This window comes from Pseudomonas lalkuanensis, from assembly GCF_008807375.1.
Taxonomy (GTDB): Bacteria; Pseudomonadota; Gammaproteobacteria; order Pseudomonadales; family Pseudomonadaceae; genus Metapseudomonas; species Metapseudomonas lalkuanensis.
In genome coordinates this window covers 4,099,787-4,214,251 of record NZ_CP043311.1, presented here as the reverse complement: position 1 = coordinate 4,214,251, position 114,465 = coordinate 4,099,787, and the positions used below count along the sequence as shown (strand labels likewise).

Genomic DNA, 114,465 nt, shown 5'->3' with positions numbered 1-114,465 from the left:
CCTACGCGGACGAGATCGGCGCGACCAAGATGGCCCTGGGTCACCACCGCGACGACATCCTGGAAACCTTCTTCCTCAACATGTTCTACGGCGGCACCCTCAAGGCCATGCCGCCGAAGCTGCGTGCCGACGACGGCCGCAACGTGGTGATCCGCCCGCTGGCCTACTGCAACGAGGCCGACATCGAGGCCTACTCCATTCTCAAGGAGTTCCCGATCATCCCGTGCAACCTCTGCGGTTCCCAGGAGAACCTGCAGCGCCAGGTGGTCAAGGAAATGCTCAACGAGTGGGAGCGCAAGTCGCCGGGCCGCACCGAGATCATGTTCCGCGCCCTGCAGAACGTGGTGCCGTCGCAACTGGCGGACCGCAACCTGTTCGACTTCGTCAATCTGCGCATCGACGAGACCGCGGCGCCGCGCACCCTGGACGTCGTCAACATCTGATGCCCCGTTCCCTCTCCCTGCGGGGGAGGGGAGCTGCCTGAAAGGATTCTGCATGCGCGATTACCGCTGGCTCCATGAGTACTGCCTGAACCGCTTCGGCTCGGCCGAGGCCCTGGAAGCGCGCCTGCCGCAGCCGCGCAGCGATGTCGAGTTGCGGGCGCTCAGTGATGACCGCTACCTGTCGTTGATGGCGTTGCGGGTGTTTCGTGCGGGCCTCAAGCACAGCCTGGTGGATGCCAAGTGGCCCGCGTTCGAAGAGGCGTTCTTCGGCTTCGACCCGCAGAAGGTGGTGCTGATGGGGGCCGAGCACCTGGAGCGGCTGATGCAGGACACGCGCCTGATCCGCCACCTGGGCAAGCTCAAGAGCGTGCCGCGCAATGCCCAGTTCGTGCTGGACGTGGCGCGGGAGAAGGGCAGCTTCGGTGCCTTGATCGCCGATTGGCCGGCGACCGACATCGTCGGCCTGTGGAAATACCTGGCCAGGCATGGCAACCAGTTGGGCGGGCTGTCGGCGCCGCGCTTCCTGCGCATGGTCGGCAAGGACACCTTCATCCCCACCGATGACATGGTCGCGGCCCTCAAGGCCCAGGACATCATCGACAAGGCGCCCACCAGCCAGAAAGACCTGGCCCAGGTGCAGGCCGCCTTCAACCAGTGGCACGCCGAAAGCGGCCGTCCGCTCTGCCAGCTTTCCGTGATGCTGGCCCACACCGTCAACCACTGAGTTGCGCCTCCCATCGCTGCGGGCGGACACTGGGCGCCGAGCGGAACAGGGGGGCGAACCATGTCGGATATCCAGCGTGTAGCGGCAGCCATCAAGGCTGCCGAACGAATCCTGGTGATCACCGGGGCCGGTCTGTCGGCCGACTCGGGGCTGCCCACCTACCGGGGCCTGGGCGGCCTCTACAACGGCGTGACGGAAGAGGGCCTGCCTATAGAAGAGGCGCTTTCCGGCCCGATGCTGCGGCGTAATCCGGCGCTCTGCTGGAAGTACCTCGCCCAGCTTGGCCGCGCCTGCCTCGGTGCCCGGCCGAACGCCGGTCACGAAGCCATCGCGCAGCTGCAACAGCTCAAGCCGGAGTGCTGGGTGCTGACGCAGAACATCGACGGCTATCACCGCCAGGCGGGCTCGCCGCCGGAGCGGCTGATCGAGATCCATGGCGAACTGTCGCCGCTGTTCTGCCAGTCCTGCGGGGCGGAAAGTTCCGACCTTGTCCGACATCTGGCAGGGGAAATGCCTCCCAAATGTCATGACTGTGGTGGTATTCTCCGCCCACCCGTGGTGCTGTTCGAAGAAATGCTCCCAGAGCAGGCCATCGACAGCCTCTACGCCGAGCTACGCAAGGGATTCGATGCGGTGATCTCGGTGGGAACCACGGCGAGCTTTCCTTACATCATCGAGCCCGTCATCCGCACCCGCCACGCAGGCGGTTTCACCGTGGAAATCAATCCGGCGCTCACCGACCTCAGCCCCGTCGTCGATGTACACCTCAGAGGAAAGGCCTTAGATGTTTTGCAGGGACTGCTAAGTCACATTTCGGGCGATTAAATTTGCAAATGAGGTCGATAGAGGGCATAGTCGCGGCTTCATCAAAAACTGTCCGACACGGTCGTGCCCATGCTGAAGCGCTTCGCACCCCTCGTGCCTCTCACCTTCGCCCTGTTTCTCGCCGCTTGCGCAAACAACGTGCAGCAGCCCCAGTTCCAGACCGCGGCCCCCGCAGCCGACGGCGCTCCCGATTCGCTGCTGTCGGATCGTGAACCCACTGCCCTGGACCTGGCCAACCTCACCGATGACGAGCCCTACCAGATGCCGTCCCTGGCCGACGGCCTGCTGGAGCGTGGTTTCGAGCTGGTGGGCACCCCGTACCGCTTCGGTGGCCGTTCCCTGAAGACCGGTTTCGACTGCAGTGGCTTCGTGGGTTATCTGTTCAAGGAAGAAGCCGGTATCCAGCTGCCGCGCTCCACTCGCGAGATGATCAACCTGAATGCCCCGGTGATCGCCCGCAGCGAGCTGCAACCAGGCGATATCGTGTTCTTCAACAACCGTGGCCGTGGCCGCGTCAGCCACGCCGGCATCTATATCGGCGACGACCAGTTCATTCACTCCAGCAGCAGCCGCAGCGGCGGTGTGCGCGTCGACAGTCTCGACGACCGCTACTGGAAGGCCAGCTACATGGAAGCCAAGCGCGTCCTGGCGATGAACACCGCGACTCGTCACCCGCTGCATCGCTGATCCAGCCGGGCTCGAGACGACAAGCCGAGGCGGCCTTCATGGCCGCCTCGGCTTTTTTGTGCACAATCGCACCGCTACCTCTTGCAATATCACTGTGAGATCAGCAAATTAGCGAGCATTCTTCAAGTCAGGACTGACTTGCCATGCTCGCACCGGACCGCCTTGCCATTCTGGCCCTGGCCTCGCTGCTCACCGCTTGTGCGAGCAAGGCGCCGCCGCCTTATTCCCCTCCTGTCGTCACCACCGCCGTCCAACAGTTCTCGCCGGCGGCCGAAGACGTGCTGTTCCGCGCTCTCGGTCTGGTGGGCACGCCCTATCGTTGGGGCGGCAACACCCCGGACAGCGGTTTCGACTGCAGTGGCCTGATCGGCTACGTCTACCGCGACGCCGCGGGCATCAGCCTGCCGCGTTCTACCCGCGAGCTGATCTCCATGCGCGCCCCCAGCATCGGCATCAATGCCCTGCAAAGCGGCGATCTGGTGTTCTTCGCCACCAACGGCGGCGGCCAGGTCAGCCACGCCGGTATCTATGTGGGCGAAGGGCGTTTCGTCCATGCGCCACGCACCGGCGGAACGGTACGGCTCGACAGTCTGTCGAACAGCTACTGGCAACGAAGCTATCTCAGCGCCAAGCGCGTAATCTTCGATCCACGCCTGGCGCAATCCCACTGAGGCATCCATGACCAACCGCACGCTGAACCTGGACGACGCCCTCTACGGCTATCTCCTCGAGGTTTCGCTGCGGGAGTCGCCCCTCCTCGAACGTCTGCGCGCTGAAACCGCGGCACTGCCCATGGCCCGCTGGCAGATCGCGCCGGAGCAGGGCCAGTTCATGGCCATGCTGGTCAAGCTCACCGGCGCCCGGCGCATCCTCGAGGTGGGTACCTTCACCGGCTACAGTGCCCTGTGCATGGCCGCCGAACTGCCTGGCGATGGCCAGATGATCTGCTGTGACCTGCCCGGCGACTACAACGCCATCGCCTGCCGGTACTGGCAGGAGGCCGGCATGGCCGGACGCATCGAGCTGCGTCTCGCGCCAGCGCTGGACACTCTCGCTGGTTTGCAAGACGGCCGTTTCGACCTGATCTTCATCGACGCCGACAAGGCCAATTACCCGGTCTATCTGGAAGAAGCCCTGCGCTTGGCGCGCACGGGCGGCCTGATCCTGTTCGACAACGTGCTCTGGAGCGGTCGGGTCCTGGAAGAACAGCCGGATGACCCCGACACCCGCGCCATCCAGGCGCTCAATCTGGCCTTGAAGAACGATCAGCGTGTCGACCTCTCGATGCTGCCGGTAGGCGACGGCCTGACCCTCTGCCGCAAGCGCTGAAGGGCATGCCCGAGCCAATTCGCCTTCCGCCCCAGCCCGATGCCTGCGAACTCTGTGGTCGCGCATCGACGCTGACCCGCCATCACCTGATCCCCAAGGCGTTGCACGACAAGCCCTATGTGCAGAAGCGCTTCGGCAAGAGCGAACGCATCACCGCCACCCTCTGGGTCTGCCGCCCCTGCCACAACCAGATCCACAAGCTGTTCAGCGAGAAGGAACTGGCCCTGACCTACAACAACCGCGATGCCCTGCTGGGCGACGAGCGCCTGCGAACCTTCGTCCGCTGGTTGGCGGGCAAGCCAGCGGGATTCACCCCGAGGCACTGAAAATGACGCGCATCCCCGACGACCTTGTCTCGCGCCTGTGCAATGCCTGCCATCTGGTGATCTTCACCGGCGCTGGCGTTTCCGCCGAGAGCGGAATCCCGACCTTTCGCGACGCCCAGACCGGCCTCTGGGCGAAATACCGCCCCGAGGAACTGGCCAGCCCCGAGGGCTTCCGGGCCGATCCGCAGACGGTCTGGGACTGGTACGCCTGGCGCCGTGAGCGCTGCCTGGCGGTGCAACCCAACCCGGCGCACCTGGCCATTGCGGAACTGGAGCGGCGGCTGCCGAAGGTCACCCTGATCACCCAGAACGTCGACGGCCTCCACCAGCGCGCCGGTAGCGGCGCGCCTCTGGAACTGCACGGCAATATCCATCGCCTGAAATGCTTCAAGTGCCGGCGCGATGGCGGCGACTGGCCGGAGGATGTGCGCAGCATCCCGCGCTGCGAATGCGGCGGCCTGTTGCGCCCGGCCGTGGTCTGGTTCGGCGAGAGCCTGCCTGAATCCGCGCTGGAGGTGGCTGCCGAGGCCAGCCAGGACGCGGACCTGTTCCTCAGCATCGGCACCTCCAGCCTGGTCTACCCGGCGGCCGAACTGCCATTCCTGGCCAAACGTCATGGCGCCCATCTGGTGGAAATCAACCCGCAGCCCACGCCCCTCAGCGCGCGTGCCGACCTTTGCCTGCAAGGCGCGGCGGGGGAGGTGATGGCGGCCCTGATTGCCAGCCTTGCTGCCTGTTGAGGGCCGCGCCGGTCGCTCGCGCCGATTTGACGCTACCCCGCGCACCCTCTAACCTTCGCCGCTGCCTCAGGTGCCCCTTGGCCTTGGCCTACGGGGTGAAACAGGGAAGCCGGTCCATTCCTTCGAAGAATCCGGCGCTGCCCCCGCAACGGTAGGCGAGTCGAATGCCGCAATCGGCCACTGTGCTCCAGCATGGGAAGGCGCGGCACAGGAGCGCATCGCTCCACTCGCAAGCCCGGAGACCGGCCTGTCGCACACAGGGCATCGCGGATCGTTCCGCATGCAGTACCCACTGAGATGTCGCGCGGGTGGCACGACGGAGATCCAACCTTGATTCGCAAGCCTTTCTTCAGGCCGGCGGCGCTTGCGCTGCTCGGCGGTACGTCCATTTCCCCCTTCCTGGCCGCCGCGCCCCTGACGCTGGACGAACAGGTGGTCACTGCGACCCGTAGCGAACGGCCGGTGCGCGCGAGCCTGGCCGCCAGCACCGTGATCGACCGCGAAGAGATCGAACGCAGCCAGGCCCGTTCGGTGCCCGAGCTTCTGCGCAGGGTGCCGGGCGTGACCCTCAGTAACAACGGCGGGCCGGGCAAGCAGACTTCGGTATCCATTCGTGGCACCGAGTCGGATCACGTACTGGTGCTGATAGACGGCGTCAAGGTGGGCTCGGTCAGCAATGGCCTGACCGCTTTCCAGGACTTGCCGGTGGAGCTGATCGACCGCATCGAAGTGGTTCGTGGCCCGCGTTCCAGTCTCTATGGCTCCGAAGCCATCGGCGGCGTGATCCAGATCTTCACCCGCAAGGGCGGACAGGATGGGGCCAAACCCTGGTTCTCGGCAGGATACGGCACCCACGACAGCTATGACGGCAGCGCTGGCGTTTCCGGCGGCGATGGCCGGGTCTGGTATAGCCTCGGCGTCAGTAGCCAGGACACCGACGGCATCGACGCACTCAGTGCGCGCAGCAGCTATCACGAGCCCGATGCCGACGGTTATCGCAACCTGTCCGGCAACCTGCGCGCCGGCTACCGCTTCGACAATGGCCTGGAACTCGACGGCACCCTGATGCGCGCCAAGGCCCACAACGATTACGACCTGGTCAGCCCCTACAGCGTGGGGGGCGGGTGGAACGCCAACGCCGACAACGAGCAGCGGCTCATCGGCGGTCGCGCACGCTTCAGTCCGCTGGAGCCCTGGGACGTGACCCTGCAGGCGGGCCGCAGCGAAGACCTCTCCCGAGAGGAAACCGGCGGCCTCTTCTCGTCGCAATTCGATTCCCAGCGCAACTCGGCATCCTGGCTGAACGACCTGACCCTGGCCGAAGGCCATGTGCTGACCCTGGGTTACGACTGGCAGCAGGACGAAGTCAGCGGTTCCACGGCATTCGCCGAGGACTCGCGGCTGAACAAGGGCTGGTTCGCCCAGTACCTGGGCGAGCACGGGCGCCAGGACTGGCAGCTCAGCCTGCGCCGCGACGACAACGAACAATTCGGCACCCACGACACCGGCAACGCCGCCTGGGGCTACGCCCTGACCGACGCGGTGCGCTTCGCCCTGAGCTACGGCACCGCCTTCAAGGCACCGAGCTTCAACGAGCTGTACTTCCCCGACTACGGCAACCCGAACCTGGACGCGGAAACCTCCGGGACCTTCGAGGTCGGCCTGGCCGGTGAGCACGACTGGGGGCGCTGGTCCGCCAACGCCTTCCGCACCAATGTCGATGACATGATCGTGCATGACGCGAACTCCGGGCTGGGGCCGTTCGGCAGCCCCAACAACATCGGCAAGGCACGCATCGACGGCATCGAACTGGTGCTCGGCAGCCATTGGCTGGGGTGGGACTGGCAGGCCAACGCGACCCTTCTCGACACCGAGAACCGCGCCCACGACGCCAATCATGGCAATGAACTGCCGCGCCGCGCCCGCGAGGTCTTCAACCTGGACCTCGATCGCCGCATCGGGCGCTTCGGCCTCGGCGCGACCCTGCATGCCGAAGGGCGGCGCTTCGACGACGTGGAAAACGACGACCGCCTGGCCGGCTATGCCACCGTCGACCTGCGTGGCGAATACTGGCTGACCGAGGCATGGCGCCTGCAGGCCAAGGTCACCAACCTGCTCGACGCCGACTACGAAACCGCGCTGGACTTCAACCAGCCGGGACAGGCAGTGTTTTTCACCGTCCGTTACCAAGCTCTGTGACGAGGAACATCCGATGACCGAATCCGCCGACCGCGACGCCCGCCACAAGGCCCGCATGCAACGCAAGAAGGCCGTGATCGACGAGAAGATCGCCCAGGCCCAGGATGAGTACGGCCTGCTGCTGGTGCACACCGGCAACGGCAAGGGCAAGAGCAGCTCGGCCTTCGGCATGGTCGCCCGCGCCCTCGGCCACGGCCTCAAGGTCGGCGTGGTGCAGTTCATCAAGGGCGGCATGTCCACCGGCGAAGAGAATTTCTTTCGCCGCTTCCCTGAGGAAGTCAGCTACCACGTGATGGGCGAGGGCTACACCTGGGATACCCAGGACCGCCAGCGCGACATCGAAAAGGCGCGGGCGGCCTGGGCCGTCGCCCGCGGCCTGCTGGACGACCCGCAGATCGGCCTGGTGGTGCTGGACGAGCTGAACATCGCCCTCAAGCACGGCTACCTGGAACTGGACGAGGTGCTGCGCGACATCGAATCCCGCCCCGAGCACCAGCACGTGGTCGCCACCGGCCGTGGCGCGCCCCAGGGGCTGATCGACGCCGCCGACACCGTCACCGAAATGACCCTGGTCAAGCACGCCTTCAAGTCCGGCGTGAAAGCCCAGAAGGGCGTGGAGTTCTGATGTCGCGCTCCTGCCCCGCCCTGCTGATCGCCGCACCCGCCTCCGGCCAGGGCAAGACCACCGTCACTGCCGCACTGGCCCGCCTGCATGCCCGCCAGGGCAGGCGCGTGCGGGTGTTCAAGTGCGGGCCGGACTTCCTCGACCCGATGATCCTTGCCCGAGCATCCGGGGCTCCGGTCTACCAGCTGGACCTGTGGATGGTGGGCGAGGCGGAAAGCCGCCGCCTGCTCTGGGAAGCGGCGGGGGAGGCCGACCTGATCCTGATCGAGGGCGTGATGGGGCTGTTCGACGGCTCGCCCTCGGCCGCTGACCTGGCGCGCCATTTTGGCGTGCCGGTACTCGGCGTGATCAATGGCGCCGCCATGGCTCAGACCTTTGGCGCCCTGGCCGTGGGCCTGGCCACTTACCAGCCGGACCTGCCCTTTGCCGGCGTGCTCGGCAATCGTGTCGGCAGCCAGCGTCACAGCGACCTGATCCGCGACAGCCTGCCGGACTGGATTCGCTGGTACGGCGCCCTGCCGCGCAGCGCGGATGTGGAGCTGCCCAGCCGTCACCTGGGGCTGGTGCAGGCCGAAGAACTGGCGGACCTGGACGCGCGCCTGGACGCCGCCGCCGATGCCCTGGCCGCCAGCGCCGAAGTGGCCTTGCCGCCGGCGGTGAATTTCGCCGCGCCCGAGGTCCAGGCGGTCGGCGAAGAGCTGGCCGGCGTGCGCATCGGCGTCGCGCGGGACACCTCCTTTGCCTTCCTCTATCAGGGCAACCTCGACCTGCTGCAGCGCCTGGGCGCCGAACTGGTGTACTTCTCGCCGCTGGCCGATGAGCACCTGCCCGAGGTGGACAGCCTCTATCTGCCCGGCGGATACCCCGAACTGCATCTGCGCCAGCTGGAAGGCAACCGCGCCATGGCCGAGGCCATCCGCGCGCACCACGGGGCGGGCAAGCCGATGCTCGCCGAGTGCGGTGGCATGCTCTACCTGCTCGACGCCCTGACCGACGCGGGCGGAGAGCGCGCCGAACTGCTTGGCCTGTTGCCCGGCCGCGCCACCATGCAGAAGCGCCTGGCGGCCCTGGCCCTGCAGGAAGCACCGCTGCCGGAAGGCAATCTGCGCGGTCACACCTTCCACCATTCGTTGCTGGATTCGTCGCTGGAGCCCCTGGTTCGCGGCCTCTGCCCTAACGACAAACCGGTGGCCGAGGCGGTGTTCCGCAGCGGCCGTCTTACCGCCTCCTACATTCACTTCTACCTGCCGTCCAATCCCCGGGCGGCTGTGGAGCTGTTCCGACCATGAGCGAACACGCCTTCAGCCTTGATGAGCGCGCGGCGGTCTACCGGGCCATCACCGAGCGCCGCGACATGCGCCACTTCAGCGGCGGCGAGGTAGCCCCCGAGCTGCTTGCGCGCTTGCTGGAGGCGGCCCACCAGGCGCCCAGCGTCGGCCTGATGCAGCCCTGGCGTTTTATCCGCGTCACCGCCAATGAGCTGCGGGAAAGTATCCACGCCCTGGTGGAAGCCGAGCGGGTACGCACCGCCGAAGCCCTGGGCGAACGCTCCGACGAATTCATGCGGCTCAAGGTGGAAGGCATCCGCGACTGCGCCGTACTGCTGGTGGCGGCCCTGATGGATGGCCGCGAAGCCCACGTGTTCGGCCGCCGCACCCTGCCGGAAATGGACCTTGCGTCGCTTTCCTGCGCCATCCAGAACCTCTGGCTGGCGGCCCGCGCCGAAGGCCTGGGGATGGGCTGGGTGTCGCTGTTCGATCCTGAGGCCCTGGCCGAACTGCTGGGGATGCCCGAGGGCAGCAAGCCGCTCGCCGTGCTCTGCCTGGGGCCGGTGACCGGTTTCTACCCGGCGCCCATGCTCGCGCTCGAAGGCTGGGCCCAGCCGCGTGCGCTGGCCGAGCTGGTCTTCGAGAACCAATGGGGGCAGCGTCCATGAGCCTGGGACTGTTCACCCTGGGGGCGGTGGCGCTGGACGCCCTGCTCGGCGAGCCGAAGGGCTGGCACCCACTGGTGGCCTTCGGCAAGTTCGCCAACCGCCTGGAGCGCCGCTTCAATCCGGGCGGCCGTGGCTGGCGCAGCCATGGCGTGAGCGCCTGGGTGCTGGCGGTGCTGCCGTTGACGTTCGGCGCCTGGCTGCTCTCGGAGCTGCCTTACATTGGCTGGCTGGTGGGGGTGATCGCCCTCTACGCCGCGATCGGCCTGCGCAGCCTCAACGAACATGCCGAGCCCGTGGCCAACGCCCTGCAAATGGGTGACCTGCCGGAAGCACGCAAGCGCGTGGGTTACATGGTCAGCCGCGAAACCCGCGAGCTGGATGAATCCGCCGTGGCCCGCGCCGCCACCGAGTCGGTGCTGGAGAACGGCAGCGATGCGGTGTTCGCCGCGCTTTTCTGGTTCGCCGTGGCCGGAGCCCCGGGCGTGGTGCTCTATCGCCTGTCCAATACCCTCGACGCCATGTGGGGCTACCGCAATGAGCGTTTCGAGCGCTTCGGCTGGGCGGCGGCGCGCATCGACGACGTGCTCAACTACATCCCGGCCCGTCTGGTGGCGCTGACCTACGCGCTGCTCGGCAAGACCGCCCTGGCCCTGCGCTGCTGGCGCCAACAGGCCCCGCAGTGGGACAGCCCCAACGCCGGTCCGGTGATGGCCGCCGGCGCCGGCGCCCTGGGCGTGGCCCTGGGGGGGCCTGCCGTCTATCACGGCGAGCTGCATCAACGACCGGTGCTGGGCGAAGGGCCGGCGGCGCGGGCACAAGACATCGGCCGCGCCATGGACCTGGTACGCCAGGGCGTGATGCTCTGGTTGGCGGCGCTGTTCATCGGAGGCTGGTTCCTTGCTTGAACATGGCGGACGGCTGCGCGCAGCGGCGCGGCACTACGGCATAGCCGAGGCCGACTGGCTCGATCTCTCTACCGGCATCGCGCCCTATGGCTGGGACTTGCCACCCATTCCGGCAGCCGCCTGGGCGCGCCTGCCCGAACTGGAAGACGGACTGGAAGAGGCGGCCCGGCGTTACTACGGCTGTGCCTCCCTGCTGCCGGTGGCCGGTTCCCAGGCGGCGATCCAGGCCCTGCCGCGCCTGCGTGAGCGCAGCCGGGTAGGGGTGATCTCGCCTTGCTACGCCGAGCACGCCCACGCCTGGCGCCGCGAAGGCCATGAGCTGGAAGCGCTGGATGCACAAACCGCCGAGCGCGAACTGGAACGATTCGACGTGCTGCTGGTGGTCAACCCGAACAACCCCACCGGCCAGCGCCTTGACCGGCAGACCCTGCTGGAGTGGCGGGCACGGCTGGCGGAGAAGGGCGGCTGGCTGCTGGTGGACGAAGCCTTCATGGACTGCACGCCGCAGGAAAGCCTGGCCGGGGATTGCCCGTTGCCGGGGCTCGTGGTGCTGCGTTCCTTCGGCAAGTTCTTCGGCCTGGCGGGTATCCGCCTGGGCTTCGTGCTGGCCGAGCCGCAGCTGCTGCAGCGGCTCGAAGAGTGGCTTGGCCCCTGGGCGGTGAGCGGTCCGGCGCGCGCTCTGGCCAGGGCTCTGCTGCAGGATCAGGCGGGTCAGGCCCGGCAGCGGGAAGCCCTGTTGCGGGACGGCCAGCGCCTGGAGAGCCTGTTGCGCGACTGTGGTCTGCCAACCAGTGGCGGCACGGCGTTGTTCCAGCGCCTGCTGCGTGACGACGCGCAGGCCCTGCACGAATTCCTCGCCGCTCGCGGCATCCTCACCCGGCTGTTCGAAACGCCGGCCAGCCTGCGCTTTGGCCTGCCGCCGGACGAGGCCGGCTGGGAGCGGCTCGGCCGGGGCCTGATCGACTACACCAAGGAGCGTCCATGAACACCCTGATGGTGCAGGGCACCACCTCCGATGCTGGCAAGAGCACCCTGGTGACGGCGCTGTGTCGCTGGCTCAAGCGCCAGGGTTTGGCAGTGGCGCCCTTCAAACCGCAGAACATGGCGCTGAACAGCGCGGTGACAGCCGACGGTGGCGAGATCGGTCGTGCCCAGGCGGTTCAGGCCCAGGCTTGCGGCTTGGCGCCGCACACCGACATGAACCCGGTGCTGCTCAAGCCCAATACGGATATCGGTGCCCAGGTGATCATCCATGGCCGCGCCGTCACCAGCATGAATGCCGCCGCCTATCACGACTACAAGAAGGTCGCGATGGCGGCGGTGCTGGAATCCCATCAGCGCCTTTGCAGCCAGTATTCCGTGGTCATGGTCGAGGGCGCCGGCTCGCCCGCGGAGATCAACCTGCGGGCCAACGACATCGCCAACATGGGCTTCGCCGAGGCAGTGGACTGCCCGGTGATCCTGGTCGCCGACATCGACCGCGGCGGCGTCTTCGCCCATCTGGTGGGCACCCTGGAACTCCTCTCGGAAAGCGAGCAGGCACGGGTGAAGGGCTTCGTCATCAACCGTTTCAGGGGCGACATCGCGCTGCTCAAGCCGGGGCTGGACTGGCTGGAACAGCGCACCGGCAAACCGGTGCTGGGCGTGCTGCCCTATCTCACCGACTTCCACCTGGAAGCCGAGGACGCCATCGACCAGCGCCAGGCCGCCAAGTCCGGCGATGTACTGCGGGTGGCGGTGCCGGTGCTGCCGCGCATCAGCAACCACACCGACTTCGACCCCCTGCGCCTGCATCCGCAGGTGCAACTCAGCTTCGTCGCCCCCGGCCAGCCCATTCCGCCGGCGGACCTGATCATCCTGCCCGGCTCCAAGAGCGTGCGCGCCGACCTCGCGCGGCTGCGTGAACACGGCTGGGACCAGGCCGTGCAGCGTCACCTGCGCTATGGCGGCAAGGTGCTGGGCATCTGCGGCGGCTACCAGATGCTTGGCCGCAGCATTGCCGACCCCCACGGCCTGGAAGGCCCGGCAGGGGAGAGCGCCGGTCTCGCCTTGCTGGACGTGGATACCGTGCTGGAGCCGGAGAAGCAGCTGCGCAACGTCAGCGGCCGCCTGCTGCCGGACGGCGCGGCATTGAGCGGCTATGAGATCCATGCTGGCGTCACCACCGGTGCGGGCCTGGAAAATCCCGCCGTGATGCTGGACGACGACCGTGCCGACGGCGCGCTAAGCGCAGATGGCCAGGTCATGGGCACCTACCTGCATGGCCTGTTCGAATCGTCCGGCGCCACTGCCGCCATTCTCCGTTGGGCCGGACTTTCCGTCGTGCAGTCGGTGGACTACCACGCCCTGCGCGAACGCGACATCGATCGTCTGGCCGACCAGGTGGAGCAGCACCTGGATACAGGGAGGCTGCGATCACTGTGCGGACTCTCTCTGTAGGAGCCAGCTTGCTGGCGAACCTTCGGACCACCCTTCGCCAGCAAGCTGGCTCCTACGGGCGTGCCTTACGAACCACGAGGTTTACCGATGCCTGAACTCATCCTCGGCGGCGCCCGCTCCGGCAAGAGCCGGCTGGCAGAAAAGCTGGCGGCTGAAAGCGGCCTGAAGGTCGTCTATATCGCCACCAGCCAGCCGCTGGATGGCGAAATGACCGCGCGGGTGGCCCATCACCGCGCCCGCCGCCCGGCGCACTGGGGCCTGGTGGAGGAACCAGTGGAGCTCGCCCGCGTGCTGCGCGAGCACGCCGCCGCCGACACCTGCCTGCTGGTGGACTGCCTGACTCTCTGGCTGACCAACCTGCTGATGCTGGACGACCCGGCGCGGCTGGACGAAGAACGCGAGGCGCTGCTCGGCTGCATCGCCGCGCTGCCCGGCCGCGTGCTGCTGGTCAGCAATGAAACCGGCCTGGGCGTCGTGCCCCTGGGCGAGCTGACCCGTCGCTATGTCGACGAAGCCGGCTGGCTGCACCAGGCCCTGGCCGAACGCAGCGAACGAGTGATCTTCACCGTTGCCGGCCTGCCCATGATTCTCAAGGGAGACCCCCTATGACTTCACTGCATTGGTGGCAGGCGCCCTGCCAGCCGCTCGATCCGGTCGCCCGCGCCAAGGCCCAGGCTCGCCAGGACCAGTTGACCAAGCCCCGTGGCGCCCTCGGGCAGCTGGAAGACCTGGCCATCGTCCTGGCCGCCCAGCAAGGGCGTGAACGCCCCGCCATCGACCGCCCCTGGTTCGCCGTGTTCGCGGGTGACCACGGCGTGGTGGAAGAGGGTGTGTCCGCCTACCCGCAGGCCGTGACCGGCGAGATGCTGCGCAACTTCGTCCGTGGCGGCGCCGCCATCAGCGTGTTGGCCAAGAGCCTCGGTGCCACCCTGGAGCTGGTGGACCTGGGCACCGCACTGCCGCTGGAACCGCTGCCGGGTGTGCTGCACCTGCAGGTCGGGGCCGGTACGGCGAACTTCGCCCGTGAGCCGGCGATGACCGCCGCCCAGTGCCTGATCGCCCTGCAGGCGGGGCGTTCGAGTGTAGAGCGTGCGCTGGGTGCCGGTGCCGACCTCTATGTCGGCGGCGAGATGGGCATCGGCAACACCACCACCGCCAGTGCCCTGGCCTGTGCCCTGCTGGAGCTGCCGGCCACTGCGCTGGCCGGGCCCGGTACCGGGCTGGATGGCAAGGGCGTGGCGCACAAGATCCTGGTGATCGAGCACGCCCTGGCCTTGCACCGCAAGGAATGCGACAGCCCGCAGGAAACCCTGCGCCGCCTCGGCGGCTTCGAAGTGGCGGCGTTGACCGGCGCCTACCTCGCCTGCGCCCAACTGGGCCTGCCAGCCCTGGTGGATGGCTTCATCTGCAGCGTGGCGGCGCTCTGTGCCGTGCGCCTGAACCCCGCGTGCCGCGAATGGCTGCTGTTTTCCCATCGTTCCGCCGAGCCCGGCCATGTCGCCGTGCTCGCGGCGCTGGAAGCGCAACCGCTGCTGGACCTGGGCCTGCGCCTGGGTGAAGGCAGTGGTGCGGCCATCGCCCTGCCGCTGCTGCGCCTGGCCTGCGACCTGCACGGCGGCATGGCCACCTTCGCCGAAGCTTCCGTGTCGGACCGCCCGGCATGAAGCTCGATCTCCTGCGCCACGGTGAAACCGCGCTGGGCGGCGGCTTTCGCGGCAGCCTGGACGACGCCCTGACCGAAACCGGCTGGGCGCAGATGCGCGCCGGCATCGAGGGTGCGGGCTCCTGGGATGTGCTGGTGAGCTCGCCCTTGCAGCGTTGCGCCGCGTTCGCTCGCGAGCTCGAAGCGCGACTCGGCCTGCCGTTGAGTTTCGAGGCCGACCTGCGCGAGTTGCACTTCGGCCAGTGGGAGGGCCGTAGCGCGGCGCAGCTCATGGAGGACCATGCCGAAGGCCTGGGGCTGTTCTGGAACGATCCCTACAGCTACACGCCACCGGACGGTGAAACCCTGCTGGATTTCGAAACACGGGTGCTGGCTGCTGGCGAGCGCCTGCGAGCGCGCTTCGCCGGCAAGCGGGTGCTGCTGGTCACCCACGGCGGGGTGATCCGCATCCTGGTGGCCCGTGCCCGGCAACTGCCGCGTAGCCAGTTGATGCAAGTGGAGGTCGCCCACGGCGAGCTGTTCCACCTGGCCTTCGACGAACACGGCCTGCGGGAACACCCATGACGCCGTTGCTGATCGCCCTGCAGTTCCTCACCCGCCTGCCCGTGCGTCTGCCGGGCATGCCGGAGCCACGGCTGATCGGCCGTTCGCTGCTCTGGTATCCGCTGGTCGGTGTGCTGATCGGCGCCTTGTTGCTGGCGGGCGCCTGGCTGCTGGAGGGCCGCCCGGTCTTGCTGTCGTCCGCACTCTTGCTGACGCTCTGGGTGGGATTGTCCGGCGGCCTGCATCTGGACGGTCTGGCCGATACGGCGGACGCCTGGGTGGGTGGCTACGGCGATCGTGAACGCACCCTGACCATCATGAAGGACCCCCGCAGCGGCCCCATCGCCGTGGCCGTGCTGGTGGTGGTGCTGTTGCTCAAGTTCGCCGCCCTGGCTGCGCTGTTACAGACGGGACAGTGGCTGCCCCTGCTACTGGCCCCCTGGCTGGCGCGCGGCATGTTGCCGCTGCTTTTCCTCACCACCCCCTACGTGCGTTCGGGCGGCCTTGGCCAGGCGCTGGCCGAATACCTGCCGCGCCGGGAACTGCCGCTGTGGCTGGGTGGGCAGGCGGTGGTGATGCTGGTGCTCGGTTGGGCAGCGTGGATTGCGTTGGTGATGGCGCTGGTTGTCTTCGCGTGGCTGCGTGGTCGGTTCGTCCAGCGGCTGGGGGGGACGACCGGGGATACGGCGGGGGCGATGGTGGAGATTGTGGAGGTGGGGGTGTTGGTGGGGGTGGCGATTGCGCTGGCCTGACCAACCCTCACCCCTAGCCCCTCTCCCGGAGGGAGAGGGGAACTGATCGTGCCTTGCCGGTAGTACGGAGCTGTCGGGATCTCCGTGGTTTCAGCCGAGTCACCCCTCGCCCTTAGGGAGAGGGGCCGGGGGTGAGGGGGCATCGGCATGCTTCGATTTTGAGATCATCTGCCAGATTGCTTCCAGCACCACGTCCGTCTGTCCCAGCACGTCATGATTCCAGAAACGCAGAACGCGATACCCCTGCGCATTGAGCCAGGCATCTCGCGTGGCGTCCTGTGCATTGTCGACATGCTGGCCGCCATCGAGCTCAATGACGAGCTTCAACTCGTGACAGTAGAAATCGGCGAAGTACAGCCCCAGCGGTTGTTGTCGCCGAAACTTCATCCCTGCCAACTGCCTGTTGCGTAGGCAATGCCATAACGTGCGCTCCGCATCCGTCTGCTCTGCCCTGAGCTGTCTGGCGAACTCGAGCCTTTCCATGGCCATTCCTCCCATGTGGAAAGACTCGATCTTCCATGCAATCAGCTTCGGAACCGTCCGAAATTCCCTCGCGACTCCCCTGATCTACTCAAACACAAAATGCTCACTCGCCAGCCCCATCACCGACCCCGTCGGCTTCAGCATCGCTGCTGCGTGTCCCTTGGCGCGGGGGAGCAGGCGGGCGAAGTAGAAGTCGCTGGTGGCCAGCTTGGCGCGGTAGAAGTCGGTTGATTCCGCACCGCCGTCGCGCAGTCGTTGCCGGGCGGCGTGCTCCTGGAGGGCCCAGGCATAGGCCAGCGCGGCGTAGCCGGAGTACATCAGGAAATCGTGGCTGGCGGTGCTTACCAGGTCGCGGTCCTTGCGGGCGCGCAGGGCGATGCGCAGGGTCAGCCAGTTCCACTCGGCCGCAAGCTTCAGCAACACCAGGGCGCGGCCGCGCATGGCGGGTTGGGTCTTCAGCAGGTCCACGGCGAAGCGGGCGATCTGGCCGGTGAAGTCGCGCACGGCCTTGCCCCGGGTCATCAGCAACACCTTGCGGCCCAGCAGGTCGAGGGCCTGGATGCCGGTGGTGCCTTCGTAGAGGGTGGCGATGCGCGCGTCGCGGACGATCTGCTCCATGCCGTGCTCGCGGATGTAGCCATGGCCGCCGAACACCTGCATGCCGAGGTTCGCGCTTTCCAGGCCCAGTTCGGTCAGGCAGCCCTTGAGGATGGGGGTGAGGAAGCCAAGTTTGTCGTCCCAGTGGGCGTACTGGCGTTCGTCCTTGTGCAGGATGCCTTCGATCATGCGGTCGGCGTACTGGGTGGCGAGGTAGACCAGCGCTCGGCCACCCTCGGCCACGGCCTTCTGGGTCAGCAGCATGCGCCGCACGTCGCCGTGGACCATCAGCGGGTCGGCCACCGATCCGGGCTCCTTGGTGCCGGACAGTGCGCGCATCGAGCGGCGTTCGCGGGCGTAGGCCAGGGCGCCCTGGTAAGCCAGTTCGGCGGTGGCCACGCCCTGGATGGCGGTGCCGATGCGGGCGCTGTTCATGAAGGTGAACATGCATTCCAGGCCCTTGTTCGGCGGGCCGATGAGAAAGCCGGTGGCGCCGTCGAAGTTCATCACGCAGGTGCTGGACGCCTTGATGCCCATCTTCTTCTCCAGCGCGCCGCAGCTCACGCCGTTGCGCGGACCGGGCCCCCCGTCGGCAGGGAGGAACTTGGGCACGATGAACAGGGAGATGCCACGGGTGCCCTTGGGCGCGTCCGGCAGGCGGGCGAGGACGATGTGCACGATGTTTTCGGTCAGGTCGTGCTCGCCGGAAGAGATGAAGATCTTGGTGCCGGTCAGGGCATAGCTGCCATCGGGATTGGCCTGGGCACGGGTCTTCACCTGGCCCAGGTCGGTGCCGCACTGGGGTTCGGTGAGGCACATGGTGCCGCCCCAGCGGCCTTCGGTCAGGGGTACCAGGTAGGTCTGCTTCTGCTCCTCGGTGCCGTGCTGCATCAGGGTGTTCATCGCACCCAGGGAGAGGCCGGGGTACATGGAGAAGGGCCAGTTGGCGGTGCCGAGCATTTCCTGCTTCAAGGCGCCCAGGCTCATGGGCAGGCCCTGGCCGCCGTACTCCACCGGGTGCGACAGGCCTTGCCAGCCACCGGCCACGTAGGCGTCGTAGGCTTCCTTGAAGCCTTTGGGCGTGCGTACTTCGCCGTTCTCCAGGTGGCAGCCTTCCTCGTCGCCACTGTGATAGAGCGGGGCGATCACTTCTTCGCAGAGCCGCGCGCATTCGCCGAGGATGGCTTCGACCATGTCCGGCGTGGCCTCGCCACCGTTGGCCAGGGCGCGATAGTGGGCGGGAAAGTCGAAGACTTCGTTGAGCAGGAAGCGCATGTCGCGCAGCGGGGCTTTGTAGCTGGGCATGGTGACCTCGGCGTGCGTTGATGGCCCGGTTTATACGAGGTCGGGCAGGCCGGGGGCCTTGGCAGCGGCAACGGCTTTGTCTGGCACTTGGGACAATCGGCGGGTGTCCGGCCATCGCTCTCGCGCAGGCTTGGATTGACGCCCCGGCTAATGCGGGTATATACACGCATTCATGTTGCCGACCCAGTGCCTCTGTACCAAGCTGCGCCGTGCCACGCGAAACGTGACCCGGCTTTACGACGATGCCCTCGAGGGCGTCGGGGTGAACGTCGCCCAGTATTCGCTGTTGAAGAACCTGACGCGGTTGGACCAGCCCAGCATCACCAGCCTGGCGGAAGCCCTGGGGCTGGATCGCAGTACATTGGGGCGCAATCTCAAGGTGCTCGAAGGCAAGGGGCTGGTACACCTGGAAGGTGGCGAGGACCAGCGCAATCGCCTGGTTTCCCTGACGCCGGCCGGGCGCGCCTGCCTCGATGAGGCGCTGCAGGCCTGGGAACAGGTGCAGGTGCGGCTGGGGCAGCGCATAGGGCTGGAGAAGCGGGCGGAGCTGATGGCGCTGCTGGATGATCTGGAACATATCGGCTGATATTTTCGCTGGAATACGGGTATATACCCGCAAAGGACTTTCTATGACTTCGGTATGGCGTACGAGTGGCTGGGTTCTCCTTGGGGCATCGCTGATCCTGGCGTTGTCGCTGGGTATTCGCCATGGCTTCGGCCTGTTCCTGGCACCCATGAGCAGCGAGTTCGGCTGGGGCCGGGAGGTTTTCGCCTTCGCCATCGCCTTGCAGAACCTCATCTGGGGCCTGGCGCAGCCCTTCACCGGAGCCCTGGCCGACCGTTTCGGCGCGGCGAAGACGGTGATCGTCGGCGGCGTGCTCTACACCCTGGGGCTGGTGCTGATGGGCTTCTCCGATTCGGCCCTGTCGCTGTCGCTCAGCGCCGGCCTGCTGATCGGCATCGGTCTGTCGGGCACTTCGTTCTCGGTGATCCTGGGCGTGGTGGGGCGTGCCGTGCCGATGGAGAAGCGCAGCATGGCCATGGGCATCGCCGCGGCTGCCGGTTCCTTCGGCCAGTTCGCCATGCTGCCCGGCACCCTCGGCCTGATCAGTTGGCTCGGCTGGTCTTCCGCGCTGCTGGCGCTGGGCCTGCTGGTGGCGCTGATCGTGCCGCTGGTGGGGTTGCTCAAGGACAATCCGCCACCGCCCCAGGCCCATGAACAGGGGCTGGTCGAGGCGCTGCGCGAAGCCGCCGGCCACTCCGGCTTCTGGCTGCTGGCCCTGGGCTTCTTCGTCTGCGGCTTCCAGGTGGTGTTCATCGGTGTGCACCTGCCGGCCTATCTGGTGGACCAGCATCTGCCGGCCTCGGTGGGCACCACGGTGCTGGCCCTGGTGGGGCTGTTCAACGTGTTCGGCACTTACATCGCCGGCTGGCTCGGCGGCCGCCACTCCAAGCCGAAGCTGCTCACCGCGCTGTACCTGCTGCGCGGCGTGGTGATAGTGGCTTTCGTCTACTCGCCGCTGACCATCTGGAGCGCCTACGCCTTCGGCATGGCCATGGGGCTGCTGTGGCTGTCCACCGTTCCCCTGACCAACGGCACCGTCGCGACCCTGTTCGGCGTGCGCAACCTGTCCATGCTCGGTGGTATCGTTTTCCTGTTCCACCAGTTGGGCGCCTTCCTCGGCGGCTGGCTGGGGGGCTATCTCTATGACCACACGGGCAGTTACGAACTGGTATGGCAGATATCCATTTTCCTCAGTCTGGCGGCAGCGGTGCTGAACTGGCCGGTGCGCGAGCAGCCGGTGGCGCGCCTGCGGCCCGTCGGGGCGGCATGAGCCTGCGCCTGGGTTGGGTCATCGGCGCCTTGGCGGCCGGCCTGCTGCTGGCTCTCGGCTGGTGGGGCTGGCAGCAAGGCGGATTGGCACTGATGCAGTTGGGATTCAATTGCTAGTCGGGCGGCCCGGCGGTAGCGTAGTCAGATCACTCGATCCGCGCCGGAGCCCGCCATGAAAGCCTTGCCCATCCTGTCACTGTCGCTGCTGGCCCTGTTCGGCGGCCAGGCCATGGCTGCCGAGTGCCCTTCGCTGCTGCAGCACAACCTGCCGCAACTCCGCTCCAAGAACACCATCGACCTCTGCCAGCGCTTCGCCGGCAAGCCGCTGGTGGTGGTCAACACCGCCAGCCATTGCGGTTTCACCCCGCAGTTCAAGGGTCTGGAGGCGCTCTACAAACGCTACAAGGACCAGGGCCTGGAAGTGCTGGGCGTGCCTTCGGACGACTTCAGGCAGGAGGCCGCCTCCAACGAGGAGACCGCCAAGGTCTGCTACGTGAACTACGGCGTGACCTTCGCCATGACCCAGCCTCAGCATGTCACCGGCGACGAGGCGATTCCGCTCTACAAGGAGCTGATCGCCCAGTCCGGGCAGACGCCGCGCTGGAACTTCTACAAGTACGTGGTGGATCGCCAGGGCAAGGTGATCGCCCATTTCTCCAGCCTCACCAAGCCGGATGACCCCGACCTGCTGAAGGCGGTGGAGCAGGCGCTGGCCAGCCAACCCTGATCGGCAGGCAGAAAAAAGCCCGGACTGTTCCGGGCTTTCTTTTGCCTGCCGCCTGATCAGAAGCGATAGGTCAGCTGCGCACCCAGGCCATGGGCGCTGTTCTTGTAGGTGGCGCGGTAGGCCCCCTTGCTGGCGCTGACCTGGTTGATGTCGGCGTCTTCTTCCTTCAGGTAGGAATAGGCGACGTCGACGGTCACGTCGTCGTTCGGGCTCCAGGCGGCACCCAGGCTGAAGATCTTGCGATCGTCAGTGGGGATGCGCGGCGAGCGGAACTCGTTGCGAGCCGGGGACTGGTCGTAGGCCAGGCCGGCGCGCAGGACCCACTGCTGGTTCAGCTTGTAGGCGGCGCCGACGGCGTAGGACCAGGTGTCACGCCAGTCCTGCTCTTCGGTAATGGTGCCGAGGGCCGGGGCCAGCAGGCCGCGAACGCCTTCGTTCTCCACCTTGATCTCTTCCAGGCGGCTCCAGCGGGTCCAGGTGCTGCCGGCGTAGAGGGTCCAGCTGTCGTTCAGGTCGTGGGTGACGGAGAAGTCGACCGATTCCGGGGTTTCCAGGTCCAGGGAGGCGTCGTACTTGCCTGCGGAACTGCCCAGTACCGAGCCGCTGCCGGAAACGGTGGTGTCGCCTTCCAGCTTGTAATCCACCTTGGAGTGGTAGGTCAGGCCGAAGCGGGTGCGCGCGTCCAGTTCGAAGAGCACGCCGGCATTGAAGCCCACTGCGGTGTCATCGCCCTTGACCTTCACCTTGCCGTCATTGCGGCCCGGGGACAGCGGATTGAGGACTGCGGAAGTCAGTTCACCGTCGATGCGGTTGATGGTGGGGCCGAAGCCAACGGACAGCTGGTCGTTGATGCGGTAGCTGACCGTGGGCTGCAGGGTGATCACGCGCACTTCGCTCTTGTCGCCGTAATACCGGCCGGCGAAGCCGGTTTCGTAATCGGTGATCAGGCCGAAGGGCACATACATGCCGAGGCCGAAGGACCATTTGTCGTCGATCGGCTTGACGTAGTAGCCCATGGGCACGCCTACGGTGGGAACCATGTCGCCGTCGTTGCTGCCGCCGAAGGTGCTGCGGGCGTCGTCGATGTCGGTCCTGGCGAAGATGGCGGCGGCGCCGACGCTCACCTGCTCGCGCTTGAGGCGGGCCATGCCCGCGGGGTTGCCGTACACGGTGGTGGCGTCATCGGCGGAGGACGAACGGCCGGCGAAGGCGGTACCCATGCCGCTGACGCTTTGCTCGTTGAGGGCGAAACCAGCGGCCAGGCTGTAGCTGGAAGCGGCGCTGACGGCCAGGGCGAGGGCGGTCCTGAAGACTCTGCTTATCACGGTGAACTCCTGAGCGGTGGTGCAAAGGCCGGCACGCTAACAGGATTCAAAAGGCCTTTCCAGCTCGGAAGTTTTCGGCGAATTTCTTTGTAAGATTGTCGAACAATATGGAATTTGTCGGCATTTCCGCTGATCGTGCAAATTGCCTGGTACGGCCGTTCCTGACTGATCGGTCAGTGATCAGGCGACCTGGCTGAGGCCTCCGACATGGCGTTGCCAGGCGTCGATGAAGTCCCTCGGGCTGCCTTCGGGATGGAAGACCTGGCGCCAGATCATGGCCATGCCGATCAGGTCGTCGGCGGCGGGCAGCACCAGGATGCTCGACTCCACCAGCATCCAGGCGATGGCGGTGGCATAGCGCAGGTTGACGGTCAGCTCCAGGTGCGGCGCGGCGAGGAAGGCATGTTGGCTGGCCAGCCCACGGACCTGGCTGGCAAGGTCCGGGTCGAGTGCCAGGTGACGGTCCCAGAGCTGCTGGTGGCGCTCGTCGCTGATGCCATAGAGGCCGCGTCCGTTGCCGCAGTCCAGGGCGGAGCCCAGTGCCGATTGGCATGCGGCGGCGCCCAGCAGGAGGGTTTCGGCGGTGGAGGAGGGGCGTTGCAGGTAATGCAACGTCGGTCGTATCACGTGCTGGCGGAGATCGCTGGCGGCTATTCCCATTTGGCCCTCGCGAAGGGTGCCGGCGGGGCCGGGGCGTTTTGGCAGCTTCTAGTCGTTCTAGGAAAGGGCCCCACCGGGAGCGGAGTTAGCCGCTCGATTTGAAGTCTAGTGGGATATTTATGCTGTAAAGGCCTGTTTTTAAACCGATTCAGGCTTCTGGTTATTGTCTATATAGCTGGCTGTGATTAAAAAACAGCCAGCCGGCAAGGGCCGCAACGCCCCATGCCGGCTGACTTTCTACCTCATTCGCCCTTGGCCAGGGGGCGAGACGGGTTGGTGATCCACTCGCTCCAGGAGCCGGCGTAGAGCCGCGCCAGGGGATAGCCGGCCAGGCACAGGGCGAAGAGGTTGTGGCAGGCGGTGACGCCCGAACCGCAGTAGGCCACCACCTCGTCCAGCGGGCGGTCGCCGAGCAGGGCGGCGAAGCGTTGCTTGAGGGCATCGGCCGGAAGGAAGCGGCCATCACCGCCGAGGTTGTCGGAGAAGGCTGCGCATTGGGCGCCGGGGATATGGCCGGCCACCGGGTCGATGGGTTCCACCTCGCCCTTGAAGCGCGGCAGGGCGCGGGCGTCCAGCAGGGTCAGGTTCGCGTCGCCCAGACGTTGCTGGAGCGCGTCGGCATCGACCAACAGGCTGGAGTCAGGCTGTCCGGAGAAGGTGCCGGGTTGCGCGGTCGGTGTCACGGCTGTCAGTGGAAGTTCCGCATCGCGCCAGGCCTTGAGGCCGCCGTCCAGCAGGAACACGCCGTCGCGCTTGCCCAGCCAGGCCAGCAGCCACCAGGCGCGCGCGGCGAAGGCGCCGGGGCCGTCGTCGTAGAGCACGACCGTACTTTCAGCATCGATACCCCAGTTGCGCAGCTTCTCGGCGAGCGCTGCCGGGTCCGGCAGCGGATGGCGGCCGGTCACGCCCTTGGTCACCGGGCCGGACAGGTCGTGCTCCAGATCGGCGAAGCGGGCCTTGGGAATGTGGCTCTCGGCATAGCTGCGCTCGCCGTAGGCCGGGTCGTCGAGGGAGAAGCGGCAGTCGAGGATGACCAGGCCCGGTTCTTCCTGGCGGGCACTGAGTTTGGCAGGGCTGATGAGCTGTGCGAGCGACATGGCGGGGTCCTTGTCGTGACCATTGTTGTGGCAAGCATCATAAGGACGCCCGCACTGGCTGTCGCGCGCTATTGGCGGCGGCGCGGAACCCACGCCGCCCGTGGGGTCAGCGGCAGGTGGTGCGCAGGCGCTGGAAGCCGGCGTCGAGGTCGGCGATCAGGTCGTCCGGATGCTCCAGGCCGACGTGCAGGCGCACCAGCGGACCGTCGGCCTTCCAGGTGGTCGCGCTGCGATGGGCGCCGGGATTGGTCAGCAGGATCAGGCTCTCGAAACCGCCCCAGCTGTAGCCCATGCCGAACAGTTGCATGCCGTCGAGCATGGCGCGCACCGCCTGTTCGGGCATCGCCTTGAATTCCACGCTGAAGAGGCCGCAGGCGCCGGTGAAGTCGCGCTTCCACAGTTCATGGCCGGGCGCGCCGGGCAGGGCGGGGTAGAGGATGCGTTCCACTTCCGGCTGCTCGGCGAGCCACCGGGTCACCTTCTCCGCATTGCGCTGGTGGCGTTCCAGGCGCGTGGAGAGGGTGCGCAGGCCACGCAGGGCCAGGTAGGCATCGTCGGCGCTGACCGACAGGCCGAGCTGCTTGTAGAAGCCGCGCACCTGCGGGTAGAGCGCCTCGGTGGTCATGATCACGCCCATCAGCACGTCCGAGTGACCGACGATGTACTTGGTGGCGGCATGGATGGAGATATCCACGCCGTGCTTGAAGGAGGCGAAATGCACCGGCGTGCCCCAGGTGTTGTCGACCATCACCAGGGCGCCGTGGGCATGAGCCACCTCGGCGATGCTGGGCACGTCCTGCACTTCGAAGGTCAGCGAGCCGGGAGATTCGAGGAATACCACGCGGGTGTTGGGACGCATCAGCTCGGCGATGCCGCCGCCGATCAGCGGGTCGTAGTAGGTGGTCTCGATGCCGAAGCGCTTCAGGGTCTCGTCGCAGAAGGCGCGGGTCGGGTCGTACACCGAATCGGTCATCAGCAGGTGATCACCGGGCTTGAGGGTGGCCAGCAGGGCGGTGGTCAGGGCGCTCAGGCCGCTGGGGGTGAGCATGGCTCCATAGGCGCCTTCCAGTTCGGCCAGGGCAGTCTCCAGCGAGCGGGTCGTGGGGTTGCCGTGACGGCCGTAGGTGTTGAGGGTGCCGTTCTGCGCGTGCAGGGCTTCCACGCTGGGGAAGAGCAGGGTGGAGGCACGGTAGACCGGGGTGTTCACGGTACCGCCGACCCGGCCCCGTTCACGGCCTTCATGGGCCAGCAGCGTTTCGAGATGCAGCTTGCGTTCGTCCACCTGGGTGTTCCTCTGGGTCGGGATAGCGGAATGGAGCAGTGCCTGCCTGGGCCGGAAGGCGTCTGGGATGGCGAGAAGATTACCGATGGATGTGGGGAATTTCTTTGCTTTGATTTGCCGGGAGTACAGGAAAATTGGAAATAATTTCTATTATTTTGTTTTCAAGTAGAAATATTTTTTACAGAGTGACAATGGGGTGGAGATCATGAGTCGCCGGCCTGGGTCAGGTGGTCGAGAGGCAGCGCCGTGGTGTGCTTGATCACCTCCATGGCGAAGCCGGAACTGACGTCGGACAGGTCGGCGACGCGTATCAGTCGCTTGTACACGGCGTCATAACCCTTGATGTCGGGAACCACGATCTTCAACAGGTAATCGACGTCGCCGGTCATGCGGTAGATCTCGACGATCTCGGGAATGTCGCGGGTGCCTTCGATGAACTGGCGGGTCCAGTCGTCGCTGTGGCGGCTGGTGCGGATGGTGACGAACACTGTGACCCCGAGCTTGAGCCGTTCGGCATCGCAGAGCGCCACCTGCCGGGTGATCACGCCGTCCTCGCGCAGCTTCTGCAGGCGCCGCCAGCAGGGCGTGGGAGAGAGGTTCACCGCTTCGGCCAGCTCCGCGAGGGAAATGGAAGCGTCCTGCTGCAGGAGGGCGATGATCTGCAGGTCTTTCTTGTCCATGGGCTGGGTCCGTGGCGGGTGCATTTGGTCAGGAGGCTGGCGGGCCAAGTGTGTCGAAACGATGACAATCGGCATCATAAGGTCACCCGTGCATGAAGTCGCGCCGGGAGAAGATGGGAGAGCCGATGCCAAGCCTGCAAATACTGAGTGAACGTGCCTCGCTGATCCGCCGTCTGGGCGTGATCCTGGGGACCTTGTCGGTGGTCCTCTACTACTGCTGCAAGGTTCTGGTGCGCGCGCCGATGAAGCGCCTCGACCGCGCTTGCGTGGACCGCTATACCCGCGCCATGTCGCGCCTGTTGCTGCGCCTGGTACGCATGGACCTGTCGGTGCACGGTGCGATACCCGACTTCAACGACGGCCGTCGCTACCTGATCCTCTGCAGCCATTCCAGCCACTACGACATCCCGGCCAGCTTCGTCGCCCTGCCGGGGTCGATCCGCATGCTGGCCAAGAAGGAGCTGTTCCGCATCCCCTTCCTTGGCCCGGCCATGCGAGCAGCGGAGTTCCCGTCCATCGACCGGCACAACCGCCGCCAGGCCCTGGCGGACCTGGAAACCGCGCGGCGCATGATGGAGAGCGGCATCGTCCTCTGGGCCGCACCCGAAGGCACCCGCTCCGCCGATGGCCGCCTGCTGAAGTTCAAGAAAGGCTGCTTCCACCTGGCCCTGGATACCGACGCCGTGATCATCCCGGTGTCCATTCGTGGCATTCACCGCGTGCTGCCGGCCCGCACCTTCCGCCTGAACCTGGGGCAGAAGGTCGAAGTACACGTGGGTGAGCCCATCGACGCCAGCCAGTACGACGCGGCGCGGCTCGGCGAGCTGATGGCCGAGACGCGCGCACGGATGCAGGAGCTGCTGGGGCAGGAGCCCGGTGAAGCCATGAATCCTGCAGGGGCTTCCGACCTGCCGCCAGCGCGAGCCTTGTAGGAGCGAATGCATTCGCGAAAGGACGTGGCGCCGAGCTGCCTGGAACATCCCTCACCCCCGGCCCCTCTCCCAGAGAACGAGGGTTGACTTCCAGACCGCCAACGATGCGGTCCTGCATCCACCATCCCGTACGACACAGGCGCTGAAAGGTGGACATGACGGGGGATGTCCACCCCGCGAAAGCCTGCCCGGCGTCAGCGAATCTTCAGCTTGCCGATCCGGTCATTGTCCAGGCTACCCAGGTAGAGGTAGTCCCCCACCGGCTTGGCCGAGGTGACCATGCGCAGGTGGGTGCCGCTGGTGTCGTGCAGGCTGTGGACGATCTCGCCTTTTTCGTTCAGTTGCAGGACCAGGCCGTAGGGCACCGGCTTGGGCCAGAACATGCGCGGCAGTTTGGCGATCTGCGCCTTCAACCAGGGCTGGGTGTGGAGGAAGTCGGCGTCGGCCTTGCGCGGCGAGGGCAGGGCGACCCAGAAGGTGCCCTGGTGGTCGCCCTGGAGGTTGTCCGGCAGGCCCGGCAGGTTGTCGATGAACACGTCATGGGTGCCGGCCTTTTCGCCGCTCAGCCAGTAGCGGGTGATGCGGTAGCGATAGGTCTCGTTGACCAGCACGAAGTCCTCGTTGGCCGACAGCGCCACGCCATTGGCGAAGTACAGGTCCTTGAGCAGCACCTCGGTCTTGCCGGTCACCGGGTCGAAACGCATCAGGCGACCGTGGGGGCGGGCCTCCAGCAGGTCGAGCAGGTAATCCGGCTGCTGGAACCTGCTGGACGCGTCGGTGAAGTAGATGCGGCCGTCCTGGGCGATGTCCAGGTCATCGGTGAAGCGGAAGGGCACGCCGTCGGCCTCACTGGCCAGTACGTCGAGCTTGCCTTGCGGGTCGATGCGCAGCAGGCCCTTGTAGGCGTCGCCGACGATCAGGTTGCCGGCGGCATCGAAGTCCATGCCCAGGGGGCGGCCGCCGGTTTCGACGAAGGTTTCCACTTCGCCCTTCTCGCCGATGCGCACGATACGACCGTCGTGCAGGCCGGCGTAGAGGCGGCCCTGGCCATCGACGGCGGTATCTTCCGGTCCATGTATCTGGCCCTGGGCGATCAGCTCGGCCTTCATCAGGGTGTCGTTGGGCTCCAGTACGCCGGTCATGGCCGGGGCCTTGGGTGCGTCCCAGGCCAGCGGGTCGATGGGTGAGGGCGTGACGGCGAGATAGACCGCCACGGCGGCGATCAGCAGGGCGAGCACGCCCAGCAGTTTTTTCATCTTCTTGTATCCATTGAGGTGGGGTGATGGCCGGGGCCTGTTGTTCTGCGCGGGCTTTTTAGCAGCCGCCCGTGGCTGGCGCCAGGGCTGAATGCTGTGCCATCAGGCAGGCCACGGTTGACAGTGTGGGGGCGGACTGAGCAGTATCGGTGCCTCGCTTGATCCAACCGAGCTTTTCAATGTCCGCAATCGCCCACTCCGCCGTTTCCGCCCTGGCCCTCACGGCCCAGGCGTCGGCCTATGGCGTTGCCGCGGGCAAGAAATCCAAGAAACAGTCGCTCATTTGACCGGGGCGTGCTGTCCCGTCAGATGGGCTGACAGGACAGTAGGCGTGAACCGGGTCTTCCCCCTTTCGAATCTCCTCCCTGCATCCCTCCGACGGTGACTCTGACGGTCAGCCAAAGGAGATCTGCAATGCCTGTGTTTTCTGGAATCTGGGTTGCCCTGGTGACCCCCTTCAACGATGGCGCCATCGACTTCCCCGCCCTGCGCCGCCTGGCGCGGCACCTGCTGGATGAAGGCGTTGCCGGACTGGTGGCCTGCGGCACCACGGGAGAGGCGGCGGCGCTGTCGAAGGATGAGCAATTGGCAGTGCTGGACGCGTTGCTGGAAGAGATCCCCGGCGACCGCCTGGTGATGGGGCTGGCCGGCAACCACCTGGCCGAACTGCTGGCTTTCCAGCGCGAGGTGCAGCGTCGTCCCATCGCCGGCGTGCTGGTGCCGGCGCCTTACTACATCCGCCCGTCCCAGGAAGGCCTGCTGGCCTGGTTCGGTGCCATCGCCGATGCCTCCAGCGTGCCGGTGATCCTCTATGACATTCCCTACCGCACCGGCGTGCGCCTGGAACTGGCTACCCTGCGCCAGCTCGCCCGCCACCCGCGGATCGTGGCCATCAAGGACTGCGGCGGCAACCCGGAAACCACCCTGGCGCTGATCGCCGACGGCGAGCTGGACGTGCTGACCGGCGAAGACGGGCAGATCTTCACCACCCTGTGCATGGGCGGCCGCGGTGCGATCGCGGCCTCGGCGCATATCCGCCCGCGCCAGTTCGTGGAAATGGCCGAATGCATCGACAAAGGTGAACTTGAGGCCGCGCGAGCGATCTTCCAGAAAATACAGGCACTGATTCGCCTGGCCTTCGCCGAACCCAATCCGGCCCCGGTGAAAAGCCTGCTGGCGATGCAGGGGCTGATCCGCGACGAGTTGCGCCTGCCCATGCAGCCCAGTTCCGAAGCCCTGCTGCAACGACTGCGCAACGAGCTGGCCTAGGCGCTCGCCCGCCCCGTGCGGACCGGCAGCGGCGGGGCGGGAGTGATGCAAGGCGCGAAGCGATGACCCGGCGCGATATATACTGCGCGCCACTGATTCAAGGAGAGCCCTGTGGCCATCGACATTATCTGGATCCGCGACGACGCTGCGCTGGCCGAACACTGCGCCGCGTGGCGGCACCTGCCCTTCGTGGCCCTGGACACCGAGTTCATGCGCGTCGACACCTTCTACCCCAAGGCTGGCCTGGTGCAGGTCGGCGACGGTGAACACGCCTTCCTCATCGACCCGCTGCTGATTCGCGACTGGTCGCCTTTCGCCGAGCTGCTGGAAGACCGCGCGGTACTCAAGGTGCTGCACGCCTGCAGCGAGGACCTGGAGGTCTTCCTGCGCCTGGCCGGCGCCCTGCCGCAGCCGCTGCTGGACACCCAGCTGGCCGCCGGTTATCTCGGCATCGGCTACTCCATGGGCTATTCGCGCCTGGTGCAGGCGGTCCTCGGCATCGACCTGCCCAAGGACGAGACCCGTTCCGACTGGCTGCAGCGCCCGCTCACCGAGATGCAGGTGCGTTATGCCGCCGAAGACGCGCAGCACCTGGCCGAGCTCTATGCCGCCCTGGAGCCGCGCCTGACCGAGCCCAAGCGCGCCTGGGTACTGGAAGATGGCGCCGAACTGGTGGCCAACCTGCGCCGCGAAGTCGTTCCCGAAGAGCTCTACCGAGAAGCCAAGCTGGCCTGGAAGCTTTCCCGTGCCCAACTCGCCGTGCTGCGCGAGCTCTGTGCCTGGCGCGAGATCGAAGCGCGCCTGCGCGACCAGCCGCGCAACCGCATCCTGCGTGAACACAGCCTCTGGCCCCTGGCGCGCTTCCAGCCGGACAACCTGGTGTCCCTGGCGCGAATCGAGGACATGCACCCGCGCACCGTGCGTCAGGACGGCAATACCCTGCTTGAATTGATCCGCGAGGCCGCCGAGACTCCGCCCGATCAATGGCCCGAGGCACTGCCCGAGCCGCTGCCGCCGGAGGCCTCGCCGTTGCTGAAGAAGCTGCGTGCAGTCGGCCAGGCGGAAGCCGAACGCCTCGGAATGGCGCCGGAGCTGATGCTGCGCAAGAAGCACCTGGAAGCCCTGCTCAAGAGCGGCTTCCCCGACGGCCCCTACAGCCTGCCCGACGGCCTGCGTGGCTGGCGCCGCGAGCTGATGGGCCAGGCCCTGCTGGACACCCTGGCCACGGCCGGCCAATGAACCAATCCGCCGTGCCGTCCGGCACGGCTCGCCCCACGAGCCCGACCATGAAACGTATCTGCTCCATCTACAAAAGCCCGCGCAAGAACGAGATGTACCTCTACGTCGACAAGCGCGAAGCCCTGAGCCGCGTGCCCGAAGCCCTGATCGCCGCCTTCGGTGCCCCGCAGCACGCCTTCGACCTGGTGCTGACACCCGAGCGCCAACTGGCCCGCGAGGACATCAACAAGGTGCTGGAGAACATCGAGAAGCAGGGCTTCCACCTGCAGATGCCGCCGGCCCAGGACGAGTACATCGAGCACCTGCCGGAAGAGCTGCTGCGGATGAACGACCCCATCTGATGAAAATCCTCATCGCCGAAGAAGAGTTCGCGCTCTACGCCGACCTGCTGCGCACCCAGACCGGCCTGCAGTTCCATGGCGGCAGCGATGTAGAGCGCCTGGTGGAGTCCGCGCGGGAATGCCCGGTGTGGCTGGGCGAGCCCGACCTGATGGCGGAACTGCTGCGCAGGGGCTGCAAGCCGGACTGGATGCAGTCGACCTGGGCCGGCATCACCCCGCTGCTGGCCGCCGACCTGCCCCAGGACTACCGGTTGACCCGCGCCGTGGGCATCTTCGGCCAGGTGATGGCCGAGTACGTCCTCACCTACCTGCTGGCCCATCAGCGGCAGCTGTTCTCGCGGGCGGCCGCCCAGGCCGAGAAGCGCTGGGACAACCGCCTGCCGCGCAGCCTCGAAGGCAAGCGGGTGCTGATCGTCGGCAGCGGCGATATCGGCCAGAGCGTGGCCGGCTTCCTCGAGCCCTTCGGCGTTGAGCTCCACGGCATCGCCCGCGAGCCGCGCCCGCTGGAACCTTTCGAGCGGGTCTTCGGCATGGAGGCGCTGGCCGAACAGGTGGCCTGGGCCGATTGCGTGGTGAACCTGCTGCCGGATACCCCGGCCACCCGCGATATCTACGACGCGGCGACTTTCGCCTGCATGCGTCCGACCGCCCTGTTCATCAATGCCGGACGCGGCGTGGCGGTGGTTGAGCACGACCTGGTGGCGGCACTGCAGGCCGGCCAACTGGCGGCCGCGGTGATCGACGTCTGTCGCGAAGAGCCGTTGCCCGCGTGGCACCCGTTCTGGAACGCCCCCAACCTGCTGATCACCGGTCATAGCTCGGCGCCCACGCTGCCCAGCGCCATGGCCCGGCTGTTCGTCGACAACCTCATCCACTACCAGGCAGGCGAACCGTTGCGTGGGCAGGTCAATTTCGAGCGCGGCTACTGAGTTAGCCGCGCTGTAACCGACGGTCAGCTATGCTTGGCCGATACCCTGTACCCGACTAGACTACGCGCCCCCGAACCAACCCCCCGCACGCCATGGCCGCCAAAGTCGAACCTTTCTGGAAGCGCAAGACCCTCGCACAGCTCGATCAGGAAGAGTGGGAATCCCTCTGCGACGGCTGCGGCCTGTGCTGCCTGCAGAAGCTCGAAGACGAGGACGACGGCAGCGTCTATTACACGCGCATCGCCTGCAAGCTGCTGGACCTGAAGACCTGCCGCTGCACCGACTACGCCAATCGCCGCCAGTTCGTCGCCGACTGCATCCAGCTCACCCCGGCCCAGGCCGACGAGTTCCAATGGCTGCCACCCACCTGCGGCTATCGCCTGGTGGCCGAGGGCAAGGACCTGCCGCCCTGGCACCACCTGGTCTGCAATGACCCCGAAGCGGTGCACAAGACGGGCATCTCCCAATCCGGCCGCATGCTCAGCGAGAACAGCGTCTCCGAGGATGATTGGGAGGAGCACCTGATTTTCCGCGCAGGCTAGCAGGCCGTTGGAAGCTGGCCGCGTCGCTCACGTTTTCTACGTGCTGCTGGGGCGGTCACGGATCAAATCGCCGCCTTTCGAGTCTCAGGGACTGACCGTCACACCCACCAAGGAAGCCATCCTCGATGTCCGCCCGTTCCCAGCTCCTGCTGTCCACCGTCCTGCTCACCCTGAGCGCCCCGTTGTGGGCGGCGAAGAAGGTCGATCTCGACTATCAGGTGCGCTTTCTGCCCGAGAGCGACCAGGCGGAAGTCAATGTGGTGCTGGAGAAGGGTGACGGCGTGCGCAGCCTGCGCTTCGACCTGGGCGACAAGGGCTACTACAGCGACTTCAAGACCAGTGGCACCTGGAGCCAGGAAGATCCGGGCCACGGCACCTGGGTGCCCGGCAAGGGCAAGGCCAGCCTCAGTTACAGGGTGCGCATCAGCCATCCCCGTGGCGACGGCCGCTTCGACGCCCGCATGACCCCGGACTGGGCATTGCTGCGCGGTGACGACCTGGTGCCGGCAGCACGCCTGGACATGGTGGAAGGCGTCGACCTGGTGGCGCGCCTGCAGTTCGAACTGCCCAGCGGCTGGCAGTCGGTGGAGACCGGCTGGCCGCGCATCGGCAAGAACCGTTTCCGCATCGACAATCCCGAACGCATGCTCGACCGCCCCACCGGCTGGATCCTCGCCGGCAAGCTGGGCAGCCGCCGTGTCACCCTGGGTACGACCGACGTCACCGTCAGCGCCCCGGTGGGCGAGGACATGCGGCGCATGGACATCCTGACCATGCTCACCTTCGTCTGGCCCCACGCCCAGGAAGTCTTTCCCCGTGAGCCGGGCAAGCTGCTGATCGTCGGCGCCAACGACCCCATGTGGCGCGGCGGACTGTCGGCACCCAACTCGTTCTTCATGCACTCGGCGCGCCCGATGGTGAGCGAGAACGGCACCAGTTCCCTGGTGCACGAACTGGTGCACGTGCTCAGCCGGATCAGCGATACCGATCGCAGCGACTGGATCAGCGAAGGGGTGGCCGAGTACTACGCCATCGAACTGCTGCGCCGCGCAGGAGGCCTGGGCGACGACCGCTACGAGGCGATCCGCGAGCAGCTGCGCCAGTGGAGCAAGAAGGTGGACAGCCTGCGCGGCGAACATGCCAGCGGCGCCATCACCGCCCGCGCCGTACTGCTGCTGCAGGACCTGGACAAGGAAATCCGCCTGCGCACCGACGGCAAGCACTCCATGGACGATGTCGCCCGCGGCCTGATGCGCCTGGACAAGGCCAGCACCAGGGATTTCATCGAAATCACCGAGAACATCATGGGCGGCGCGTCGGACGTGCTGGATACCAGGCTGCTGCGTTAAGCATTGCTGGAACGTCCTGGTCCAGGTTGCTTGCCGAGTTCTGCGGATGTTTCTGGTTTCGCCTTCCCAGGCGAGTCACTTTTCTCAAACGCCAGAAAAGTAACCAAAAGCGCTTGCCCCTGCATCCGCCCCGGCTTTGCCGGTGTGCCCTCCTTCCATCGTTGCGCCGGGGGCACGGCGAGAGGGGCCATCCATGGCCCCGCACGCCTCTCGCTGCATCCATGCCGCTCGTCCCCCTCTGCAACGATTCCGCTCGGCCTCCTGAAGGGGCGAAGTCGCCGCCTCAGCTCAGTTGCTCAGTTGCTCAGTTTCAGGCGGTTGGCTGCTTCAGAATTTTTTGTCCCTCGCCGGCGCGAGTCACCCCTCTCCTCTTCAGGGAGAGGGGCCGGGGGTGAGGGGGCAGGCTGGCGCGAAAGTCTGGAAGGTGAGTGGGAAGGGCGTAATCCTTGGCGAATGAATTCGCCCTTACATGTATCGATCCGTCGCCATTCGGGCTACATCTCCCCCCTTCGACCACTCAGCAGTTCCAGCATCGCCGCCGCGGTCGGCTCGGACGACGCCGGGTTCTGCCCGGTGATCAGGTTGCCGTCGGTGACCACATGGGGCTGCCAGTCCGCCACCTTGGAGTAATGGGCGCCTTTGTCCTTCAGTTCGTCCTCCAGCAGGAAGGGCACCACTTCGGCCAGGCCGACCGCGGTTTCCTCGGAGTTGGAGAAGCCCGTCACCGCGTTGCCCTGCACCAGCGGCGCGCCGTCCGGCGCCTTGGCGTTGAGCAGTACCGCCGGCGCGTGGCACACGGCGCCTACCGGTTTGCCGGCGGCGTAGAAGGTTTCGACCATCACGATGGAATGCAGGTCGTCCACCAGGTCCCACATCGGGCCGTGGCCGCCGGGGTAGAAGAGGGCGTCGTAGTCGCCCGGCACCAGGCCGGCCAGCATATGGGTGTTGGCGAGCGCCCGGCGGGCTTGGTCATCGTCGCGAAAGCGGTGGGTCGCTTCGGTCTGCGCCTCCGGGTCGTCGCTCTTCGGGTCCAGCGGTGGGTGGCCGCCCTTGGGGGAAGCCAGCACCACCTCGGCGCCGGCATCGCGGAACGCGAAGTAGGGAGCGGCGAACTCCTCCAGCCAGAAACCGGTCTTCTTGCCGGTGTTGCCCAGCTGGTCATGGGAGGTCAGTACCATGAGGATTTTCATCGTGAACTCCTTGCAGACTCGGTTTCGAACGGCCCGGCGGGCTATTCCTCGCGCTTCAACAGGTCGCCGATGGCGGCGAACGCCTTGTAGGTGGCGCGCGGTCCCTGCCGCGCGCCGGGTTGTTCCTCGCTGTGCCACTGCTGATCGGTGTAGCGGGAGTGCTCGTTGTCGTGACAGTAGAGACAGAGCAGCTCCCAGTTCGAACCGTCGGCCGGATTGTTGTCATGGTTGTGATCGCGGTGATGCACGGTAAGTTCGGACAGGCGCTTGCCGCTGAACTCGCGACCGCAACGGGCGCAGACCCAGGGAAACAGCTTCAGCGCCTGTTCCCGGTAGCTGTGCTCGCGCCGCTTGCGTTCGTCGGCGAGCAGTTTGTCCAGCTTGCCGGTCGGGGTCGCCGACGGTCCTGTGCTCATCTTTCGCTCCCGTGCTTGAACCTGTGAAAAGTCTAGTTGCGAGGACGCCGGATCGCTGGCATCCCGTCGCGTCGGGACGCGCCCGATCCTGCCGGAACTAGACTGGTCATCAGTGATGAGCAGGAGGCCGCATCATGACTCGCTCCCGAATTCCTCTGCTCCTGGCGCTGGTCCTGATCGCCGGTGGCGCGCTGGCGCAGAATCCCCCGCTGCTGCGGGCGCCGTTGCAGGCTCCGGCGGGGGCGCCCGGCACGGCAAATCCGCAGCCCTACCCGCAGGTGGTGCCGCGCGCGGTCACCAGCCCGTCGCCGCAGAGCGGCAGCCCGCAATTGATGAAGCGTCCGGACCAGGAGCAGCGTCTGCGCGAGTCCCTGGAACAGCGCGACCAGGCCATTCCGGTGCTGGAGCAGCAACTGGAGCGCAACTCCAGGGGGCTCGGGACCAGCACCGGCAATCCCTGATCAGTTGCCGGAAAGGCCCAGCACCTTGAGCAGGAAGGCGTATTCCAGCGCCACGTCGCGCAGCGCCTGGTAGCGGCCGCTCATGCCGCCGTGGCCGGCGCCGAGGTCGGTCTTGAGCAGCAGCGGGTTGCTGTCGGTGCGGGTCGCGCGCAGGCGGGCCACCCACTTGGCCGCTTCCCAGTACTGCACGCGGCTGTCGTTGTAGCCGGCCACCACCAGCATTGCCGGATAGGCCTGGGCGCGGACGTTCTCGTAGGGCGCATAGCCCTTGATCCGCTCGAATACCTCGGGGTCGTTCGGGTCGCCCCACTCGTCGTACTCGGTCACGGTCAGCGGCAGGTCGGGGTTCTGCATGGTGTTCAGCACGTCCACGAACGGCACTTCGGCGATGGCCGCGGCGAAGAGTTCGGGGCGCAGGTTGAGCACCGCCCCGATCAGCAGGCCACCGGCGCTGCCACCGCTGACGGCCAGTTGCGCCCGGCTGGTGTAGCCCTCGGCGATCAGGTGTTCGGCGCAGGCGATGAAATCGCCGAAGGTATTGGCCTTGTGCTCCAGCTTGCCGGCGCGGTACCAGGCTTCCCCCAGCTCACCGCCGCCACGTACGTGGGCGATGGCGAAGACGAAACCGCGATCCAGCAGGCTCAGGCGTGCATGGGAGAACCAGGGGTCGAGGCTCTCGCCATAGGCGCCGTAGCCGTAAAGGTAGAGCGGGGCGGGTTTGCCCAGGGCTTCGCGGCGGGCCACCAGGCTGATGGGAATGCGTGTGCCATCCTCTGCCGTCGCCCAGAGACGCTGGCTGACATAGGCATCGGCATCGAAGGGGCCTTCCACCGGGGTTTCCTTCAGCACTTTCTGCTCGCCGGTGGCCAGTTCCAGCTGGCGAACCTGGGCCGGGCGATTCAGGGCCTCATAGCGCAGGCGAACGAACGGGCTGTCGAACTCCAGGTTGTCCTGCACATAGAGGCTGTAGGCGGCGTCCGGCAGTTGCAGCGGATAGGGCGCGCTGCCTTCCGGGTGCACCTGGACGATCGGCAGGCCGCCTTCGCGCAGGCTGAGGACGAAACCGCCAGCATTCAGGCTGATGCCCTCCAGCATGCGGGCCTCGTCGTGGGCGATCAGTTCCTGCCAGTGAGCGCGGGTGGGTTCGCTCTCGGTGGCGTGGTAGAGGGCGAAGTTGATGCCGGTCTGGTTGCTGCGCAGCAGCCAGGCCCATTGCCCGTTCAGCCTGCCGTGGTCGGCGTAGTACTCGTGGTTTTCCTCGCGCGGTGCCAGGCAGGTCCAGGTACCTTCCGGCGTCCCGGCATCCAGCACCCAGGTTTCGCTGGTGGTCTTGCTGTTCAGCAGCAGGATCAGCTGGCGTTCGGAACTGGCGCGATAGCAGTGGAGGAAGAAGCGGCCGTCGTCTTCCTCGAACACCAGGGTGGCGCCGGCCTCGCCCAGGCGATGGCGGTGCAGGCGGTGCGGGCGATGGGTGTCGTCCAGCTCGCCGAAGAACAGGGTGGCGCTGTCGTTGGCCCAGGTCATGCTGCCGTCGCACTGTTCGAAGGGCAGGGCGGTCACCTCACCGCTGGCCAGTTCCTTGACGAACAGCTGGTAGATCTCGTCGCCGCTGGTGTCCAGGCTGTAGGCCAGGCGCGTGTGGTCGGGGCTGACGCTGAAAGCGCCGATGGAGAGGAAGCCGCCGGCCGCCAGCTCGTTCGGGTCCAGCAGCAATTCCTCGCCGGCGGAGTCCGGGGTCAGGGACCCGTCCGCCGGACGCGGGCAGCGGTAATGGCGCGCGTACTCGTCGCCGGCGGTGGTGCGCTGGTAGTAGAGCCAGGGGCCCCAGGGCACCGGCAGGGAAAGGTCGGTCTCGCGGATGCGGCCCTTGATCTCCTGGAACAGCGTCTCGCGCAGCTCTTTCTGGTCGGCCAGCTCGGTTTCCAGCCAGGCGTTCTCCGCCTCGAGGTAGGCGAGCACTTCGGGGGCGTCGCGTTCTTCCAGCCAGCGATAGGGGTCGTCACCGGGTTCGATACGGGCGATGGGGGCTTGGGACATGGGCATTCTCGAAGGCAGGCCGGGCGGCGACGGCAGGAGCGCCGGAACCGCTAAAAGCGTTTATCATAAGCGCCCTTTTGCCAGCCTTGCCACGGACGCCAATGACTGAACACGACTACCTGCTCGCCTGGTCCGCCTACGGAGTGGCCGCGCTTGGCTGCCTGCTGGTGTGGTTCCGCCTGACCGGCTGGATGTGGCGCTGGCTGCGTGAGCCCCTGCGGGTACTGGTAGCGGTCCTGCTGCTGACCCCGACCATCGTCGACCCGGCCAAGGACCAGTTCGCCCCGGCCGTGGCCATCACCGCCCTGGACCTGGTGTTCAAGGTCGGCAACAACGCCTGGAAGGCGGCGCTCGACCTGACCATGTACAGCATCATCGCCTTGACCCTGTATCTGGTATTCGCCGCTATTCGCTGGCCCATCGAGAACAAGCTCAAGGCGCGCCGCGCCGAGCGCGAGGCCGCACAACAGGCCGATGAAGAGCCGACCCTGCGTGACGTCATGCGCGACGGCCGGCCCGAAGCCGATACCCGCTTCGATCAGAACGGCGACCGCCGCCTGCGAATCGAACCCCGCCTGTAACGCCGGGGGCCTTGCAGGCCGGGCACTACGCGTTCAGCATGAGCCATTCCCGTGAAGGAGCGCCCATGGACTGCGTGTTCTGTGCCATCGCCGCTGGCAGGCTGCCGGCCCATCTGCTGCATGAAGACGAGCATTTCCTGGTGCTGCTGGACATCTACCCGCTACGGCCTGCGCATGTGCTGGTCGTCAGCCGCGAACACGCTCCCCTGCTCACCGACCTCTCCGCCGATGCCCGCGACCGCCTGCTCGCCCTGACCGCGCGCCTGAGCCAGGCCTTGCGCTGGGCCGGCTACGGGCGCGAGGGCATCAACCTGCTGGTCAACGACGGCCCCGCCTCCAACCAGCACGTGCCGCACCTGCATCTGCACCTGATTCCCCGTCGCCGTGGCGACCTCACCGGCCTGCTCTGGCGAGCCCTGACCCGCTTCCTGCCCCTTGGCCGCTCTGTCGTGCAGGCGCGCCTGGAACGCGAAGCCGAACAACTGAAAAACGCCCTGAAGCTGGAATTCTGAACCATGTGCGAATTGCTTGGCATGAGCGCCAACGTCCCCACCGATATCGTCTTCAGCTTCACCGGCCTGATGCAGCGCGGCGGCGGCACCGGTCCGCACCGCGACGGCTGGGGCATCGGCTTCTACGAAGGACGCGGCCTGCGCCTGTTCCAGGACCCGTCGGCCAGTGTCGAATCCGAAGTGGCGCGCCTGGTGCAGCGCTACCCGATCAAGAGCGAGACGGTGATCGGCCATATCCGCCAGGCCAACGTCGGCAAGGTCTGCCTGTCCAACACCCATCCCTTCGTGCGCGAGCTCTGGGGCCGCAACTGGTGCTTCGCCCACAACGGCCAACTGGCCGGCTTCGAGCCGCCGAAAGGCTTCTACAGCCCGGTTGGTGACACCGACAGCGAAGCCGCCTTCTGCGACCTGCTGAACCGTGTGCGCGGTGCCTTCCCGGAACCTGTGATGGCGGAAATCCTCCTGCCGGTACTGATCCAGGCCTGCTTCGAATACCGCCAGAAAGGGGTGTTCAACTGCCTGCTGAGCGACGGCGACTGGCTGTTCAGCTTCTGCTCCACCAAGCTCGCCCACATCACCCGCCGCGCGCCTTTCGGCCCTGCGAGTCTGAAGGACGCCGACCTGACCGTGGACTTCCAGGCGGAAACCACTCCCAACGACGTGGTGACGGTGATCGCCACCGAGCCTCTGACCGACAACGAAACCTGGAACATCTACCAGCCGGGCGAGTGGATTCTCTGGCGCCGCGGCGAGATCGTCACCCAGGGCCGTGCCTGACCCGCAGAGCAGGACAACCAGCGTCGCCTTTCCCTGGACGTCCGTGGCCAAGCGGCTCACGGGGAACGGATTCTGCGATTGGGCGTGGCTCGTCGTACCGAAATGGTTCACAGCACACAACCAGGCACTTGACTCTGCCCCAAGGGGCAGACTCTAGGCTGGCGCTACCTTCTATGCAGGGAGTGCTTCAGATGAATGGGTTGTGTCTGGTCACAGGGGCCAATGGCCATCTTGGCAATACGCTCGTGCGCACGCTGGTAGCGCGCGGCGAGCGAGTGCGGGCGGGAGTGCGCGATCCGGGCGACCGCTCGGCCTTCGCCGGGCTCGACTGCGAGCTGGTGTATACCGAGTTGCAGGATAAGCAGGCGCTGCTGCAAGCGCTGCACGGGGTGGAGGTGCTGTATCAGGTCGCCGCGGTGTTCCGCCATTGGGCGCGCGACCCGCAGGCTGAGATCGTGCTGCCTAACGTCGAAGGCACCCGGAATGTGCTGGAGGCAGCCGCCGAGGCGGGTGTGAAGCGAGTGGTCTATGTCAGCTCGGTCGCCGCAGTAGGGCACAACGGCCAGCGGCTGGGCGAAGAGCACTGGAACGATGAGCCGGACAATGCCTATTACCGCTCCAAGATACTTGCGGAGCAGGTGGCCTGGGAGGTCTCGCGGCGCCTGGGCCTCGATCTGGTGGTAGTACTGCCGTCGGCCATGGTCGGTCCAAACGCACAACGGCTGACCGATACGATGAGTTTTCTCGAGGCAGTGGCGGAACGACAGGTACCGCTCGATCCTGGTTTCCACTTCAACTTCGTCGACGTGCGCGACGTGGCCGAAGGGTTGATTCAGGCCGCCGCACGAGGGCGTGCAGGCGAGCGATACATCCTCGCCAACGAACATTCGTCTCCGCTGCAGGCACTGATCGAGGCCGCCAACGTGGTCGAGCCGGGATATCGATTGCCGCCTCCCGCTCCGCGTTGGCTTCTGTTAGCCCTGGCCTGGCTTCAGGAGCGTTGGGCGCAGTTGACTGGCCGCCCGGCCAAACTGCTGGCCAGCCAGGTGCGGCTGTTTCACGGGGTACGCCAGGAGTACAGCATCGCCAAGGCACGGGCCGAACTGGGCTATCGGCCGCGGCCTCCGGCAGAGGCGTTACGCGAGGCCTTCGAATTCCTGCATCAGCGCCCGAGCTAACCGCGGCACTGTTGCTGCGGCTGCTCGGAAAACAGCCGGGAGACTTCCTCCTTGAGCTCCACCAGGCGAGCGTCAAGGGCGTGCAGTTCTGCAATCTGCGCCTGTACTTGCAGGCGCTTCAGCTCGATACCTGCGCTCGCCAACTCCAGCGGGAAGCGCCGCTTGAGCTGTTTCTCCGCAAGCAGTTCGCTCATTTCCGAAAGCTTGAACCCTACCGATTGGGCGACCCGGATCAGCCGTACGATGTCCACATGATGCGGTGTATAGACGCGATAACGGCCCTGGCGTGGCGGCGCTTCGAACAGCCCCAGTTCCTCATACAGGCGGATCGCCTTCGGCGTGCAGCCGGTCAACTTGGCGAGCTTTCCGATATACATGGCAGGTTTCTCATCCTTGAGTGGGGCGGTTGCAAGCGCTACATCCGGTCTATGGTCGGTGGGGCTCAGGCAGTGCTCAGGACTCGCGGCCGTGGGCCGCCGCGGCCAGTTGCCCGGTGTCTACCCGGACGAAGACGGAGTCGCCGACGGCGGTCAGCAGTTCCCCCGCATAGACCTCGCAGATCACCCGGGTCTTGCGCCCCGGTTCGCCCTCCAGCCGGGCGCGCAGCAGCAGCGGCACACCCATGGGGGTCGGCTTGATGAACTTGATGCCGAGGTTGCCGGTGACGCACTCGATGCGTGGCAGGCTGCCAGGCTCGCGGCCCTCGTCGCGGTAGTGGTAGGCCATGGCGGTCCAGTTGGAGTGGCAGTCCACCAGCATGGCGATCAGCCCGCCATACACCAGGTCCGGCCAACCGCAGTACTTGGCATCCGGCACGTGTTCGGCCACGACGTGTACGCCATCCTCGTGCCAGCGGCTCTTGATGTGCAGGCCGTGATGGTTGCGGCCGCCACAGCCGTAGCAGACGCCGTCCGGCGCGGCGATGTCCTGCAGGGAGATGTCTTGCATGATCGGCTCGTTTCGAAGAAGTGAGCGCCAAGCCTAGCGGCTTTGGCCGCAAAGTAGAACGGGCCCTTCCGGGCCCGTTCTTTCATTTCGAGAGGAACCTCATCCCTTCCTCCAGCCCCTGCAGGGTCAGGGGGTGCATCTGGTCGTTGATCAGCTCGCGGACGATGTTGGTGGAGGCGGTGTAGTTCCAGGTGTCCTTGGGGTAGGGGTTGATCCAGATGAGCTTCTTGTACTTCTCCATGAAGCGTTTCATCCAGACGTAGCCCGGCTCTTCGTTCCAGTGTTCGACGCTGCCGCCGGCCTGGGTGATCTCGTAGGGCGCCATTGCGGCGTCGCCGACGAAGACCACTTTGTAGTCCGGGCCGTACTTGTGCAGCAGGTCGAGGGTGGAGGTGCGCTCGGAGGTACGGCGCAGGTTGTTCTTCCACACGGATTCGTAGATGAAGTTGTGGAAGTAGAAGTACTCCAGGTGCTTGAACTCGGTCTTGCACGCCGAGAAGAGTTCTTCGCAGACCTTCACGTGGGCGTCCATGGAACCGCCGATATCCAGCAGCAGGAGCAGCTTCACGGTGTTGCGGCGTTCCGGGCGCATCTGGATGTTGAGCAGGCCGGCGTCGCGGGCGGTGTGGTCGATGGTGCCGTCCAGGTCCAGCTCTTCCGCCGCGCCCTCGCGGGCGAACTTGCGCAGGCGGCGCAGGGCGACCTTGATGTTGCGGGTGCCCAGTTCCACCTGGTCGTCGAGGTTCTTGTACTCGCGCTGGTCCCAGACCTTCACGGCCCGGCCCTGGCGCTTGCCGGCATCGCCCACGCGGATGCCTTCGGGGTTGAAACCGCCGGAGCCGAAGGGGCTGGTGCCGCCGGTGCCGATCCACTTGTTGCCGCCGGCGTGGCGTTCCTTCTGTTCTTCGAGGCGCTTCTTGAACTCCTCGATCAGCTTGTCCAGCCCGCCGAGGGACTGGATCTGCGCACGCTCCTCATCGGTGAGCATGCGTTCGAACTCCTTGCGCAGCCATTCCTCGGGAATCAGCGCCTGGAGGTAGTCGTCGAGCTTCTCCAGACCCTTGAAGTAGGCGGAGAAGGCGCGGTCGAACTTGTCGAAATGGCGCTCGTCCTTGACCAGCACCGTGCGGGCGAGGAAGTAGAACTCGTCCATGTCGGCGAACACCACGTTGTGCTTCAACGCGTTGATCAGGTCCAGCAGCTCGCGGACCGACACCGGCACCTTGGCTGCGCGCATTTCGTTGAACAGGTTGAGCAGCATGGCTGCACCCTCGTCTATCTGTTGGTTCTCAGGAGCGGGGCTCCTGGGGCAGGCCGTCGGCGATGGCGTACCAGTCGGCCTTGGATTCCGGAAAGATGTGCTTCTGCGGGATCGGGCCCAGCGGCGAGTCCAGCGTGCCCAGGGCGACTGAAACCCAGTCGGGATGGGCGGTCTCGCTGTACCACTGCAGGGTTGAGCCGCACTGCCGGCAGAAGGACCGGGTCACGCCGGGGGAGGAGTGGTACCGGGCCAGCGCATCCTCGCCCTGTACCAGGCGGAAGGCGCTCCAGCGCACGTTGCCATAGGTGCCGAACGCCGCCCCGTGGCCTTTGCGGCACTGGCTGCAATGGCAATGGGTGGCGGAATTGATAGGCGCGTCGATCTCGTACTTCACCGCGCCGCACAGGCAACTGCCGTGGTGCATGGCTGGTCTCCTAAGTGGGCGGGATTACCCTCACCCCCGGCCCCTTTCCCGCAAGCGGGAGAGGGGAGGTTCGTCAGCGGCTGGCGCGGCGGCTCATGAAGGCCAGGCGCTCCAGCAGTTGCACGTCCTGCTCGTTCTTCACCAGGGCGCCGGCCAGCGGCGGGATGGCCTTGGTGGGGTCGCGCTCGCGCAGTACGGCTTCGCCGATGTTGTCGGCCATCAGCAGCTTCAGCCAGTCCACCAGCTCGGAGGTGGAGGGCTTTTTCTTCAGGCCCGGAACCTTGCGCACGTCGAAGAACACGTCCAGCGCCTCGGATACCAGCGAGTTGCTGATGTTCGGGTAGTGCACATCGACGATCTTTTGCAGGGTGTCGCGGTCGGGGAAGGCGATGTAGTGGAAGAAGCAGCGGCGCAGGAAGGCGTCCGGCAGCTCTTTCTCGTTGTTGGAGGTGATGATGATGATCGGGCGCTGCTTGGCCTTGATGGTCTCGTTGGTCTCGTAAACGTAGAACTCCATCTTGTCGAGTTCCTGCAGCAGGTCGTTCGGGAACTCGATGTCGGCCTTGTCGATCTCGTCGATCAGCAGGATCACGCGCTCTTCGGACTCGAACGCCTCCCACAGCTTGCCTTTCTTGATGTAGTTGCGAACGTCGTGGACCTTGTCGGAATTCAGCTGGGAATCCCGCAGGCGGCTCACCGCGTCGTACTCGTACAGGCCCTGGTGCGCCTTGGTGGTGGACTTGATGTGCCAGGTGATCAGCCTGGCGCCGAAGGACTCGGCCAGCTGCTCGGCCAGCATGGTCTTGCCGGTACCTGGCTCGCCCTTGACCAGCAGCGGGCGCTGCAGGGTGATGGCGGCGTTCACCGCGAGCTTGAGGTCGTCGGTGGCGACGTAGGACTGGGTGCCTTCGAACTTCATCAGGGAATCCTCGGACTTATCACTCCGGTTGGAAAACCGGACGGTTCAGTATTTGGGAAAGGGCTGACTATAACGCGGGCACAAGTCGACTGTGAACGCAGAACCCTCATTCAGTCACTGAATGGCAGGAATGCCCTCTGTCCGACCCGGCGAGCGCTGGACGCTGCCCGGGCACCGCCTTAGGCTTGCGGCTCCTTTCTCCCGCCATGACAAGGATTCCGCCATGAGCCGCATCTTCGCAGACAACTCGCAAGCCATCGGCAACACGCCCCTGGTGCGCATCAACCACCTGGGGCCGCGCGGTGTGACCATCCTCGCCAAGATCGAGGGTCGCAACCCGGCCTATTCGGTGAAGTGCCGCATCGGCGCCAGCATGATCTGGGATGCGGAAGCCTCCGGCCGCCTCAAGCCGGGCATGACCCTGGTGGAACCCACCTCCGGCAACACCGGCATCGGCCTGGCCTTCGTCGCCGCGGCCCGTGGCTACAAGTTGATCCTCACCATGCCCGCTTCCATGAGCCTGGAGCGTCGCAAGGTGCTGAAGGCCCTGGGTGCCGAGCTGGTGCTGACCGAGCCGGCCAAGGGCATGAAGGGCGCCATCGAGAAGGCCAACGAGCTGGTGGCCGCCAACCCCGAGCAATTCCTGCTGCTGCAACAGTTCGAGAACCCGGCCAACCCGGCGATCCACGAGAAGACCACCGGCCCGGAAATCTGGAACGACACCGACGGGGCCGTGGATGTGCTGGTGGCTGGCGTCGGCACCGGCGGCACCATCACCGGCGTGTCCCGCTACATCAAGCAGACCTGCGGCAAGCCGATCCTCTCGGTGGCGGTGGAGCCGGTTTCGTCCCCGGTCATCAGCCAGACCCTGGCCGGCGAAGACGTAAAACCCAGCCCGCACAAGATCCAGGGCATCGGCGCCGGTTTCGTGCCGAAGAACCTCGACCTGACCCTGGTCGACCGCGTCGAGCAGACCACCGACGACGAGGCCAAGGCCCTGGCCCTGCGCCTGATGCGTGAGGAAGGCATCCTCTGCGGTATTTCTTCCGGTGCCGCCATGGCGGTGGCCGTGCGTCTGGCCGAACGTCCGGACATGCAGGGCAAGACCATCGTGGTGATCCTGCCGGACTCGGGTGAGCGCTATCTCTCCAGCATGCTGTTCGATGGGCTTTTCACCGAGCAGGAGCTGCAACAGTAGGTCGGTCCGAGTTCCGCGAGGCCCGACATTCAGACCATGGGCCTCGCACCGCTGGGCTTCGCTGCGCCCAGGCACAACCTACGCAGGTTCCTGTCTTTTCCGCACCAATCTACGGCTGCGCCGGTTCGTAGCTACCCGACTCATAACTCACCCCGTGGCGCACGCGGGGTGGGCCGTCGCCTTCGTGCAGCATGGTCAGGTTGTCGATGATCGCCTTGTCGGCGATGGTCAGGCGATCGAGCATCCGCAAGTGCTGCAACCAGTTCTCCACCACCATGGTTTCCTGCCACAGCTCCGGATCGCCGGCGTCGCGGTACAGCGCCCAGCGGTCGGCGCCGTTGCGCAGCCGCAGACGGCGTAATGGGCGGCTGGCCCGCACGAAGTCACGGGTGCGCTCCTGGGGGATGCGGTATTCGATGGTCACCAGCACCGAGCCCCGGTCCGGATTGAAGGCGAAACCGGGTTGGCCCGGTTGTGGGCTGTCGGCGTGGGCGATGCTGGAGGCGTCCAGCTCAGGCAGGCGGCGCGGGTAGAGCAGGAAGGCGCAGGCGATCATCAGTACGCCCGCGCTGAACAGCGCGCCCTTCACGCCCATGCTCTCCGCCAGGTGGCCCCAGAGATAGGAACCCAGCGCCAGGCCGCCGTAGATGGCCGTCTGGTACAGCGCCAGGGCGCGTGCCTTGACCCAGTCCGGCACCAGGATCTGCACCGCCGAGTTGTAGCTGGCCACTGCCGCGATCCAGCAGATTCCGCCCGTCAGCAGGGCGGGGAAGATCGCCCAGAGGCTGTCCAGCGTGCCCAGTAACAGCATCACCAGGCCGAATGTCAGGCCGGCAAGGCTGATCAGTCTGCTGGTGCCGATCAGCAGCCGTCCCCGGTTCACCAGCAGGCTGCCACCAATGGCCCCGGCACCCAGCGCGCCGAGCATGTAGCCGTACACCGCCGCGTCGCCATCGGGGTTGCGGTGCGCCAGCAGCGGCAGCAGGGCCCACACGGCGCTGGCGGAAATGCCGAAGGAGAACGAGCGCAGCATCACCAGGCGGGTGACGCTGGAGTACTGGGTGAAACGCAGCGCGGCCACCACGCCCTGGAACAGCCCCTCGGGCGGCAGGGTGCGCACCGGCAGTTCGCGGCGCCAGCGCCAGATCGCCCAGATCAGCGCCAGGTAGCACAGGCAGTTGAACAGGAACACCCAGGCCGGGCCCACGGCACTGAGCATCAACCCACCGAGTGCCGGGCCGGCGGCGCGCGCGACGTTGTAGTTGACGCTGTTGAGCAGCACCGCATTGCCCAGCATCTCGCCGGGCACCTGCTCGCTCACCGCCGCCTGCCAGGCGGGAATGGTGACGGCGCCACCGATGCTGATCCAGAGGATGGAAATGATCAGCAGGATGGGATCGAGGATGCCGAGGAAGGCGATGGTGCTGAGGAAGATGGCGCCGCTCATCTCGAAGCAGAGCCCGGCGAGCATGATCTTGCGCCGGTCGTGGTTGTCCGCCAGAACCCCGGAGAGCATAGACAGCAGCACCAGGGGCAGGGCGGAGGCCACCTGGATCATCGCCACCAGCAGCGGGCTGGCGTGGGCCTCGGTGACCACCCAGGCAGCGGCCACCGATTGCGCCCAGGTGCCGAGATTGGCGAACAGGTTGGCGATCCAGATGATGCGGAACGCGGTAATGGCGAAAGGGCTGAACAGTCCGTGGCGTGGCTTGGCTTCGGGTTCGGCGTCGAGGGGCAGGTCGTTTTTCGGGGAGACGGACTGGAGCATCAGGGCCATCCTTGCAGTGCGCGGCCCCGGACAGGCGGGCCGGTCAAGGCTGAAGTGTAGACGGCGCCGATGGCCCGGTTTTGCCTCAGGTCAGGCTTCCTCGCGGGCACGCTGGGACTTGCCGCGCATTGTCACTGACGGCGGTCATGGCGAAGCTGGAAGCCCCGTACGACGGGGTCTCGATTCACAAGCAGCCAGGACACAAAGACAATGACAGGTTCCTTCGCGCCCCTCCTTCTCACGCTGGCCATGTCCGCTACCGCCCAGGCAGCCGACACGGTGAAGATCTACAACTGGAGCGAATACATCGCCCCGGATACCGTCGCCAACTTCAGCAAGGAAACCGGCATCCAGGCCAGCTATGACGTCTATGACAGCAACGAGACCCTCGACGGCAAACTGATGACCGGCCAATCCGGCTACGATGTGGTGGTGCCGTCCAACCACTTCATGGCCAAGCAGATCCAGGCCGGTGCACTGAAGAAGCTGGACAAGAGCCAGCTGCCCAACTGGAAGAACCTCAACCCGGTGCTGCTCAAGGCGCTGGAAGTGAACGATCCGGGCAACCAGTACGGCTTCCCCTATCTCTGGGGCAGCACCGGCATCGGCTACAACGTCGACAAGGTGAAGGCGGTGCTGGGCGACAATGCCCCGGTGGATTCCTGGGACCTGTTCTTCAAGCCGGAGAACATGGAGAAGCTCGCCAAGTGCGGCGTCGCCGTGCTCGACAATGGCCCGGAACTCCTGCCCATTACCCTCAACTACCTGGGCCTGCCGCACCACAGCCAGAAGGCGGAGGACTACAAGACCGCCCAGGCCGAACTGATGAAGGTGCGCCCCTACATCACCTATTTCCACTCTTCGAAGTACGTCAGCGACCTGGCCAACGGCGACATCTGCGTGGCCGTCGGCTTCTCCGGCGACATCCTCCAGGCCGCCACCCGCGCCAAGGAAGCCAGCAACGGCGTGAACATCCGGTACTCCACGCCCAGGGAAGGCTCGCCCATGTGGTTCGACATGGTCGCCATGCCCGCGGATGCGCCCGACGAGGCGGCCGGTTATGCCTTCCTCGACTACCTGCTGCGTCCTGAGGTAATGGCCGGCATCAGCAACTCGGTGCGCTACGCCAACGGCAACGCTGCCGCCGATCCGCTGGTGGACGCCGGCATCAAGGCCGACCCGGCGATCTACCCGCCGGCTGACGTGATGAAGAACCTCTTCGCCCTGGAGTCCATGCCGCCGAAGATCGACCGCGTGCGCACCCGCGTGTGGAGTGCGATCAAGACGGGGCGTTGATCCCTCTCCGGTGAATCTCTTGGGGATTCACCCTGTAGGGGCGAATGATTTCGCCCCTACGGAAAACTACCCCGCCGATTTCACCGCCGCCGGCACCGCCGCGGGCTTGAGCACCAGCCACAGCGCCAGGGCGATCAGCACGCCGCCTTGCAGGTGCGCCATCGATACGGACTCCCCGAGCAGCAGCACGCCCCAGAACACGCCGAAGGGCGGTATCAGGAAGGTCACGGTCATGGTTTTCACCGGGCCGATGTTGGCGATCAGGCGGAAGTAGAGGATGTAGGCGAACGACGTGCAGAGAAAACCCAGCGCCGCCAGGGCCAGCCAGGTGCCAGGTTGCAGCAGGGGCTCCAGTGGCATGCGCGGGGCATCCCAGGCGAACACCGGCACCAGGCACAGGGTGGCGCCGATCTGGCAACCCAGCGCCACCATGCCGCTGTCCATGCCGCCGGCCTCGGTGATCCAGCGCTTGGTCATGAACCCGGCGAAGCCGTAGCAGGTGGTGGCCACCAGGCAGGCCGCTGCGCCCCAGAGCAATTGCGCGTCGAAGGCCACCGGCCCGGTGCGGGTCAGCACGGCAACGCCCGCCAGCCCCAGCAGCACGCCAGCTGCCTTGGTGCCGGTGAGTTTTTCGGCGAAGAACAACGCGCCGATCAGAACCCCCATCAGCGGCGTGGTGGCATTGAAGATGGCCGAGTAGCCGGCCGGCAGCACCTTGGCTGCCAAGGCATACATGGCCGCCGGAACCCCGGAACTGACGATGCCGATCACCCATGTCTTGCCCAGCTTGCCGCGAAAATCCCAGTCGCTGCGCAGCACGGCGAGGAGCACGGCCAGGCCGATGGCCGACAGCAGAACCCGCAGGAAGGCCGTGGGCAGCGCGCCGATTTCCGGCACCAGCATGCGGATGAACAGAAAGCTGGCGCCCCAGATGGCGGCAAGGCTCAGCAGGCGAACGAGGTCGGCGGGTTTCATGGCGGGCTCCGGGCAGTGGAGCCGGCACGATGCGCCGCCCGGGAAGGCGGCGCAATCTACAACTTGCTTTCAAATTGGCGGAACAGTTTTCGGTGCGCGGATTGAGTTTCTGTGGGGGCGAATTCATTCGCGAAGGGACGCGCAGCGGCCCCGGCCGGATTACGGCAGGTCTTCGACCTGCATCGCGAATGAATTCGCCCCCACAACAGCAACAGCTATCAGAAACTCTTGCTCACACTCGCCACCCAGGTCGCCGTGCAGACGTCGGTGAACCCATAGTTGCTGGTGCATTCGGCTTCGGAGAGGTCGGTATCGATGTAGGACAGGCCCCAGGTGACGCCCACGAAGTCGCGAGTCAGCTTGGCCTGCCACTCGTGGTAGCTGTCAGTGCTGTCGCCATTGGTGGACCAGAACATCGGGTCCTTGAAGTCCATCCGTCCGTAGCGCAGTTCCAGGCCGACCTCCATGGGCAGGCGGGTCTCGTAGCCGACGTAGGTGTAGAGCGCGTCCTGGTCTTCGCCGAACACGGTGGAGGCGTCATTGGAGTAGTAGGCCGCCAGTTGGAATCCAAAGGCACCGAGGATGGCGTAGACCTCGCTCTGGTTGAACTGGCTTTCCTTCGGATAGCTGTACTTGATGTAGCCGAGGTCCAGGTTCACCTCGTCGGAGGCCTGCCAGTACCAGCCGGCGTAGTAGTCCACTTCCTGGCGGGTCTTGAGGCCGAAGCCGTAATCCACGTTCGAGGTCCAGGCCCCGGCGTAGAGGCCGCTGCTGTGCAGCAGGGTGGCGCCAGCCTGGGCAGCGGGATCGTTCTGGGTCTGGGAAATGCCTCGGGTGCGGTAGTCGCTGGCGAGGTTCAGGTCGATCTGCAGGGCGAAGTCGTCATTCAGTTGCACGGCCTGGCAGGCGAGCGGGGCCAGGGTGAGGGCGAGGAGCGTGATGCGGCGCATGGTGTTTCCCGTTGTTGTGATTGTTATGGCAGATGCGGGCAAGGCTCCGCCCGGCCCCCGGCATTGCGGCGGGAGCGGGGCGTGGAGCGAGAGGAACCGGGTGACTAGAGCGGGGTGCTGAAGACCTCGCGGCCAGCGAAGTAGGTCTTGAGGACGCGGGTTTCCGCCAGATCCTTGTCGGCGACGCTGAGCACGTCGCGGTCGAGGATGATGAAGTCGGCCTGCTTGCCGGGAGTGAGGGAACCGATCCGCTGTTCCAGTCCGATGGTGCGGGCGGCGTTCAGGGTGTAGGCCTGGAGCATGGTTTCGCGGTCGATGCGCTCGTCGGCATTGAGCACGCCTTTCGGGCCTTCGCGGCTGATGGCCTGGTGGATCGCCTGCCAGGGGTTGGGCGAGGAAACCGGCCAGTCACTGGCGCCGGCGATGGTTGCGCCCTGCTGCAACAGCGAGTGGGCCGGGTATTGGTAGCGGAAGGCGAAGGCGCTGACGTAGGGCTTGACCATATCCAGGGTGTACTCGTCCCCAGAGGCCCAGAGCAGCTGCATGGAGGCGATCACGTCCAGCGGCTTGAAGCGGGCGAACTCCTTCGGATTCACCAGTTGCAGGTGAGTGATGGAGTGGGCGATGCCGCTCTGGCGATCCTTGCGCGCCTGCTCGATGCCGTTGAGCGAATCACGCACCGCGCGGTCACCGATGGCGTGGATGTGCACCAGCCAGCCTCGTGCGTCGGCCGCGCTCACCAGCTCGCCGAAATGCGCCGGGTCGATCAGCAGTTCGCCGCGTTTCTGCGAGTTGTTGTACGGGTCGATCAGCGCCGCGCTCTGCGCCGGGTATTCCAGTACGCCGTCAGCGAAGACCTTGATGCCGGGCAGGGTCAGGTTGGGGATGCCCTGGAAGCGCTGGCGCACCTTGTCCAGGGTGTCCAGGTCGGCCGGGCGGCTCTTCGGATTGGCCACCAGCAGCGCGGCGACGTGGGCGCTCAGCTCGCCCTTGTCGGCCAGCGCCTTGTAGGCCGGCAGCACGCCGACGGACTTCTCGGTGGGCTTGAGCGCGAAGATCGCTTCGCCTGGCGCGGCGTTGGCGGCCGGGTCCATCCAGGCGGTGATGCCCTGGCTGTTGTTGTATTTCACCGCGGCCTCGCCGGCGCGCAGCAGCTCCTCGGGGCTGACTGGCGGCATGGCGGAAGCGATGCGGTCCCAGCCGGCATCCACCACGAAACCGTTGGGTTTGCCGTCCTTGCTGGTGCCCACGGTGCCCTTTTCGGCTTCCGGCAGGGAGGCGACCAGCGCGGCATTCACCCCGGCGCGGTCGAGCATGGCCTGGTTGGCCCAGCCGGTGTGGTGGTCGCTGCCCATGAACACCACCGGCACCTTCGCCCACTCACCGTTGTTGAAGATGCGCCCCAGTTCCTCGGCCTTGCTCCAGTAGGTGGAGCTCACGCCGGCGACGCTCAGTATGTCGCCATGGCGGGCCGTGCCGTCGTCGCGCCAGCCACGCAGGCGTTTTTCCAGATCCGCCAGGGCCACGTTCTCCTCGCTGTCGAGGTTGGCCGAGGTCATTTCCAGGCCGCCGAAGATGGCATGGGAGTGGGTATCGATCAGCCCCGGCAGAAGGCGCTTGCCCGCCAGGTCGATGACCTGGGTGGACGCGTCGGCGAGGGCCTTGATTTCGGCGTCGGTGCCCACCTTCAGCACCTTGCCGTCTTCTACCGCCATGGCTTGTGCCGAGGGTTGCGAAGGATCGGCGGTGTACAGCTTGCCGTTGAGCAGCACCAGGTCAGCGGCCGCCATGGAGTCCATCGAGGAAAAAGCCAGCGCCATGGCCAGCAGGGTGGGCGTGAAGCCTTTCATGGGAAATCCCCTTGTTTTTATTGATCTGGCAGCGAGACTAGCGACTGACCCGGGCTGGCAGAACGCCCGAAACGTGCAAAACCTTTTTTCCGGAATGGCAAAACCCATGGATAAGCTCGGCGCCATCAGCATGTTCGTCGCCACGGCGGATCACGGCAGTTTCAGCCGTGCCGCCGAGCGACTGGGCAAGACCCCTTCGGCCCTGACCAAGGCCGTCAGCCATCTGGAAGATGACCTCGGCGTGCTGCTGTTCGAGCGCAGTACCCGGCGCACGGTGCTGACCGAGGCCGGACGGGTCTATCTGGAAACTGCCCGGCAGGTTCTGCAACGTTTGCAGGATGTTGGAGAGGAGGTGAGCCAGTTGCAGTACGGCCTGCATGGCAGCCTGCGGCTCACGGCGCCGCTGGCCTTCGGGAGGGCCTTTCTCGATGAGGTGTGCGTCGGCTTTCTCGCCGAGTACCCGCAGATCCGCCTGCGGGTGGACCTGTCCGATGATTTCGTCGATCTGGTGGAGTCCGGCTACGACCTGGCGTTGCGGGAGGGCCGCAGCGACCAGCCGGGGATGATCGCCAGGGTGGTCGGGAGCAATCGCCTGGCTCTGTTCGCCAGCCCGGCCTACCTTGCCCGCAACCCCCTGCCGGTGACGCCGGAAACCCTCGACCAGCACGACTGGCTGCTCTACTACCACGCTGCCCTGGACCGCACCTGGTGGTGGGTGGAGCGCGACGGCCAGCGCCTGAGTCTGCCCAGGCCGCCGACGCCACGCTTGGGCAGTGACAACCACGACCTGCTGATGGCCAGCGCCCTGGCTGGTGTCGGCCTCTACCACGTGCCGCTGTGGAGTGCTGCCCCCTACCTGACCGATGGCCGGCTGGTGCGCCTGATGGCCGACTACGAGATCGACCCCGACGCCTTCGGGCCGCAGATCCTCGCCGTCTACCCCAGCCACCGCCGCGCCACCGGCAAGGTGCTGGCGTTCATCGACTATCTGGCCGGTTTTCTTGCGGAGCGCGGGTTGGCGTGAAGGATGGGTGCTGATTGTCTGTGGGGGAGAATTCATTCGCTAAGGAGCACGCAGTGCTCCCTCAGCCGCTGAGGGGCAGACCTTCGGCCTGCATAGCGAATGAATTCGCCCCCACAATAGAGCCAGTCCGAGGGGCGAAGGTTGGGATTTGCGCAGGGTGGATCGCGCTTTACCGATCCACCATTGGAGCCAAGGCAGCCCCCTAGAAACGCTTGCTCACGCTCGCCACCCAGGTCGAGTTGCACACATCGGTGAAGCCGTAGTAGCTCGCGCATTCCGACTCGGAGAGGTCGGTATCGATGTAGGCGAGGCCCCAGGTGACGCCAACGAAGTCCCGGGTCAGCTTGGCTTCCCACTCGTGGTAGGCGTCGGAACTTTCGCCCCGGGCGGACCAGAACAGCGGGTCCTTGAAGTCGTTGCGCCCGTAACGCAGCTTCAGGCCCACGTCCAGGGGGAGGGTGTCCTCGTAGCTGACGTAGCTGTAGAAGGTGTCCTGCTTCTCACCGATCAGGTTCTTCGCGTCGTTGGAGTACTGGGCCCCAAGCCTGAAGCCGTAGGCGCCGAGGATGGCGTAGGCCTCGCTCTGGTTGAACTGGCCTTCCTTCGGGTAGCTGTACTTGATGTAGCCGAGATCCAGGTTCACCTCGTCGGTGGCCTGCCAGTACCAGCCGGCGTAGTAGTCCACTTCCTGGCGGGTCTTGAGGCCGAAGCCGAAGTCCACGTTCGAGGTCCATACCCCGACATAAAGGCCGCTGCTATGCAGCAGGGTTGCGCTGGCCTGGGCCGCCGGGTCGTTCTGGGTCTGGGAGATGCCTCGGGTGCGGTAGTCGCTGAGCAGGGCGAGATCGACCTGCAGGGAAAAGTCGTCGTTCAGTTCAATGGCCTGGCAGGCCAGCGGAGCCAGGGCGAGCGCAAGGAGGGTGAAGCGGTTCATCGAGGGTTTCCCGTTGTTGTGATTGTTCGGGCAGATGCAGGCAAGGCTCCGCCATCCCCCGCCAACTGGCGGGGGATGGGTGCGGAGCAGGTGGTTATTGGTAGTTAGAGAGCGGCGTTGAAGACTTCGCGGCCGGCGAACCAGGTTTTCAGCACCTGGGTGTCGCGCAGGGCTTCGGGTTCGACCTGGAACACATCGCGGTCCAGCAGGATCAGGTCGGCCTGTTTGCCGGGCGCGAGCGAGCCGATCTGCTTGTCGAGGCCGATGGTGCGTGCGGAGTTGAGGGTATAGGCCTGGAACATGGTCTCGCGGTCGATCTCCTCGTCCGCGTTCAGCACGCCCTTGGGACCCTTGCGGCTGACCGCCTGATAGATGGCTTTCCAGGGTTCGGGGGTGGTCACCGGCCAGTCGCTGGCGCCGGAGATGGTCGCTCCATTCTTCAACAGCGAGCGCGCCGGATACTGGTAATGGAAGGCCATGGCGCTGATGTAGGGTTGCACCAGGTCCAGGCTGAGCTCGTCGGCGCTGGCCCAGTAGAGCTGCATGGAGGCGATCACGCCCAGCGGCTGGAAGCGGGCGAACTCCTTCGGGTTGACCATTTGCAGATGGGTGACCGAGTGGGCGATGCCGCTCTGACGGTCCTTGCGCGCCTGCTCGATGCCGTTCAGGGATTCGCGCACCGCGCGGTCGCCGATGGCATGGACATGCACCAGCCAGCCACGGGCGTCGGCGGCGCTGACCAGTTCACCGAAATGCGCCGGGTCGATCAGCAGCTCACCGCGCTTGTTCGAGTTCTTGTAGGGCTCGAGCATGGCTGCGGTCTGCGCCGGGATTTCCGCCACGCCATCGGCGAAGACCTTGATGCCGGGCAGGGTCAGGTTGGGCACGCCCTGGAACTGCTGGCGTACCTTGTCCAGGGTGTCGAGGTCGGCCGGGCGGCTCTTCGGGTTGGCCACCAGCAGGGCGGCGACATGGGCGGTCAGTTCGCCCTTCTCAGCCAGTGCCTTGTAAGCAGGTAATACGCCCAAGGTCTGGGCGGTGGGCTTGAAGTCGAACAAGGGCTCTCCCGGTGCGGCGTTGGCCGCCGGGTCCATCCACGCGGTGATGCCCAGGCTGAGGTTGTAACGCAGTGCCGAGCGGGCAGCCTTCAACAGTTGCTCGGCGGTGGCCGGCGGCAGTTGCGCCATCACCGGGTCCAGGCCGGCGTCGGCGAGAAAACCATTGGGCTGGCCATCGTCGTGATGACCGATGGTGGCCTGCGCCTCGCCTTTCAGGCCCTTAACCATGGCGGCGTCGACGCCGGCGCGTTTCAACATGGCGCGGTTGGCCCAGCCGGTGTGGTGGTCCCAGCCCATGAAGAAGATCGGCACCTCGGCCCATTCGCCCTGGTTGAAGCGCTGCTCCAGCTCAGCCACCTCGCCCCAGGCGGCCGACGGCATGCCGCTGACGCTGAGCGCATCGCCATGCCGCGCCTTGCCGTTGTCGCGCCACTGGCGCAGGCGCTGCTCCAGTTCCGCCACGGGTACCAGCTGACCGCCAAGGCTGGCCGAATCCAGCTCCAGTCCGCCGAAGATGGCGTGGGAATGGGAGTCGATAAAGCCCGGCATCAGCACCTTGCCGCCGAGGTCGATCACCTGGGTAGCGGATTCCCTGAGTTCCAGCACGTCATCGTTGCTGCCGACGGCGCGGACCTTGCCGTCTTCCACGGCCACGGCCTGTTGCAGGGCCTGGCCGGGTTCGGCGGTGTAGACCTTGGCGTTGTGCAGGATGAGATCGACGGCCGCGAAGCTTTCCATCGAGGAACAAGCCAGCGCGACGGCCAGCAGGGTAGGGGCGAAGGTTTTCATCGGTGATTTCCGGTTCTTGTTGGTCTGCCGGTGAGCCTAACCAAGCCGATGAAGCGACAGAATGCTATGTTCTCGCACAACTTTTGTGCCGATCCGGAATAGATGAATGGACAAGCTCAGCGCGCTCACCATGTTCGTCGCCACCGCCGAGTACGGCAGTTTCAGCCGCGCCGCCGAACAACTCGGCAAGACGCCCTCGGCCTTGACCAAGGCGGTAGGCCATCTGGAAGGCGAGCTGGGCGTGCGGCTGTTCGAACGCACCACCCGGCGCATGGCGCTGACTGAAGCCGGGCATATCTACCTGGAGGGCGCCCGGCAGGCCTTGATGCAATTGCAACTGGCCGGCGAGGAAGTGGACCAGTTGCAACACGAACTGCGCGGAACTCTTCGCCTCACCGCGCCACCGTCCTTCGGCCCGGCCTTCCTGAGCGAGGTGTGCTGCCGCTTCATGAGCGAGCACCCGCAGGTGCGCCTGGAAGTGGACCTCAACGACGCCTTCGTCGACCTGATCGACGGCGGCTACGACCTGGCCCTGCGCGACGGGCCCACCGACTTGCCGGGGCTGATCGCAAGGCCGCTGACGGAGAACCGCATCTACCTGTGCGCCAGTCCCGGTTACCTGGCGCGCAAGGGGGGAGCGGTGACCCTGGAAAACTACCTGCAGCACGACTGGCTGATCTTCCAGCATCCGTTGCTCAACCGGCACTTCTGGTGGCTGCTGCGCGACGGCGAGCGCATACGCTTGCCGCAGCCCGTGCCGAGAATGGCCAGCGACAACTACGACTTCCTGCTCACCTGCCTCCTGGCCGGCCACGGCTTGCAGGTGATGCCGCAATGGAGCGCCGCACCCTACCTGGCCAGCGGCCAACTGGTCCGGGTGATGGCCGACTACGAGCTGGAGCCCGACGCCTTCGGTCCCTGGGTCCATGTCCTCTACCTGGCCCATCGCCGGCGCACGCGCAAGGTGCGGGTATTCATCGAAATGCTGGAGGCCTGCCTGCGGGAGAAGGGGATTGCCTGACGGGCCACCGCGAACATCACCTTGTAGGAGCGTATTCATTCGCGAAGGGCGATGAAGTCGCCCCAGGGACATCCGGCCAGGCCCACGGCCTGTTTCGCGAATGAATTCGCTCCCACAACGCAGCCCCAGCCTTCGGCCGGTGTTTCTTTTTGTCCCGGCCTCTGGCTAAGCTCGCCATTCCCGTTTCCGCAGCCGAGACATCAACATGGCGCAGCAATGGCCGGCCGAAGGCATCGCCCGACTGATCCTCGAAGGTTTCGACGACTACCGTGAGCATTTCCGCCAGATCACCGACGGCGCCCGTGCCCGCTTCGAGGAGGCACAGTGGCAGGCCACGCAACATGCGGCGGCGGAGCGGATCGCTCTCTACGAGATAAAGGTCGGTGAAACCAGCGAACGGCTGCGCGCAGCCTACGCGGTGGATGAATTGCTGGACGTGCAGCTCTGGCCCCTGGTGAAGAGCGCCTACATCGGCCTGATCGACCTGCGCCTGGACGATGAGCTGTCCGAGACCTGGTACAACTCGATCTTCTGCAGTCTGTTCAGCCACGACCTGATCAGCGACGGCTGCATGTTCATCCACACCACCCGGCCTTCGCTGCGCACCCACGAGCGCGCCCCCCAGACCCGCAGCTACCGCCCCGCAGGCCGACTGCATGCGGCGCTCTCGGCGGTGCTCGATGACTTCCGTTTCGATGTGCCCTACGACGACCGCGCCGGCGACCTGGAACGCCTTGAAACCCAGCTGCGCGAAAACCTGCCCGACTGGGTCTGCAAGGACCCGGAGCTGTGCATCGAACTCTTCGCCTCGCCGCTTTACCGCAACAAGGGCGCGTACCTGGTGGGGCGCATCTACACCCGCGACGAGCAATGGCCGCTGGTGCTGCCGTTGCTGCACCGCGAGGGCCGCGGCATCCAGGCCGACGCGGTGATCACCGACGAAGCGGAAGTGTCGATCATCTTCTCCTTCACCCGTTCCTACTTCATGGTGGACGTGGCCGTGCCCGCCGAGTTCGTCGGCTTCCTCAAGCGCATCCTGCCGGGCAAGCACATCGCCGAACTGTACACCTCCATCGGTTTCTACAAGCACGGCAAGTCGGAGTTCTACCGCGCGCTGATCAACCACCTGGCCAACACCGACGACCGCTTCATCATGGCGCCCGGCGTGCGCGGCATGGTGATGAGCGTGTTCACCCTGCCGGGCTTCAACACGGTGTTCAAGATCATCAAGGACCGCTTCGCCCACGCCAAGACGGTGGACCGCAACACCGTGATCGAGAAGTACCGTCTGGTGAAGAACGTCGACCGGGTAGGGCGCATGGCCGATACCCAGGAGTTCGCCGACTTCCGCTTCCCCAGGTCCAAGTTCGACCCGGATTGCCTGGCCGAACTGCTGGAGGTGGCGCCGTCCACCGTGGCCCTGGAGGGCGACGTGGTGCTGATCCGTCACTGCTGGACCGAGCGCCGCATGACGCCGCTGAACATCTACCTGGAAAGCGCCAGCGACGCCCAGGTGCACGAGGCGCTCTACGACTATGGCCTGGCCATCAAGCAACTGGCGGCGGCGAACATTTTCCCCGGCGACATGCTGCTGAAGAACTTCGGCGTCACCCGCCACGGCCGCGTGGTGTTCTACGACTACGACGAGATCTGCTACCTCACCGAGGTGAACTTCCGCGTCATCCCGCCGCCGCGTTACCCGGAGGACGAGATGTCCGCCGAGCCCTGGTATTCGGTGGCGCCCAACGACGTCTTCCCCGAGGAGTTCCCGCGCTTCCTTTTCGCCGACATCGGCCAGCGCCGGCTGTTCGCCAAGCTCCATGGCGAGCTCTATGACGCCGAGTACTGGAAGACCCTGCAGGCCGCCATCCGCTCCGGCAAGGTGATCGACGTCTTCCCCTACAGGCGCCAGGAACGAGAACTCACCGAGGCCATCCAGTAGGCATCATGGTCGAGCACACCTTCTCCCGCGCCACCTGGCTGAACTCGCTGCACATGTCGGCGCTTACCGTGGCGCTGCTGCAGGAGGAGGGCATTGCTGCCTGCGACCTGCTGGCCGGCAGCGGCATCAGCGAACAGGACCTCGCCGAACTGCAGAAACTGGTCAACCCCGAGCAGGAGCAGCAGGTCTACGCCAACGCCGTGCGCCTGGCGCCGCGCCCGGCCGTGGGCCTGGCCCTCGGCCTGCGTACCCGCATCTCCGCCTACGGCCTGCTGGGCTACGCCATGCTGTCGGCGCCCACCTTCGGCGAGGCCCTGCGCGTCGGCCTGAGCTACCCGGTGCTGCTGGGTACCTACTTCCGCCTGGCGCTGGAGCAGGATGGCGACATCGCCTGGCTCACCGCCACCGGCTACAGCGAGGACGAGTCGTTGCGGGCGTTCAATACCGAAGTCTGCCTGGGCTCGCTCAAGGTCACCTTCGCCGACCTGCTGGGGCAGCCGCTGCCGTTGCACGCGGTGCAGGTGGACTATCCCTCCGGCGGCGGCATGGCGCGGCCCTATGCACGCGGATTCGGCTGCCCGGTGAGCTTTGGTGCCAACCGCAGCGCCATCGGTTTCGACGCCGCCTGGCTGACCCGCCGCCTGCCGCTCGCCGACCCGGTGACCCACAAGGAAATGCTCGAACAATGCCGCCGGCAGAACGTCGAGTTCGCCGCCCGTCGCGCCTGGCTGGAACGGGTGCGCGGCCTGCTCGCCGCCCGCCTGGCCGACCCGCCGGGGCTGGAGGAACTGGCGAAGCAGATGAACTGCTCCTCGCGCAGTCTGCGCCGCCACCTGGCCCAGCAGCAGACCAGCTACCAGCAGCTGCTGGACGAACTGCGCTTCACCCGCGCCAAGGAAATGCTCCAGCAGGGCGACATCCCCATCTACCGCATCGCCGAGGCGCTCGGCTTCAGCGAAACCGCCAGCCTGCGTCACGCCTTCCAACGCTGGAGCGGCCAGCCGCCGAGTCATTTCCGGGGGTAGTGGAGGGGATCAGGGGGCGCACTAGTGAGGGGGCGAATTCATGCGCGAAAGGGCAGCGTAACTGAACCAGGACTTCTACGCCGCCCGCCGCACCGCGCGCAGGACGGGAATCACCTCATGGGTCAGCCAGCGGCGCAGGTTGCGGGTTTCCGGGTGATAGACGTGGCGCGGTGTCAGGTCGTGGCTGGCGGACTCGCTGATTAGCATTTCTTCCCCCATCAGCCCCCGTTCGCACTTGAGCAAACCGGTGCGCCATTGGTCCGCGTCGAGGCCGTCGTTCATGTGGACGTTGGCCGAAACGCCCAGCAGGCGACAGGGTTCATGGCCAATGAGGGTGACGCGCGGCAAGCGGCTGTGGCGGAAGACGTGGAGGGTTTCGCAGTAGGTGGTGCCCAGGGTGCAACTCCCTGTCGAACAATGAGGGCCGCCACCTGGAATTCCTGAAGGGGTGGCGGACTGTGCAAGGTTGGAACCACCGGGAAACACAGAAAACCGGCCGGGCGAATGCCCGCCTTGCACCGTCCGCCATAGACGGCCAGAAGCCGAGGGGCGAGGGCCCTTTGGTTCTGCCTATGGGGTAGTACCGGTTTACTGCCGGGGTTCCAGCCCGGGTCGCGACAGAAGCTGCAACGAGGCCGGATGCTGCCCAAGGACTTTGTAGGACGGCAATGCGGTTGGGGGGTCGGACGTTTCGGATTGGTGATGCAATCCTGCAAATGCATCATGAGTGGGTGTTCGGCCAATAATTTTGGCCATTTAGATCCTCTATTGGCCGTCCTCGCCACTGCGCAAACACCCCCGATTGCCCACAGAATCAGCTCACCAATAACAAGACCCGAATGAGGTGCCCTCCATGCTGACCGTCTATAGCGACGATCACCGTCTCCACTTCGGCCAGTCGGAACTGGTCGACGGCAAACTCCAGCCCTGTTTCGAAATGCCCAGCCGCGCGGACACCGTGCTGGCGCGGGTTCGCCAGCAGGAAATCGGTGAGGTGATCGAGCCGAAGGACTTCGGCCTGGAGCCCATCCTGCAGGTCCACGACGCCGCCTACGTGGAGTTCCTCAAGGGTGCCTGGGATCGCTGGGCCGCCGACGGCCATAGCTGCGACATGCTCCCCAGTACCTTCCCGGCGCGCCGCCTGCGCCGCGACGGCCCCATTCCTACCGCGCTGCATGGCCAGCTCGGCCACTACTGCTTCGACACCGAAGCGCCGATCACCGCCGGTACCTGGCAGGCCGTGTACAGCTCCGCCCAGGTGGCGCTGACCGCCCAGGATCATATCCGCCAGGGCGCCAACACCGCCTTCGCCCTCTGCCGTCCGCCGGGACACCACGCCGGCAGCGACTTCATGGGCGGCTACTGCTTCTTCAACAACGCCGCCATCGTCACCCAGGCCTTTCTCGACCAGGGCGCCAAGCGCGTGGCCATCCTCGACGTCGACTACCACCACGGCAACGGTACCCAGGAGCTGTTCTACGAGCGCAGCGACGTGCTCTTCGCCTCCATCCACGGCGACCCGCTGGTGGAATATCCCTACTACCTGGGCCATGCCGACGAGCGCGGCGAAGGCGAGGGCACAGGCTTCAACCACAACTATCCGCTGCCCCACGGTACCGGTTGGGATGGCTGGTCTGCCGCCCTCGACGATGCCTGCCGCAAGATCGCCGCCTACGCGCCGGATGCCCTGGTGATCTCCCTCGGTGTGGACACCTACAAGGACGACCCCATCTCCAAGTTCAAGCTGGACTCGCCGGACTACATCCGCATGGGCCAGCGCATCGCCGCACTCGGCCTGCCCACCCTGTTCATCATGGAGGGCGGCTACGCAGTGGAGGCCATCGGCGTGAACGCGGTGAACGTGCTGCAAGGTTACGAAGGGGCCGCCCGATGAAGGCCCGCATCCTGCTGGCGGGGGCCCTGTTGGGCGCCTCGCTGAACGCTGTCGCCGAGCCGGAGGTACGCATCTACAACTGGTTCGACTACATTGGCCCGAACACCCTGAAGGACTTCCAGGCCGCTTCTGGCATCAAGCCCCAGTACGACGTCTACGACAGCAACGAAGTGCTGGAGGCCAAGCTGCTTTCTGGCCGTTCCGGCTACGACCTGGTGGTGCCCAGCGACGGCTTCCTGCCCAACTACATGAAGGCCGGCGTGTTCCAGCCGCTGGACAAGAGCAAGCTGCCCAACTGGAAGAATCTCAACCCGGGGCTGCTCAAGGTGCTGGCCGCCAAGGACCCGGGCAACCAGTACGTGATGCCCTACATGTGGGGCACCAACGGCATCGCCTACAACGTCGACAAGGTGAAGGCCGTGCTGGGTGAAAACGCGCCGGTGGACTCCTGGGAGCTGATCTTCAACCCGGACAACCTGGCCAGGCTCAAGCAGTGCGGCGTGGCCTTCCTCGACTCGCCCACCGAGGTGATTCCGGAGGTGCTGCACTACCTGGGCCTGCCGCCCAACAGCCGCAATCCGGACGATTACAAGAAGGCCGAGGAATTGCTGGCGAAGCTGCGCCCGAACGTGAGCTATTTCAGCTCGTCGAAGTTCGTCACCGACCTCGCCAACGGCGAAGTCTGCGTGGCACTGGCCTGGTCGGGCGGCGCCATGCAGGCCGCCGCCCGTGCGAAGGAGGCCGGCAATGGGGTGAAGGTGGAGTACCGCATTCCCAAGGAAGGTACCGCAGCCTGGTTCGATGTGCTGGCGATTCCGAAGGACGCCAAGAACGTCGAGCAGGCCCATGCCTTCCTCAACTACCTGCTGCAACCCGAAGTCGTCGCGCCCATCTCTGACCATGTCGCCTACGCCAACCCCAACCAGGCGGCGGACTCGCTGATCTCCGCGGAGCTGCGCGACAACCCCAACGTCTACCCGCCGGCCGAGGTGCAGGCCAGGCTGTTCTCGGTGGAGATGCTGCCGCCGAAGCTGGAGCGCGTCCGTACCCGCACCTGGACCAGGATCAAGACCGGGACCTAGCTACGCTCCTCGCTGGTGCCTGCCTTTTGTGGGGGCGAAGTCATTCGCGAAGGGCCGCGCTGCGGCCCTTTTGCATTTCCTGTGGGAACGAATTCATTCGCGAATAAATTCGCTCCCACAGGGCAGGACTGCGTCCTGCTTGGCGAATGAGTTCGCCCCGGCAGGGTTGGCGCCCGGACGCGCCATCAGGGCACCCGCCAGGAGCAGCCCCGCGCCGGCCGCATAGAGTGCCGGTTGCAGATCGCCGCTGAAATGGCTGCTGGCAGCCGCCAGCAGCGGGCCGGCAAGTTGCCCGAGGGCGAAGGCGGCGGTCAGCAGGCCGACGTTACGGCTATGGCCCTGCGGGTCCAGTTCGCGGGCGTACTGCATCACCAGTTGCATCCCGGCGAGGAAGGGGCCGCCGCTTAGGATCACCCCCAGAACCAATCCGGCCATGCCCGGCAGGGTGCAGGCGAGGGTGCCCAAGGCTTGTAACCACAGCGCGACCACCAGCCAGCGGCGAGTGCCACCGGGCCGCTGGCGGCGCAGGCTGACCAACACCACGCCGATGGCTGCCGCCAGGCCGAAGGCCGGCCAGAACAGGTCCGCCTGCCATTGACCGTGGAAGCGCGCCGCAGCCATCTGCGAAAGGAAGGTGGCGGGGATGATGTAGCCCAGGCCCACCAGGCCATAGGCAGCGAGCAGCGCATACAGGGAGCGCGGTCGCCGTGGGACGGGTTGGATCGTCGTCACGGTTGGCGCTTGCGGATGGGGCAGCAGCGGATGGGTAGCCAGGGTCAGCAGAAGGGCCAGAACGCCGAAGGCCAGCCAGAGCATGGCCGAACCCTGGCCTTGCAGGTTCAGCTCCAGGGCCAGCGCGCCGGTCAGCATCACGCCGAAGGCGGGGCCGGCGAATACCAGGCTGCCCAGGCGGGGCCTGTTGGCCTCTGCGGCGATGCGCTGGCTGAGGCCGGTGACCACCACCAGCACCCAGGCGCTGGTCACCCCCAGGGCGAAACGCAGCAGCACATGGGGCCAGAAGCCTTCGGCCAGCGCGGAAGCCAGGGTCAGCAGGACGGTGGCCCAGAGCCCCGCCACCAGACGTAGCCGTGCCTGTCGCGGGGAGCTGGCATAGAAAGCGTCCAGGGCTCCCACCAGGTAGCCCAGGTAGTTGGCGGCGGCTACCAGGCCGGCACCGGTAAGGCTCACCTGGCCTTCGGCGATCAAGTGTGGGAGCAGCGGAGTCAGGGCGAAGCGACCGACACCCATGGCGACGATCAGGGCGAACAGGCAGGCCATCAGGCGGATCAGCGGTGGCATGGGAGGGCTCCGGTGCTGGTCATCGGAATTCCATGCTAGGGGCTGGATGTGTTCAATAAAAACGAATAAAAAAGAACAAATATGTTCTGTTTGATTGAATGGATAATCCATGGAACTCAGCCAGCTCCGCATCTTCCAGGCCGTGGCCGAGGAAGGCTCCATCACCCGCGCGGCGTCGCGCATGCACCGGGTACCGTCGAACCTGTCCACGCGCCTCAGGCAGTTGGAGGAGAGTCTGGGCGTGGAGCTGTTTCTCCGTGAACGCCAGCGCCTGACCCTGTCACCGGCGGGCAAGGTGATGCTGGGCTACGCCGAGCGCATGTTCGCCCTGCAGGCCGAGGCCGAGGCTGCCCTGCGCGGTGGTGAGCCGGCGGGGGATTTCGTCATCGGCTCCATGTTCAGCACCGCCGCCATCCACCTGCCGCCCATTCTCGTGCGCTACCACCGCACCTGGCCGGCGGTGAACCTGCAGGTGCAGACCGCACCCAGCGGTGAATTGCTCGATGGCCTGCTCGGTGGCCGCCTGGATGCCGCCCTGGTGGATGGTCCGGTTGAGTTCGCCGAGCTGGATGGTCTGCCGCTGTTCGAGGAGGAAATGGTGCTGATCACCGAGGCCGCCCATGGGCCGGTGAAGTCGGCACAGGACGTGGCCGGGCTGGAGGTGTTCGCCTTCCGCCAGAGCTGCTCCTATCGCCGTCGCCTGGAGGGCTGGTTCGTGGCCTCGCGAGTGCCGATGGCGCCGCCCATGGAAATCGAGTCCTACCACAGCATGCTGGCCTGCGTGATCGCCGGGGGCGGCATCGCCCTGGTGCCGCGCTCGATGCTCGATAGCCTGCCGGGACGGGACGAAGTGCGGGTTCACCAGCTGGACGCGCCGTTCAACCGCGCCACCACCTGGCTGATGTGGCGCAAGGGCATGCTCGGGGCGAACCTGCGGGCCTGGATCGACCTGCAGCAGGGGCGGTCCCAGGCGTCGTAAGAGCGAATCTGGATTCGTTTGTGGACCGGTTCGCAGGGTTTCGGTGCGCACGGCGCGCCCTACGGGGAAGTTCCTGGTCAGTGTTGAATGAAGTGAGATACATCGGCAATTGCACTGAAGTTTCAGTAAGTAAGCGGCGATCCTCCGGTAAGACGTTTCCCGTATACCGTTCAGCGGTTTGATTCAGATCAGTAGGAAATTTCAGGGCGGGCGTATTTTGGATCTTGCCCGGAGCAACTAAGCTCCTGACGAGGGTGGCCCAAGAAGCACGGGCCACCCGACCATCGTCCCAGGAAAGGGGGTCAAGCATGAGAAAGCGGCTAGAAGCGTGGATGTGGCAACTGGGTGTCGCGCTGGGCCTGATCGAGGCACCGCGCCTGCAGCCCATTCCGGTCCGGAGTGAAGAGCAGCGCCGCCTCGCCGAGCAGCGCCGCCTGAGGAAGTGACCGGCTCACTCGTGAGCGCGTAGCCAGTTGTCCGCCAACTCGCGCAGGCGCTCACCGGAGAAACTGGCGAAGTGACCGCCATGCACGGTGCGCACCGGAAGGTCGCGCAGCCGTGCGAGGCTCTTGGCGTAATCATCCAGATTCGAGTGGTAGGCGTTATCGATCAGCGGGCCGTCGTAGATGATGTCGCCGCTGAACAGTGTCTGCGTCTTCGCTTCCCACAGGCTGATGCCGCCCGGTGAATGGCCGGGGGTATGCAGCACCTCCAGCACCCGATTCCCCAGGTCCAGCACATCCCCCTCATCGATCAGGCGTGTCGCCGGCGCCGCCTTCACGCGGTATTCGGCATAGCACAGCGGGCAGTCCGGGTGCGCCTCGAACATCTCGTCGCCGACATAGTCCTTGGCCAGGGTGTTTTCGCCCGTGGGCGTGGCCAGGATGTGCGCTTCTGCCGGATGGACCAGGCGCTCGGGGAATTCGTGATGCCCGGCGATATGGTCGAAGTGGGTGTGGCTGGCCACCGCCAGCAGCGGGCGCTGGGTGAGCCAGGGCAGCTGTTCGCGCAGGCTGACGACGCCGGAGCCGGAGTCGATCAGCAGGTCCTTGTCGCGGCCCTGAACGTGCCAGAGGTTGCAGCGGTAGAAGGGCCGCACGAATGGCTCACTGATCAGGCTGATGCCGTCGTAGCGGTGCTCGACTTCGAACCACTGGTCGCGGCTGACGATTTTCATGGGGTGCTCCGTGCCGGTTGATGCCACGTGGCTGACTGTGGGGCGGAAATCTGTGGGGGTGAATTCATTCGCGATGGGCGGCGTAGCCGCCCCTGGATGCTCCAGGCAGACCTGCGGTCTGCATAGCGAATGAATTCGCCCCCACAGGAAAACCATGTATTCAGCCTAGTCGCAGCTCGATGGGGAACAAAAAAAGCCCCGGTCGGCAATGCCGATCCGGGGCCCGGAAAGGCCACCTCCGGGAAGAGGCGGCAGTGCATGTCAGGCCAGCTCGGCGGTCTCCGCAGAGCTGCGGGACAGCAGGCTGATCACCACGAAGCTCACCGCGCCTACAGCCAGGCTGTAGTAGATCGGGGTATTGGCTTCGAGGCCATCGGTGAACATGAAGACGCAGGCGGTGATGCTGCCCAGGACCATGCTGGCGATGGCGCCGGCGGTGCTGGCGCGCTTCCAGTAGATGGCGCCCAGCAGCGGGATGAGCATGCCGCCTACCAGCAGGTTGTAGGCCAGGGTCAGGGCACTGATCACGTCGCTTACCACCAGGGCGATGCCCAGTACCACCACACCCAGCAGCAGGGTGAACAGACGGTTCTTGTGCGCGTCGCCTTCGTCATCGGCCTTGCCACCCAGCAGCGGCCAGAGGTCCTGCGCGGCGGTGGTGGAGGCGGCCAGCAGCCCGGCGCTGGCGGTGGACATCAGGGCCGCCAGGGCGGCTGCGACTACCAGGCCACGGACACCGTCCGGCAGCGTGGTGTCGACGATGGTGGCGAAGGCGTTGTTGACGTTGTCCAGATCAGGCAGCAGCACCTTGGCAGCCATGCCGATCAGGGCGCCGGCCAGGCCGTAGAGTACGCAGTAGACACCAGCGGCGGTACCAGCGACCTTGGCGACGGTCTCGGTGCGGGCGGTGAACACGCGCTGCCAGATGTCCTGGCCAATGAAGATGCCGAAGAAGTAGATCAGGAAGTACGTGATGATGGTGTCCCAACCGATGGCGGTCAGGGAGAAGTAGCTTTCCGGCAGCTTGGCTACCAGGGCGTCCCAGCCGCCAGCGTCACTCATGGTCATCGGCAACAGGATGAATACCAGGCCGATGGTCATGATCATGAACTGCACGATGTCAGTCAGGGTCAGGGACCACATGCCGCCGATCGTGGAGTAGGCGACCACGATGCCGCCGCCGATCAGCACGGAAACCCAGAACGGCAGGCCGAACAGGACCTGCATCACGGTGCCGATGGCGATGGTGGAGGTCGCGCCGATCATCAGGGCGTACACCAGCATGATGGCGGCGCTGGCATGGCGGGCGGTCGGGTTGTAACGACGCTCCAGTACCTGGGTCACGGTGTAGATCTTGAGCTTCAGCAGCGGCTTGGCCAGGAACAGGCTGATGCCCATGATGCCGAAGCCGAGGCTGGCGCACAGCCAGAAACCGGAAATGCCATGGACGTAGCCCAGGCGTACGGTGCCGATGGTGGCGGCGCCGCCGAGTACGGTGGCCGCCATGGTGCCGAGATAGAAGCCTGGCCCGAGGTTGCGGCCGGCCACCAGATAGTCCTCACGGGTCTTGGCACGGCGCATGCCGTACCAGCCCAGTGCAAGCATGGCAGCTACGTATAGGAGTACTACGAAAATATCCAAAGCCATTACAGGTCTCTCTTTCTATTGTTGTCGCCGCGGTTCGCAAAGCCGCGACAGGTGTTGCAAGGCGCGCAACGCTTCACACTGCGCCGTTATCAAGCAATCCCGCTTGTCCTAGTCCTTGTATTCGGGGCACTCCCTTTCGAGCTTTCTCAGCCAGGCTTCCCAGACCAGCTGGCGCTGCCACTCGCAGGCCTGGAACTGTTCGCAGGCGTGCGTGCTGAGCTCGTCGGACATCTCGCGGATGCCGCGCAAGGAGGCGGCGGCGACCTGGATCTCGCACGCCTTGTTCAGGTAGTACATGACGTAGAAGGCGTCGGCGACGCTGGCGCCGACGCTGAGCAGGCCATGGTGGCGCAGCATCAGGGCGATGTTGTCGCCCAGCGACGCCACCAGGCGCTCGCGCTCGCCCAGGTCCAGGGCGATGCCTTCGTAGGTGTGGTAGCCGACCCGCTGATGGAACTCGGCGCTGATCTGGTTGAGCTGGGCCAGGCCGTTGTCCGCCGCAGCCACCGCCATACCCGCGAGGGTATGGGTGTGGATCACGCAGTGGGCATCGGCGCGGGCCATGTGTACGGCGCTGTGGATGGTGAAACCGGCGATGTTGTAGTCGGCGTTGCCTTCCACCACGCGGCCGTGCATGTCGACCACGATCAGGTCGCTGGCGCGGATCTCTTCGAACATCAGCCCGAACGGGTTGATCAGGAAGCGCGGCTCCACGCCCGGCAGGCGCACCGAGAAGTGGGTGTAGAGAGTGTCATCCCAGCCGAACAGGGCGGCCAGCCGGTAGGCGGCCGCCAGGTCACGACGCAGGATGGCTTCGTTCTGTGCGTTCATCAGTGACGGATCTGCGAAAGGAAGGCCCGGGTGCGCGGGTGCTGCGGGTTGTCGAAGAACTCGGCCGGGGTGGCGGTTTCCACGATCTGGCCGGCGTCCATGAACACCACGCGATCGGCTACCTTGCGTGCGAAGCCCATCTCATGGGTCACGCAGAGCATGGTCATGCCGTCCTGGGCCAGCTCGGTCATCACTTCCAGCACTTCGCCGACCATTTCCGGGTCCAGCGCCGAGGTGGGTTCGTCGAACAGCATCACCTTGGGGTTCATGCACAGGGCACGGGCGATGGCCACGCGCTGTTGCTGGCCGCCGGAAAGCTGGCCGGGTTTCTTGTGCGCCTGGGAGCCGATGTGCACGCGATTGAGGTAGCGCAGGGCCAGTTCCTCGGCTTGCTTGCGGCCCATTCCGCGGACCTTCATCGGCGCCAGGGTGCAGTTCTCCAGCACCGTCAGGTGGGGGAACAGGTTGAAGTTCTGGAACACCATGCCCACTTCGCGGCGCACGTGGTCGCTGCCGGACTTGGTGGAAATGTCCTGCTCTTCCACCGTGATGGTGCCGGTGTCATGGGGATTGAGGCGGTTGATGCAGCGGATCAGGGTCGACTTGCCGGAGCCCGAGGGACCGCAGATGACGATCTTCTCGCCCTGGCGCACGGAGAGGTTGATGCCTTGCAGCACCTGGAAATCCTCATAGCGCTTGCCGACGTTCTGCAGACGGATGATTTCGTTCATGACGCTCTCCTCAGATACGGCGCATGCGAGCCAGGGTGCGTTGCACCAGGCCGACGGACTTGCTGCTGGTACCGGTGTGGGAATCCCACGCCAGGCGCCGTTCGAGGCCACCCTGCATCCAGGTCAGGGTGTAAACCATGACGAGGTAGTAGACGAGGGCGACGGCGTAGTACTCGGAGAACTGGAAGGTGGTGGAGACCGTTTGCGAGGTCACTGCCATCAGTTCCTGCAGGGAAATCACCGACGCCAGCGAGGTGATCTTCAGCAGGGTGATGAATTCGTTGGCGGTCGGCGGCACGGCGATGCGCGCGGCCTGGGGCATGATGACGTAGCGGAAGATGTGCCAGCGCGACAGACCCAGGGCGTGGCCGGCGGCGTACTGGCCCTTGTCCACGGCTTTCAGCGCGGCGCGGTTGATCTCCACCTGGTAGGCGGCTTCGTTGATCGACAGGGCGATCCAGGCGGCGATGAAGGGGGTGAACCACTCTTCGCGGAACACCGGGAAGAACTGCGGCAGCGCGTTCCACACGAACAGCAGCTGCAACAGGGTAGGGGCGCCACGGAACACGCTGAGTACGCCGCGCAGGGTGGTGCGCCAGGCATTCGGCGGGCCGTCCAGGGCCAGGGCGCAGGGAATGGAAATCAGGATGCCAACGGAATGGGAAACCAGCGCCAGCACCAGGGTGATGCAGGCTCCGCGGAAAAAGTGCCAGGACGTCAGGGCGTCCCAGAAGACAGTCACATCGAAGTTCATGTACGTGTCCTGCGTGAATGAAAGCGTGCCGTTGCACCCTCTCCCGCTAACGGGAGAGGGGCGAGGCGTTGGCCGTGCTTACTGCGCGGCGGTTTCCAGGTTGGCTGGATCGAGCTTCCATTTCTCGGCGATGGCCTTGAGGGTTCCATCGGCTTTCAGTGCAGACACGGCGTCCTGAACGGCCTGCTTGTCTTCCGGGCTCGGACGCATGTATGCGCCGAAGATGTCCTTCTCGGGGAAGGCGTAAAGGGTCTTGAACTGGCCGGGGGTCTGCAGTTCGCGATAGGCCAGTTCGGTGTCCTGGGACAGGCCGGCGGCGGCGCGGCCTACCAGTACCTGCTGGGCCACGTCGCTGCCTTTCGGATAGGTCTGCAGGGTGGCCGGGGTCTTGCCGGCGGCCTTCAGCTGCTCATTGAGCTTTTCCATGATGGTCACGTAGCGGGTGCCGGACTGCACCGCCACTACCTTGCCCGACAGGTCATCCAGGGTGTTCAGCTTCAGGTCGCTCTTGCCGCTGCCGAAGACGATGGTGGCGCTGGCGAGGTAGGCCACGGCATGGAGCTTCTGGGTGCGCTCGGGGGTGATCAGGGTACCGCTGATGACTGCGTCGCAACGCTTGGCGTCCAGGCCCGGCAGCAGGCCGGTGAATTCGGTGACGATGAAGCGCGGCTTCACGCCCCAGTGCTTGGCCAGGGCGCGGATCAGGTCCGCATCGAAGCCGCTGGGCTCGCGGTCACCGGTTTTCTCGAAGAACTCCAGCGGCGGGAAAGTCGGATCGGAACAGACCTGGAAACTTCCCGAGCCCACGAACGAGGGCTTGTTGTCGGCGGCCATGGCGCCGCCGCTCAGGGTGGCGGCGAACAGGCCGGCGAGGGCGAACAGTTTCAGCGGACGATTGCTCATCGGTAACTCCTTCAAGGCGTATTGCAGTGGTTGTTGTTGTAGGCAGTCGCAATAAAGTGGAGCTAATTCGTGTCACGCAGCTTCAGGGGAACCCTGAGCGGGTACTTGGGAAGTCTTCGAGGGGACCCAGCGAGGGCCCTTGGGACCGTAGACGGCGGCCGGTTCCGGGAAGAGCGCCAGCAGTACCAGGTACAGCAGGGCGGCCGTGCCCAGAGTGACCGGCAGGCTGATATCGATGCCACCGGCCAGCTCGCCCAGCGGGCCGACGAACTGGCCCGGGAGGTTTACAAAGCATAGGCCGACCACGGCGCTCGGGATCCAGGCGCCCATGCCGCGCCAGTTCCAGCCGTTGGTGAACCAGTAGCGGCCGCCGGACAGGCCACGGGTGAAGACCTGCAGGTCGTCCGGGCAGTAGAAGCCGCGGCGGATGATCAGGCCGAGGATCATGATCACCATCCAGGGGCTGGTGCAGGTGATGATCAGCACGGCGAAGGTCGACACGCTCTGCACCAGGTTGAAGGCGAAGCGGCCGATGAAGATGAAGCCGATGGACAGCACGCCGATCATCACGGTGGCCTGCACACGGTTGAGCAGGCGCGGGAAGACCGAGGACATGTCCAGGCCGGTGCCGTAGAGCGAGGTGGTGCCGGTGGACATGCCGCCGATCACCGCAATCAGGCACACCGGCAGGAAGAACCAAGCAGGGGATACGGCCAGCAGGCCGCCGACGTAGTTGTTCTGGGCGATGTAGTCCGGTGCCTGCACGGCAACGATGGTCGCGGTGACCAGGCCGAACAGGAAGGGGATCAGGGTGGCGAACTGCGCGGCGATCACGGCCAGCATGATGCGCTGCCTGGAGGTTTCACGCGGGATGTAGCGCGACCAGTCACCGAGGAAGGCGCCGAAGGAAACCGGGTTGCTCATGGCCAGCAGGGCGGCGCCGATGAAGGCGGCCCAGAAACCTTCCTGGCCGAGGTTCACGGAGCCGGAATAGGCGGCGTCGAACGGGCCAGCGAAGGCGAAGATGCCCAGCAGGAACATGACGCTGGCGGCCCATACCGCGACCTTGTTCACCAGCAGCATGAAGCGGAAACCGTAGATGCACACCACCAGCACCAGCACGGCGAACAGGCCGTAGGCCAGGCCCAGGGTCAGGTCGGTTTCCGGCAGGTCGAACAGGCGCTTGGCGCCGCCCACCAGGGCGTCACCGGAGCTCCAGACCGACAGCGAGAAGAACGCGATGGCGGTGAGCAGGGAGAGGAAGGAACCAACGATACGACCATGCACGCCGAAGTGGGCGCCCGAGGACACTGCGTTGTTGGTGCCGTTCAGCGCGCCGAACACGCCCATCGGGGCGAGGATGAGCGAACCTGTCAGCACACCCAGCAGGATCGCCCAGAAGCCCGCCTCGAAAGAGAGGCCGAAGAGCACCGGGAAGCTGCCGAGTACAGCGGTAGCGAAGGTGTTTGCGCCGCCGAAGATCAGGCGGAACAGGTCCAGGGGGCCGGCATCCCGTTCGTGATCGGGAATCTGTTCGACACCGTGGGTTTCTATTCGGGTGACTGCGTGATCGTTGTTGTTGTTATGCATTTCCTGCTCTCCCAGGGAGCCTTGTCAGGTAGGCGGCAGATGCGCCGGCATGGCCGACAAGTGCTCATGACAGGCCAACCAGTGGCCGCTTTCTTGTTGCCGACGGAAAACGATGGTTTCCCGCTCGCGGCTTTCTATTTCTTCACCCTGGATGCGCAGGCGCGTGGCGACGTCGTGGTAGAAGATCGCCACGTCGCCCTGCAGGCTCACCACGGGGTTGAGGGATTGGCACGCCAGCACCTGGAAACCGTCGCGCTGCCAGCCTTCCCACAGCTCGCGATAAGCCGCGCGGGTGTGCAGCGGCTGCTCGCAGGTGTGGAAGACGAAACTGGCGTCTTCGCTGAAGGCAGCGAAGTAGGCTTCGGTATCGTTCGCGGCGAAGGCGGCCACCAGCTTGCTGGCGGCCTCCTGGACCTGTTGCTCGCTCATGGCTGAACTCAACGGCGCTCAACGCCCGGCAGGATGCAGAGCATTTCGTAGAGCAGGTTGGCGCCCAGCAGCGAGGTGTTGCCGGTGGTGTCGTAGGGCGGGGAGACTTCGACCAGGTCGCAGCCGATGACGTCCAGGCCCTGGCAGCCACGGATGATTTCCATCGCCTGGATGGTGGTCAGGCCGCCGATTTCCGGGGTGCCGGTACCGGGCGCCCAGGCCGGATCGATGCCGTCGATATCGAAGGAGAGATAAACCGGGCCGCCACCGACTTTCTCGCGGACTTCGGCCATCAGCGGAGCCAGCGACTTGTGCCAGCACTCTTCGGCCTGCACCACGCGGAAGCCCTGCTTGCGGCTCCAGTTGAAGTCTTCGGCGGTGTAGCCCTGGGCGCGCAGGCCGATCTGCACCACGCGGTCGCAATCCAGCAGGCCTTCTTCCACGGCACGGCGGAAGGTGGTGCCGTGGGCGATCTTCTCGCCGAACATGTTGTCGTTGACGTCGGCGTGGGCGTCGATGTGCACCAGGCCCACCTTGCCGTGCACCTTGTTGATGGCACGCAGGATCGGCAGGGTGATGGTGTGGTCGCCGCCCAGGGTCAGCGGGACGATGCCGTGGCCGAGGATGCGGTCGTATTCCTGCTCGATGATGCGCACGGCTTCCAGCAGGTTGAAGGTGTTGATGGCCACATCGCCGATGTCGGCCACGTTCAGCGAATCGAAGGGGGCAGCGCCGGTCGCCATGTTGTACGGGCGGATCATCACCGATTCGGCGCGGATCTGGCGCGGGCCGAAGCGGGTACCGGAACGCAGGGAGGTGCCGATGTCCAGCGGAACGCCAACGAAGGCGGCGTCCAGGGCGTCAAGTTCGGCAGGGGTCTGGATGTGCGGCAGGCGAAGCATGGTGGCGATACCGCCGAAACGGGGCATCTCATTGCCGCCCAGGGGCTGATGGAGTTTCTTGTCCACGGGGTGGCCTCACGGTTGTTGTGGTTGTAGGTAGTGGGCGGATTCTGGTGACAGTGCCATCACGGAAAAATCGCTGGCGGCAAATAATTACTTCAAGGATTTCTAAACTATCGGGAACGGGTAATATTTCCGCGCCGGCATGGATCGCCTGTTCTTCCTGTCGCTTCGATGGAGCCCCCCATGTCCACCGCCATGCCCGACCTGAAACTCCTGCGCATCTTCGCCAGCGTGGTCCGCAACCAGGGCTTTGCTGCCGCGCAGCAGGAGCTGAACCTCTCTACTTCGGCCATCAGCACCTACATGAGCCAGCTGGAAGGGCAGGTGGGCCTGACCCTCTGCCATCGCGGTCGCGGTGGGTTCAGCCTGACCAGCAAGGGCGAGCTGTACTACCAGGAGACCCTGCGCCTGCTGGGCGAGCTGGAAAGCTTCGAGCGCTACTCCGCGTCCCTCAAGGGCGAACTGCGCGGCACCCTGAACCTGGGCGTGCTCGACTCCACCGTGGGCGATCCGGCATTGCCGCTGGCCGAGGTGATCGGCGCCTACAGCAAGGAGCACGCGGCGGTGCACCTGCACCTCTCTGTGATGAGCCCCTACGACCTGCAACTCGGCGTCCTGGACAACCGCCTGGACCTCGCCATCGGCGCCTTCTCCACGCGCATGAACGGCCTGGTCTACCAGCCGCTCTACCGCGAGCAACACTGGCTCTACTGCAGCGAGCGGCACCCGCTGTACAGCGAACGGCGCATTCCCGCCGAACTCATCACCCAGCAGCGCATGGTGGGCCGTGGTTACTGGAGCCAGGCGGAACTGGCGCGCCATGGCTTCAAGCACAGCGCGGCAACGGTGGAGTCCATGGAGGCGCAACTGATCCTGGTGCTGTCCGGCGCCTACATCGGCTACCTGCCGGAGCACTACGCCCAGCCCTGGGTGGAGCAGAAGCGCCTGCGCGCCTTGCTGCCGGCCACCTTCGGCTACCAGGCGCCGTTCTCCATGATCCTGCGCCGGGGCCGCGCCAAGGAGCCGCTGATCCTCACGTTCCGCGACCTCCTGCGAGCCCAGTTGAACCTGCGCTGACGCCCTCGGGCTTTTTGAGAGGTGCGTCACATTGCTGATGGAATAACCACACTCCGGTCATGGGTTTGAAAGGCGCCGTGCTAGACCTTTTTTATCGGCGAGTAATGGCAATGCGCCCATGCACAGGAGTGGTCAGCCATGCGTCAGAATCTGCCCGTGACCCAGCGGGAGCGTACGTTCAGTGCCGATGAAAGGCTGATTTCCACCACCGACCTCAACAGCAAGATCACCTACTGCAACGACGCCTTCGTCGCCATCAGCGGCTTCACCCGCGAAGAGCTGCTCGGCCAGCCCCACAACATCGTCCGCCACCCCGACATGCCGCCTCCGGTATTCGCCCACATGTGGGACACCCTCAAGCAGGGCAAGCCCTGGATGGGGCTGGTGAAGAACCGCTCGAAGAACGGCGATTTCTACTGGGTCAGCGCCTACGTCACGCCGGTCTACGAAGACGGTCGGATGATCGGCTACGAGTCGGTGCGCTCCATGCCCAGCCGCGATCAGGTGGCTCGGGCCGATGCCCTCTATGCGCGCCTGCGCGCCGGCAAGTCGCCGGTGCCGCGGCTGGAGTACTGGACCTACGACTTCGTGCGTTCCTGGCCGGTGATCCTCGCCACCCTGGTTCTGGTGGCCGGCAATCTGCTGCTGCAAGGCTGGCCATCGCTGGTCCTGACCCTGGCGACCATGTTCGGCCTGGGCTCCTTCCAGCTGTACCGCTACCGGCAGACCATTCGCCGCACCCTGGCCGAGCATCCCAAGGCCTTCACCAGTGGCCTGGTGGCTCTGACCTACTCCGACAGCCGAGGCGCCCAGGCCTTGCTGGACATGGCCATGATCAGCGAAGAGGCGCGCCTGCAGACCGCCCTCACACGCCTGGAAGACGCCGGCGAAAGCGTCAAGCAGCGTGCCGCCGAGGCGGCGCGGCTATCGCGTTCGGAAGCCGAACTGCTGGAGCAGCAACGCAATGAGACGGACCAGTCGGCCACCGCCATCAACGAGATGGCGGCCACCATCCAGGAGGTCTCCCACAACGTCAGCCACACCGCCCATGCCGCCGAGGAAGCCGAACGCCTGGCGCGCCAGGGCAACGACCTGGCTGGCGAAAGCCTGGGCGCCATGCGCCACATGGCCGAGGCGGTGAGCGAGATCGGCCGCGCGGTGCATGACCTGGCCGAGTCCACCCACTCCATCGGCAGCGTGGCGGACGTGATCACCGCCATTGCCGAGCAGACCAACCTGCTGGCCCTCAATGCCGCCATCGAAGCGGCGCGGGCCGGCGAGCAGGGCAGGGGCTTCGCGGTGGTGGCCGATGAGGTGCGCACCCTGGCCTCGCGCACCCGCCAGTCCACCGAACAGATCCACGAAATCGTCGCTTCCCTGCGTGCCGGCGCTGAACGTGCCGTGGTCACCGCCAGCCGCGGCGAGGCCATTTCCCGCGACAGCGTGGACAGCGTGCAGGCCGTACGCGAAGCCCTGGAAGGCATCAGCCAGGCGGTGACCCGCATCACCGGCATGAGCCAGCAGATGGCCGCCGCGTCCGAGCAGCAGAGCCATGTGGCCGAAGACATCAGTCGGCAGATCACCCGCATCGCCCAGCTTTCCGATCACAGCGCCGGCCAGGCCCAGGAAGGCGCAGCCATCAGCCAGGACCTGGAGCGCATGGCGGACTACCTGCACAGCCTGGCGGAGCGGTTCAATCGCTGATGTGTGCATTTGTGGGAACGAAATCATTCGTGAATGAATTCGCTCCCACGGCCCTGTGGCACACTGCGCGCCCCAGGAGACCGCCATGCCCCGCCCGAGTTGCCCGCGCTGCCAGCGCCCCGAGTCCCATTGCCTGTGCCCGCTGATACCACACCTGGCCAGCCGCACCCGCGTGTTGCTGCTGCAGCACCCGAGTGAGGTCGGCCATGCGCTGAACACCGCACGCCTGGCCGCCCTGGGATTGGAAAATGCCGAGCTGCGTGTGGGGGAGCGCTTCGACGATCTGGCCGGAAGCCTGAGCGACTCCCGCTATCGCGCTTGCCTGCTGTTCCCCGGCGATGACGCCCGACCCGTCGCGGAAGTGGCGGGCGACGATCCGCGCCCGCTCCTGCTGGTGGTACCGGACGGCACCTGGCGCAAGGCGCGCAAGCTGCTCTATCTCAACCCCGAACTGGAAGCCCTGCCCAGGGTGACCCTGCCCGCGGGCCTGACCTCCCGTTATCGCCTGCGCAAGGCACCGATGGCCGGTGCGCTGTCCACCATCGAAGCCATCGCTGCCGCCCTCGATATTCTCGAGGCACCGAATCGTTTCGACGAGCTGCTGCGGCCGTTCGAGGTCCTGATCCAGGGACAGATCGAGGCGATGGGGGAGGAGACCTTCAGGAAGAATCATGGCTCATGACGAGCGCCGATGCAGGGCATTGGCACAGCCTGCTCCATGCGGCAGCGAGTTCATTCGCGAGGGACCAACGGCCCGTGGGGCCGCATCGCGAATGCATTCGCTCCCACAAATGCCTTACCGCTCGCGCATCGCTTCCTGCCGCGCCTTCAGCACAGGTTTCAACAGGTAATCCAGCACGCTCTTCTGGCCGGTGATGATGTCCACCGTGGCGACCATGCCCGGGATGATCAGCAGCGGATGGTCGTCCTTGCCCAGGTGGCTCTTCTCGGTGCGTACCTGGATCAGGTAGAAGCTCTTGCCTTCCTCATCCTGGATGGTGTCGGCGCTGATCAGCTCCAGGTCTGCCTTGAGGCCGCCGTAGATGGTGTAGTCGTACGCGGTGAACTTGACCATCGCCTTCTGCCCTGGATGCAGGAACGCCACGTCCTGCGGGCGGATGCGCGCTTCGATCAGCAGGCTGTCTTCCAGCGGCACCACTTCCACCAGGTCGCTGCCGGGCTGGACCACGCCGCCGATGGTGTTGACCTTGAGCTGCTTGATCACGCCGTGCACCGGCGAGACCACGGTGGTGCGGCTGACGCGGTCGTCGATGGCCTTGCTGGTGGAGGTGATCTTCGACAGCTCGGTGCGCGCCTCGTTGAGCTCCTTGAAGGCGTCGGAGCGGAACGACAGCCGGCTTTCCTCCATCTTCCGCTCGATCTCCGATACCGCCGCCTCGGCGCGGGGAATGGCCAGGTTGGTGGCTTCCAGCTCGCCGCGCGTTTCCACGGCGCTGCGCTGCAGGCGGAGGATTTCCACCTGGGCGATGGCACCGGACTTCACCAGCGGCTGGGACATGTTCAGCTCCTGCTGGATCAGCCCCAGGCTGGAGCGGTACTGCTGGCTCTTGGAGCGGAATTCGGCCAGTTCCTGCTTTTTCTGCCGCAGCTGCTCGCTGAGGATGCGTTGCTCGCTTTCCAGGCGCTCGTTGCGCGCGCGGTAGAGGGATTGCTCGTCTTCGGCCAGTTGCGGTGCGTCGCGGGTGATTTCTTCGGGCAGGACCATTTCGCGGCCTTCGGCCTCGGCGGACAGGCGTTCGACCTTGGCCGTCAGCGCCAGACGGTCGGCTTCGGTCTCGCCCTTGTTCGAGCGGAAGCGGGTGTCGTCGAGGCGCAGCAGGACTGTGCCCTTGTCCACCACCTGGCCCTCGCGAACGAGGATTTCGGAGACGATGCCGCCCTCCAGATTCTGGATGATCTGCACCTTGCTGGAGGGGATCGCCTTGCCTTCGCCGGTGGTGACTTCGTCCAGCACGGCGAAGTGCGCCCAGGCCAGTGCCACCAGCAGCAGGGAGCAGGCCACCCAGACGGTGATGCGGGTCGCCCGTGGAGAATCCTCCGCCATGGCGCCGGCCACTTCGGGCATGAACTCGGCATCGGCGCCATTGTTGCGGCCGAAGTAGGAGTGGGGCCTCTCTGCGCTGGCCATGCTGTGCCTCCTCAGGCGATGCCCTGACCGATGCGGCCCTTGCGCAGGGCGTCGATGACGGTGTCCTTGGGTCCGTCGGCGACGACCTGGCCGTTGTCCAGCACCACCAGGCGATCCACCAATGCCAGCATCGAGCTGCGATGGGTGATGAGGATCAGCGTCTTGCCCGCCGACCAGACCGCCAGGCGCTGGCGCAGTTGCTCTTCGCTGGCGTTGTCCATGGCGCTGGTGGGTTCGTCGAGCACCAGCAGCGGCGGGTCCAGCAGCAGTGCGCGGGCCAGCAGCACGGCCTGGCGCTGGCCGCTGGAGAGCAACTGCCCGCGCTCGCCCACGGGGCGGTCGTAGCCTTGCGGATGTTGCCGGGCGAGGTCGGCGACGCCGGTCAGTTCGGCCACTTCGAGCATGCGTTCGTCGCTGACGTAGCGCGCCCCAAGGGTGAGGTTGTCGCGCAGGCTGCCGGCCAGCAGGGGCAGATCGTGGCTGACGTAGCCGATCTGCTGGCGCAGGTCACCGATGTCGGTCTGCCGCAGGTCGATGTTGTCCAGCAGCAACTGGCCTTCGTCCGGCGTGTAGAAGCCGAGGATCAGACGCGCCAGGGTGCTCTTGCCCGAGCCGCTGCGGCCGATGATGCCGATCCGCTCGCCGGCGGCCACGCGCAGGCTGACCTTGTTCAGCGCCGGAATGTTCTGGCCCGGATAGCGGAATTCCACCTGGCGCACTTCCAGGTTGCCCTTGAGCGCCTGGTGTTCCAGCGGCTGCTGGCTGACTTCGCGCTCCTGGGGCAGGGACATCAGGGCGTCGGTGGATTTCATGGTCAGCCGCGCCTGCTGGTAGCGGGTGATGAGCCCGGCGATCTGTCCGAGCGGTGCGAGCACGCGGCTGTTGAGCATGTAGCAGGCCACCAGGGCGCCGACGCTGAGATTGCCGGCGATGATGCTGTAGACGCCGGTGATGATTACCGCCAGGCCGGCGAGCTGCTGCATGAACAGTGTGCCGTTGGTGGCCAGGGCGGAGAGGAAGCGGGCATGGCTGTCCAGGCGGGTGAGGGCGCCGTGGGTGTGTTCCCAGCGATGTTGGCGCTCGCTTTCGGCGCCGCAGGCCTTGAGGGTTTCCAGGCCCGAGAGGGTTTCGATCAGCAACGCCTGGCGTTCGGCACCCAGGGCCAGGCTGCGCTGCACGGTATCGCGCAGGCGCGCCTGGACGATCCAGGCGAAGATCGCGGTGATCGGGAACGCGAGGATCGGGATCGCCACCAGTGGCCCGCCGAGCAGGCCGATCACCAGCAGCATCAGCACCGAGAAGGGCAGGTCGATCAGGCTGGTGAGGGTCACCGCGGTGAGGAATTCGCGCAGCCCCTGGAAGTCGTGGATGCTCTGGGCGAAGCCGCCGATGGTGGCCGGCCGTGCCTTGATCGACATGCCGATGATGCGTTCGAAGAGTGTGGCCGAGAGCACCACGTCGGTCTTCTTGCCGGCGCTGTCCAGCAGGTTGGCGCGCAGTACCCGCAGCAGCAGGTCGAAGCCGGTGCCGAGCAGCAGGCCGATGGCCAGGACCCAGAGCGTCGCGGTGGCCTGGTTGGGCACCACGCGGTCGTAGGTCTGCATCACGAACAGCGGCACCATCATGCCCAGCAGGTTGATCAACAGGCTCGCCAGCATGGCGTCGGCATAGAGCCAGCGGGATAGCCGCAGGGTGTCGCGGAACCAGGACGTGACCCTTGGTACCAGCGGCGCGTGGGCTTCCTCCAACTCGTGGCGTGGGCGGGCGAACAGCGCGCTGCCGCTGTATTCCAGGGCGAGGATGTCAGTGGGCACCCACTGCTCGCCGCCGTCGGCCTCGCAGGGCAGGATCAGTGCCCGGCCCTTGCCGTCGAAGCGCGTCAGCACCGCGCTGCGGCCACCCTTGAGCAGCAGCAGCAGCGGCAGGTTGAGCGGCGAGATGGCGGCAAGTTCGCGACGCAGCAGGCGGCCCTGCAGGCCGGCGCGAGCCGCCGCGCGGGGCAGCAGCTCCGGGGACAGGCGCTGGCCCGGCAGCGGCAGGCCGCTGCTCAGGCTGGCGCGGCTGGCCGGTCGGCCGTGCAGGCGGCAGAGGATCAGCAGGCCGTCGAGCAGCGGGTCGTCATGGCCCTGTCGTGGGTCCCTGGGACTGTCAGTCCGTTCCATGGTGGTCATGGCGGTGGAGGCCCATCTGGATTACTGCATATCCGGCAGCCGGGCTTCGCTCTTCACTTCACTGAGGGCGACGGCTTCGGCCGGGACCACGACGTTCTGGCGACGCAGCAGGTCGCCCATGGCCGAGATCACCCGGTACATGGAGAACTCTTCGGTGTAGCGCACTTCCACATAGCGGCGGTTGGCGGTGAAAAGTTCGTTCTCGCTGTCCAGCAGGTCCAGCAGGGTGCGCTGGCCGAGGCCGAACTGCTGTTGGTAGGCCTCGCGGACACGGGCGGTATAGTCGGCGTAGTCACGCGCCTCGGGTGTCTGCTTGCGGGCGTTTTCCATGGCGTTCCAGGCCAACGAGAGGTTCTCGTTGAGCACCCGCAGGGCATTGTTGCGAATGTCCATGGACTGGTTGATCTGGTGGGCGGCGGCCTGCAGGCGAGCCTTGTCGCGCATGCCGTTGAAGAGGTTGTAATTCATCACCACGCCGGCCCGCCAGGTGTTGTTATGGCCCTCGTCGCCCTGCACGTTGTCGTCGGCGGTGGTGGCCAGTTCGGCATCCAGGCGCGGGTAGAAAGGCGCCTTGGCGGATTCGTACTGGCGCTCTGCGGCCTGCACGTCGGCCTGTGCCGATTTCAGCAGGGGATTGGTGTCCATCACGCCCTGGCGCGCGGCGAGCAGATCGGCGGGCATCTCGCCCTTGATGGTGCCCGGAGTCACCAGTTCATCCGCCGGCATGCCCACGGCGCTGTAGAAGTTGGCCTCGGCGTCGGCCAGGTTGACTTCCTCGGTGTAGAGGTTGTTCTTGGCCAGGGCCAGGCGCGCCTCGGCCTGGTCGAAGTCGGCGGTGCTGCCCACGCCGCGTTGGCTGCGAAGGCCGATCTGGTCATGGATGCGCTCATGGGCCATCAGGTTGTTCCTGGCCAGCACCACCATCTCGCGGCGCTTGAGCACGTCCAGGTACACCTCCACGGTGCGTAGCGCCAGGCTCTCGGCGGTGCCCAGGGTGAAGTAGGCACGGGAGTTGACCACGGCCTTGGTACGCGCCACCTCGTTGGGCGTATTGAAACCGTCGAACAGCATCTGCCGCAGGCGCAGTTCGGCATCACGGTAATTCAGGGTTTCCTTGTTGTGATCGCCGAGCTCGCGCGTGGTGGGGCTGTCGGTCTGTTCCCGACCTACGCCGGTTATCAGGTCGACGGTCGGTAGGTACCCGCCTTTGGCGACTTTCACCTCTTCATCGGCGACCAGTCGATTCTGCGCGCTGGAGAGGAGCTCGGGATGCTTGTCCAGGGTGCTCTGGATCGCGTCCGTGAGCGTCATGGCCTGGATTTGCGTGGCGGTCAGGGCGAGGAACATGCCTGACCACAGCGGGGTGAGTGTGCGCATTTTCTGTCGTTCTCCATTTCGGTTCTTGGCTTCCTGGCGCCAAAAAACTGGCAAAAAAACCTGTCAAACCGTTTCAGGCTTGTAACATCAGAGCTAAGAACAACTTTCGAAATGGCTAAGAAGAATTCCTCACAAGAATTAGCAGGAAAAATTCTTATGCACTCGTCGGAATTCCAAGACATCTTTTTGCCAGCAGTTCGCATGACATGGGGCTCTCATGACCCCCGTGCGCGTACTCATCATGGTCAGGCACAAATCAGGAAACACAGGGGCGGGGTGAAATCGGAGTAGTGGTTCGGCGCCGGAGAGTGTGACGTTTTATTGACTGCGGTATTTTTATGGCGCCGTTCTTCGCCCCCTGGATGCTTCTTCACGTACCCCTAGTTCGGTTCGGACGTGCCGTGACCCTCATTGACTGGGATCGGCGCTGTCCGGCTGGCAGCACGCGGTGCGGGAGGAAGGAATCATGGCTGGATCAATCGGGGTCGTACGGCAGGTCGTGGGCGAGGTGTTTGCGGTCGCGGCCGATGGGTCGCGCCGCCCGCTCAGCGAAGGCGACCGGGTGTTCGCGGGCGAGCAACTGGTCACCGGCGCCCAGGGCGCTGTAGCGGTCACCCTGGCCAATGGGCAGGAGCTGGTGCTGGGCCGCGACAGCAGCATGCCGCTGAACAACGCACTGCTGGCCGGTATTCCTGACGCCAGCCAGCCCGGCACCGACGAGACACCGGCCGCACCCAGCCAGCAGGACCTGACCGACGTCGAGAAACTGCAGGCCGCCATCGAGGCCGGCGTGGACCCGACCAAGGTCGCCGAAGCCACTGCGGCCGGCCCCGGCGGCGGCGCCGGCGGCGGCAACGCAGGCGGCGGCCACTCCTTCGTGCTGCTGGGCGAGACCGCTGGCCGTGTCGATCCCGATATCGGCTTCCCCACCGGCCCGATCTCCTTCGCCGTGGAATTCCCGCAGCCGGAAGTCGGCATCCCCGACATCCCGGAACCGGAAGCCGTGCCAGTGAATGGTGTGCCAGTCGCCCGCGACGATGCCCGGAGCATCGATGAGGGCGACGTAAGCGTGCAGGGCAACGTCCTGGATAACGACGACGGCGGTCCGGACCTGCCCACGACCTTCGTTTCCTGGCAAGCGCCCGGCGCCACCAGCGGCGCCAATGGCAGCCTGCTGGTGAACACGCCCTATGGCGTGGTGACCCTGAACCCGAACGGCAGCTACAGCTTCCAACTGGCCAATGGCACGCCGGCGGTGGAAGGGCTGGGGGCAGGGGAGACGGTCGACCTCGGCTTCGGCTACAGCATCCAGGACAGCAATGGTGACCAGAGCTCCGCCAACCTGATCATCACCATCGTTGGCCAGAACGATGTCCCGACCATCGAAGTCAATTTCCCGGATGCCGGCGGCGGGGTGGTCCAGGTGTTCGAGCGGGGCCTGCCCGGCGGTTCGAGTGAAGGCGATGGCAGCAACGTGGTGCATGGCACCTTCACGATCCGTGACCCGGATGGCCTGGACAAGCTGAAGAGCCTGGCCGTTGGTGGCCTGGACCTGCAGATTGACTCCAATCACCCCCTGGGCAGCCTGATCGGGCGGGGCTTCGAAGCGGCTTTCGGAACCGTTCAGATCACCGGGTTCGACGCCTCCACCGGTACCTTCAGCTTCAGCTACACCTTGACCCGGTCCATTACCGACCTCGCGTCCGGTGAGGAGCGCGATGGTTTCCTGCTCAGCCTGAGCGACGGCCTGGGCCTTCCGGTTTCCGCCAACGTCAGCATCGAAATCGTCGACGACGTACCCACCGCCAGGCCGGACAGCGGCAGCCTGACCGAGAACGGCGAGCCGTCGAGCCTGGCCGGCAATGTGCTGAACAACGATGCGAGCGGCGCCGACCAGGCGAAGGCCTTCACCAGCTGGAATGGGGTGGCCGGTGCAGTGCCCGGCGACAACGGCAGCCTGCTGGTGAACACGCCCTATGGCGTGGTGACCCTGAACGCCGACGGCAGCTACAGCTTCGTGCTGGCCAATGGTTCGGCGGCGGTGGAAGCCCTGACCGAAGGCCAGCAGGTCACCCTGCAGTACGCCTATTCCATGCAGGACGGCGACGGCGATCCCAGCAGTTCGACCCTGACCCTCACCATCACCGGCAGCAACGACATTCCCACCGTCGAAGTCAGCAGCCCGAACGCCGGCGGCAGCCTGGCCCAGGTGTTCGAGAAGGGCCTGGCGGGCGGCAGCAGCGCGGGTGATGGCAGCAACGTGACCACCGGCAGCTTCACCGTCGCGGACTCGGACGGGCTGGCCAACCTGAAGACCCTGAGTGTCGGCAGCCTCAGTGTCGATCTGACCACCAGCGGCTTCGCCAGCCTGGTGGGACAGAGCTTCACCACTGCCCACGGCACGGTGCTGATCACCGGCTACAGCGACGGCACCTACAGCTTCAGCTACACCCTGACCTCGGCCACGACCGATGCCGCCGGTCTGGAGACGGATGGCTTCCAGGTGTCGGTTAGCGATGGCCTGGCCAACGCCTCGGCCAACGTCAGCATCGAGATCGTCGACGATCTGCCCACCGCCAATCCGGACAGCGGCAGCCTGACCGAGAATGGCGTGCCGTCGAGCCTGGCCGGCAATGTGCTGGACAACGATGTCGGTGGCGCGGACCAGCCCAAGGCCTTCACCAGTTGGAACGGCGTGGCCGGTGCAGTGCCCGGCGACAACGGCAGCCTGCTGGTGAACACCGCCTATGGCGTGGTCACCCTGAATGCCAATGGCAGCTACAGCTTCGTGCTGGCCAATGGTTCGGCCGCCGTGGAAGCCCTGACCGAAGGCCAGCAGGTCACCCTGCAGTACGCCTATTCCATGCAGGACGGCGACGGCGATCCCAGCAGTTCGACCCTGACCCTCACCATCACCGGCAGCAACGACATTCCCACCGTCGAAGTCAGCAGCCCGAACGCCGGCGGCAGCCTGGCCCAGGTGTTCGAGAAGGGCCTGGCGGGCGGCAGCAGCGCGGGTGATGGCAGCAACGTGACCACCGGCAGCTTCACCGTCGCGGACTCGGACGGGCTGGCCAACCTGAAGACCCTGAGTGTCGGCAGCCTCAGTGTCGATCTGACCACCAGCGGCTTCGCCAGCCTGGTGGGACAGAGCTTCACCACTGCCCACGGCACGGTGCTGATCACCGGCTACAGCGACGGCACCTACAGCTTCAGCTACACCCTGACCTCGGCCACGACCGATGCCGCCGGTCTGGAGACGGATGGCTTCCAGGTGTCGGTAAGCGATGGCCTGGCCAACGCCTCGGCCAACGTCAGCATCGAGATCGTCGACGATCTGCCGCAGGCGAAAGCGGATGGTGCATCGGTCAGCGAAGGCGGCAGTGTGACCGGCAATCTGGTCACGGGCGCCGGGTTCGGCTCCGTGGCGGATGTGTTCGGTGCCGATGGTCGCCCGTCGCCGACTACCGGCGTCGTGGGTGTGCGTGTCGGTGGGGATACCTCGACCCATGTTTCCGGCGGTGTGAATGTGCCCATCGATACCGGCCTGGGCACCCTGGTGCTGCATGCCGACGGCAGCTACAGCTACACCAGCCATGCCAACAGCCTGGGCCAGGCCGGCGCGGTCGACACTTTCACCTACACCATCGTCGATGGCGACGGCGACCTCAGCACCACGACCCTGACCATCGACCTGTCCAACATCACGGTGGTGGGCAGCGTGCAGGCGGGCTCCGACAACGATGTGCGCGAAGCCGCACTCGGCATCGGCTCCGAGCCGGCCAGCAACGACGAGTTCGCCAGCGGCATCCTGGTAGCCAGCGGCGGCAACGGTCCCTACAGCTTCAGCCTGGCGGCTGGCGCGGGCGTCGGCCAATACGGCCAGCTGGTGGTCAACGGCAACGGCTCTTACACCTACACGTTGCTGTCCGCGCCCAAGGTCAATCCGGGCGACAACGGCAACAACCTGCAATTCACCGAGACCTTCACCTTCACGGTGACCGACGCCAACGGCAACACCGGTGTGGGCACCCTGACCATCGACATCATCGACGATGTGCCGAACGTCAGCGTGAAGGGCCTGCAAGGGCTCGACCTGCAAGTGGATGAAACCACCCTTGGCGTCACCGACAGCACCAGCTTCGCCGGTGCCTTCACCAAGGTATTCGGTGCCGACGGCGCGGCTGCCAGCAATGCCACCACCTACGTCCTGGATGTGAAGTCGCCGGGGGCCGACAGTGGCCTGCGGGACACCGCGACGGGCAACAGCATCCTGCTGTTCAAGGAGGGCGCCGACATCGTCGGGCGTGTGGTTGGCGGTGGACAACTGGCCTTCCGCCTGAGCGTCGCGGCTGACGGTACGGTAACCCTGGAGCAGTCGCGGGCGATCTTCCACACCCCGAACACCGGACCGGACCAGGCGTCCGGCCTGGCCAGCGCCGACCTCGTCACCTTGACCGCCACCATCACCGATGGCGATGGCGACAAGGACAGCGCGACCCTGGACCTGGGCAATGCCATCAGCTTCAGGGATGACGCGCCCAGCATCGACCCCTATGTGAAGGTCGGCCTCGACGACGATGCCTTGCCCTATGGCAACCCGTATGGCGAGGGCGACGTCACGCCCGATACCCAGAACACCAGCGGCATCATCGGCCACAGCTTCGGCGCCGACGGTGCGGGCACGATCGAACTGCAGAGCAGTGGCGCACCCGCCGGCTTCACCTATGTGGAAACCCAGGGTGGCCTGCTGATCAAGCAGGGCGACGTGACGGTCATCACCGTCACCCTGGACGCGCTCACCGGTGCCTACACCGTCACCCAGAATGCGCCGGTCATGCATCCCTATGGGGATGACGAAAACGACCTGAGCTTCGAGGTCGAGTACAAGATCACCGACCGCGACGGCGACTTCGCCGCCGGATCGCTCTACATCAAGGTGGATGACGATTCGCCGGAAGTTCGCGTCAATGCCGCCGTGCAGCTGGACGACGACGCGCTGGCCTTCGGCAACCCCGGCGGCACGGGCGATGTGCAGCCGGATACCGCCAACCTCACCGGTACCCTGGGGCACAGCTTCGGTGCCGATGGGGCCGGCTCCATCAGCCTGCTCACCACGGGCGCGCCAAACGGCTTCAGCTACGAGAAGGACGGCGACAACCTGCTGATCAAGCAGGGCGGACTCACGGTCATCACCCTGACGCTGAACTGGGCGACCGGCGCCTACAGCGTCGTCCAGAACCGGCCGATCCTGCATTCGGCGGGCATGGACGAAAACGACGTGAGTTTCAGCATCGCCTACAAGGTGACGGATGCCGACGGCGATACCGCCACGGGCAGCCTGACCATCAATGTCGATGACGACACCCCGAAAGCCATCGCAGACACCGCCAGCATCGTCGAGGGAGGTGCTGTCGGCAGCCTGTCCGGCAATGTGCTGACCAACGATGCGGGTGGCGCCGACCAGCCCACGGCCTTTACCAGCTGGAACGGCATCGCCGGCGCGATTCCTGGCGACAATGGCAGCCTGTTGGTGAACACTCCCTATGGCCTGGTCACCCTGAACGCCAATGGCAGCTACAGCTTTGTCCTGGCCAATGGTTCGGCTGCGGTGGAAGCGTTGGCCCCGGGCCAACAGGTGAGCCTGCAATACGCCTACAGCATGCAGGATGCCGACGGCGACCCCGACAGTTCGACCCTGACCCTCACTATCATCGGCAGCAACGATGCGCCCACGGTGGAGGTCAGCACGCCGGATGCCCAGGGCACCATGGCCAAGGTCTACGAGCAGGGCCTGCCGGATGGCTCCAGCGCTGGTGACGGCAGCACAGTCACGACCGGCAGCTTCACGGTGGCCGACTCGGACGGCCTGTCCAACCTCAAGACCCTGAGCGTCGGTAGCCTCAGCGTCAACCTGACCACCAGCGGCTTCGCCAGCCTGGTGGGGCAGAGCTTTGCCGCTGACCACGGTACGGTGAAAATTACCGGCTACGACAACGGCACCTACAGCTTCAGCTACACCCTGACCGAAGCCACCACCGATGGCCTCGGTGTGGAAACCGATGGTTTCCTCATCACCGTCAACGATGGCGTGGCCAGTGCGTCGGACAATGTTCGCATCGAAATCGTCGACGACGAGCCTACTGCCAGGACCGACAGCGCATCGGTCGGCGAGGGCGCCACGGTCAATGGCAACGTGACCAGCACCGATGGGCTGGGCTCGGTCGCCGATGTGTTCGGGGCCGACGGCCGCCCGTCTCTGACTACCGGCGTTGTGGGTGTGCGCGCTGGTGGTGATACCTCCACCCATGTTTCCGGTGGCGTGGATACGCCGATCGATACGGGCCTTGGCACCCTGGTGCTGCATGCCGATGGCAGCTACAGCTACACCAGCCATCCGAACACCGTGGGCCAGGCAGGGGCGGTCGACACCTTCACCTACACCATCGTCGATGGCGACGGTGACTTCAGCACCACGACCCTGGCCATCAACGTCGCCAACTACACCGTGGTGGGTAGCGTGCAGGCCGGCTCGGATGGGGATGTACGTGAAGCGGCCCTGAGCTTCGGCAGCTCGCCGTCGAGCAGTGACGAGTTCGCCAGCGGCACCCTGCTGGGCAGCGGCGGCAACGGGCCCTACACCTTCAGCCTGCAAGCTGGGGCCGGCAACGGCCAGTACGGTCAGCTGGTGGTCAACAGCAACGGCTCGTACACCTACACGTTGCTGTCCGCGCCCAAGGTCAATCCGGGCGACAACGGCAACAATTTGCAGTTCACCGAGGCCTTCACCTTCACGGTGACGGACGCCAACGGCAACACCGGCACGGGTTCCCTGACCATCGACATCGTCGATGATGTGCCCGATGTCAGCGTGAAAGGGTTGGGTGCACTGGGCGTGCAGGTAGACGAAACCACCCTCGGCACCACTGCCAGCACCAGCTTTGCCGGTGCCTTCACCACGGTGTTCGGCGCCGATGGTGCGGCGGCCGGCAACTCCATCACCTACAGCCTGGGTGTGAAGTCGCCGGCTGTGGACAGTGGCTTGCGGGACACCGCGACGGGCAACAGCATCCTGTTGTCCAAGGAGGGCTCGGACATTGTCGGACGTGTGAGCGTAAGCGGTCAGCTGGCCTTCCGCCTGAGCGTCGCATCCGACGGCAGCGTGACCCTGGAGCAGATGCGCGCCATCGTGCACTCGCCCGATAGCGGCCCCGACCAGGTGGCTGGCCTGTCCGCCGCCGACCTCATCACCCTGACTGCCACCATCACCGATGGCGATGGCGACAAGGACAGCGCGATCCTCGACCTCGGCAATGCCATCAGCTTCCGCGATGACGCGCCGACTGTGACCAGCAATGCCCTGGTGCAACTGGATGACGACGCATTGCCCGGCGGCATCGCGGCTGGCTCGGGCGATGATGCGGACTCGCTGAACACTTCCGGCAATGTCGGCTTCAGCTTTGGCGCGGACGGCGCCGGCAGCGTCCAGTGGCTGACCACGGGCAACCCCAGCGGCTTCGTCTACGAAAAATCCGGCAGCGACCTGCTGGTCAAGCAGGGCACCACGGCGGTCCTCAAGGTGACCCTGGACAGTGCCAGTGGTGCCTACACCGTCACCCAGCTCGCACCCATCCAGCATGACGCCGGCGGGCAGGAGAACGACCAGCAGTTCGCCCTGACCTACCAGGTCACCGACAAGGACGGCGACAGCGTCAACGGCGTCCTGAACATCAAGGTCGACGACGATACGCCGCAGGCCATGAACGATGTGGCCGATGTCGCGGAGGGCAGTGGCCTGGACTTCAACGTGGTCTTCGTCCTGGACTTCAGCGGCAGCATCGACAACACCGAGCTGAACACGATGCTGAATGCGGTGCGCAATGCCGGGCAGACGCTGTTCAATACCACTGACGGGGATGTGCGCATCCAGGTGGTGGCCTTCTCCAGCACCGCGACTTCCTATCCGGTGATGACCGATGTCAACGACTTCACCAACCTGATCGACAGCCTCAACCCTGCGCTGGGCGGCACCCGCCCGTTCAGCGACGGGACTGACTTCACCGCGGCCATCCAGCAGACAATGGCGGTTTACGCGCCCCTGTCGAACTGGAGCAACCAGGTCTTCTTCATCAGTGACGGCAACCCCAACGAGCAGAATGGTCCGGGCGATTCTTCCCTGACGACGGCCGTATCGAGCCAGTGGAACACCTTCGTCGACAGCAATGGCATCAACGTGACCACCATCGGCGTGGGCAATGCCATCAACACCGTGCGCCTGCAAGAAGTGGATCTCGATGGTTCCGGTACGCCGATCATGGTGACGGCCTTCGAGGATCTGGTGGAAACCCTGGCCAGCCAGATCGTCGGCGGGGTGGTCTCCGGCAATGTCCTGCTGGGCAGCGACAATGCCGTGGGCGGCGGCGATGACGACGCCTTCGGTGCTGATGGCGCCGGCCGCATCCTGTCCATCCAGATCGGCACCACCACCTACACCTGGAACGGCAGCGGCAGCATCAGCCTGAGCACCGGCGGCAGCATCGCCGGCAACCAGTTGAATGCGATCGCCACGCCCGACGGCGGCAAACTGAGCTTCGACTTCAGCAACGGAACCTGGACCTACGTTGCGCCGAAGAACGTGGTCGCGGATACCAGCGAAAGCTTCACCTACAACATCATCGACAAGGACGGCGACCCGTCCAGCGCGTCGCTGACAGTGCGGATCGAAGACACCTCGCCCGTGGTCGGCAAGGTGGACGAGGACGAACTTCCCGACGGCATCACCGACGGCGACGCCCAGACCACCGTGGTCACCGGCAACCTCGGCGAGCTGCTGGTGGGCACGCCGGCCGGCGCGCAGTTCAGCATTGCTGCTGTGCCGCAGGCAATGCCTTCGCTGACGTCCGACGGTGTGGCGATCACCTATGCGCGGGTCGGCAACACCCTGGTCGCCACGGCGGGCAGCGATACCGTCTTCACCCTGCAGGTGGAAAGCAACGGCAACTACACCTTCACCCTGCTGGGCGCGCTGGATCATCCCAGTGGCGCTGGCGGCGATGACCAGCTCCTCACCCTGAACCTGACCGGGGCGCTGCAGGCCAGCAATGGCAGCGGCAACCTGCCGCTGGCGGGCGACCTGCTGATCCAGGTGGAGGACGATGTGCCGGTGATCCTCGCGGCCTCCAATCTCGTCTACTCCAACGGCAGCAATCCGGCAGGCGGGTCGGGGACCTTCGTCTACGACACCGGCGCCGATACCCGTGGCAGCGGGCCGTTCTCGGCTTCCGATTCGGACTTCAGTGGCATCAGCCTGAGCGGCAATGTCGGCGGCACGGCGATCTCCTCGACCGCGGTGACCTGGCAGTCCGAGTCGGCCACCAGTGCGACCTTCGACATCAGCTTCAAGTACGCGCCCAACCCGTCGATCCCGGGCTCCTTGATGGAGGCCAACGGCACCCTGGTGTTCGACAAGGTCAATGGCACCTACACGGTGTCGCTGGACGAGCCCATCCAGGGCTTCAACATCTTCAAGACCAGCACCTCGCTCAGCATCAATGGCTATGAGCTGAACAGCACGCAACTGGACAACACCCAACCGGCGGTGTCGGTAGTCGAGCTGGCCAACAACTTCTACGTCCAGTACACCAGCTATTCCGAACCGGGCGACGGTACAGGCAGCAACAACCTGCGGGCGGGCACCACCAACCCCACGATCTTCTCCAATGGCGAACTGTTCAGCCAGGACCCTTCGTGGGTCAGCGTGAGCAATACGGCCAATGGCGTGGGTGGCGACACCCTGGGCAAGGGCGAGGTCCTGGACCTGAACTTCTATACCGCCAATCCCAAGGGCAACGTCGGCGTCGAGCCGAGCGCCCGTGCGGAGGGGATGTTCCTGAAGTTCGACGGGGTCAATAACGAAGACATAGTGGTGGTGCTCAAGCTGATCGGTACGGGCGGGGTCAAGACCACGCGGGCGCTGGTGGTGAGCAACAACGACATCATGACCACCAACAGCGTGGCGCTGGCCGCCTATGGCATCACGCTGGACCAGAACGACGGCGCCATCGTCATCGAGAACAATGACTTCAATGCCCAAGGAGAAAGCTGGCAGATCTACGGTGCCCAGATTCTCACCAGTGTCGAAGGCATCACCACGTCCTCGGCCATCAACTTCAATTCCGTGATTGGCAATGGCGGGGCCACGAACGTGAACGATGTATCCGGCTTCGGCTCTTCGGCGACCGACAACGACGTCCTCAAGGTTTCGGATGTCGGCTTCATCACCAGCGAGAAGAACACCCTGGATGCCGACCTGGACTTCCAGGTAGGGGTGAAGGATGCCGACGGCGATACCACGGCCACCCAGAACCTGCACGTGACCATGGAGGCGGGGACCACCTTCGTCGGCACCGCGACCGCTGACGTGATCCATGGCACCACCGGCAATGACAATCTGTCGGGCATGGGCGGGGACGATGTGCTGGAGGGCGGGCTGGGCAACGATGTGCTGAACGGCGGGGCCGGGATCGACACGGCGTCTTATGACAACGCCACTGCCGGGGTTACGGTGAACCTCGCGCTGGTTGGCCAGCAGAACACCGGCGGCGGTGGGCTGGATACCCTGATCGACATGGAGAACCTGCTCGGCTCGCACTTCAACGACGTGCTGACCGGCAACAGCGGCAACAACGTGCTGGCGGGTAACGGCGGCAATGACCAGCTGGCGGGGGGCGGCGGCGCCGACACCTTCAAGTGGCTGGCCGGTGAAACCGGTACCACCACTATCACCGGCTTCACCCCGGGGCAGGACAAACTGGACCTGTCGCAACTGCTTACCGGCGAGCACAGCAATGCGGGAAGCCTGGACGACTTCCTGACCATGGCCTTCGGTACCAACACCACCATCACCGTGGATACCAACACGGCGGCCAATCCGGGTGGCACCGGACAGACTATCGTGTTGGAGGGGGTGAACCTGCAGGCAGCCTACGGTGCGGCCGACACGGCGTCGGTGATCACCCACATGCTCGATGACGGTTCATTGAAGGCCGATGCCTGATCCGCATCGCGGGCCCGCCCTCGCGGCGGGCCCGGCATTGGAACGGGAGTGAGGAAGGAACCATGGTTTACGTGCAGAGAGACGAGAAGGGCAGGGTTCTGCGGGTGGAGCACGAACCCTTCGACAACATGACCCAGAGCATGCCGGCCAACGATCCGGAAGTCCGGACCTGGTTCGCCAGCCGCAGCCTGCATGATCACCTGATGTCCCTGCAGCATTCCGACCTGGAACTGGTGCGGGTCATCGAGGATCTGGTGCAGGTGCTGGTGAGTCGGGGCGTGATGAACTACACCGACCTGCCGGCACCCGCCCGCCACAAACTCCAGCACCGCGCCAACACCCGCTCCCAGGTGGAGGATCTGGGGGAACTGGTGCCGGAGGATTTCCGCTTGCCGTATTGAGCGGTCAGGCATTTTTCGCGAATGAATTCGCTCCCACAGGCAGGTTTTTTCGTGGGTGGCGGCTGAGCCACGCGACGCCCAACGTTCGGAGTTGGGGCCGGCATCGTTGGGCTTCGCTCCGCTCTGCCGGGCAGTAGGGTGCGCCATGCGCACCGAGTCCGGGAACGCTGCCGCCACCGTGGCAAATTCTGGTACGCGGCCCCTCTATCTGTTCGGCTCGCCTCACCCATGCCATGGCGCCGGGGCGCCGATCAGGCGGCCCATGGCGCCCTGGATGCCCAGTTCCCTTAGCACGTCCAATTCGCCCTGGGACTCCACCATCTCCGCGATCAGCGGCAGGTCGATGCTGTTGGTGGCGCGGAACAGGGCTTCGATGAACAGGCGTTTGTCGCTTTCCTGGTCGATGGCGCGGATGTAGGTGCCGTCGATCTTCAGGTAGGCAAGGCCCAGGTGGGCGAGGTTGCCGATCAGGCTGAAGCGTCCGCCGAAGTGTTGCAGGCCCACGCCATAACCGGTTTCTCGGATCGCCTGGCAAAGCTGACCGAGTTCGCTGGCCGGCGGAAGGTGGCGTTCGTCCAGTTCCAGGGTGAGCAGCTCCGCCTGCTGGGGATGGGACTTGAGCAGGGCGAGCAGGCGCTCGCGGTGTTCGCCCGGGCGCAGGCTGGCGGCGGACAGGCTGAGGGCGATGCGCGATGGCGTCTGCTGCAGGTGTGCCAGGCAGTGTTCGAGCATCGCCAGGTCAAAGCGTGCCGACCAGCCCAGGCGCTCGATCCAGGGCAGGAAGCGCCCGGCGGGCACCGCTTCGCCCTGGGGGTCGAGCAGGCGCGCCAGTACCTTCTGGTGCAGGGTTTCGGCGGTGTTGGCGCAGAGACCCACCGGCTGGAAGTAGAGGCGCAGCTTGCCCTTGCTCAGGGCGTCGTCGATCCATTCCCGCCAGTCGTGCAGGCTTTGGCCCGGCGCGGCGTCGAAGTCGTCCAGGCGCACCCAGGGGCGGTCGGTGCCTTGCGCCGCCTGGGCCAGGGCCTGGTCGGCGCGGCTCATGACCCGCTGGATGTCTTCGCCCGGCCGGTAGGCGGCGATGCCGAGCAGGGCGACCGGACTGCGGTCGCTGGCACCGGTGGCATGCAGGTTTTCCAGTTGATTGGCGAGGTCGGCCGCCAGTTGTTCGGCGTCTTCCCCGGTGAGGCCGGGGGAGAGCAGGGCGAACTCGCCGCCGCGGCTGCGCGAGGCCAGCCAGTCGGGATTGCCCCTTTTCTGCACCAGGTTGCCGAGGATTTCTCCGATATCGCGGATCAGTGCGTCGGTGCGCTGGCCGCCAAGGCGCTGGTTGAGCCCGCCGAGGTCGTTGACCCGCAACAACACGAGGTAGCCGGCGGCGTTCTGGTCGTTGGGCACCAGTTGGTTGGCGAGGCGGATATCGAACTGGCGGCGGTTGGCCAGGCCGGTGAGGCTGTCCTGGTACGCCTCTTCGCGCAGGCGTTCGCTACGCGCGGCCTCCTCAGCGAAGAGGTTGCGCAGCTTGTCCACCATCTGGTTCATGGCCAGCACCACGCGGCGCAGTTCCGGGGTGCGCGGTACCTTGGGCAGGGCGAGGAATTCGCGGCGGCTGATGGCTTCGGCCTGTTGCACCATGTTGTCCAGGGGGCGCAGTTGCGTGCGCAGCAGCCAGGCGCCGACCAGGGCGCTGACCAGGCCGCAGAGCAGCAGCCAGGCGAGGCTGCCTACGGCGCTGTCCCAGAGTTTGGCCAGGGCGAACTGCGGATGGCTGAGCACCTCCACACGCGCGGCCTGCTGCCAGCCGCGCATGATCAGCGCGTCGCCGCCCTGGGGTTGCAGGTTGACCAGATGGGCGAACCAGCTCGGCACCTGTTCACTGGTGGTGGTCGTGCGGCGTTCGGCGATCACTTCGCCATCGGGGATGCGAACCACGCGGATGCTGGCGAAGTAACCGCTGTCGAAGATGGAGCTGACCATCAGCTCGATCATCGCCGGGTCGTCCACGTGGGGCGTCATGGACAGGCCGAGGGCGGTGGCGGCGTCCTGCGCGTGGGAGCGCAACTGGCTGAGCAACTGCTCCCGGGAACTTTCCACACCCGCGAGGAAGCTGCCGGCGAAGGCCAGCGCGAGCAGCAGACAGATGGCCAGGAACAGTTGCTTGAGTAACGACATGGGCTAACCCTCTCCAATGGCGAAGCCTTCGGCTCTCATTTTTTTCAGCAGGTCCTGCCAGCGCGACAGTTTCTTGGTATCCCCCGCGCGCTTGGCTCCGGTGTAGAGGCCTTCGGCGTTGAAGGCGTACACCGGCAAGAGGTCGTTGCGCTGCGACGCCGGACGTATCTCGCCGATCAGGTTGTCCAGCACCAGGGGATCGGCGGTGGGCGTCTTGTAGTAGGTCAGGACCATGTGCGCCTGGTTCTGGCGCAGGGCCTTGACGTAGGTGATACGCAGCTTTTCGGCGGGAATGCCGAGGCGGCGCAGGGTGAAGTACTTGGCGATGGAGTAGTCCTCGCAATCGCCAGCGCCCTTGACCAGCGCCTCGACGGGCGTGGCCCAGTAGTCGTTCTGGCGCCAGGTGCGGATGTCGTCGGTGAAACGGAGCTGGCGGTTGAAGAAGCGGTTGACCGCCGTAAGCTTTTCGCTTTCGGGCAGGTCGATGCTGCCCTGGATCAGCTCGTTCCAGGCGAGGATGCGTCCCTTGGCGGGGCCGAGGTCGCCATAGCGCTTGGTGGCGTTCTGCAGGATCAGGTCGAAATCCCAGTTGGCCAGCACGCTGGCCAGGCAGAGCAGCAGGCCGGCGAGCAGGCAGCCGCCTTGCCATGCCAGCCACGAGGGTTGCCGCAGTCCCATTGCCGCCCATCGCCGCCGCATTCGCCGTCTCTCCGCCCAGGATGCTCAGAGTCTAGGCGGGAATCGCGGTTTTGCCGGACGAGGGTTTCAGTGGCTGCGCAGGGTCTTCTGGCGAAGGATGTAGATGCTGACCAGCACGGCGCTGGTGAGCATGAAGCCACGGGCCCAGGGCAAGGGCACGAGGAAGCAGGAGAGGGTGATACTGGCCCACATCAGTAACAGGGTGTAGACCTTGCCCTTGAGGGGAATGCCCTGGCCTTCCAGGTAGTCGCGTATCCAGGGGCCGAGTTTCGGGTGTTCCACCAGCCAGAGGTAGAAACGCCGCGAGCTGCGTACGAAACAGGCCGCGGCGAGCAGCAGGAAGGGCGTGGTGGGCAGGACCGGCACGAAGATGCCGATCACGCCCAGGGCGACGCTGAGCCAGCCGACGATCAGGAGGACCATGCGCAGCGCCGGGTGGCGCTGCTGCTGGATATCGCTGTGCGCCATGCGCGCCGGCCTTAGTGGTGGCGGGGCTTGAGCAGCGCGGGCTTTTCTTCTGGGGCGTTGCAGAGCAGGAACAGGGCGGTCAGCAGCTCGGGGATCTGCTCGACCATTTCGTCCACCAGGTTGCGGTCCCTGGCGATTTCAGCGAATTCGGGCTGCTCGTCGAAGAGGCCCGAGCCCACCATGATCGGCAGCAGCAGTTCGCTGACTTCTTCTTCGGCGCTCTCGAACCAGGTTTCCTCGCGCAGGAACACGCCTTCCATGAAGCCGATGCACCAGCCGCGCAGGTCGGAATCGTCCGGGTCCTCGCCCAGGTCCAGGTCGCAGGGCAGCTCGGGGTCTTCGTCGCTGGCCAGTTGACGGGCGATGTGGGCCTTGAGGGCCAGCAGGGTGGATTCGATTTCTTCGCGCTCGGCGTCGCTGCGGTAGTGCGGCGGCTCGGAGAACAGGGCGTCGATCCATTCGCGCTCGGGCACCTGGTCCGGACAGATCGACAAGGCACTCAGGTAGCCATGGGTGGCCACATAGTCCAGAGCCTCTTCGTGCAGATCATCGGCGTCGAGAAAAGCTTGCAGGCGGGACAGTTGCTCAGCGAAGGACATCGTGGGACTACCTTGAGGAATAAACGACGCTGAATTCTAGTCGAGTGCGAGGTCCGCGGCAAAAGGCACGGGCGATAGGCGTGGCCAACTTGCCGGTGCGGCTGACGTATAATGCGCGGCTTGTTCCGGAGACCCCCATGCTCGACCAGGCACTGCGCATCCTCAAAGACGTATTCGGCTACGACGCTTTCCGCGGCAACCAGGCCTCGATCATCGAACGTGTAGCCTCGGGTGGCGATGCCCTGGTGCTGATGCCCACCGGCGGCGGCAAGTCGCTCTGCTACCAGGTGCCGGCGCTGCTGCGCGAAGGCCTGACGGTGGTGGTTTCGCCGCTGATCGCGCTGATGGAGGACCAGGTCGCCACCCTGGACGAACTGGGCGTGCCGGCCGTGGCGCTGAATTCCACGCTGTCCGCGGAAGCCCAGCGGGAAATTGCCGACCGTCTGCGCCAGGGCGAGATCAAGCTGCTCTATCTCGCTCCGGAACGCCTGGTGCAACCGCGCATGCTGGCCTTCCTCCAGCGGCTGCAGATCGGCCTGTTCGCCATCGATGAAGCCCACTGCGTGTCCCAGTGGGGTCACGACTTCCGCCCCGAGTACCTGCAACTGGGCCAGTTGGCCGAACTCTTCCCCAACGTGCCGCGCATGGCGCTGACCGCCACCGCCGACATGCGCACCCGCGAAGAGATGGTGCAGCGCCTGCACCTGCAGAACGCCGAACGCTTCCTTTCCAGCTTCGACCGTCCGAACATCTTCTATCGCATCGTCGCGAAAGATCAGCCGCGCAAGCAGCTGCTGGGCTTCCTCGCTGAGCGACGCGGCGATGCCGGCATCGTCTACTGCATGTCGCGCAAGAAGGTGGAGGAGGTGGCGGCCTTCCTGTCCGAGCAGGGGTTCCCGGCGCTGCCGTACCATGCCGGCCTGTCCAACGACCTGCGGGCCTTCCACCAGAAGCGCTTCCTCAACGAGGAAGGGCTGATCATGGTCGCCACCATTGCCTTCGGCATGGGCATCGACAAGCCCAACGTGCGCTTCGTGGCCCACCTGGACCTGCCCAAGTCCCTCGAAGCCTATTACCAGGAGACCGGCCGTGCGGGCCGCGACAGCCTGCCTGCGGATGCCTGGATGGCCTATGGGCTGCAGGACGTGCTGTTGCTCAAGCAAATGCTGAGCAACTCGGAGGGTGACGAGCGCCACAAGCGCATCGAACAGCACAAGCTGGACGCGATGCTGTCGCTCTGCGAGGAAACCCGCTGCCGCCGGCAAGCGCTGCTGGCCTATTTCGACGAAGAACTGCCGCAGCCCTGTGGCCACTGCGATATTTGCACCGACGGCGTGCAGACCTGGGACGCCACCGAGCCCGCGCGCCTCGCGCTCTCGGCCATCCACCGCAGCGGCCAGCGCTACGGTGTCGGCCATCTGGTGGATCTGTTGCTCGGACGAGACAACGAGAAGGTGCGGTCCTCCGGCCACCAGCACCTCTCGGTGTTCGGCATGGGCAAGAACCTTTCCGAAGGCGATTGGCGCACCCTGTACCGCCAGTTGGTTGCCCGCGGCCTGGCGGACGTCGACCTGGAAGGCTTCGGTGGCTTGCGCCTGACCGAGGCCTGTCGCCCGCTGCTGCGTGGCGAGGTGCAACTGGAACTGCGTCGGGACCTGTCGACCAAGGCGCCCAAGCCTACCGCCAGCGCCGCCAGCCAACTGGTACGTGGTGAGGAGCGTGAGCAGTGGGAAGCCTTGCGTGCGTTGCGGCGCAAGCTGGCGGAAGAGCACAGCGTGCCGCCTTACGTCATTTTCCCGGACGCGACCCTGCTGGAAATGCTCCGCAGCAAGCCGCGCAGCCTTTCCGAAATGGCCCAGGTCAGTGGCGTGGGGGCGCGCAAGCTGGAGCGTTACGGCGAAGCCTTCCTCGAAGTGCTCAACGGCAGTGGCTCCGGTGAGGCACCGCGTGCCGTCACCGACCTGCGCCACGAACTGGTGAGCCTGGCCCGTGCGGGCATGACTCCGGCGCAGATCGCTCGTCAGCTCAATTGCAGCGAGAAGAACGTCTACAGCCTGCTGGCCGAGACCATCGGTAATCAGCAACTGAGCCTGGAACAGGCGCTGGACCTGCCGGAAGAGCTCTTGGGCGAGATCCAGGACGCCTTCCTCGATGGCGAAGGCGAACTGCCGCCCGTAGCCGAGGTGGCTGAATTGTTCGCCGGCCGCGTGCCCGACGGCGTGCTGCATTGCGTACGCGCGGCCCTGCAGGCGGAGTTCGAGGCCTGATTCGACGCCGGCAACCCTGGCGTCGATAAAATGACGGGGCAAAACGACGAACTTGTGACGCAGCGCACGACCGGCTAATGTGCGTCAGAGGCCTCCGACAGAAGGGGTGGACGTGTCCTACAACAATACTGCCTGGCTCAACGACGTTCGCCCCAATCCCTATGCCGACCAACTGGCACTGGGGTTTCGGCATCTCCGCTTCACGCGCTCGCTGGAGCGCGAGTATCGCGATTATTTCCTCGAAGAGAACTTCGACCTCAAGCGCATCGCCCTCGGTGCCGGCCTGTTGATCTGGCTGGCGTTCGCGGTGCTCGATTTCTACCTGGTCAGCAGTGAGACGCGTTGGTGGATGCTGGCTGTGCGTCTCGGCGTGCTGGGCCTGCTGCTGGGCTGCGGCGTGCTGATGATCCAGCGCCGCCATCGACACCTGCTGGCCCCCCTGAGCCTGGTCTGCATCGGCTCCTTGGGCGTGGGGGCCGGGGCGGTGGTGGCCATCGCCCATCGCAGCGATCCGTCCTTTCCCTACGAGGGCCTGTTGCTGGTCTGCATGGCCGCCTATTTCCTGGTGGGGCTACGGCTGGTGGAGGCGCTGGGGGTTTCCCTGGTGATCCTGCTGGCCTATGTGGGGCTGGAGCTCTGGGCCGGACTGCCCTGGCCGAGGCTGGTCAACAACTTGCTGTTCCTGCTGTTCGGCAACATCGCCGGTGCGGTCGGTTGCTACCTGCTGGAGTTCAAGTCCCGCGAGCATTTCCTCATCAGCCGCCTGATGCGGGTGCTGGCGGATCACGACAGCCTGACCGGCCTGTACAACCGCCGCAGTTTCAATCGCCAACTGGAGCGCCTGTGGCGCCAGGCCCAGCGCGAACGGCACGGCCTGGCCCTGTTGCTCTGCGACGTGGACCACTTCAAGGCCTATAACGACCGCTATGGCCACCAGGCCGGCGACCTGGTGTTGCAGCAGGTGGCCCGCGTGCTTGAAGGCACCGCGCGCCGGCCCCTGGATATGGCGGTTCGCCTGGGGGGAGAAGAGTTCGCCGTACTGCTTTATGACATCGGGGAACAGGAAGCGCGTCGCTGCGCCGAGAAGCTGCGGGCATCGCTGGAAGAGCAGTCCATTCGCCATGAGGCCTCGCCCACCGCGCCGGTGCTGACCATGTCCATCGGCGTCGCGTGCGTCCATCCGCAGCCGGGCATGCCCTTGGGCAAGCTCTATGAGCTGTATGAACATGCGGATCGTGCCCTCTACGAAGGCAAGGCCTTCGGCCGCAATCGGGTGGTGGCCTGAGTTCTGACGAAAACTGCCTGCGCTCGGTGACTTTTCGTGCAGAACTCAATTCGTCGCTCCGGATGGCGCGAGCCGTGACTGTCCGGGGCACTGGCCGGTGTTAGCATCGCCGCTCCTCCCGCATCGAGCGATCCGCATGGACAAGCTGATCCAGGCTGACGGCCAGCCGAACTACGGCATATTTCCCGCCGCGCCGGGTCTCATCAACTACCGCGATTTCGACTTCCGCTCACCTATGGGGCGCCGTCTGGGGGGGGTGGCCAAGTGGCGGCGCTTCCACCAATTCCAGTATTTCGGCCTGTTGGGCAGCGAGTTGATCGGCGGCTGCGCCCTGGCCAACCTGAGCCTGGTGGGGGTTGGCTTCGTCTATCTCTTCCACCCGGCCAGCGGGCGCATGATCGAGCGCCAGTTCAAGTTGCCGCTGGGCCTGGGTACTTCGTTCTCGCAATCGCCTGACGCGGGCATCTGCGAGTTGCGCCAGGGCCGCAACCTGCTGCGCCTGGAAAACCGCTCCGATACCGGTGAAAAGCGCCTGCTGGTGGAACTGGATGACGGTACTCGCATCGATGCGTCGTTCAGCGAGCGGGAGCCGGCATTCCAGCCCATGTGCATCTGTACGCCGACGGCGGTGAATGGCTGGGTGTATGCGCAGAAGGTGGCGGGGGTCACCTGTCGCGGACAGGTGCGCAGCGCGTTGGGGAACTTCGATCTCGCGGAGATCGGTGCGTTTGCCCATCACGACTGGTCCGCGGGCTACATGCGCCCGGAAACCAACTGGAACTGGGCCTGCCTGTCCGGGCTGGCTGACGGGCTGCGGGTCGGCTTGAACCTGTCCTGCGGGGTGAACGAGACCAGCTTCACCGAAAACTGCTTCTGGCTGGATGGGGAGCTGATCAAGGTCGATACGGTGCGTTTCACCTTCGACCGCGACCAGCCGCTGAAGACCTGGAGCGTCGCTTCCCATGACGGCCAGGTGGAGCTCACGTTCATCGGCGAGGGTTTGCATGAAGAACGCCTGAACCTCGGTTTCATTGCGAGTAATTTCAAGCAGGTGTTCGGCCGCTTCAGTGGCACCCTGCGGCCGGCAGGGCGTACGCCGGTGCGGATCGGCAGCATGTGGGGCTTTGTCGAGGACCAGTACGTCAAGTGGTAGGGCAGGGGGCTTGCTCGCGGCTTGCGGCTATGATTAGCTGGCTAATTATTAGTATAAGAAGTCCGAGTCAATTTCGATGTCCTACCCCGATCAACACCGTTTCGCCATGCAGCTTGCCCAGATGTCCCGTGCGTGGCGCGCCGAGCTCGACCGCCGCCTGGCGGGCATGGGGCTGTCCCAGGCCCGCTGGCTGGTATTGCTGCACCTGTCCCGTTTCGAGGACTTGCCCACCCAGCGTGAGCTGGCCAAGAGTGTCGGCGTCGAAGGTCCGACCCTGGCCCGTCTGCTCGACAGCCTCGAGGCACAGGGACTGATCCAGCGCATGGCCGTTGCCGAGGATCGCCGGGCGAAGAAGATCGCCCTGTGCCCTCCGGCCCGTCCCCTGATCGAAAAGATCGAAGCCATCTCCAGTCAACTGCGCCAGGAGCTCTTCGCCGGTATCGACGATGAAGAGCTGCGCCGTTGCCAGCAGGTTCATGCGCGGATTCTGACGAACCTGGACCGCCTCTGATGGGGCAGGACCTCGAGGCGCTTCACGAGCGCTTCGGCGCCCGCTATCCGCAATGGCTGCTGGGCCTGCTGATGCTCGGCAGCATGGCGATGATCCTCGCCTCCACCAGTATCAACGTCGCATTGCCGGCGATCATGGCCGACTTCGGCATCGGCCGGCCGCTGGCGCAATGGCTTTCCACGGGATTCCTCGCCGCCATGACGGCCGGCCTGCTGCTGGCCGCCTGGTGCCAGGCACGGCTGGGTGCGCGGCGCACGGTGCAGTTCGGGCTCGGCCTGTTCTGCCTGGCATCGCTCCTGGCCCTGGTGGCCACATCGGCCTGGCAACTGATTGCCCTGCGCATCGTCATGGGGGCCTGCGCCGGCATCATCCAGCCTCTGGCGATGGTGCTGATCTTCCGCGTCTATTCCGAGGGGGGGCGTGGCCTGGCCCTGGGCATCTACGGGCTGGGCATCATGGTGGCGCCGACCCTCGGACCGACCATCGGCGGTTACCTGATCGACCATTTCGGCTGGGGCGCGGTGTTCTGGTTGCCGCTGCCACTCTGTCTTCTGGCGCTTATCGGTGCCCAATGGCTGATGCCCAGCGTGCGCGATCGCAACACGCCAGGCGTCGACCTGCCGGCATTCATCCTCCTGAACATCGCGCTGTTCGCCCTGCTCGGCTCCCTGGCCGAAGCCCAGCGTTTCGGTTGGCTGGCGACCAGCGCGTGGCTACCGGGATTGCTCGGCGTCGGATGCGCCGGGGCGTTCCTGCGCCGCAGCCGAGCCTGTGAACGTCCCCTGCTGCCGCTGCAACTCTGGCGTCATGCCGCGTTTCGCAAGGCGAGCTGGGTTGCGTTGGTGCTCGGGCTTGGGCTGTATGGCTCCACCTACCTGATCCCGCTCTACCTGCAGACGGTCGAGGGCTATAGCGCCGGGCGGGCCGGTCTGCTGCTGCTGCCGACTGGCGTGGTGCTGGGGGTGGCGTCCTTTATCGGTGGCTGGGCCAGCGACCGCCTGTCGGCGGCTTCCATGCTGGTGTTCGGCCTACTGGTGTTCGCACTGTCGTCGGCGGCCCTTGGGATGGCGGGGCAGGGGGCATCGTTCCTGGCGCTATGTGGCTGGGCCTGTGTCGGCCGGCTGGGGCTCGGGTTGCTCCTGCCAGCGATGAGCACAGGGGCGCTGGACGTCCTCAGCTCGGAAGAGTTGGCGCTGGGGGCAGGTGCCATCACATTCGTTCGTCAGCTGGGGGGCGCCTTCGGAGTCAATCTGCTGACCTTCTTCCTCGAGTGGCGCCACGCCGCGGGGGGCGGCGATGCCGCAGCCGAAATACTGGCGTTCGAGCAGAGCTTCTGGCTGGTTGCGCTACTCTTCCTGATGGCCGTCGTGCCGGCCTGGGGCGTGCGTCCTGCAAGGCGTTGAGCATGCAAAACGCACGATAAAATTTTTGTCAAGTCCCTAGCGAAATCTTTCCTATAGTGGAGTAAGCTACACCCCAGGTTTGTGGCCAGCTGCCATTATTTCGGGCGAGGGAGCGGAGAGCCCGGAACTCTAGGTCTCAAGTGGAATGGATAAGGAGCTCCACCCCACTATCATTGTTGTTTTGAGGTCAACGTAATTCACGTCGCTTCGAGGGTGCCCGGGCGGGACATCAGGAGCCGGATGCGTGATTACGGATGATCGGGGAGGACATATGGCAAGGGTTCACAAGCTCCTTTTGACGCTTGCTTCCGGCTCGGCACTGTACTCGGGCCTGGTACCAGCGTTGGGGCTAGGCGAAATTACCCTGCACTCCGCCCTCAACCAGCCACTGGATGCCGAGATCGAGCTGCTGGAGGTCGGTGACCTCAACGATAGCGAGATCAAGATCCGCCTGGCCTCCGCCGATGATTTCGAGCGTGCCGGCGTCGACCGCTTCCTCTTTCTCAACGACCTGCGCTTCAGCCCGGTTATCCGTGGCTCCGGCAGCCGCATCCGCGTCGCATCCAGCAAACCGGTCCGCGAGCCTTACCTGAATTTCATCGTCGAAGTCGCCCGCCCCAACGGCAAGCTGCTGCGCGAATACACCCTGCTGCTGGATCCGCCCGGTTCGGCATTCACCGCGAGCACCGCACCGGTCAGCCCGGTTCACGAGACCTCTGCCGCAACCCCGGGCATCGTGCCGGTACAACCCAAGCCGGCGCCTGCCGCGACCCAGGGCAATCACTACCAGGTTGCGCGAGGTGACAGCCTCTGGCTTATCGCCAAGCGTTTGAGCGACGGGAGTGGCATGACCCAGCAGCAGATGCTGGATGGTATCTACGCCCTCAATCCCCAGGCATTCCCGGGTGGTGACATCAACCGTCTCCATGTTGGGCAATCCCTGTTGTTGCCCGATGCCGCCGTACAGGCCACTGCTCCTGCAGCACCTGTGGTCGCACAAGGCCCAGCGCCGGCACCGGCTCCGGTTGCCGCAACGCCCGCCGGTCCGACCCTGGATGAGCTGACCCAGGCCCAGCAACGCGTGGACTCCAGCATCGCCCAGGGCGAGGCCGAGCGAGCTGAACTGCGCCAGCATATCGCCGAGCTTCAGGCCAAGCTGGACGCCATGCAGCAGCGGCTGAGCGGCAGTGACCAGGAAGTGACCGCGCTACGCAACCAGATTCAGCAGATGACCACTGCGCCGATTGTCGAACCAGCGAAGGCTCAGCCGGTTACCGCTGTTCCCGTGGTGATCCCTGCCGTCCAGGCTGCCGAACAGCCGGCACCGGCGCGTGTACCCGAAAGCAACTCCGGCATCAGCCCGTTCTGGTGGGCGATCATGGTTTCCGGCCTGGTGCTGTTGTTCCTGCTGGATTGGGTGCTGCTGCGCCGTTCCCGTCGCGATGCCCAGGAACAGGAACTGGAAGAAGCCCAGACCACCGGCAAGGTCAAAGTGGCCTTCCAGCACCGCCACGAAGAAGTACAGCCCGCTGCCCCGATCATGCCGAAGCCGGCACCTGTCGCCGCTGTAGTCCCGCTGCAGGTCGTTGCGGCTCCCTCCGTCAAGCTCGCATCCGATGCGCTGGAAGGTGCCAACATCTACATCGCCTATGGCCGCTGGCGTGAGGCCCTGGCCGTGCTGCAGCCGGCCGTTGCACAGGAACCCCAGCGCCTCGACCTGCGTTTCCGCCTGCTGGAAGTGCTGGGTGAGCTGCGCGATCCGGTTGCCTTCACCCTTGAAGAAGCCGCATTGCGCGAACTCCAGGCTGACGAAGGACGCCTTGCCGCCATTGTCGCCCGCTTTGCGGATATCGGCTCGACGGCTGCGCCGAGCGAGCCCGTGTTCGTTCTGGACGAAACAACCCCGGCAATGGTCGAGGCCAGCAACGAACCCATCGGCGATCTGCAATCCGACTTCGACGGCTATCCGCTGGATGCCGACTGGGAACAGGTCAGTCCCTTCAGGACCGCCGAGCCCAAGCGCAAGGCCGCCGTGGTCCAGGCCTTCCCTACGGTGGAGGACGACCTGGGCTTCCCCACCAACCTGCAGGAGCTGCCGGAAGTCTTCGAACTGACCCTGGATGCCGATACCCTGAGCCCGTTCGGCGACCTGCCGGAGCTGCCCCTGGCCGAGGGCCTGGACGAGCTTACCGCGGACTTCGTGGATCCGATGGTCAGCCTGGAAGAGCTGGACAAGCTGGACGCCCGCCAGGAGAACATCACCAAGCTCAACCTGGCCTTGGCCTACATCGAGCAAGGCAATATCGAGGCGGCCTGCAGCATCCTCAACGAAGTCATCAGTGACGGTGACGATGAGCAGAAGCAGGAAGCGCGCGATCTGCTGGCGAAGATTGCCTGAAACGGTTCAACCCGAATGAAAAAGCCCGGATCTGATCCGGGCTTTTTTGTGGGGCTCATATCGGAGCGGCAGTTCGGTATGAGGGTATCCGTTTCCAGGAAAGAACGAGGCAAATCGTCCTTCAGAGCTGTCGTGACGGCACTGGCTGCGACAGTCCCATCATCCGCTTGGCCGCCAGTACCAGCCAGCAGGCAAGAATGAAGGGCGCGGTCATGGCGGGCAGGCCGATGGCGTCGAAGCCGGGCTGTAGGGCTACGGCCAGGAGGATGCCTGCCAGGGCACACCAGGGACGGCGCAGGTCCTTGCCCAGGGCGAGGGCGATCAGCGCACCGTTGAGGCTGAACAGTCCGCCCAGTACCGCTTGCAACGGCATGCCCTGGAGCAGCGCCAGGAACAGCGCGGTTGCCGAACCCAGCAGCGCCCAGAGCGCGACCCTCCAGCCGGCCAGGAACAGCGCGGCCAGTACCAGGCCGCCGGCGATGGGCTGGTCGAGGAAAATTACCTGGCCGATGCCGCGCACCAGCGCCAGCGGCGTGTCGACCCAGCCGGGTTGCAGCGTAGCGGCGGCAGTGGGGGAGGGCGTCAGTTCCAGTGGCCCGCCCAGGACCAGCAACAGCCATCCGATACCGACGAAGGGCGAGGTGTAGGCCGGCAGCCAGTTGCGCTGGCGGACAGCCTTGAGCAGGGAATTGAGCACCAGGCTGGAAAGGCCGGCGGCGCAGAAGATCAGCAGCGCCAGGTAGAGCGAAGGCTCGAAGCGGACGCTCAGCAGCAGGCCGAGCAGCACGCCGTTGTAGCCGTAGAGCCCGGCTTCGATGTCTTCGGGGGCGTAGCGGCGGCGCACCGCGGTGAGCCAGGCAGTGGCACCGCCAAGCAGGGCGCCGCCCAGCAGGTTCGGGGCGCCCACCGCGATGGCAAGCAGGATCAGCGCACCGCATCCGGGGTGGCGCTGGAGGAATATCTGGCTGAAGCCGTTCAACTGGGCGGATGCCCAGCTACGGACTTCGGGTCGTAGTGGCAGTCGGTACATGGCAGCTTGAAAAAAGGAGGCGCCCCGGTGAGAGGGCGCCCGCATAACTGGCAATGGCCAGATGGGATTTCTGTTTTCGCCCGGCATCGGGGCCGGTGCGGGGAGCGCGGGTTCTCTTTGGACCCCGTCGCTCCGGCTGTTCACATCAATGCAGGGTTTCGATCCGCAGGCTGTTGGTGCTGCCCGGCTGGCCGAACGGCACGCCGGCGGTGATCACCACGGTATCGCCGCGCTTGGCCATACCCTGGGCCTGGGCAATCTCCAGCGCAGTGCTGGTGACTTCCTCGACCTTGTGCAGGCGTTCGTTGACGACTGAATAGATACCCCAGGCCACAGTCAGGCGACGCGCGGTGTTGAGATTCGGTGTCAGGCTGAGGATCGGTGCCTTCGGGCGCTCACGGGAGGCGCGCAGGCTGGAGCTGCCCGACTCGGTGTAGTTCACCAGCGCGGCTACCGGCAGGATGCTGCTGATGCGGCGGATCGCGCAGCTGATGGCGTCCGAGGCGGTGGCTTCGGCTTGCGGGCGGCTCACGTCGAGCTGGCTCTGGAAGTCCGGGCCGTTTTCCACCTGGCGGATGATCTTGCTCATCATCTGCACGGTTTCCAGCGGATAATCGCCGGAAGCGGTTTCGGCGGAGAGCATCACCGCGTCGGTGCCTTCGGCCACGGCGTTGGCCACGTCGGTGACCTCGGCACGGGTCGGTGCCGGAGAGAAACGCATGGATTCCAGCATCTGGGTGGCCACCACCACCGGACGACCGAGCTGGCGGCAGGTGCGGATGATGTCCTTCTGGATACGCGGCACGTTCTCGGCCGGTACTTCGACGCCCAGGTCACCACGGGCGACCATGATCGCGTCGCAGAGACGGGCGATTTCTTCCAGGTGTACTACGGCCGAGGGCTTCTCGATCTTGGCCATGAGGAAGGCGCGACCCTTGATCAGCTCGCGGGCTTCGATGATGTCTTCCGGGCGCTGCACGAAGGACAGGGCCACCCAGTCGACGCCCAGCTCGAGGCCGAAGTCCAGGTCGCGGCGATCCTTGGCGGTCAGCGGAGAAAGCTGCAGAACCGCTTCCGGCACGTTGACACCCTTGCGGTCGGACAACTCGCCGCCGGCGACCACGCTGGTTTCCACAGCGTCGGCATGCTTGGCGGTCACTTGCAGGCGCAGGCGGCCATCGTCCAGCAGCAGGTTCATGCCCGGTTCCAGGGCATCGATGATCTCGGGGTGGGGCAGGTTGACCCGACGGGCGTCGCCCGGGCTGTTGTCCAGGTCCAGGCGGAACGCCTGGCCGCGCTCCAGGTTCACCTTGCCATCGGCAAAGCGGCCCACGCGCAGCTTCGGTCCCTGCAGGTCCATGAGGATGCCGATGGGGTAGTTGAGCTGGCGTTCCACTTCGCGTACCCACTGGTAGCGCTGGGCGTGATCGGCGTGTTCGCCATGGCTGAAGTTCAGGCGGAACAGGTTGACGCCGGCTTCCACCAGTTGGCGGATGTCGTCGATGCCTTTGATCGCCGGGCCGAGGGTGGCGAGGATTTTTACTTTCTTGTCAGGCGTCATTTTTCAGGGCTCTCGAGAATCAGGATGGCGCGGAAGTCGTTCACGTTGGTACGGGTCGGTTCGGTGACGATGAGGTCGCCGAGGGCGGCGAAATACCCGTATCCGTTGTTGTTGTCCAGCTCATCGCTGGAAGAAAGCCCCTGCTTGATGGCACGGCTGAAGCTGCAGGGGGTCATGATGGCGCCGGCGTTGTCTTCCGAGCCGTCGATGCCGTCGGTGTCGCCGGCCAGTGCGTAAACGCCCGGCAGGCCCTTCAGGGTATTGGTCAGGCTCAGCAGAAACTCCGCATTACGTCCGCCCCGGCCTTCGCCGCGCACGGTCACGGTGGTCTCGCCACCGGAGAGGATCACGCACGGCGGCTTGATCGGCTGGCCATGCAGCACCACCTGGCGGGCGATGCCGGCGTGGACCTTGGCCACCTCGCGGGACTCGCCTTCGAGGTCGCCGAGGATCAACGGGGTCAGGCCGGCGGCGCGGACTTTCTCGGCGGCGGCATCAAGGGCCTGCTGCGGCGTGGCGATGAGCTGGAAATGGCTGCGGGAAAGGCAGGGATCGCCCGGCTTGACGGTTTCCGAGCGCGGGTCCTGCAACCAGGCATGTACATGTGCAGGCACCTCGATCTCGTAGCGGGCGAGGATGGCCAGCGCTTCGGCGGAGGTGGTCGGGTCGGCCACGGTCGGGCCGGAGGCGATCACGGTGGCCTCGTCGCCGGGAACGTCGGAGATGGCGTAGGTATAGACGGTTGCTGGCCAGCAGGCCTTGGCCAGGCGGCCGCCCTTGATTGCCGAGAGGTGCTTGCGCACGCAGTTCATCTCGGAGATGGACGCGCCGGACTTCAGCAGTGCCTTGTTGATCGCCTGCTTGTCCTTGAGGGTCAGGCCTTCGGCGGGCAGGGCGAGCAGGGAAGAGCCGCCGCCGGAGAGCAGGAAGATCACCCGGTCGGATTCGTTCAGGCCGCTCACCAGTTCGAGCACGCGCCGGGCGGTTTCCAGGCCGGCAGCGTCCGGCACGGGATGTGCGGCCTCGACCACTTCGATCTTCTTGCAGTCGGCGCCATGGCCGTAGCGGGTCACCACCAGGCCGGAGATCTCGCCCTGCCATTCGCGTTCGATCACTTCGGCCATGGCGGCGGCAGCCTTGCCGGCGCCGATGACGATGACGCGGCCGGAGCGGTCGGCCGGCAAGTGGTCGGCCAGTACCTGGCGAGGGTGGGCGGCGGCGATGGCGGTGGCGAACAGGTCGCGCAGGAAGGCTTTGGGGTCGAGGGACATGGCAGGCTCCAGGTGGCCGAATGCTTCTTGTGGGGCGGCATGCCGGCGAGTGGAGTCGCCGGGCGTTCAAGGCCGATTTCAGTCCCGAGCCGCCGCACGCAGCGGCTCGGGACTGGAATCGACCTTCCTGGTCGTTGGCGCCGTGTCACCGCGGACCAGGAGGGTCGAAAGGGATCGTAGGACGGGGAAAGCGGGCGCTGGCCATCGCGGGAGCTGCCGGCTCGATGGGCAGCGCTGGCGCTCAACCCGTCCTACGAAACATCACTCCTCGCGAATCGAGAAGTTGGACATGTGCTCCAGGCCCTTGATCAGGCCGGAGTGGTCCCAGTTGCTGCCGCCGAGGGCCGCGCAGGTGCTGAACACTTGCTGGGCATTGGCGGTGTTCGGCAGGTTCAGGCCCAGTTCGCGGGCGCCGGACAGTGCCAGGTTCAGGTCCTTCTGGTGCAGGCTGATGCGGAAGCCCGGATCGAAGGTGCCCTTGATCATACGCTCGCCGTGGACTTCGAGGATCTTGGAGCCGGCGAAACCGCCCATCAGGGCTTCACGTACCTTGGCCGGATCGGCGCCGTTCTTCGCGGCGAACAGCAGGGCTTCGGCAACGGCCTGGATGTTCAGGGCCACGATGATCTGGTTGGCCACCTTGGCGGTCTGGCCGTCGCCGTTGGCACCTACGCGGGTGATGTTCTTGCCCATGGCCTGGAACAGCGGCAGGGCGCGTTCGAAGGCGTTCGGGCAGCCACCGACCATGATGCTCAGGGTCGCGGCCTTGGCGCCGACTTCACCACCGGATACCGGGGCGTCGAGATAGGCAGCGCCGGTTGCCTTGATCTTCTCGGCGAAGGTCTTGGTGGCGGTGGGGGAGATGGAGCTCATGTCGATCACGACTTTGCCGGCGCCAACGCCTTCAGCCACGCCGTCCTTGCGGAACAGGACGTCGTCGACCTGGGGAGTGTCCGGAACCATGACGATGATGAACTCGGCTTCCTGGGCTACTTCCTTCGGGTTGGCCAGGGCGATGCCGTTGTCGCCCAGCAGGTCGGCCGGAGCCTTGTCGAAGTGCTCGGAGAAGAACAGGGTGTGGCCGGCTTTCTGCAGGTTCTGAGCCATGGGCTTGCCCATGATGCCGGTGCCGATAAATCCGATCTTGGCCATGTTGAATACCTCGTTCTTAGATGGCGTTATGGGTTTTCAGCCAGCCCAGGCCGGCAGCGGTGGTGGTGGCCGGCTTGTATTCACAGCCGATCCAGCCCTGGTAGCCGATGCGGTCCAGGTGCTGGAAGAGGAAGCGGTAGTTGATCTCGCCAGTGCCCGGCTCGTTGCGGCCCGGGTTGTCGGCAAGCTGCACATGGTTGATCGCGGCGAGGTTGGACTCGACGGTGCGCGCCAGGTCTCCTTCCATGATTTGCATGTGATAGATGTCGTACTGCAGGAACAGGTTGGCGCTGCCCACTTTTTCGCGGATGGCCAGGGCCTGCTTGGTGTTGTTCAGGTAGAAGCCGGGGATGTCGCGAGTGTTGATGGCTTCCATCACCAGCTTGATGCCGGCGGCCTGGAGCTTCTCGGCGGCGAACTTGAGGTTCTCGACGAAGGTGCTCTCGATGGTCGCGCAGTCATGGCCTTGCGGGCGGATGCCGGCGAGGCAGTTGATCTGGGTATTGCCCAGTACCTTGGCGTAGGCGATGGCCTTGTCCACACCGGCGCGGAACTCTTCCACGCGGTCCGGGTGGCACGCGATGCCACGCTCGCCCTTGCCCCAGTCACCGGCCGGCAGGTTGAACAGCACTTGCTCCAGCTTGTTGGCGTCCAGGCGGGCACGGATTTCCTCTACCGGGAAGTCGTAGGGGAAGAGGTACTCGACACCGCTGAAACCAGCTTCGGCAGCAGCGGCGAAACGGTCCAGAAAGTCCACTTCGGTGAACAGCATGGACAGGTTGGCGGCAAAACGGGGCATGAAAGTCTCCTTCTGGTTCCCCTCTCCCGTTAACGGGAGAGGGGAGGTGAAAGCCCCTCTCCCACCACGAATAGGAGAGGGGAAGACGGCAATCAATCCAGCAGCGAAATGGCGGTCGGAGCGTCGGCGCCGTTCTGTGCCAGTTCCTCGAACTCGTTGATGGCGTTGATCTCGGTACCCATGGAGATGTTGGTGACACGCTCCAGGATGATCTCGACCACGACGGGTACGCGGAACTCTTCCATGAGCTGCTTGGCCTTGGCGAAGGCGGCTTGCAGGTCGTTCGCGTCGAATACGCGAATCGCCTTGCAACCCAGGCCCTCGACCACCGCGACGTGGTCCACGCCGTAGCCGTTGAGTTCCGGTGCGTTGATGTTCTCGAACGACAGCTGCACGCAGTAGTCGATCTCGAAGCCGCGCTGTGCCTGGCGGATCAGGCCCAGGTAGGAGTTGTTCACCAGCACGTGGATGTAGGGCAGGTTGAACTGCGCGCCCACGGCCAGCTCTTCGATCATGAACTGGAAGTCATAGTCGCCGGACAGCGCCACGACCGGACGGGTCGGATCGGCCTTGACCACGCCGAGCGCTGCCGGAACGGTCCAGCCCAGCGGGCCCGCCTGGCCACAGTTGATCCAGTGGCGCGGCTTGTAGACGTGCAGGAACTGGGCGCCGGCGATCTGCGACAGACCGATGGTGCTGACGTAGCAGGTGTCCTTGCCGAAGAACTCGTTCATCTCTTCGTACACGCGCTGCGGCTTGACCGGCACGTTGTCGAAGTGCGTCTTGCGCTGGAGGGTGCGCTTGCGCTCACGGCAGGATTCGACCCAGGCGCTGCGGTCCTTCAGCTTGCCGGCGGCTTTCCACTCGCGGGCGACTTCCAGGAAGGCGTCCAGGGCGGAACCGGCGTCGGAAACGATACCCAGGTCCGGGGTGAACACGCGGCCGATCTGCGTGGGCTCGATGTCCA

The 114,465-nt window shown here is 65.6% G+C and carries 101 protein-coding genes and 1 riboswitch (2 of these 102 only partly in view); of the genes, 55 read left to right on the top strand and 46 right to left on the bottom strand.

Features of this window, described 5'->3' with window-relative positions:
* The 19 genes from ttcA to FXN65_RS19525 all read left to right on the top strand — a co-directional run.
* Positions 1-443, top strand: the 3' portion of a protein-coding gene (gene ttcA, locus FXN65_RS19615) for a tRNA 2-thiocytidine(32) synthetase TtcA (RefSeq protein WP_151135525.1). 382 nt of this gene lie to the left of the window's left edge; only the last 443 of its 825 coding nucleotides appear in the window; its start codon lies off the left edge, out of view; its stop codon occupies positions 441-443.
* Between the two features lie 52 nt (positions 444-495).
* Positions 496-1,167, top strand: a complete 672-nt coding sequence (locus FXN65_RS19610; protein ID WP_151135523.1) for a DNA-3-methyladenine glycosylase I — start codon at positions 496-498, stop codon at positions 1,165-1,167.
* Positions 1,168-1,227: 60 nt separating this feature from the next.
* Positions 1,228-1,992, top strand: coding sequence for an NAD-dependent deacylase (locus tag FXN65_RS19605; RefSeq protein WP_151135521.1), 765 nt, complete (start codon positions 1,228-1,230; stop codon positions 1,990-1,992).
* A 69-nt stretch (positions 1,993-2,061) separates the two neighbouring features.
* Complete coding sequence (locus tag FXN65_RS19600; RefSeq protein WP_151135519.1) at positions 2,062-2,679, top strand: C40 family peptidase; 618 nt, start codon at positions 2,062-2,064, stop codon at positions 2,677-2,679.
* 143 nt (positions 2,680-2,822) lie between these two features.
* Entirely contained in the window at positions 2,823-3,350 is a 528-nt protein-coding gene (locus FXN65_RS19595) for a C40 family peptidase (protein WP_151135517.1), read from the top strand.
* Positions 3,351-3,357: 7 nt separating this feature from the next.
* Positions 3,358-4,008 (top strand): O-methyltransferase, encoded by a 651-nt coding sequence (locus FXN65_RS19590; RefSeq protein WP_151135515.1) that lies wholly within the window; start codon positions 3,358-3,360, stop codon positions 4,006-4,008.
* 5 nt (positions 4,009-4,013) lie between these two features.
* Positions 4,014-4,334 (top strand): hypothetical protein, encoded by a 321-nt coding sequence (locus FXN65_RS19585; RefSeq protein ID WP_151135513.1) that lies wholly within the window; start codon positions 4,014-4,016, stop codon positions 4,332-4,334.
* Between the two features lie 2 nt (positions 4,335-4,336).
* Entirely contained in the window at positions 4,337-5,074 is a 738-nt protein-coding gene (locus FXN65_RS19580) for an SIR2 family NAD-dependent protein deacylase (RefSeq protein ID WP_151135511.1), read from the top strand.
* A 51-nt stretch (positions 5,075-5,125) separates the two neighbouring features.
* A riboswitch (cobalamin riboswitch) is annotated at positions 5,126-5,339 on the top strand.
* A gap of 68 nt (positions 5,340-5,407) precedes the next feature.
* A complete protein-coding gene (gene btuB / locus FXN65_RS19575) occupies positions 5,408-7,273 on the top strand; it encodes a TonB-dependent vitamin B12 receptor (protein WP_394351305.1) in 1,866 nt (621 codons plus the stop codon).
* Between the two features lie 13 nt (positions 7,274-7,286).
* The gene (cobO, locus tag FXN65_RS19570; RefSeq protein WP_151135507.1) at positions 7,287-7,898 is read left to right on the top strand and encodes a cob(I)yrinic acid a,c-diamide adenosyltransferase; all 612 of its coding nucleotides are present in this window, start codon (positions 7,287-7,289) and stop codon (positions 7,896-7,898) included.
* On the top strand, positions 7,898-9,187 hold the full coding sequence (locus tag FXN65_RS19565) for a cobyrinate a,c-diamide synthase (RefSeq protein WP_151135505.1): 1,290 nt from the start codon (positions 7,898-7,900) through the stop codon (positions 9,185-9,187). Before cobO ends, FXN65_RS19565 begins: the two co-directional genes overlap by 1 nt.
* Positions 9,184-9,834, top strand: a complete 651-nt coding sequence (gene bluB / locus FXN65_RS19560; RefSeq protein ID WP_151135503.1) for a 5,6-dimethylbenzimidazole synthase — start codon at positions 9,184-9,186, stop codon at positions 9,832-9,834. The genes FXN65_RS19565 and bluB overlap by 4 nt, the downstream gene beginning before the upstream one ends.
* Positions 9,831-10,739, top strand: a complete 909-nt coding sequence (cbiB, locus tag FXN65_RS19555) for an adenosylcobinamide-phosphate synthase CbiB (RefSeq protein ID WP_151135501.1) — start codon at positions 9,831-9,833, stop codon at positions 10,737-10,739. Before bluB ends, cbiB begins: the two co-directional genes overlap by 4 nt.
* Positions 10,732-11,724, top strand: a complete 993-nt coding sequence (gene cobD, locus FXN65_RS19550) for a threonine-phosphate decarboxylase CobD (RefSeq protein WP_151135499.1) — start codon at positions 10,732-10,734, stop codon at positions 11,722-11,724. Before cbiB ends, cobD begins: the two co-directional genes overlap by 8 nt.
* A complete protein-coding gene (locus tag FXN65_RS19545) occupies positions 11,721-13,178 on the top strand; it encodes a cobyric acid synthase (RefSeq protein ID WP_151135497.1) in 1,458 nt (485 codons plus the stop codon). Before cobD ends, FXN65_RS19545 begins: the two co-directional genes overlap by 4 nt.
* An 87-nt stretch (positions 13,179-13,265) precedes the next feature.
* Positions 13,266-13,787 carry a bifunctional adenosylcobinamide kinase/adenosylcobinamide-phosphate guanylyltransferase gene (gene cobU / locus FXN65_RS19540; RefSeq protein ID WP_151135495.1) on the top strand — a complete coding sequence of 174 codons (522 nt, stop codon included), beginning with the start codon at positions 13,266-13,268 and terminating at the stop codon, positions 13,785-13,787.
* Positions 13,784-14,842 (top strand): nicotinate-nucleotide--dimethylbenzimidazole phosphoribosyltransferase, encoded by a 1,059-nt coding sequence (gene cobT, locus FXN65_RS19535; protein WP_151135493.1) that lies wholly within the window; start codon positions 13,784-13,786, stop codon positions 14,840-14,842. The genes cobU and cobT overlap by 4 nt, the downstream gene beginning before the upstream one ends.
* Positions 14,839-15,405 (top strand): alpha-ribazole phosphatase family protein, encoded by a 567-nt coding sequence (gene cobC, locus FXN65_RS19530; RefSeq protein ID WP_151135491.1) that lies wholly within the window; start codon positions 14,839-14,841, stop codon positions 15,403-15,405. The genes cobT and cobC overlap by 4 nt, the downstream gene beginning before the upstream one ends.
* Positions 15,402-16,136, top strand: coding sequence for an adenosylcobinamide-GDP ribazoletransferase (locus FXN65_RS19525; protein ID WP_151135489.1), 735 nt, complete (start codon positions 15,402-15,404; stop codon positions 16,134-16,136). Before cobC ends, FXN65_RS19525 begins: the two co-directional genes overlap by 4 nt.
* Positions 16,137-16,235: 99 nt before the next feature.
* Here FXN65_RS19525 and FXN65_RS19520 read toward each other — a convergent pair whose 3' ends face one another.
* Entirely contained in the window at positions 16,236-16,619 is a 384-nt protein-coding gene (locus FXN65_RS19520; protein ID WP_151135487.1) for an endonuclease domain-containing protein, read from the bottom strand.
* Between the two features lie 84 nt (positions 16,620-16,703).
* Entirely contained in the window at positions 16,704-18,521 is a 1,818-nt protein-coding gene (locus FXN65_RS19515) for an acyl-CoA dehydrogenase C-terminal domain-containing protein (protein WP_151135485.1), read from the bottom strand.
* Positions 18,522-18,693: 172 nt separating this feature from the next.
* Between FXN65_RS19515 and FXN65_RS19510 the strand changes: the two genes are divergently transcribed.
* From FXN65_RS19510 to FXN65_RS19500, 3 genes are all read left to right on the top strand, one after another.
* Entirely contained in the window at positions 18,694-19,107 is a 414-nt protein-coding gene (locus FXN65_RS19510) for a MarR family winged helix-turn-helix transcriptional regulator (protein WP_178119367.1), read from the top strand.
* 43 nt (positions 19,108-19,150) lie between these two features.
* Complete coding sequence (locus FXN65_RS19505) at positions 19,151-20,356, top strand: MFS transporter (protein ID WP_151135483.1); 1,206 nt, start codon at positions 19,151-19,153, stop codon at positions 20,354-20,356.
* Between the two features lie 171 nt (positions 20,357-20,527).
* Positions 20,528-21,082 carry a glutathione peroxidase gene (locus tag FXN65_RS19500; protein ID WP_151135481.1) on the top strand — a complete coding sequence of 185 codons (555 nt, stop codon included), beginning with the start codon at positions 20,528-20,530 and terminating at the stop codon, positions 21,080-21,082.
* Between the two features lie 56 nt (positions 21,083-21,138).
* Here the strand turns inward: FXN65_RS19500 and FXN65_RS19495 are convergent, their stop codons facing one another.
* The 5 genes from FXN65_RS19495 to FXN65_RS19475 all read right to left on the bottom strand — a co-directional run bounded on the left by FXN65_RS19495 (position 21,139) and on the right by FXN65_RS19475 (position 26,126).
* Entirely contained in the window at positions 21,139-22,407 is a 1,269-nt protein-coding gene (locus tag FXN65_RS19495) for an OmpP1/FadL family transporter (protein ID WP_151135479.1), read from the bottom strand.
* 180 nt (positions 22,408-22,587) lie between these two features.
* Positions 22,588-23,067, bottom strand: a complete 480-nt coding sequence (locus FXN65_RS19490) for a hypothetical protein (protein ID WP_151135477.1) — start codon at positions 23,065-23,067, stop codon at positions 22,588-22,590.
* A gap of 242 nt (positions 23,068-23,309) precedes the next feature.
* Positions 23,310-24,164 (bottom strand): sulfurtransferase, encoded by an 855-nt coding sequence (locus tag FXN65_RS19485; protein WP_151135475.1) that lies wholly within the window; start codon positions 24,162-24,164, stop codon positions 23,310-23,312.
* 106 nt (positions 24,165-24,270) lie between these two features.
* Entirely contained in the window at positions 24,271-25,446 is a 1,176-nt protein-coding gene (gene metC, locus FXN65_RS19480; RefSeq protein ID WP_151135473.1) for a cystathionine beta-lyase, read from the bottom strand.
* 203 nt (positions 25,447-25,649) lie between these two features.
* Positions 25,650-26,126: an Lrp/AsnC family transcriptional regulator gene (locus FXN65_RS19475; protein ID WP_151135471.1), complete on the bottom strand. Its 477-nt coding sequence runs from the start codon at positions 26,124-26,126 to the stop codon at positions 25,650-25,652.
* A 125-nt stretch (positions 26,127-26,251) separates the two neighbouring features.
* On the opposite strand from FXN65_RS19475, the gene FXN65_RS19470 reads away from it, so the two are divergent.
* Positions 26,252-27,058, top strand: coding sequence for a lysophospholipid acyltransferase family protein (locus tag FXN65_RS19470; protein ID WP_151135469.1), 807 nt, complete (start codon positions 26,252-26,254; stop codon positions 27,056-27,058).
* A 194-nt stretch (positions 27,059-27,252) separates the two neighbouring features.
* On the opposite strand, the gene FXN65_RS19465 is transcribed toward FXN65_RS19470, so the two are convergent.
* The gene (locus tag FXN65_RS19465; protein ID WP_151135467.1) at positions 27,253-28,314 is read right to left on the bottom strand and encodes an SMP-30/gluconolactonase/LRE family protein; all 1,062 of its coding nucleotides are present in this window, start codon (positions 28,312-28,314) and stop codon (positions 27,253-27,255) included.
* 414 nt (positions 28,315-28,728) lie between these two features.
* Here FXN65_RS19465 and dapA point away from each other — a divergent pair, with 414 nt between their 5' ends.
* The 6 genes from dapA to FXN65_RS19435 all read left to right on the top strand — a co-directional run bounded on the left by dapA (position 28,729) and on the right by FXN65_RS19435 (position 33,983).
* Positions 28,729-29,583: a 4-hydroxy-tetrahydrodipicolinate synthase gene (gene dapA, locus FXN65_RS19460; protein WP_151135465.1), complete on the top strand. Its 855-nt coding sequence runs from the start codon at positions 28,729-28,731 to the stop codon at positions 29,581-29,583.
* A gap of 111 nt (positions 29,584-29,694) precedes the next feature.
* Positions 29,695-30,822, top strand: a complete 1,128-nt coding sequence (gene rnd, locus FXN65_RS19455) for a ribonuclease D (protein ID WP_151135463.1) — start codon at positions 29,695-29,697, stop codon at positions 30,820-30,822.
* Positions 30,823-30,869: 47 nt separating this feature from the next.
* Entirely contained in the window at positions 30,870-31,163 is a 294-nt protein-coding gene (locus FXN65_RS19450) for a YcgL domain-containing protein (RefSeq protein WP_151135461.1), read from the top strand.
* A complete protein-coding gene (locus tag FXN65_RS19445; RefSeq protein ID WP_151135459.1) occupies positions 31,163-32,092 on the top strand; it encodes a D-2-hydroxyacid dehydrogenase in 930 nt (309 codons plus the stop codon). Before FXN65_RS19450 ends, FXN65_RS19445 begins: the two co-directional genes overlap by 1 nt.
* A gap of 92 nt (positions 32,093-32,184) precedes the next feature.
* On the top strand, positions 32,185-32,634 hold the full coding sequence (locus FXN65_RS19440) for a YcgN family cysteine cluster protein (RefSeq protein WP_151135457.1): 450 nt from the start codon (positions 32,185-32,187) through the stop codon (positions 32,632-32,634).
* A 125-nt stretch (positions 32,635-32,759) separates the two neighbouring features.
* Complete coding sequence (locus FXN65_RS19435) at positions 32,760-33,983, top strand: M61 metallopeptidase family protein (protein WP_151135455.1); 1,224 nt, start codon at positions 32,760-32,762, stop codon at positions 33,981-33,983.
* A gap of 494 nt (positions 33,984-34,477) precedes the next feature.
* Here the strand turns inward: FXN65_RS19435 and FXN65_RS19430 are convergent, their stop codons facing one another.
* Positions 34,478-35,173 carry a type 1 glutamine amidotransferase domain-containing protein gene (locus FXN65_RS19430; protein WP_151135453.1) on the bottom strand — a complete coding sequence of 232 codons (696 nt, stop codon included), beginning with the start codon at positions 35,171-35,173 and terminating at the stop codon, positions 34,478-34,480.
* Positions 35,174-35,214: 41 nt separating this feature from the next.
* Complete coding sequence (locus FXN65_RS19425) at positions 35,215-35,589, bottom strand: YajD family HNH nuclease (protein WP_151135451.1); 375 nt, start codon at positions 35,587-35,589, stop codon at positions 35,215-35,217.
* Between the two features lie 134 nt (positions 35,590-35,723).
* On the opposite strand from FXN65_RS19425, the gene FXN65_RS19420 reads away from it, so the two are divergent.
* Positions 35,724-36,050 carry a hypothetical protein gene (locus FXN65_RS19420; protein ID WP_151135449.1) on the top strand — a complete coding sequence of 109 codons (327 nt, stop codon included), beginning with the start codon at positions 35,724-35,726 and terminating at the stop codon, positions 36,048-36,050.
* Here the strand turns inward: FXN65_RS19420 and FXN65_RS19415 are convergent, their stop codons facing one another.
* A complete protein-coding gene (locus FXN65_RS19415; protein WP_151135447.1) occupies positions 36,051-38,093 on the bottom strand; it encodes a S9 family peptidase in 2,043 nt (680 codons plus the stop codon). It abuts the gene before it with no gap.
* 95 nt (positions 38,094-38,188) lie between these two features.
* Between FXN65_RS19415 and FXN65_RS19410 the strand changes: the two genes are divergently transcribed.
* From FXN65_RS19410 to FXN65_RS19395, 4 genes are all read left to right on the top strand, one after another.
* A complete protein-coding gene (locus FXN65_RS19410; protein ID WP_151135445.1) occupies positions 38,189-38,668 on the top strand; it encodes an MFS transporter in 480 nt (159 codons plus the stop codon).
* Positions 38,669-38,733: 65 nt separating this feature from the next.
* Entirely contained in the window at positions 38,734-39,180 is a 447-nt protein-coding gene (locus FXN65_RS19405; RefSeq protein WP_151135443.1) for an HIT family protein, read from the top strand.
* A gap of 3 nt (positions 39,181-39,183) precedes the next feature.
* Complete coding sequence (locus tag FXN65_RS19400; RefSeq protein ID WP_151135441.1) at positions 39,184-39,957, top strand: class II glutamine amidotransferase; 774 nt, start codon at positions 39,184-39,186, stop codon at positions 39,955-39,957.
* Between the two features lie 191 nt (positions 39,958-40,148).
* Positions 40,149-41,135, top strand: a complete 987-nt coding sequence (locus FXN65_RS19395) for an NAD-dependent epimerase/dehydratase family protein (RefSeq protein ID WP_178119366.1) — start codon at positions 40,149-40,151, stop codon at positions 41,133-41,135.
* Here FXN65_RS19395 and FXN65_RS19390 read toward each other — a convergent pair.
* The 5 genes from FXN65_RS19390 to FXN65_RS19370 all read right to left on the bottom strand — a co-directional run bounded on the left by FXN65_RS19390 (position 41,132) and on the right by FXN65_RS19370 (position 44,687).
* Complete coding sequence (locus FXN65_RS19390; protein WP_151135439.1) at positions 41,132-41,512, bottom strand: MerR family transcriptional regulator; 381 nt, start codon at positions 41,510-41,512, stop codon at positions 41,132-41,134. The two genes, FXN65_RS19395 and FXN65_RS19390, sit on opposite strands and share 4 nt — an antisense overlap.
* A 76-nt stretch (positions 41,513-41,588) precedes the next feature.
* On the bottom strand, positions 41,589-42,083 hold the full coding sequence (locus FXN65_RS19385) for a PaaI family thioesterase (protein WP_151135437.1): 495 nt from the start codon (positions 42,081-42,083) through the stop codon (positions 41,589-41,591).
* 82 nt (positions 42,084-42,165) lie between these two features.
* Positions 42,166-43,344, bottom strand: a complete 1,179-nt coding sequence (locus FXN65_RS19380; protein WP_151135435.1) for a vWA domain-containing protein — start codon at positions 43,342-43,344, stop codon at positions 42,166-42,168.
* 28 nt (positions 43,345-43,372) lie between these two features.
* A complete protein-coding gene (locus tag FXN65_RS19375) occupies positions 43,373-43,768 on the bottom strand; it encodes a GFA family protein (protein ID WP_151135433.1) in 396 nt (131 codons plus the stop codon).
* 73 nt (positions 43,769-43,841) lie between these two features.
* Positions 43,842-44,687, bottom strand: coding sequence for an AAA family ATPase (locus FXN65_RS19370; RefSeq protein WP_151135431.1), 846 nt, complete (start codon positions 44,685-44,687; stop codon positions 43,842-43,844).
* A 223-nt stretch (positions 44,688-44,910) separates the two neighbouring features.
* On the opposite strand from FXN65_RS19370, the gene cysK reads away from it, so the two are divergent.
* Positions 44,911-45,885 carry a cysteine synthase A gene (cysK, locus tag FXN65_RS19365; protein WP_151135429.1) on the top strand — a complete coding sequence of 325 codons (975 nt, stop codon included), beginning with the start codon at positions 44,911-44,913 and terminating at the stop codon, positions 45,883-45,885.
* Between the two features lie 109 nt (positions 45,886-45,994).
* Here the strand turns inward: cysK and FXN65_RS19360 are convergent, their stop codons facing one another.
* Complete coding sequence (locus tag FXN65_RS19360; protein ID WP_151135428.1) at positions 45,995-47,653, bottom strand: MFS transporter; 1,659 nt, start codon at positions 47,651-47,653, stop codon at positions 45,995-45,997.
* Positions 47,654-47,863: 210 nt separating this feature from the next.
* On the opposite strand from FXN65_RS19360, the gene FXN65_RS19355 reads away from it, so the two are divergent.
* A complete protein-coding gene (locus FXN65_RS19355; RefSeq protein WP_151135426.1) occupies positions 47,864-48,949 on the top strand; it encodes an extracellular solute-binding protein in 1,086 nt (361 codons plus the stop codon).
* A 66-nt stretch (positions 48,950-49,015) separates the two neighbouring features.
* Here the strand turns inward: FXN65_RS19355 and FXN65_RS19350 are convergent, their stop codons facing one another.
* The 3 genes from FXN65_RS19350 to FXN65_RS19340 form a co-directional block, all read right to left on the bottom strand.
* On the bottom strand, positions 49,016-49,924 hold the full coding sequence (locus FXN65_RS19350; RefSeq protein ID WP_151135424.1) for a DMT family transporter: 909 nt from the start codon (positions 49,922-49,924) through the stop codon (positions 49,016-49,018).
* Between the two features lie 218 nt (positions 49,925-50,142).
* On the bottom strand, positions 50,143-50,874 hold the full coding sequence (locus tag FXN65_RS19345; protein WP_151135422.1) for a TorF family putative porin: 732 nt from the start codon (positions 50,872-50,874) through the stop codon (positions 50,143-50,145).
* A 104-nt stretch (positions 50,875-50,978) separates the two neighbouring features.
* Positions 50,979-52,724 carry an amidohydrolase gene (locus FXN65_RS19340; RefSeq protein ID WP_151135420.1) on the bottom strand — a complete coding sequence of 582 codons (1,746 nt, stop codon included), beginning with the start codon at positions 52,722-52,724 and terminating at the stop codon, positions 50,979-50,981.
* 106 nt (positions 52,725-52,830) lie between these two features.
* Between FXN65_RS19340 and FXN65_RS19335 the strand changes: the two genes are divergently transcribed.
* Positions 52,831-53,748 (top strand): LysR family transcriptional regulator, encoded by a 918-nt coding sequence (locus tag FXN65_RS19335; protein ID WP_151135418.1) that lies wholly within the window; start codon positions 52,831-52,833, stop codon positions 53,746-53,748.
* Positions 53,749-53,950: 202 nt separating this feature from the next.
* Here the strand turns inward: FXN65_RS19335 and FXN65_RS19330 are convergent, their stop codons facing one another.
* Together FXN65_RS19330 and FXN65_RS19325 are read right to left on the bottom strand one after the other, a co-directional pair.
* Positions 53,951-54,682 (bottom strand): TorF family putative porin, encoded by a 732-nt coding sequence (locus tag FXN65_RS19330; RefSeq protein WP_151135416.1) that lies wholly within the window; start codon positions 54,680-54,682, stop codon positions 53,951-53,953.
* Between the two features lie 104 nt (positions 54,683-54,786).
* Positions 54,787-56,529, bottom strand: coding sequence for an amidohydrolase (locus FXN65_RS19325; RefSeq protein ID WP_151135414.1), 1,743 nt, complete (start codon positions 56,527-56,529; stop codon positions 54,787-54,789).
* A gap of 106 nt (positions 56,530-56,635) precedes the next feature.
* Here FXN65_RS19325 and FXN65_RS19320 point away from each other — a divergent pair, with 106 nt between their 5' ends.
* The 3 genes from FXN65_RS19320 to FXN65_RS19310 all read left to right on the top strand — a co-directional run bounded on the left by FXN65_RS19320 (position 56,636) and on the right by FXN65_RS19310 (position 60,517).
* Positions 56,636-57,550: a LysR family transcriptional regulator gene (locus FXN65_RS19320; RefSeq protein ID WP_151135412.1), complete on the top strand. Its 915-nt coding sequence runs from the start codon at positions 56,636-56,638 to the stop codon at positions 57,548-57,550.
* A 205-nt stretch (positions 57,551-57,755) separates the two neighbouring features.
* The gene (gene aceK, locus FXN65_RS19315) at positions 57,756-59,492 is read left to right on the top strand and encodes a bifunctional isocitrate dehydrogenase kinase/phosphatase (protein ID WP_151135410.1); all 1,737 of its coding nucleotides are present in this window, start codon (positions 57,756-57,758) and stop codon (positions 59,490-59,492) included.
* 5 nt (positions 59,493-59,497) lie between these two features.
* A complete protein-coding gene (locus FXN65_RS19310; protein ID WP_151135408.1) occupies positions 59,498-60,517 on the top strand; it encodes an AraC family transcriptional regulator in 1,020 nt (339 codons plus the stop codon).
* Between the two features lie 75 nt (positions 60,518-60,592).
* Here the strand turns inward: FXN65_RS19310 and FXN65_RS19305 are convergent, their stop codons facing one another.
* Entirely contained in the window at positions 60,593-60,865 is a 273-nt protein-coding gene (locus tag FXN65_RS19305) for a BRO-N domain-containing protein (RefSeq protein ID WP_244620685.1), read from the bottom strand.
* A gap of 505 nt (positions 60,866-61,370) precedes the next feature.
* Between FXN65_RS19305 and FXN65_RS19300 the strand changes: the two genes are divergently transcribed.
* Entirely contained in the window at positions 61,371-62,411 is a 1,041-nt protein-coding gene (locus FXN65_RS19300; RefSeq protein WP_151135406.1) for a histone deacetylase family protein, read from the top strand.
* On the top strand, positions 62,408-63,493 hold the full coding sequence (locus tag FXN65_RS19295; protein WP_151135404.1) for an extracellular solute-binding protein: 1,086 nt from the start codon (positions 62,408-62,410) through the stop codon (positions 63,491-63,493). The genes FXN65_RS19300 and FXN65_RS19295 overlap by 4 nt, the downstream gene beginning before the upstream one ends.
* A 93-nt stretch (positions 63,494-63,586) precedes the next feature.
* On the opposite strand, the gene FXN65_RS19290 is transcribed toward FXN65_RS19295, so the two are convergent.
* Positions 63,587-64,792, bottom strand: a complete 1,206-nt coding sequence (locus FXN65_RS19290) for an MFS transporter (protein ID WP_151135402.1) — start codon at positions 64,790-64,792, stop codon at positions 63,587-63,589.
* A gap of 109 nt (positions 64,793-64,901) precedes the next feature.
* On the opposite strand from FXN65_RS19290, the gene ptrR reads away from it, so the two are divergent.
* Together ptrR and FXN65_RS28005 are read left to right on the top strand one after the other, a co-directional pair.
* The gene (gene ptrR / locus FXN65_RS19285) at positions 64,902-65,771 is read left to right on the top strand and encodes a putrescine utilization regulator PtrR (RefSeq protein ID WP_151135400.1); all 870 of its coding nucleotides are present in this window, start codon (positions 64,902-64,904) and stop codon (positions 65,769-65,771) included.
* A gap of 308 nt (positions 65,772-66,079) precedes the next feature.
* Positions 66,080-66,217 (top strand): PA1414 family protein, encoded by a 138-nt coding sequence (locus FXN65_RS28005; protein ID WP_178119365.1) that lies wholly within the window; start codon positions 66,080-66,082, stop codon positions 66,215-66,217.
* A 5-nt stretch (positions 66,218-66,222) separates the two neighbouring features.
* On the opposite strand, the gene FXN65_RS19280 is transcribed toward FXN65_RS28005, so the two are convergent.
* The 9 genes from FXN65_RS19280 to speB form a co-directional block, all read right to left on the bottom strand.
* Positions 66,223-66,948, bottom strand: a complete 726-nt coding sequence (locus tag FXN65_RS19280; RefSeq protein WP_151135398.1) for an MBL fold metallo-hydrolase — start codon at positions 66,946-66,948, stop codon at positions 66,223-66,225.
* Between the two features lie 261 nt (positions 66,949-67,209).
* Positions 67,210-68,595, bottom strand: a complete 1,386-nt coding sequence (locus tag FXN65_RS19275) for a sodium:solute symporter (RefSeq protein ID WP_151135396.1) — start codon at positions 68,593-68,595, stop codon at positions 67,210-67,212.
* A 108-nt stretch (positions 68,596-68,703) separates the two neighbouring features.
* On the bottom strand, positions 68,704-69,426 hold the full coding sequence (locus FXN65_RS19270) for a class II aldolase/adducin family protein (protein WP_151135394.1): 723 nt from the start codon (positions 69,424-69,426) through the stop codon (positions 68,704-68,706).
* A complete protein-coding gene (locus FXN65_RS19265; protein WP_151135392.1) occupies positions 69,426-70,157 on the bottom strand; it encodes an amino acid ABC transporter ATP-binding protein in 732 nt (243 codons plus the stop codon). Before FXN65_RS19265 ends, FXN65_RS19270 begins: the two co-directional genes overlap by 1 nt.
* 10 nt (positions 70,158-70,167) lie before the next feature.
* On the bottom strand, positions 70,168-70,911 hold the full coding sequence (locus FXN65_RS19260) for an amino acid ABC transporter permease (RefSeq protein WP_151135390.1): 744 nt from the start codon (positions 70,909-70,911) through the stop codon (positions 70,168-70,170).
* Between the two features lie 78 nt (positions 70,912-70,989).
* Positions 70,990-71,814: an ABC transporter substrate-binding protein gene (locus tag FXN65_RS19255; protein WP_151135388.1), complete on the bottom strand. Its 825-nt coding sequence runs from the start codon at positions 71,812-71,814 to the stop codon at positions 70,990-70,992.
* Positions 71,815-71,886: 72 nt separating this feature from the next.
* Complete coding sequence (locus FXN65_RS19250; RefSeq protein WP_151135386.1) at positions 71,887-73,404, bottom strand: purine-cytosine permease family protein; 1,518 nt, start codon at positions 73,402-73,404, stop codon at positions 71,887-71,889.
* A 24-nt stretch (positions 73,405-73,428) separates the two neighbouring features.
* Entirely contained in the window at positions 73,429-73,833 is a 405-nt protein-coding gene (locus FXN65_RS19245) for a YybH family protein (protein WP_151135384.1), read from the bottom strand.
* A gap of 8 nt (positions 73,834-73,841) precedes the next feature.
* The gene (gene speB / locus FXN65_RS19240; protein WP_151135382.1) at positions 73,842-74,801 is read right to left on the bottom strand and encodes an agmatinase; all 960 of its coding nucleotides are present in this window, start codon (positions 74,799-74,801) and stop codon (positions 73,842-73,844) included.
* A 180-nt stretch (positions 74,802-74,981) separates the two neighbouring features.
* Here speB and FXN65_RS19235 point away from each other — a divergent pair, with 180 nt between their 5' ends.
* From FXN65_RS19235 to FXN65_RS19225, 3 genes are all read left to right on the top strand, one after another.
* A complete protein-coding gene (locus FXN65_RS19235) occupies positions 74,982-75,875 on the top strand; it encodes a LysR family transcriptional regulator (protein WP_151135380.1) in 894 nt (297 codons plus the stop codon).
* A gap of 138 nt (positions 75,876-76,013) precedes the next feature.
* Positions 76,014-77,579: a methyl-accepting chemotaxis protein gene (locus tag FXN65_RS19230; RefSeq protein WP_151135378.1), complete on the top strand. Its 1,566-nt coding sequence runs from the start codon at positions 76,014-76,016 to the stop codon at positions 77,577-77,579.
* Positions 77,580-77,664: 85 nt separating this feature from the next.
* A complete protein-coding gene (locus FXN65_RS19225) occupies positions 77,665-78,261 on the top strand; it encodes a tRNA-uridine aminocarboxypropyltransferase (RefSeq protein WP_151135376.1) in 597 nt (198 codons plus the stop codon).
* A gap of 114 nt (positions 78,262-78,375) precedes the next feature.
* Here the strand turns inward: FXN65_RS19225 and FXN65_RS19220 are convergent, their stop codons facing one another.
* The 3 genes from FXN65_RS19220 to FXN65_RS19210 are packed head-to-tail and all read right to left on the bottom strand — an operon-like array spanning position 78,376 to position 83,276.
* Positions 78,376-79,728 (bottom strand): HlyD family type I secretion periplasmic adaptor subunit, encoded by a 1,353-nt coding sequence (locus tag FXN65_RS19220; RefSeq protein WP_151135374.1) that lies wholly within the window; start codon positions 79,726-79,728, stop codon positions 78,376-78,378.
* Positions 79,729-79,739: 11 nt separating this feature from the next.
* Positions 79,740-81,899, bottom strand: coding sequence for a type I secretion system permease/ATPase (locus FXN65_RS19215; RefSeq protein WP_151135372.1), 2,160 nt, complete (start codon positions 81,897-81,899; stop codon positions 79,740-79,742).
* Between the two features lie 21 nt (positions 81,900-81,920).
* Positions 81,921-83,276 (bottom strand): TolC family outer membrane protein, encoded by a 1,356-nt coding sequence (locus FXN65_RS19210; RefSeq protein WP_151135370.1) that lies wholly within the window; start codon positions 83,274-83,276, stop codon positions 81,921-81,923.
* Positions 83,277-83,742: 466 nt separating this feature from the next.
* On the opposite strand from FXN65_RS19210, the gene FXN65_RS19205 reads away from it, so the two are divergent.
* Positions 83,743-94,332: a retention module-containing protein gene (locus tag FXN65_RS19205; protein ID WP_151135368.1), complete on the top strand. Its 10,590-nt coding sequence runs from the start codon at positions 83,743-83,745 to the stop codon at positions 94,330-94,332.
* Positions 94,333-94,394: 62 nt separating this feature from the next.
* A complete protein-coding gene (locus FXN65_RS19200) occupies positions 94,395-94,733 on the top strand; it encodes a tryptophan synthase subunit beta (protein WP_151135366.1) in 339 nt (112 codons plus the stop codon).
* A 222-nt stretch (positions 94,734-94,955) separates the two neighbouring features.
* Here FXN65_RS19200 and lapD read toward each other — a convergent pair whose 3' ends face one another.
* The 4 genes from lapD to FXN65_RS19180 all read right to left on the bottom strand — a co-directional run bounded on the left by lapD (position 94,956) and on the right by FXN65_RS19180 (position 98,668).
* The gene (gene lapD / locus FXN65_RS19195; RefSeq protein WP_151135364.1) at positions 94,956-96,902 is read right to left on the bottom strand and encodes a cyclic di-GMP receptor LapD; all 1,947 of its coding nucleotides are present in this window, start codon (positions 96,900-96,902) and stop codon (positions 94,956-94,958) included.
* 3 nt (positions 96,903-96,905) lie between these two features.
* The gene (lapG, locus tag FXN65_RS19190; protein ID WP_151135362.1) at positions 96,906-97,601 is read right to left on the bottom strand and encodes a cysteine protease LapG; all 696 of its coding nucleotides are present in this window, start codon (positions 97,599-97,601) and stop codon (positions 96,906-96,908) included.
* 66 nt (positions 97,602-97,667) lie between these two features.
* Entirely contained in the window at positions 97,668-98,069 is a 402-nt protein-coding gene (locus FXN65_RS19185) for a YbaN family protein (RefSeq protein ID WP_151135360.1), read from the bottom strand.
* A gap of 11 nt (positions 98,070-98,080) precedes the next feature.
* Positions 98,081-98,668, bottom strand: a complete 588-nt coding sequence (locus FXN65_RS19180) for a UPF0149 family protein (protein ID WP_151135358.1) — start codon at positions 98,666-98,668, stop codon at positions 98,081-98,083.
* 137 nt (positions 98,669-98,805) lie between these two features.
* On the opposite strand from FXN65_RS19180, the gene recQ reads away from it, so the two are divergent.
* The 6 genes from recQ (at position 98,806) to FXN65_RS19150 (ending at position 107,685) form a co-directional block, all read left to right on the top strand.
* The gene (gene recQ / locus FXN65_RS19175; protein WP_151135356.1) at positions 98,806-100,935 is read left to right on the top strand and encodes a DNA helicase RecQ; all 2,130 of its coding nucleotides are present in this window, start codon (positions 98,806-98,808) and stop codon (positions 100,933-100,935) included.
* 112 nt (positions 100,936-101,047) lie between these two features.
* Entirely contained in the window at positions 101,048-102,220 is a 1,173-nt protein-coding gene (locus FXN65_RS19170; RefSeq protein ID WP_151135355.1) for a GGDEF domain-containing protein, read from the top strand.
* Between the two features lie 136 nt (positions 102,221-102,356).
* Positions 102,357-103,373, top strand: a complete 1,017-nt coding sequence (locus FXN65_RS19165; protein WP_151135353.1) for a DUF2804 domain-containing protein — start codon at positions 102,357-102,359, stop codon at positions 103,371-103,373.
* Positions 103,374-103,449: 76 nt separating this feature from the next.
* The gene (locus tag FXN65_RS19160; protein ID WP_151135351.1) at positions 103,450-103,884 is read left to right on the top strand and encodes a MarR family transcriptional regulator; all 435 of its coding nucleotides are present in this window, start codon (positions 103,450-103,452) and stop codon (positions 103,882-103,884) included.
* The gene (locus FXN65_RS19155) at positions 103,884-105,287 is read left to right on the top strand and encodes a DHA2 family efflux MFS transporter permease subunit (protein WP_151135349.1); all 1,404 of its coding nucleotides are present in this window, start codon (positions 103,884-103,886) and stop codon (positions 105,285-105,287) included. The genes FXN65_RS19160 and FXN65_RS19155 overlap by 1 nt, the downstream gene beginning before the upstream one ends.
* 295 nt (positions 105,288-105,582) lie before the next feature.
* A complete protein-coding gene (locus FXN65_RS19150) occupies positions 105,583-107,685 on the top strand; it encodes a FimV/HubP family polar landmark protein (protein WP_342212753.1) in 2,103 nt (700 codons plus the stop codon).
* 121 nt (positions 107,686-107,806) lie between these two features.
* Here the strand turns inward: FXN65_RS19150 and FXN65_RS19145 are convergent, their stop codons facing one another.
* The 6 genes from FXN65_RS19145 to gcl all read right to left on the bottom strand — a co-directional run.
* Complete coding sequence (locus FXN65_RS19145) at positions 107,807-108,715, bottom strand: urea transporter (protein WP_151135345.1); 909 nt, start codon at positions 108,713-108,715, stop codon at positions 107,807-107,809.
* Positions 108,716-108,860: 145 nt separating this feature from the next.
* Positions 108,861-110,276 (bottom strand): pyruvate kinase, encoded by a 1,416-nt coding sequence (pyk, locus tag FXN65_RS19140; RefSeq protein ID WP_151135343.1) that lies wholly within the window; start codon positions 110,274-110,276, stop codon positions 108,861-108,863.
* Entirely contained in the window at positions 110,273-111,547 is a 1,275-nt protein-coding gene (locus FXN65_RS19135) for a glycerate kinase type-2 family protein (protein WP_151135341.1), read from the bottom strand. The genes pyk and FXN65_RS19135 overlap by 4 nt, the downstream gene beginning before the upstream one ends.
* Before the next feature lie 261 nt (positions 111,548-111,808).
* A complete protein-coding gene (locus tag FXN65_RS19130; RefSeq protein WP_151135339.1) occupies positions 111,809-112,699 on the bottom strand; it encodes a 2-hydroxy-3-oxopropionate reductase in 891 nt (296 codons plus the stop codon).
* A gap of 16 nt (positions 112,700-112,715) precedes the next feature.
* The gene (gene hyi, locus FXN65_RS19125) at positions 112,716-113,498 is read right to left on the bottom strand and encodes a hydroxypyruvate isomerase (protein ID WP_151135337.1); all 783 of its coding nucleotides are present in this window, start codon (positions 113,496-113,498) and stop codon (positions 112,716-112,718) included.
* A 92-nt stretch (positions 113,499-113,590) separates the two neighbouring features.
* Positions 113,591-114,465, bottom strand: the final stretch of a protein-coding gene (gene gcl / locus FXN65_RS19120; protein WP_151135335.1) for a glyoxylate carboligase. The gene runs 901 nt beyond the window's last position; the window shows 875 of its 1,776 coding nt (coding positions 902-1,776); its start codon lies beyond the right edge, outside the window; it ends in the stop codon at positions 113,591-113,593.

Coding starts and splice junctions, on each gene's coding strand:
- FXN65_RS19610 (WP_151135523.1), top strand. CDS start 496: ATGCGCGATTACCGCTGGCTCCATGAGTACTGCCTGAACCGCTTCGGC.
- FXN65_RS19605 (WP_151135521.1), top strand. CDS start 1,228: ATGTCGGATATCCAGCGTGTAGCGGCAGCCATCAAGGCTGCCGAACGA.
- FXN65_RS19600 (WP_151135519.1), top strand. CDS start 2,062: ATGCTGAAGCGCTTCGCACCCCTCGTGCCTCTCACCTTCGCCCTGTTT.
- FXN65_RS19595 (WP_151135517.1), top strand. CDS start 2,823: ATGCTCGCACCGGACCGCCTTGCCATTCTGGCCCTGGCCTCGCTGCTC.
- FXN65_RS19590 (WP_151135515.1), top strand. CDS start 3,358: ATGACCAACCGCACGCTGAACCTGGACGACGCCCTCTACGGCTATCTC.
- FXN65_RS19585 (WP_151135513.1), top strand. CDS start 4,014: ATGCCCGAGCCAATTCGCCTTCCGCCCCAGCCCGATGCCTGCGAACTC.
- FXN65_RS19580 (WP_151135511.1), top strand. CDS start 4,337: ATGACGCGCATCCCCGACGACCTTGTCTCGCGCCTGTGCAATGCCTGC.
- cobO (WP_151135507.1), top strand. CDS start 7,287: ATGACCGAATCCGCCGACCGCGACGCCCGCCACAAGGCCCGCATGCAA.
- FXN65_RS19565 (WP_151135505.1), top strand. CDS start 7,898: ATGTCGCGCTCCTGCCCCGCCCTGCTGATCGCCGCACCCGCCTCCGGC.
- bluB (WP_151135503.1), top strand. CDS start 9,184: ATGAGCGAACACGCCTTCAGCCTTGATGAGCGCGCGGCGGTCTACCGG.
- cbiB (WP_151135501.1), top strand. CDS start 9,831: ATGAGCCTGGGACTGTTCACCCTGGGGGCGGTGGCGCTGGACGCCCTG.
- FXN65_RS19545 (WP_151135497.1), top strand. CDS start 11,721: ATGAACACCCTGATGGTGCAGGGCACCACCTCCGATGCTGGCAAGAGC.
- cobU (WP_151135495.1), top strand. CDS start 13,266: ATGCCTGAACTCATCCTCGGCGGCGCCCGCTCCGGCAAGAGCCGGCTG.
- cobT (WP_151135493.1), top strand. CDS start 13,784: ATGACTTCACTGCATTGGTGGCAGGCGCCCTGCCAGCCGCTCGATCCG.
- cobC (WP_151135491.1), top strand. CDS start 14,839: ATGAAGCTCGATCTCCTGCGCCACGGTGAAACCGCGCTGGGCGGCGGC.
- FXN65_RS19525 (WP_151135489.1), top strand. CDS start 15,402: ATGACGCCGTTGCTGATCGCCCTGCAGTTCCTCACCCGCCTGCCCGTG.
- FXN65_RS19520 (WP_151135487.1), bottom strand. CDS start 16,619: ATGGAAAGGCTCGAGTTCGCCAGACAGCTCAGGGCAGAGCAGACGGAT.
- FXN65_RS19515 (WP_151135485.1), bottom strand. CDS start 18,521: ATGCCCAGCTACAAAGCCCCGCTGCGCGACATGCGCTTCCTGCTCAAC.
- FXN65_RS19510 (WP_178119367.1), top strand. CDS start 18,694: ATGTTGCCGACCCAGTGCCTCTGTACCAAGCTGCGCCGTGCCACGCGA.
- FXN65_RS19505 (WP_151135483.1), top strand. CDS start 19,151: ATGACTTCGGTATGGCGTACGAGTGGCTGGGTTCTCCTTGGGGCATCG.
- FXN65_RS19500 (WP_151135481.1), top strand. CDS start 20,528: ATGAAAGCCTTGCCCATCCTGTCACTGTCGCTGCTGGCCCTGTTCGGC.
- FXN65_RS19490 (WP_151135477.1), bottom strand. CDS start 23,067: ATGGGAATAGCCGCCAGCGATCTCCGCCAGCACGTGATACGACCGACG.
- FXN65_RS19485 (WP_151135475.1), bottom strand. CDS start 24,164: ATGTCGCTCGCACAGCTCATCAGCCCTGCCAAACTCAGTGCCCGCCAG.
- FXN65_RS19475 (WP_151135471.1), bottom strand. CDS start 26,126: ATGGACAAGAAAGACCTGCAGATCATCGCCCTCCTGCAGCAGGACGCT.
- FXN65_RS19470 (WP_151135469.1), top strand. CDS start 26,252: ATGCCAAGCCTGCAAATACTGAGTGAACGTGCCTCGCTGATCCGCCGT.
- FXN65_RS19465 (WP_151135467.1), bottom strand. CDS start 28,314: ATGAAAAAACTGCTGGGCGTGCTCGCCCTGCTGATCGCCGCCGTGGCG.
- dapA (WP_151135465.1), top strand. CDS start 28,729: ATGCCTGTGTTTTCTGGAATCTGGGTTGCCCTGGTGACCCCCTTCAAC.
- FXN65_RS19450 (WP_151135461.1), top strand. CDS start 30,870: ATGAAACGTATCTGCTCCATCTACAAAAGCCCGCGCAAGAACGAGATG.
- FXN65_RS19445 (WP_151135459.1), top strand. CDS start 31,163: ATGAAAATCCTCATCGCCGAAGAAGAGTTCGCGCTCTACGCCGACCTG.
- FXN65_RS19440 (WP_151135457.1), top strand. CDS start 32,185: ATGGCCGCCAAAGTCGAACCTTTCTGGAAGCGCAAGACCCTCGCACAG.
- FXN65_RS19435 (WP_151135455.1), top strand. CDS start 32,760: ATGTCCGCCCGTTCCCAGCTCCTGCTGTCCACCGTCCTGCTCACCCTG.
- FXN65_RS19430 (WP_151135453.1), bottom strand. CDS start 35,173: ATGAAAATCCTCATGGTACTGACCTCCCATGACCAGCTGGGCAACACC.
- FXN65_RS19425 (WP_151135451.1), bottom strand. CDS start 35,589: ATGAGCACAGGACCGTCGGCGACCCCGACCGGCAAGCTGGACAAACTG.
- FXN65_RS19420 (WP_151135449.1), top strand. CDS start 35,724: ATGACTCGCTCCCGAATTCCTCTGCTCCTGGCGCTGGTCCTGATCGCC.
- FXN65_RS19415 (WP_151135447.1), bottom strand. CDS start 38,093: ATGCCCATGTCCCAAGCCCCCATCGCCCGTATCGAACCCGGTGACGAC.
- FXN65_RS19410 (WP_151135445.1), top strand. CDS start 38,189: ATGACTGAACACGACTACCTGCTCGCCTGGTCCGCCTACGGAGTGGCC.
- FXN65_RS19405 (WP_151135443.1), top strand. CDS start 38,734: ATGGACTGCGTGTTCTGTGCCATCGCCGCTGGCAGGCTGCCGGCCCAT.
- FXN65_RS19400 (WP_151135441.1), top strand. CDS start 39,184: ATGTGCGAATTGCTTGGCATGAGCGCCAACGTCCCCACCGATATCGTC.
- FXN65_RS19395 (WP_178119366.1), top strand. CDS start 40,149: ATGAATGGGTTGTGTCTGGTCACAGGGGCCAATGGCCATCTTGGCAAT.
- FXN65_RS19390 (WP_151135439.1), bottom strand. CDS start 41,512: ATGTATATCGGAAAGCTCGCCAAGTTGACCGGCTGCACGCCGAAGGCG.
- FXN65_RS19385 (WP_151135437.1), bottom strand. CDS start 42,083: ATGCAAGACATCTCCCTGCAGGACATCGCCGCGCCGGACGGCGTCTGC.
- FXN65_RS19380 (WP_151135435.1), bottom strand. CDS start 43,344: ATGCTGCTCAACCTGTTCAACGAAATGCGCGCAGCCAAGGTGCCGGTG.
- FXN65_RS19375 (WP_151135433.1), bottom strand. CDS start 43,768: ATGCACCACGGCAGTTGCCTGTGCGGCGCGGTGAAGTACGAGATCGAC.
- FXN65_RS19370 (WP_151135431.1), bottom strand. CDS start 44,687: ATGAAGTTCGAAGGCACCCAGTCCTACGTCGCCACCGACGACCTCAAG.
- cysK (WP_151135429.1), top strand. CDS start 44,911: ATGAGCCGCATCTTCGCAGACAACTCGCAAGCCATCGGCAACACGCCC.
- FXN65_RS19360 (WP_151135428.1), bottom strand. CDS start 47,653: ATGCTCCAGTCCGTCTCCCCGAAAAACGACCTGCCCCTCGACGCCGAA.
- FXN65_RS19355 (WP_151135426.1), top strand. CDS start 47,864: ATGACAGGTTCCTTCGCGCCCCTCCTTCTCACGCTGGCCATGTCCGCT.
- FXN65_RS19350 (WP_151135424.1), bottom strand. CDS start 49,924: ATGAAACCCGCCGACCTCGTTCGCCTGCTGAGCCTTGCCGCCATCTGG.
- FXN65_RS19345 (WP_151135422.1), bottom strand. CDS start 50,874: ATGCGCCGCATCACGCTCCTCGCCCTCACCCTGGCCCCGCTCGCCTGC.
- FXN65_RS19340 (WP_151135420.1), bottom strand. CDS start 52,724: ATGAAAGGCTTCACGCCCACCCTGCTGGCCATGGCGCTGGCTTTTTCC.
- FXN65_RS19335 (WP_151135418.1), top strand. CDS start 52,831: ATGGATAAGCTCGGCGCCATCAGCATGTTCGTCGCCACGGCGGATCAC.
- FXN65_RS19330 (WP_151135416.1), bottom strand. CDS start 54,682: ATGAACCGCTTCACCCTCCTTGCGCTCGCCCTGGCTCCGCTGGCCTGC.
- FXN65_RS19325 (WP_151135414.1), bottom strand. CDS start 56,529: ATGAAAACCTTCGCCCCTACCCTGCTGGCCGTCGCGCTGGCTTGTTCC.
- FXN65_RS19320 (WP_151135412.1), top strand. CDS start 56,636: ATGGACAAGCTCAGCGCGCTCACCATGTTCGTCGCCACCGCCGAGTAC.
- aceK (WP_151135410.1), top strand. CDS start 57,756: ATGGCGCAGCAATGGCCGGCCGAAGGCATCGCCCGACTGATCCTCGAA.
- FXN65_RS19310 (WP_151135408.1), top strand. CDS start 59,498: ATGGTCGAGCACACCTTCTCCCGCGCCACCTGGCTGAACTCGCTGCAC.
- FXN65_RS19300 (WP_151135406.1), top strand. CDS start 61,371: ATGCTGACCGTCTATAGCGACGATCACCGTCTCCACTTCGGCCAGTCG.
- FXN65_RS19295 (WP_151135404.1), top strand. CDS start 62,408: ATGAAGGCCCGCATCCTGCTGGCGGGGGCCCTGTTGGGCGCCTCGCTG.
- FXN65_RS19290 (WP_151135402.1), bottom strand. CDS start 64,792: ATGCCACCGCTGATCCGCCTGATGGCCTGCCTGTTCGCCCTGATCGTC.
- ptrR (WP_151135400.1), top strand. CDS start 64,902: ATGGAACTCAGCCAGCTCCGCATCTTCCAGGCCGTGGCCGAGGAAGGC.
- FXN65_RS28005 (WP_178119365.1), top strand. CDS start 66,080: ATGAGAAAGCGGCTAGAAGCGTGGATGTGGCAACTGGGTGTCGCGCTG.
- FXN65_RS19280 (WP_151135398.1), bottom strand. CDS start 66,948: ATGAAAATCGTCAGCCGCGACCAGTGGTTCGAAGTCGAGCACCGCTAC.
- FXN65_RS19275 (WP_151135396.1), bottom strand. CDS start 68,595: ATGGCTTTGGATATTTTCGTAGTACTCCTATACGTAGCTGCCATGCTT.
- FXN65_RS19270 (WP_151135394.1), bottom strand. CDS start 69,426: ATGAACGCACAGAACGAAGCCATCCTGCGTCGTGACCTGGCGGCCGCC.
- FXN65_RS19265 (WP_151135392.1), bottom strand. CDS start 70,157: ATGAACGAAATCATCCGTCTGCAGAACGTCGGCAAGCGCTATGAGGAT.
- FXN65_RS19260 (WP_151135390.1), bottom strand. CDS start 70,911: ATGAACTTCGATGTGACTGTCTTCTGGGACGCCCTGACGTCCTGGCAC.
- FXN65_RS19255 (WP_151135388.1), bottom strand. CDS start 71,814: ATGAGCAATCGTCCGCTGAAACTGTTCGCCCTCGCCGGCCTGTTCGCC.
- FXN65_RS19250 (WP_151135386.1), bottom strand. CDS start 73,404: ATGCATAACAACAACAACGATCACGCAGTCACCCGAATAGAAACCCAC.
- FXN65_RS19245 (WP_151135384.1), bottom strand. CDS start 73,833: ATGAGCGAGCAACAGGTCCAGGAGGCCGCCAGCAAGCTGGTGGCCGCC.
- FXN65_RS19235 (WP_151135380.1), top strand. CDS start 74,982: ATGTCCACCGCCATGCCCGACCTGAAACTCCTGCGCATCTTCGCCAGC.
- FXN65_RS19230 (WP_151135378.1), top strand. CDS start 76,014: ATGCGTCAGAATCTGCCCGTGACCCAGCGGGAGCGTACGTTCAGTGCC.
- FXN65_RS19225 (WP_151135376.1), top strand. CDS start 77,665: ATGCCCCGCCCGAGTTGCCCGCGCTGCCAGCGCCCCGAGTCCCATTGC.
- FXN65_RS19220 (WP_151135374.1), bottom strand. CDS start 79,728: ATGGCCAGCGCAGAGAGGCCCCACTCCTACTTCGGCCGCAACAATGGC.
- FXN65_RS19215 (WP_151135372.1), bottom strand. CDS start 81,899: ATGACCACCATGGAACGGACTGACAGTCCCAGGGACCCACGACAGGGC.
- FXN65_RS19210 (WP_151135370.1), bottom strand. CDS start 83,276: ATGCGCACACTCACCCCGCTGTGGTCAGGCATGTTCCTCGCCCTGACC.
- FXN65_RS19205 (WP_151135368.1), top strand. CDS start 83,743: ATGGCTGGATCAATCGGGGTCGTACGGCAGGTCGTGGGCGAGGTGTTT.
- FXN65_RS19200 (WP_151135366.1), top strand. CDS start 94,395: ATGGTTTACGTGCAGAGAGACGAGAAGGGCAGGGTTCTGCGGGTGGAG.
- lapD (WP_151135364.1), bottom strand. CDS start 96,902: ATGTCGTTACTCAAGCAACTGTTCCTGGCCATCTGTCTGCTGCTCGCG.
- lapG (WP_151135362.1), bottom strand. CDS start 97,601: ATGCGGCGGCGATGGGCGGCAATGGGACTGCGGCAACCCTCGTGGCTG.
- FXN65_RS19185 (WP_151135360.1), bottom strand. CDS start 98,069: ATGGCGCACAGCGATATCCAGCAGCAGCGCCACCCGGCGCTGCGCATG.
- FXN65_RS19180 (WP_151135358.1), bottom strand. CDS start 98,668: ATGTCCTTCGCTGAGCAACTGTCCCGCCTGCAAGCTTTTCTCGACGCC.
- recQ (WP_151135356.1), top strand. CDS start 98,806: ATGCTCGACCAGGCACTGCGCATCCTCAAAGACGTATTCGGCTACGAC.
- FXN65_RS19165 (WP_151135353.1), top strand. CDS start 102,357: ATGGACAAGCTGATCCAGGCTGACGGCCAGCCGAACTACGGCATATTT.
- FXN65_RS19160 (WP_151135351.1), top strand. CDS start 103,450: ATGTCCTACCCCGATCAACACCGTTTCGCCATGCAGCTTGCCCAGATG.
- FXN65_RS19155 (WP_151135349.1), top strand. CDS start 103,884: ATGGGGCAGGACCTCGAGGCGCTTCACGAGCGCTTCGGCGCCCGCTAT.
- FXN65_RS19145 (WP_151135345.1), bottom strand. CDS start 108,715: ATGTACCGACTGCCACTACGACCCGAAGTCCGTAGCTGGGCATCCGCC.
- pyk (WP_151135343.1), bottom strand. CDS start 110,276: ATGACGCCTGACAAGAAAGTAAAAATCCTCGCCACCCTCGGCCCGGCG.
- FXN65_RS19135 (WP_151135341.1), bottom strand. CDS start 111,547: ATGTCCCTCGACCCCAAAGCCTTCCTGCGCGACCTGTTCGCCACCGCC.
- FXN65_RS19130 (WP_151135339.1), bottom strand. CDS start 112,699: ATGGCCAAGATCGGATTTATCGGCACCGGCATCATGGGCAAGCCCATG.
- hyi (WP_151135337.1), bottom strand. CDS start 113,498: ATGCCCCGTTTTGCCGCCAACCTGTCCATGCTGTTCACCGAAGTGGAC.